We start from the raw sequence: 115,343 nt of genomic DNA on the forward strand, positions 1-115,343 counted from the left end.
TCCTAGATTTAAACAAAGACAAGGATAATTATGGCAAGAATAGCAGGGGTAGATATACCTAAAAATAAAAGAGGTGTTATAGCACTTACCTATATCTTCGGAATAGGAAAAAGTAGAGCTATTGAGATTTTAGAAAAAGCTCAAGTTAGCCAAGATACTAAAGTTCAAGATTGGAATGATGATCAAATCGGAGCAATTCGTGATGCTGTATCATTTTATAAAATTGAAGGTGAATTACGTTCTGAAACTTCATTAAACATTAAGCGTTTAATGGACATCGGATGTTACAGAGGAATTCGTCATAGATCTGGTCTTCCATTAAGAGGACAAAGAACTAAAAACAATTCTAGAACAAGAAAAGGTAAAAGAAAAACTGTTGCTAACAAGAAGAAAGCAACTAAATAGTAAGTAATATGGCTAAAGCAAGTACAAAAAAACGTAAAGTTATTATTGAATCTTCAGGTGAAGCTCATATTAATGCAACTTTTAACAACATCATCATTTCGTTAACTAACAAAAAAGGTGAGGTTATTTCTTGGTCTTCTGCCGGTAAAATGGGCTTCAGAGGTTCTAAAAAGAACACTCCTTATGCGGCTCAAATGGCTGCTGAAGATTGTAGCAAAGTAGCATTAGAAGCTGGACTTAAGAAAGTAAAAGTTTATGTTAAAGGTCCAGGTAATGGAAGAGAATCTGCTATCAGATCTATTCACAATAGTGGTGTAGAAGTTACAGAAATCATTGATGTTACTCCAATGCCTCACAATGGATGTCGTCCTCCTAAAAGACGTAGAGTATAATTTTTTACTGAATATTCAGTATCTAATATATAATTAAGTATAACAAGAGAAAGAACTAAGATTATCGAAGGATTTATTGACCTGAATTCATAATCTCTTTTTCAAAACAATTTTAAAATGGCAAGATATACTGGTCCTAGTACTAAAATTGCTCGTAAATTTGGCGAAGCAATCTTCGGAGCTGATAAGGCATTCGAAAAAAGAAATTATCCTCCTGGACAACACGGGATGGCTAAAAAAAGAGGTAAAAAATCTGAATATGCTGTTCAGTTAATGGAAAAGCAAAAAGCTAAATATTCTTACGGAATTTTAGAAAAACAATTCAGAAACTTATTTGAAAAAGCAGCTGCTTCTAAAGGAGTAACAGGTGAAATCCTTTTACAATTATGTGAAGCTCGTTTAGATAACGTTGTTTTTAGAATGGGTATTGCTTCTTCAAGAAGAGCTGCAAGACAAATCGTTTCTCACCGTCACATCACTGTTAATGGTGAATTAGTAAACATTCCGTCTTATCACCTTAAACCTGGTGATGTAGTTGCTGTTCGCGAAAAATCTAAATCTTTAGAGTCAATTGAACGTTCTTTATCAAACTCTAATCATGTTTATGAATGGATTACTTGGAATAATGATACTAAATCTGGAACTTTTGTTACTGTTCCGGCTAGACTTCAAATTCCTGAAAACATTAAAGAACAGTTAATCGTAGAGTTGTACAACAAATAATAATTGACACTAGTCTAAATTATGGCAATATTTAATTTTCAAAAGCCCGATAAAGTTATCATGATCGATTCAACCGATTTTGAAGGTAAGTTTGAGTTCAGACCTTTAGAACCTGGTTACGGATTGACTGTTGGTAATGCACTTAGAAGAGTTTTACTTTCTGCTTTAGAAGGTTATGCTATCACCTCTACAAGAATTGAAGGTGTTGAGCATGAGTTTTCTACTATTTCAGGAGTTGTTGAAGATGTTACTGAAATTATCCTTAGTTTAAAACAAGTTCGTTTTAAACGTCAAATTGAAGATATTGATAACGAATCAGTAACTATATCTATAACGGGTAAAGAGCAAATAACAGCAGGTGATTTTCAAAAGTTTATCTCTGGTTTTCAAGTTTTAAATCCTGAGTTGGTAATCTGTAATCTTGATTCTAAAGTTAATTTCAATATGGAATTGACAATTGAAAAAGGAAGAGGATATGTTCCTGCTGAGGAAAATAAAAAACAAAATGCTGCTATTGGTACAATCTTTACTGATTCTATCTTTACACCAGTTAAAAACGTGAAATATGCTATTGAAAATTTCCGTGTTGAGCAAAAAACAGATTACGAAAAATTAGTTTTTGAAATCAAAACTGATGGATCTATCAATCCAAAAGACGCTCTTACTGAAGCTGCAAAAGTATTAATTCACCACTTCATGTTATTCTCTGATGAGAGAATCACTCTTGAGGCAGACGAAATCGCTCAAACAGATTCATATGATGAAGAATCATTACATATGAGACAATTGCTTAAAACTAAGCTTGTTGATATGGATTTATCTGTAAGAGCATTAAATTGCTTAAAAGCAGCTGAAGTTGATACATTAGGAGACCTTGTCTCTTTTAACAAACACGACTTAATGAAATTCCGTAATTTTGGTAAAAAATCTTTAACTGAGCTAGATGAACTAGTTGCTGTTAAAAATTTAACCTTCGGAATGGATTTGTCAAAATATAAATTAGATAAAGACTAGTTTCTTTATTCAAGTTAAATAGCATTTTAAAATGAGACACGGAAAAAAAATCAATCACTTAAGCAGACAGACTGGACATAGAAAGTCTATGTTAGCTAATATGGCTTGTTCATTAATTGAGCACAAACGTATTAACACTACTGTTGCTAAAGCAAAAGCGTTAAAACAATTTGTTGAACCGCTTATAACAAAATCTAAAGAAGATACTACTCACAATCGTCGTATTGTATTTGCTTACCTAAGAAATAAATATGGTGTAACTGAACTTTTTAGAGAAGTTGCAGCTAAAGTTGGTGACCGTCCTGGTGGATACACACGTATCATCAAAGTTGGTAACCGTCTTGGAGATAATGCAGATATGGCAATGATCGAATTAGTAGACTTCAATGAAATCTACAACGGTGGTAAAAAAGAAGAGAAAAAAGCTAAAAGCCGTCGTGGTGGAAAAGCTAAAAAATCGGAATCTCCAGCTACTGAAGCACCAGCTGCTTCAACTGAAGAAACTACTGATAGTGCTGAATAATGAATTAATATTCATAAATATAAAAAAGGATAAGCTTTATAGTTTATCCTTTTTTTATATACTTTAAATAATTTTATTGTTTATAAAGTTTATAAACAGGTTTGAGTTTTAATTACAAATAACATAAATTTGCATCACAACAACTACTACCAATGAAATACACAACACGACCACGCGCAATTTTACTACTTGCTGATGGAACTATTTTTTACGGAAAATCAATAGGAATAGCAGGAACCACATTCGGTGAAGTTTGCTTCAATACTGGAATGACTGGTTATCAGGAAATTTTTACTGATCCATCTTATTTCGGACAAATAATGGTTGCAACTAATCCTCATATTGGAAACTATGGGGTTAATGACAATGAAGTCGAATCTGATAGAATTATGATATCTGGTTTGGTTTGTAAAAACTTTAGTTTTAATCATTCTCGTCCTGATTCTGAAAGTAATCTGTTTGACTATTTCGAAAAACAAAATTTAATTTGTATATCAGATGTTGATACTAGAGCTTTAGTTAGTTATATTCGTGATAACGGTGCTCAGAATGCGGTGATTTCTACGGATAATACTTCAATCGAGGATTTAAAAAATCAACTTGCTGCTGTACCAAATATGAAGGGATTAGAATTAGCTTCAAAAGTATCTGTAACAGAACCTTACTTTTTCGGAGATGAAGCAGCAACTTACAAAGTAGCCGCCTTAGATTTAGGTATCAAAACAAATATTTTGAGAAATTTAGCTAAAAGAGATTGCTATATCAAAGTTTTCCCATACAATACACCCTTCGGTGAACTTGAAGCTTTTAATCCAAATGGCTATTTTTTGTCAAATGGTCCTGGTGATCCTGAACCTTTAGTTGATGTGCAAGAAACGGCCAAGAAAATGATAGCTTCAAATAAACCTGTATTTGGTATTTGTTTAGGTCACCAAATTATTGGTTTGGCTAATGGAATTTCGACCTACAAAATGTTTAATGGTCATAGAGGAATCAACCATCCTGTTATGAATGTCTTGACAGGTAAAGGAGAAATTACGTCACAAAATCACGGTTTTGCAGTTAACAGAGAAGAGTTGGAAAATCATAAGGATTTAGAAATAACTCATTTTCACATCAATGACAATACCGTTGCAGGTATGAGAATGAAATCTAAAGATTGTTTTTCTGTGCAATATCATCCTGAAGCTAGTCCTGGTCCACACGATTCCTCCTATTTATTTGACGAGTTTATAGCTAAGTTGAACAATTAATTATATAAAAAATGCCCCAAATAGTTTTAACTTTTGGGGCATTTTATTTTATTTATTATTTAGTCGTTATAAGTGTAACTTTCATAAATATCATCTATTTTAATATTGTTTTTCAAGAAAGTTCTATTCACAGCAAACCACTTATCGTACATCACTTTTTTATTAGCTTGAATAGTTTCCATCATATCAAATAATTTATTCTTTTTTAAATTGTAGGATTTTACAGTTTGGTTGTATAAAGTTATAGATTCATTCGAATTAGAGTCTGTAGTGGTTTTTAGTTTTTTTAGGATTTTATTTTCATTTGCAAAATCATTAAATAAGGGAATAACTTTCTTTTTCTGAGTAAAAATAAAATTACTATAGTTTACGTTTTCGTTATTCAATGAATTATCCTTTACAATTGTTTTATATTGTGTAGTTTTTAACACCACTTCTTTAAAGGTGTTTTCAATTGCTGTGATGGTCTCATTAAAATCATCGTTGTTAATGTTGAATATTGTAGCATTTAATTTTTCATCTAAAACATTTATTTTGTAAAACAATATATTCTGAAAAGCATTGTATTCTAAAATATTGGTGCCACTAAAATTCTTGATGTTGATATTGTTCATTTTGCCAAATTCTTTTTTGCTTTTTTCAAATGCTTTTAATTCATCAAAATAACTCTTTAGATTTAACTCTCGCTGTTTTAAATTTTTATTTATTTCAGTTACACTCAACTGTGATTGTGAAACATAATCATTCATTATCAAAGTACCATTTGACATACACTCGATAGTTTTTTCATTCATTTTTATAAAACTATCTCTAAGTAAGGTATTCTTTTTATACCCTTGATCATTTTTCTTAATAATTGAATTAATGTTTTTTAATTTCTCTATAATTCTTAAAGCTGTTGATTTTGTTCTATTTTCAAGTTGGTTTTCAACGATAGTATTTGAATACTCAATTAATGCTTTTTTAATATACAATTCGTTTTTAGCAAAGTCATCGATATAAGCAGTTAACGCTCTGTATTCTGGAGTGTCATTCTTTTGAGCGTAGGCAAACATTTGAAGAAATAAAAAAAACAAAGTAAGGCAAAGAGCTAATTTTTCATTTCCTTTTTTAGGAGTAGTAGTAGGTTTTTTCATAGCTTAAATTTTTATGTAAAATTATCATCTAAACATTTCAATCTGTTACAGTTAAAGAGTAAAACGTTATATAATAACAAGGTGTTAGTTTAGTATAAATCTTTGGGGCAAAAGACCAACTAAGTTTAACTTTACATACGATAAATTAAGTGTTTTGGATCTTGAATTTTAGTAAATTGTACAATATTTTACATAAAAAAAAGAGATTTCTAATAAGGTAGAAATCTCTTGATATTTTTAATCTAAGTTTGAAAATTTTTCATAGAGATTTTCAAACTCAATATTGTTCTTTAGAAATAAACTATTGGTCACATACCAACGTTTTAATAGTTCACTTTTTATAATTTGATTTTCTTGTAGGGCATCAAAAAATTCATTTTTAATTTTGTTGTATCTTTTAACTTCATTGTTATAATCTTCAACTTTTATGGTGTCACCAGCTTCAAAAAATTTAGCTTTGATTTTCTGAAAATCTTCATGCACTAAAATGTAATTTTGATATAATGGTACAAGTGTTTCATTTTGCTTTATAAAAAAATTAATCAATTCAACATTTGCATCGTTTAGCGAAGTGTCAGTGAAATCATCTTTAAAGAGATCTGTTTTTGTTAAGGATTCCATAGTAACATTACTGATGAAATTCACACATTCCAATACGTCTTCTACTTTTTTATATTTAAATAATTGTACCAGTTTATCATCTAAGATATTTAGCTTGTAAAAAATTAAATTTTGGTAAGCATTGTATTCAAATACATTTCGTTTATTAAAATTTCGAATGTTAATCTTATATTTTAAACCGAAGTCTTTTTTGGCACTTTCATATTTTAATATTTCCGAATAATATTTTGCGATCTCCGATTCTTTGTAGGCAAAGTTTTTAAAAATTTCAGAATAATCTAAATTACATTGCGCTTGATAGTCATTTAACTTTAGAGACTTATTTTTAAGTAAGGTTATAGTTTTGTTGTTTAATTTTATAAAGGCATCTCTTAAATCTGTGTCTCCATAAACTCCTTTATCGTTTTTAGTTAGGTTTTCGTTGACGTCCTCAAGTTTTTTATAAATGCGTTCTAAGGTTGTTTGAATTCTGTCATCTGGACTAGCGTCAATAATAGCTGTTGAATATTCCATCAAAGATTCTTTTACGAACAATTCATTACGCCCAAAGTCTGTTATATAAGCTTTAGCATTTCTGTAGTTTTGACCAGTGATTATTTGAAATGAAAAAAGGAATCCAAAAAGGATTGCTTTATAAAATACTGATTTTAAGTTAGGGTTACTTAAAAATAAAAACCGTTTCATAATTTCATTATTTGATTCTTTGACATTATAAAATTAAATAAATATTTGTAAGTTACCAACGTATTTATCTACAAAATGCAAATTAAAGCGTTAAAATGCGTATTTTCGATTTTATTGTATAAAATTTATTACAAATTTTTCATTAAGTTTTTTTATGTCTTTTTTAATCCAATTAAAACTTTGATTTTGTCTTTTTTTAGGGTACTAAAACGATTGAGTTTATAAGTTTTTTTAAAAAAAATGGATTAAGTTTTGACTAATGCTTAAATTTGTGTGCCTTATTATGGTAAATATGTAATTATCTAACTATAAAATAAACACAATAATGAGTATTATTATTAAAGTTCACGCTAGACAAATATTAGATTCAAGAGGAAATCCAACAATTGAGGTTGACGTTGTTACCGAAAACGGTATTTTAGGTCGTGCCGCAGTGCCAAGTGGTGCTTCAACAGGAGAACACGAAGCAGTTGAATTACGTGATGGAGGTAAAGCCTATATGGGTAAAGGTGTCCTGAAAGCAGTTGAAAATGTAAATACCAAAATTGCTGCTGAGTTATTAGGAACGTCGGTTTTCGAACAAAATAAAATTGATCAAGTTATGATTGATTTAGACGGAACTCATAATAAAGGTAACTTAGGTGCAAATGCTATTTTGGGCGTTTCTTTAGCTGTTGCAAAAGCGGCTGCCAATGAATTAGGATTGCCATTATATAGATATGTTGGTGGTGTTTCGGCTAATACTTTGCCAGTGCCAATGATGAATATCATTAATGGTGGATCACATTCAGATGCGCCAATTGCTTTTCAAGAGTTTATGATTATGCCAGTTAAAGCGACATCGTTTACTCACGCGATGCAAATGGGAACTGAAATTTTCCATAATTTGAAAAAAGTACTACACGATAGAAATCTTTCTACTGCTGTGGGCGACGAAGGTGGTTTTGCACCAAATTTAGCTGGCGGAACGGAAGATGCTCTAGATACAATTAAAAAAGCGGTTGAAAATGCGGGTTACAAATTCGGTGATGAAATTATGATTGCGCTTGATTGTGCTGCTTCAGAATTTTATGTTGACGGAAAATATGATTACACTAAATTTGAAGGAGCAACCGGAAAAATTAGAACATCAAGAGAACAAGCAGAATACTTAGCTTCCTTAGCAGCAAATTATCCAATTATTTCTATTGAAGACGGAATGTATGAAGACGATTGGGAAGGATGGAAATATTTAACCGAATTAATTGGCGACAAAACACAACTAGTTGGTGACGATTTATTTGTAACTAATGTGGAACGTTTGTCAACCGGAATTGAAAAAGGAATTGCCAATTCAATTCTTGTAAAAGTTAACCAAATTGGTACGCTTACAGAAACTATTGCAGCAGTAAATATGGCTCATAATGCAGGTTATACTTCAGTAATGTCGCATCGTTCTGGTGAGACTGAAGATAATACAATTGCCGATTTAGCAGTAGCATTAAACTGTGGACAAATTAAAACTGGTTCAGCTTCACGTTCTGATAGAATGGCGAAATATAATCAACTTTTGAGAATTGAAGAAGAATTAGGAAATACAGCTTACTTTCCTGGATTGAAAGCTTTCAAACAGAAGTAAGAACATAAATTTACTTGTTTAAATAAAAAACTTGACTACTAAAAATTAGTCAAGTTTTTTTTTGTTTTCAATCGAATTCTCGACCAAACCTATCGAATTCTAATTTATTGTAATTTGTATTAAAGTAAATGTTATTTTTGTTTACTATTATGATAAAATATTTTTTAACATACTTAATGCTGTTATCAGCGAGCCTTAGTGTTTTTTCGCAAAATACAAAGATAGATAGTTTGAACAAAGTGTTCAAAAATACTGACAGTGATATACGTAAAGCTGAAATTTTCAACTTGATGGCAGATGAGTATAAAAGTATAGAACCAAATAAAACTATATTTTATGCCAAAAAAGCATTAGAGTTAGCAAAGAAAACGGAACATTTTATAGAACAAGGAACATCTTATAATAATTTAGGAAACGCTAATATTATTATAGGAAATTATACCGAAGCATTAGATTATTTTACAAAAGCTCAAATCGTTTTTGAAAAAGAGTTAACGGTAGTTAGCCAATCTAATGTTAAAAATGTTAAAGATGGTTTAGCCAGAGCATATGGTAGCATCGCTTATGTTTTTATGGAGCAAAGTAGTTATGATAAAGCTTTGCAATTTAATTTTAAAGCTTTAAGAATATATGAAGAAACACAAAATTCAATAAAGCTTTTAAGAATTTACAATAATATCGGTGTAATATATAAATCTCAAAATAATTTTGCTAAAGCATTAATTTATTACGAAAAATGTTTGTTTTTACAAGAAAAGTTAAAAGATTCTAATATAGGTACTACAATCAATAACATTGGATTAGTTTATTTAATGAAAAAAGAATATTCAATGGCGTTTGAATATTTTAAAAAAGCTAATTTTTATTTTGATAAGTTTCCAAACCTTCTTGGAGAAGCAGATTTGAACTACAATTTTGGTAATTATTTTATAGAGACAAAAAAATTAGATAAGGCTTCAGAAAATATAAATAAATCCTTGACCGGATATACTAAATTGAATAATAAGTTTGGGATTGCAAAAACTTATGCATTGCAAGGGATAGTATATTCAATGCAAGGAAATTATAATGATGCCTTAACTTCAACAGAAAAAGGATTAAAAATTGCTAGAGAATTAAAAATTTTAGATCAAGTTCAATCCTTTGAAAAAAACATTAGTGAAATTTATGAAAAACTCAATCAACCTGATTTAGCATTAAAACATTTTAAATTATACAGTGAAGCTAAAGATAGTGTTACTAATGCTGAAACAATTAAAAATTCAATTAGAGCCGAGTTGAATTTTGATTTTGAAAGAAAAGAACTTTTAACAAAGAAGGAACAAGAAAAAAAAGAACTTATTTATCAAGAACAGAAAAAAACAAGTTTAATTAAGTTAACGTTATCCATATTACTAACACTTTTCGCCTCTGGAATGTCCTTTTTAATTTATAATAGAAATCAATTAAAAAAACGACTTACATTAGAAAAAGAATTAGCTGTTTACGAGCAAAAGGCGTTACACTTGCAAATGAACCCACATTTTATATTTAATTGTTTAGGATCAATTTCAAGTTTTATTGTTCAAAATAGTTCGGATGCAGCAATTAAATATTTAGCAAAATTTTCAAAGTTAATGCGTTTGACTTTAGAGTATTCTAAAGAAACATTTATCCCAATTGATAAAGAAATAGAAAGTTTGCAAAATTATTTAGAATTAGAACAATTGCGTTTTAATAATAAGTTTAGTTTTACAATTACGAAGGCTAGTGATATTGAAGATGATTTAGTTTTACCGCCACTATTATTGCAACCTTTTATTGAAAATGCTATCATACACGGATTAAATCCCGATGCAAAAACAGGAACTATTGCAGTCAGTTTTACAATTGTAGAGGAGAGTCTAATTTGTGAAATTACTGATGATGGCATAGGAATAAATAAATCTAAGGAGCTAAAGAAATCTTTAGTAAAAATGCATAAATCAATGGCGCTAGATATAACAAGAAAAAGATTGGAAATGTTAGGAAATACAAAATCTAATAATACCGATTTACAAATCGAAGAAATTAATGAAAATGGCATTATAAAAGGAACTAAAGTTACTGTTAAACTACCTTTACAATACCAAGATAAACTATAAAATATGATTACAGCTGTATTAATTGATGATGATGTAAATTTAAGAAACGGAATGAAAGGCTTGCTGTCTCTTTATGCTCCAGATATTGAAATAATTGACGAAGCAGATAGTGTAACTTCTGGACTTGAAGTTTTGTCAAGAGTTACGCCACAAGTAATTTTTCTTGATATTCAAATGAATGATGGTACCGGATTTGATTTGTTAGAAAAATTAGCCGATTCAAAAGGAAAAGTATCTTCTCATATTATTTTTATTACAGCGTATGAACAATATGCCATTAAGGCTTTCCGATTTAGTGCTTTAGATTTTTTACTAAAACCCGTTGGGCCAGATGAATTAGAAAAAGTTATTGATAAATTAAAAGGCGTTCTCGAAAAAGACAATGATTATTCGCATATTGATTTGCTTTTAGAAAACATTCGAAAAAAAGCAGATAATTTTAAAAGAATTGCATTGTCAAATTCAGATGGAATTCATCTTATTGATATTGCAGACATAATTAGATGTGAAAGTGACGACAATTATACTAAGTTTTATATCAAAAATAAAAAACCAATTCTAATATCTAAAACCTTAAAAGAATATGAAGAATTGCTAAATGAGCACGATTTTCTTCGAATTCATCAGTCTCATTTAATTAATATTGCTTTTGTAACCTCTTATCTAAAAAAAGATAGTGGTTTTGTACAAATGGCTGATGACAGTTTATTGCCAGTATCACAAAGAAAGAAAGAGCAAATACAAGATAAATTATTTAAAAAATTGAAGTTCCAATAACTTAAAAAATTAAGCCAACTATAAAAAATTGCATTATGAAAAAATTAACCTACTTAATTTTGCTTTTATTTTTTGGGTATTCTTATTCACAAGACATCACTTTTTCTGATGAAAATTTACGAATTAGATTAACTCAGGCAGCTACGAATAATAACATTGCCAAAGATAGCAACGGTAATTCAATTAAAATTGATCTCAATGACAACGGAATCATAACTGTTGCAGAGGCTTCTCTTGTTTATGAGTTAGATGTTAGTAACGTAACACCAAATGGTATTGTGAGTATTGCAGGTGTGGAGCTTTTTCCGAATTTAAGAATATTAGATTGCAGTAACAATGATATTACTTCTATAAATTTGACAAATCTTTCGTTGTTGCAAAGTTTAGATTGTAGTAGCAATGATTTGGGAGCAAACGGTATTATACTCAATGGTTGCACTGGCTTAACTGATTTAGATGTAAATGGTAATAATCTTTTAAGTACCATTAATTTTTCCACACTTGTTAGTTTGGCAACTATTGATTTATCTAGTTGTAGTTTTACTACAGTTGATGTTTCCAATTGTGTCCAATTAAATTCCTTAAATTGTAATAATAATGATTTAATTACATTATTTGTAAAAAATGGTCGTAATGAAACTATTTCATTTTCGGGAGGTTCTAATTCAGGTTTAATTTATATTTGTGCAGATGAATCTCAAATTGCTGCTGTTCAATCCAATCTAACGTCTAATCCAACCTGTCAAGTGAACTCATTTTGTACCGATGCTCCTGGAGGAAATTCTTCTAGGTTATCTGGTTATTTGGTCTTTGATGCACTCAATGACGGCGTAACTAGTGCTGATCCTAAATTTCCTTACTTAAAAATGAAAACAATTATAGGTGCTGATGTTTATCAAACAGTAACCGATAATAACGGAGATTTTGAATTTTTTACAACTGTAACTACTGGCGCTATTTCTCAATCTTCGGTCTTAGAAAATACGTCTTTATGTTTGCCAATGCCAACTTTAGCAACTTCATTAAACGGAAATGATTTAGTGAATAATCAAGTAATTTTGCCTATTTCTGCACCACTACCTGATTTAGAAGTTGTTATAGCGCCAAAAACACAAGCACTTCCAAATAATTTAGCTACCTATAAAGTGGTCTATAAAAACAAAGGGACAAAGACAACCAATGCGCGACTACTACTAAACTATAATAATTCTCTACTCTCATTTGTAAATGCATCAAATGGTGCTGTGACTAATTCTCTTAATCAATTGGCTTTAAATGTTAATCAAATAAAACCTTATGAAACTAGAGATTTCGAGGTAACTTTTAATGTTAGTCCAACTGCAGTATTAGGTAACGAAATGATTTTCAATCTTAGTTTTAATGAGACATTAATTAATACAGAGTTGCCAATAGATTTAGCAGATAACGTTTTTACTTACAAACAAGTGATTGAAAGTAAACCAGCTGTTTTTATTGAATGTTTAGAAGGAAATAATGTTGATACTTCATTAATTGGCAAGTACCTTCATTATGTAATTAGTTTCACCAATACAACTACAGAAACAATCAATGATATCAATATTGTAAATGTAATTGATGCATCAAAATTTGATATGAGTTCACTTCAAATTTTATACACGTATCATCCTATGAAAATGGAAGCAAAAAATAATAACGCCAGATATTCTTTTAGAAATGCTGATGTTGGCGGACCTGGCGGAAGTGGTGGAATTTTACTTAAAATAAAAACTAACGATAACATTACAACTGATTCTGCAGTCTTAAATGATGCCGATGTATATTTAGATTATGACAATCCGTTAGCGACGAATAATGAAGAAACAATTTTTCAAACATTAGGAGTAAATCAAAACAATTTAGATGCTACTGTCTCGATATTTCCTAATCCAACAAATTCATTGATAAATATTAAATCAAAAAATGACATTCTTTATTTAGAATTATATGATTTAGGTGGTCGTTTAATTCAGTTTTCCAATGTTAAAGATTTTAATGCTACAATCGACTTATCTGAAAGAAGTGCCGGAATATTTTATTTAAAAGTTGTTACTTCAGAAGGTATTAAAGTAGAAAAAGTTATTAGAAAATAAACTTTGATTTAAAAAAGCCACTAATTAATTTTAGTGGCTTTTTACTTATTTATTAAAACTCTTTTGAGTTTTTCAATTTCTATAGGTTTGAGTAAGAAATCATCAAAATAGATGTTATAATCAGCATTATCTTTTGCTGCAATGTCTGCGGTTAAACCATAAATTGGCGTATTTGTGTTCAAGTTTTGAAGTGTTCTAATGTTTTTAGCAGCTTCAAATCCGTCTAAAACAGGCATATGAATATCCATTAAAATTAAATCATATTTTTTTTCTTTTGATTTTTCTGTAGCATCTAAACCATTTTTAGCGTGATCTGTTTTGATGTTCCACTTTGATAATAACTTCATTGCAATCATTGCATTGATTTGATTGTCTTCGGCTAATAAAACAGTTAAACCGTCAATAGTTACTTCAGATGTTTTTATTTCATCATCTTGTTCTAATTCCGATTTTTTTAAAGTTAATTCAAACGAAAATGTAGTTCCTTTGCCTACAATACTTTCAATATGTATATCACTTTTATAGAGTTCAATGATTTTTTTTACAATAGACAAACCTAATCCTGCACCATCTTTTTTTCTTGTAATTCCGCTTTTTAATTGTGAAAAACTATCAAATACTAGTTTTAAATTCTCTTTTTCAATTCCTATTCCTGTGTCAGAAACTTTAAACAAAATTTTATCATTTTCTGGAGTCTTTGAGGTTACAGCTAGTTCAAGAGTAATGGTTCCTTTATCTGTAAATTTTACAGCGTTATTAACTAAATTGCCTAACACTTGAGTAAGCTTTGAAGTATCTAGAAAATATGTTTTTGCTAAATTAGAATCCGTTATTAATTTAAATTCAATTGATTTTTCTCTTGCTTGAATGTCATAAGTATTGTAAAAATTATTTAGAAATTCTTTTATTTCTGTAGGCTGAAAATCAAGAGTTATCTTGCCTAAATCAATTTTGGTATAATCAAGAATATCATTTACAATTTGCATTAAATGATTGGAAGAAAAGGTTAAAGTATCAATTAAGGAAGTGTCATTTCTATTTTTTTCATCAGTAAGCATCGATGCAATTGTTGTAATGGCATTTAGCGGTGTTCTTATTTCATGACTCATTGTAGATAAAAACTCTTGTCTTACTTTAGAAAGTTGCTCACTCTTGTTGTTTTTTCTAATTAATAGATTTCGTTCTTTTTGAAATTCAGCATCTTTTTGCATCGACTGCATTTTGATCAATAGATCATAGTTTTCGATAACTTTAAAATTCTGAGCATTAAATACTTTATCTTTTTCTTCAATGTAAATTTCTAAAAATTCTAATGATTTAGTGAGGTTTTTCTCTTTTTTGTAAATGCTATAAATTAAATATAGAATTTTAACTTTTACAATCGAAATATTAAAATAGTTGCATAAATCAAGGCCTGTAGAAGAATATTTCTTTGCAAGATCATTTTTATTGTCTTCCAAATACAATTTAGCAAGTTTATTGTAGGCCATTGCTAATCCAAATTTTTCATTCATTTCTAAATGAATTTCGATGGCTTTTAAAAAACATTTTTCCGCTTCAATGTAGTTTCTTTGTTCAAGAAAAATTTTACCCCTTCCATAAATTGAAAAAGCTAATCCTCTTAAATCATTTGTCTTAGATTTTAAAGAAATTGAATTCTCAATAAATTCTTTAGCCAAATCAATATTGTTGTTTTTTAAATAAATTGAAGATAAATTATTCAGCGCATTGGATTCAAGATTTAAATCATTTGCCTTTTTGGCTGCAACAATTGCATTTTTATTTGCAGTGATAGCTTTTTGTTCATTTCCCGTAAATTCATAAATGCTTCCAAGTGCTTTTTCACATTTTGATATATTTTGGTAATCATTATGTTTTTTAAAAACTACTAAAGAGTCAATCAATAAAACAACACTAGTTTGAACGTCATTAGTTTTATAATAAATACTAGCCACATTAAATTTAGTTTCTGCGATGCCTCTTTCATCCTTAAGTTTTTCATAAATGCTTAAACTTTTTTGCGCTAAATTAAATGATTCATCATATTTTCCTGTAATCATATAATATAATGATAATCTAGAAAAAGTTTTTGCTTTTAAAGAATCATATGATGGATCGACACACAACAATAAAGCATTGGTCGCTAATTCAATACTCAGGTTCAAATTGTTTATCCTTGATTGATAAGATTCCTCTAGTAATGTTTCTATTTTTAATTTGGAGTTCAAATATGTCGCAGTAATGGTTATAAATTAGGTAACTAATCTCAAAAATAAGATACTTTATTCACATAAAGATAATTTTAACAATAATATTTGCTTATTTTCGGTAAATGCGCTTTTAATCGACAATTATTTTTAATTCAATTCTTGATATATATAGCAACCTTGCAATATTTATAATAAAATTAACGAAAACGTTAACGTATTTGTTTTTTAATTCATTTAGAATTCCATAATTTTGTTAAATTATAAATTATCAAGCTTAATTACCCATTATATTATGTCAAAAACAGCAATATTAGAATACGATGGCAATAAATATGAGTTTCCAATTATTGTAGGAAGCGAAAACGAACCTGCTATCGATATTGAAAAATTACGTGCCCTAACAGGTGCTATAACTTTAGATCCAGGTTACAAAAATTCAGGTTCTTGCAAAAGTGATATTACCTTCCTTGATGGTGAAGAAGGAATTTTACGTTACAGAGGTTATGCTATTGAAGATTTAGCTGAAAAAGCTGATTTTCTTGAAGTGTCTTATTTAGTTATTTTTGGTGAATTACCAACCAAAGACCAATTAGCGCAATTCGAAAACGATATCCGTAAATATACTTTGGTTAACGAAGAGATGAAAAATATCATCGATGGTTTTCCAAAAACGGCGCATCCAATGGGTGTTTTATCATCATTGACCTCTGCCTTGACCGCTTTTAATCCAAAAGTAGTTAATGTTGAGAACGAAAAAGAAATGTATGAAGCGGTTTGTAAAACAATGGGTAAATTCCTTGTTATCGCCACTTGGACCTACAGAAAGATGATGGGTTATCCATTAAATTATTACGACAATACTTTGGGTTATGTTGAGAACTTTATGCAGTTAATGTTTAAATTGCCAACAGGACCATATACAGCCAATCCTTCAGTTGTAGCTGCTTTAGATAAATTATTTATTCTTCACGCTGACCACGAGCAAAACTGTTCGACTTCAACAGTAAGAATTGTTGGTTCATCTCACGCAGGTTTATTTGCTTCGATTTCTGCTGGTGTTTCTGCACTTTGGGGTCCATTACACGGTGGCGCTAATCAAGCGGTACTTGAAATGTTAGAAGAAATTCAAAAAAATGGTGGTGACGCCGATAAATATTTAGCCAAAGCTAAAGATAAAGATGATCCGTTCCGTTTAATGGGATTTGGTCATAGAGTTTATAAAAACTTTGATCCAAGAGCTAAAATCATTAAGAAAGCTGCCGATGAAGTTTTAGCAACACTAGGAGTTGATGATCCAATTCTTCAAATTGCTAAGAAGTTAGAAGAATCAGCATTGGTTGACGAATACTTCGTATCAAGAAAATTATATCCAAATGTTGATTTTTACTCAGGTATCATTTACCGTGCCTTAGGAATTCCAACCGATATGTTTACAGTACTTTTCGCTATCGGACGTTTACCAGGTTGGATTGCACAATGGAAAGAAATGCGTGTAAACAAAGAACCAATTGGAAGACCAAGACAGGTATATACAGGTCACCCATTGAGAGATTTTGTGGCAATGGACAAAAGATAATTTTCCCTATTATTAGAATTAAAACTCCTTTTTAAGGAGTTTTTTTTTGCTTTTTTTTTAATTTAGAAATATTTAATTACTTTCTTGAAAAAGTAGGAAAAGTTAATCATTTAAATCATAAAACAGGTAAGTTGTCGAATAATATTGAATTTTAACGATGTTAATGAAAATGTTTTATTTATTTTGATAAAAGAAACAACAACTAATTGTTACTGACCCCAAATCAAGCAATTAGATGAATTTTAACTATTCATTTACTAACTAAAACCTACTGCTATGAAAATTAAAAACTACTCATTCATTACATTGTTTGCATTATTATCTGTCTTGTTTAAAAGTAATGCTCAAATTAATAGTACCTTTTTTGGATTTAATGCTGGTTTAAATAATTCGGGAAACTACATCAATGGTTTTGGTTTCAATTCGTTAATCAACAATGCTGGTAGTAGTAATAGTGCTTTCGGTAACAATACTTTAATGGAATCTAAAGGTGGCTTTAACAACGCTTTTGGAAATGATGCATTAAGTAGAAATTATTCAGGTGAACTTAATTGCGCTTTTGGTACTAGAAGTTTAGAAAATAATTTAACTGGAAGTAGTAATATTGCGATTGGTCATAGAGCAATGGGAGATGCTCAAAATCCAGGTTCGAACAACACAGCAATCGGATATGCAACGTTATTAAGGAATCAAGGAAATGGTAATATCGCCATAGGATATTATTCTCCAAGAAATTTGTTGTCTGGAAATAATAATGTTTTTATTGGAAATGAAAATGCAATAAATCTTGTAAATGGTAGCGATAATGTTTTTTTAGGAAGAGTTACTGTTAATCCTTTGCCTTCAACTCCAATAATCTCTGGAAATAATACTGAAAAAACAATAATATTAGCCGATGGAAGTGGAAATCAAAAAATGTTAATATCGGCCAGAGGTAATGCAGGATTTGGTTTAGGAAATAATGTAATTCCAGTCAATAAATTAGATATTGGTGGTGGTGTTGTAATTGGACGAAATTTTACTCCAAGAGGAATTCCTTTTCCAGTTGCAGGGTCACTCGCACCAGCTAACGGTTTATTGGTTGAAGGTAGAGTAGGTATTGGAACTAGAACTCCTGGTAATAAAGTAGAAATTACCCACGGTGTTTTCGGTAATTCAGGTCTACGTTTTTCTAATTTGAATAGTAATTTTATCCCTAATTCAATTAACACTACAAATAGTTTTCTTAGTGTAAACGCAAATGGAGATGTGGTTTTGCAAAAATTACCAAATTCTACAACAAGTAATTTATTGTCTTCTGCTGGAAATACAATGACTAGTAATGTTAATTCTTTGATTGCAACCGCTCCAATAGTAAACTCTATAAGTAATTCTATAAGTTCTAGCAATCAATTAATAACTACTGTCAATGGCGTTTCAAGTGCACCAGTAACGTTGCCAGTTCCAACATTTACAGAAGTCGACTCAAGTACAACTAATGAACTACAAACGTTATCACAATCAGGAAACACAGTAACATTATCTAATGGTGGTGGTTCATTTACCTTACCAACCTTTACAGATACAGATGCGCAATCTTTAACTTTAGTCGGAAACAATCTTTCAATTTCTAATGGAAATACAGTAGTGCTTCCAACTTATTCAGACGCGCAATCACTAACAATTACTGGGAATACCTTATCAATTTCAAACGGAAATACAATTACTTTACCCACTTTTACAGATACTGATACAGACGCTCAATCACTTTCATTAGTTGGAAATGCTTTGACGATTTCAAACGGAAATACAATTACTTTACCAACAACTACGGTAATACCAGGAAGTAATGTAACTATTACAGGTAACGGTGCGCCATCAACACCATATCAAGTAAGTTCAATTGATACAAGTCTTTATTCTAACAACGGTACAATTAATCAATCTACTACAACCAATAACAATAGAGTTGTAAATATGAATGATAGAAATATTTGGTTTAATACTTCAACAAGTCCAAATCACGGAAAAATGTATATTGGTTCTAGTTATATCTATCCAAACAACACTGGAAATTATAAATTATTTGTAGAAGGAGGAATCTTAACTGAAAAAATTAAAGTAGCACTTAGAAGCACCAACAATTGGGCTGATTATGTATTTGCAGATGATTATAAATTAATGCCATTAAAGCAAGTAGAAGAATTTATAAATAAAAACAATCACTTACCTAATATAGATTCTGCTGAAGATTTAGCTAAAAATGGATTGGATTTATCAGTAATGCAAGCTAAGCAAATGGAAAAAATCGAAGAGCTTACGCTATACATAATTGAGCAAAACAAAATGCTAGAAAATCAAAGTAAAGCAATTGAAAATCAGAATAAAGAAATAGAAGAATTAAAAAAACAAATGAAAGCATTAATTCAAAAAAACTAATGAGTTATGAAAATATTAAAAACAATTTTAATAGCTCTTCTTTTTTTGAACAATCTAGATTTGATAGCGCAAACTAAGGATTATATCAATGCAGAAAAAAAGAGAATAGCAAAGACAGAACAAACAGAAAAAGATGTTGAACGATTTATCACAGATAATTTCAATAAGTATAAATTAGCTGTTGGAGCGTCAGATGAATTGATAAAAGAACTGAGAGAACACGAGAATTTTACTGATGCTCAAATAGAAAAAGCACTAATTGATGCTAAACGCAATGAGTTAAGAAAATTATTTTTTTCAAAAAATCGTGAGTTTGTTTCTGATTATAAAGCTTTAGAACTTCCAGCATCTATCGCTCAAGATTGCGTTAATGGTGACTTTGAAGATGGAACAGCAGGATATACCTTCTGGACTGATTTACACCCACAACCAGGTTCAGGAACTTCGTTTTTTCAATCTTGCGCAACGCCAACGGTTTTGACCACTACCAATGTTTTAGCGCCAACAACAAATAATTTTAATTCTAGAGCTACAATTATTAATAGTACTGCAGCAGGTTACCAACAATTTGATCCTGTTTTAGCTAGTTTTGGAGTTAATGTTCCAACTTTAAATAATAATGGAGGAACTAAAGCTATCAAACTTAATAATACTGGTGGAATGGGTTCTTCCGATTTAACTACTGTTTCTAGATATTTTCCCGTAATAAACCAATCTACAATTGATTTCAATTTTTCATTGGTGATGGATAATAAACCAGGTCACGCTCAAGATATTCAGCCTTATTTTAGAGCGAGAGTTTTAGATCAATTCGGTAATGTAGTTGATGAATTTTGTATCATAGCTAATCCTAATAATTGTTTATTTTCAACGATCAATGTAAATGCAGACAGAAGAGTTCTTTACACGGGTTGGATCTGCGCAAGATTAAATGTAGGTGATATCTTAAATCAACCCGGAACTATTGAGTTTTCGGTTAGTGATTGTCAACCTTCAGCTCATTTTGGAACCGTTTATATTGATAATATCTGCGGTTTTACTTGTGCTTCGCCGCAATTGGGTGCCATTAATACAAATCCAACAAATCTTAACTGCCCAAGCCCAACGAGTACAGAACCAATTGAAGTTTGCGGAACTTATGCGCCTCCAGCTAACGCAGTTTTAAACTCAATTACACTCCAAATTATTCAAGGTGGTGTTGTGATTGCCACAATTAACACTCCATTACAATTGACCTCAAGTGGATTTTGTTTTAGTTTTTTGCCAAGTCTTTTCGGTGCAAATCCTTCCGGCAATTATGAGTTTCAAGTAAATGCTGACTTTAATGTAAATTGTACAGCAGGAACATTTTTATACGAGATTTCAGATAATTCCGCTAATGTTGGACCCGATGTAACTTTTATCGATTGTTGTATTCCAACATTGATATTGACTTCACCAGCAGATGATAGTAATAATCTGGCACTTCCAGCTGTAAAAAAACGGGAACGATCTGACTGGATTAAAGCAGCCAACATTATTTCAGTAGGAGATAATGTTCAAGGCAATGGTGTTGTTTACCACGCTGAAAATTATGTAGAGTTAAATCCAGGTTTTGAAGCTGTGCTTGGTTCTCAATTTGCCGCTTATCCTGAAGGATGTTCGAGTACTTTTGTCTACAGAATTGGTCAGGAGCAAAATAATTCAGATGAACAACTTGAAGAAAATATTAATTTGATAAAACTTAGTAATGGTTTTTCTATTATTCCAAATCCATCAAGTAATTTTATTGAAGTTGTAATGAATGATGGTGATTTTAATAAGGTTAATATTGCAACAATTGACGGCAGAATTGTATTTGATAAATTTACTGATGCCATAAATAGAACACAAATAGACGTAAGTAAATTTCCAACTGGAATTTATATTATCAATGTGACAACTGAAGATGGACAAATTCATTCCGAAAAGTTAATCAAAAATTAAAATAGTAAATACTTATAAACAAAAGCTTCGTTAATCAACGGAGCTTTTTTATATTTGTACAAATGCCAAAAGCAAAAGTATATGTTACAATTAAATGTAAAAAACGAAACTTCTAGATTGAGAGCCGTTGTATTAGGTTCGGCCTTAAATAATGGTCCAACGCCAACAGCAGACGAAGCTTATGACCCAAAATCTTTAGAACATATTCTTGCAGGAACTTATCCTGTTGAAGAAGATATGGTTAACGAAATGGAAGCTTTCAATACTGTTTTTCAAAAGTATGATGTAAAGGTTTTTCGTCCAGAAATGATTGAAAGTTATAATCAAATTTTCACTAGAGATATTGGTTTTGTGATCGATGATGTTTTTGTTAAAGCCAATATTCTACCTGATAGAAATCGCGAATTAGAAGCTATTAATTATGTTATCGAACAAATAAATCCTGCAAAAGTGGTTCGTCCGCCAGATGAGGTTCACATTGAAGGTGGCGACGTAATGCTTTGGAACGATTATATTTTTATTGGCACTTACAAAGGTTCTGACTATAAAGATTATATCACAGCAAGAACCAATATGCAAGGTGTGCAGTACATCAAAAATTTATTTCCAAACAAGATTGTAAAAGAATTTGATTTAGTAAAATCTAAATTAGAAGCTCGCGATAACGCACTTCATCTTGATTGCTGCTTTCAACCAGTAGGAAAAAATAAAGGAATCATTTACAAAAGCGGTTTCCGAGAAGAAGCAGATTACGTCTTTTTAGTAAAATTATTCGGTAAAGAAAACTTATTTCACATTACGCGTGACGAAATGTATAATATGAATTCTAACGTTTTTTCTATTGCTGACGATGTAGTAGTTTCAGAAAAAAACTTTACAAGATTAAACAACTGGTTAAGAGAACAAGGTTTTACAGTAGAAGAAATTCCATACGCCGAAATTGCCAAACAAGAAGGATTGTTGAGATGCTCAACTTTACCTTTGATAAGAGATTAGAGTAGTTGTAAGTTTTATGTTATGAGTTATAAGTTCTGTTTATAATATTGACCTATTTAAAGATGAGTAGTTATAGAGATTTAGATATTTATAAAATTGGATTGGAGCTTTTTTACATTGTTCATCCAGCTTCTTTAAAACTTCCTAAATATGAAATGTACGAATTAGGAAGTCAAATAAGACGTTCATCTGATTCTGTGGTAACTAATATAGTGGAAGGTTACGGAAGAAAAGCTTACAAAGCTGAATTTATTCGATTTTTGACTTTCTCTTGGTCAAGCTGTTTAGAGACTGTAAATCATTTAGAAAAAATTAATCATCTGTATAGAGGGATAATATCTAATAATGAAGATTTAATTATTAAGTATAACGAATTAAGTTCCAAAATTTTCAATTTTATAAAATATGTTGAGCAAAATTGGAAGACATAAAACTATCGACAAACAAATTAACCTACAACCCAAAACCTATAACATACAACAAAATTAAAAATGAATCAAACTACAAATTCAATTCTGATGATTCGTCCGGTAGCGTTTAGAATGAACGAGCAAACGGCGGTAAACAATTATTATCAAAAAGTCCTTGACGGATTAACTCCAGCAAATGTTAATGAAAAAGCGCAACAAGAGTTTGATACTTTCGTAAACAAATTAAGAATGGTAGGTATCGAAGTGACAGTGGTTGACGATACTTTAGATCCAGATACTCCAGACAGTATTTTTCCTAACAATTGGATTTCGTTTCACGAAAATGGTGACGTGGTTTTATATCCAATGTTTGCTGAAAATCGTCGTGCCGAAAGACGTGAAGATATTTTAGATGTTCTTGAGGCCAAAGGCTACGAAATCAATGACGGAATTATGGATTACACTGCTGCAGAAGAAGATGGTTATTACCTTGAAGGTACGGGAAGTATTGTGCTTGACAGAGAAAACGGAAAAGCTTACTGCGCATTATCTCCAAGAGCTGACGAAGAATTATTCATAGAATTTTGCGAAGATTTCGATTTAAATCCAATCATTTTTGAAGCGTATCAAACTGTTAACGGCGAACGAAAACTAATCTATCACACCAACGTTATGATGTGCATTGCCGATACTTTTGCCGTGATTTGTGCCGATTGTATCGATGATAAAAAAGAACGCAAAATGGTTCTAGACAGTCTTCGTTCTGACGAAAAAGAAATTATTTTGATTACAGAAGATCAAATGAACAACTTTGCAGGAAACATGTTAGAATTGCAAGGTGCAGATGAAAGAAGGTATTTAATTATGAGTTCATCAGCTTATAATGCCTTAACCAAAAAACAAATCGCACAACTTGAAGAACATATCACAATTCTTCATTCCAGCCTAGATACTATTGAAGCTTGCGGTGGCGGAAGCGCTAGATGCATGATGGCTGAAGTTTTTCTTCCAAGAAAGTAGTTTTGTCACATTAAGCGCAGTCAAAGTGCTTTTTAACTTCCAAATTCCAATATAATTACAATTGGAATTTGGAATTTTTTTTATTGGAATTTCACTTATATTCCTCTTATAATACTCAAGACTGCACTAATAATATACTGAATACCAATAGCAACAGTCAAGAATCCTACAATTCTCGAAATTGCTACAATTCCAGAAGCTCCTAAATATTTAGCAAGATAATGAGCACTTCGCAAAACTAAAAATATTAGAAACGAAACTACCAATATTGAAAGTGTCGACGATAAAATTTCAGGTGTAGTTTTATGATCTTGGTTAAAAGCAATCAATAAAGAAATCGATCCTGGGCCAGCCAACATTGGCATAGCAAGCGGCGTTAAAGCAATTGAGGTTCTACTTTGCAAATCTTCTTCCACTTCTTTGCTGATACCTTTTCTTTTCTTCGGATTTGCATTTAGTAAACCAAAACCCGAACTCGCAATCAAAATTCCACCAGCTATTCGCAAGGCCGAGATTGTAATTCCAAAAAAGCTTAATACATATTCACCAACAAAAAACGAAATTATTAAAATGATACAAACGTTAATAGCGGCCATTAAAGAAACACGTGAACGTTCGACTTTGGTATAATCTTGTGTTAAACCCACAAAAAAGGGAATTGCGCCAATAGGATTTAGTACCGAAAATAAAGCACCAAGCAAAACAAAAAAAGTATTCAAGAAGATGTCCATTCTTAAAGAGGTTTAAATTTTCGACAAAGATAAATAAAGAATTATGCCTAAAGTTAAAATAAAGACAATTATCCGTAATTTTGTCAAATGAAATCGCCACGAACCTAACTTTTGTTTAAAACAAATTTCAAATACGGTGATGCTATAAAAAACAACTTCTACATTTATGAAAAATAAGAAAACACTAGTTCTTGGTGCTTCCACCAAACCTGAAAGATATGCTTTTAAAGCCATAACAATGCTGGTTGATAAAGGTCATTCCGTTTTAGCAATTGGTCAAAATCAAGGAGAAGTTGCCGGAGTTTCCATCCGAACCAAAAATATTCCACTTAACAATATCGATACGGTTACATTGTATTTGAACCCGATACGTCAACGCGATTATTATAATTACATTATCGAAACCAAACCTAAACGAGTAGTTTTCAATCCAGGAACCGAAAATCCAGAGTTTTATCAGTTACTTAAAGCCAATTCTATCAAAGTGGAAGAAGCTTGCACCTTGGTTTTATTGACAACTAATCAATATTAATGTCAGACTGAGCTTTGTCGAAGTTAGGAGCGAGTGGCTCGGGACTTATCAGTGAAGGTAATTCCTGCTTTTCGTTCTACTTCGTGCCACTTCAATCAGGGCTAGTGAGGTTTCCATTTTAATTTTTGTTCAAAAATCTACAGCGAGTTCTAGTTCTAAAACTTCGTTTGGCTAGTGGCAGGTTTGCTAATTGCCAATAATCCAATAAAAGTAATTAATCCGTTAACGATAATTAATTCGTTATCAATAACGTAATCGCCCAAAAGTGCCGCAGAATTTTGAGAAATCAAAAAACATATTGCAGGAGAAATCAAACAAATTAGTGGAACCAATTTATCGTGAACGGTTTTGGATTTAACAAACAAACCAAAAGCATACAATCCTAATAATGGACCGTAAGTGTAAGTAGCAATTTTAAAAACCATTTTCACAACCGAATCGTCATTGATGGCATTGAAAATGATAATCACCACAAACATCAAAACAGAAAATCCTACGTGAACCCAATGGCGCGTTTGAACCATTTTTTTATCATCTGATAACTGCTGATTGCTGTCCGTTGATTGCTTTTTGTCCATTCCAAGAAAATCTACACAAAACGATGTAGTTAATGCGGTTAACGCACTATCAGTAGTTGCAAATGTTGCCGCTGTCAATCCTAACAAAAACACTATTGTCGGTATAATACTCAAATGATTTATAGCAATTTCAGGAAAAAGTAAATCAGTTCTAGCCACATCATTCACCATCGGAACTTGTATTCCGTTTTTCTGTGCATAGATGTACAATAACGCACCAACACTCAAGAAAAAGATATTTATTAAAACAAAAACACCTGTGAAAGTAAACATATTTTTTTGTGCTTCACCAATGTTTTTGCAACTCAAATTTTTCTGCATTAAATCTTGATCTAATCCTACTGTGGCAATAGTTACAAAAATTCCACCCAAAATTTGTTTCCAAAAATAAGTGCCTTTCAAATAATCTTCAAAGAAAAATACTTTAGAATAATTGCTGTTTTTTACCTCTTCAAAAGCTTCGATTATTCCAAAATCTAAACTTCTACAAACAAAAAATATCGTTAAGAATACCGACGAAATTAAGAAAAAAGTTTGTAGTGTGTCAGTGATAATTATGGTTTTTAATCCACCGCGATAGGTGTAGGCAAAAATCAATCCGAGCGAGATTAAAACGGTAATTGCAAACGGAATTTCTAATGCGTCGAAAACATATTTTTGTAAAACAAAAACCACTAAATACAACCTAAAAGCCGACCCAATTGTTCTTCCAATTAAGAAAATTGTTGCAGCAGTTTTGTAACTCACCACACCAAGTCGCTGCTCGATATAACCATAGATTGAAGTCAAATTCATTCGATAATACAACGGAAGTAAAACTTTGGCAACAATTATAAATCCGATGGCGCAACCTATTACAAATTGAAAATATTTAAACTGCAGATCAGGATTTCCAACCTCGCCAGGAACGGAAATGAAAGTGATTCCAGAAATTGCTGTACCAATCATTCCAAAGGCTACTAAATACCATTTTGAATTTTTGTTGGCCTTAAAAAAAGTATCATTATCAGTACTTTTTCTACTAACAACATTTGATATAAAAATTAATAATCCGAAGTAAACTACAATTAAAATTAGAATGGCTATTGGCGACATAAATGGTTTTTTTGTTTGCGCTAAAATATAAATATTTGAGAACATTGAGTATAGAAAATAGAAAAAAGACATAATATAGAATTCTTAATAAACTTTCTATATTCTATGCTCTTTTTTCTATTCTCTTTTTAAAAAATACTACTTTTGCCAAATGGAATTTTCATCTAAACTTCTCGAAAAAGCGGTTAACGAAATGGCGCAATTGCCCGGAATTGGCAAACGAACTGCCTTGCGATTAGTGCTTCATTTGTTGAAACAACCAAGTGAGCAAACTCATTTTTTATCGCAAGCATTAACCACAATGCGCGATGAGATTAAATTCTGTAAAAATTGCCACAATATTTCCGATGTAGATGTTTGCGAAATTTGCGCAAATGCATCAAGAAACCACAAAATAATTTGTGTTGTTGAAGATGTTCGCGATGTAATGGCTATTGAAAACACCAATCAATTTAAGGGAGTTTATCACGTTCTTGGTGGTAAAATATCGCCAATTGATGGCGTTGGACCAAGTCAATTGAATATCAATTCGTTAGTTGAAAAAGTAAAATTGGGAGCGATTGAAGAGATTATTTTTGCATTAAGCTCTACAATGGAAGGCGATACTACCAATTTTTTTATTTTCAAACAGCTTAAAGATTACAATATAAAAACCTCTACAATTGCAAGAGGAATTGCGGTTGGCGACGAATTAGAGTATGCCGATGAGGTCACTTTGGGACGAAGTATTCTGCAACGAGTTCCTTTTGAAAATTCACTTAAAAATAATTAGTTAATATTCTATTCTAACTTTTTTGTTTTTACATTTGAAAAACTATCTTTGTTTGCTAAATTACTTTTGATAATGAATTGTAGAATTTTATATATATTATTTTTCGTAAGCGTTTTTCTTACATCTTGTGTACCAACAAAGGATTTAATTTATCTACAAGATAAAGGAAATTCTACTACTGCAAATGTTGTAGAATCTACCAATAAACCTTATCGTTTGCAAACTAATGACGTGCTTAGCATCACTATAAAAGCACTAGATGAGCGTTTGGTTGAGATGTTTAGTACTACAAGCAAAACGCAATTATCTCCAACAATTGAATCTTTATTTTTTAATGGTTACACAGTTGATGATCACGGAAACATCCGAATTCCGGTTTTGGGCGAGGTAAATGTACTTGGCTTTACTGCCGAAGAAGTGAGAATTAAGGTAGAACAACGATTGTTAGATGAATATTTCAAGGCAACTGCTCAATTGTTTGTGAGTGTTAAACTTGCCGGATTTAGATATACTGTAAATGGTGAAGTTGGTACTCCTGGTACTAAAGTTTTATATCAAGAAAAGGTAAGCGTATTAGAAGCCATTGCTAATTCAGGTGATATTACAGTTACCGGTGATCGAAAAGATGTTGTGGTTATTCGACAATTTCCGCAAGGTGCAGAGACTTTCAAAATTGATTTGACTGATAAGAATGCAATGAAGTCAGCGGTTTATTATTTACAGCCTAACGATTATATCTATGTTAAGCCATTGAAACAAAAAACTTGGGGTACAGGAAAAACTGGAATAGAATCTTTGGGTACTATTATTACCATCTTATCGCTGGCAACCACCACTTTTTTATTACTTAAAAACTAAAATAACCAATAATGTTAGATATAAAAGATTTTTCTTTTTTTGAAAACCAAAACAGCTTTGACTTTAAAGGTTTTTTAATAAAAACGGGTAGTTATTGGAAGTGGTTTATATTGGGTTTAGCAATTTCTTTGGGTATTGCTTATCAAATAAATATTAGAAAACAAAAGATTTATTCTCTTGAAACTACTATTGCTGTTAAAGAACAAGAAAACCCATTATTTACTTCAAATACCAGTTTAGTTTTTAATTGGGGCGGAACATCCGATCAAGTTCAAACTATTGCTACGACATTAAAATCGCGTTCGCATAACGAGTTGGTTGTAGATAAACTAGATTTTTTTATTGACTATCAGCAAGAACAAAAGTATTATACCAAGGATATTTATGGTGAAACACCGTTTTTAATTAAAATTGACAAAAGTAAAAATCAGTTACTTGGAACACCAATTGAAATAGATTTTAAATCGCCTACAGAATACCAAATTAAAATCAATTTCAAGTCTAATTCTGCTGCAGTTATTAATTATAATACCAATACAAGAGACGCACAATCTGTGGTGAGTGGTGATTTTATAAAACGATTTAAAGTCGGACAACGAGTAGCGCTTCCATTCCTTAATATGGTTCTTGAAATCAAAGAGAATCCAGGTAATTATACCAATCAAAAGTTCATTGTTAAAATGAATTCATTTGATGATGTAGTTTCAAATTATAAAAACGTAAAGGTTCTTATTGACGAAAAAGCTGGTTCTATCTTAAAGTTATCTATGCAAGGAACTAACAAAGCTAGAATAGTTGATTATCTTAACGCTACTGTTAGAATGTTAATGAAAAAGCAATTAGAAAGTAAAAATTTATTTGCTGAAAATACCATTAAATACATTGATACTACTTTAGCGTTGATGGAAGGTGATCTGAAAGATTCCAATAATGAATTGAAAGATTTTAGCAGAAATAAGAATATTGTTGAAATAGAGAAAAGAGGAGAAAATTATCAAACTCAAATTCAAGAGTTAGATATTACCAAAGATGACATTGATAGAAAAATTAATTATTATAATTCATTAAATAATTATCTAAGAAACAGTACTGATTATTCTAAACTTCCTGCGCCTTCTGTAGCGGGAATTGAAGAGCCAAATATTTTAAGAAATGTATCTGATTTGATTTCGCTTTCAGTTAGAAGGTCTGAAATGGCTTATTCTGTAAAAAGCGAATTAATGTTCAATACTATTGATAACGAGATTTCGGCTGTAAAAAGAGTTTTATTAGAAAATATTGCTACTGCTAAAGCTGCTATTCAATTTGAATCTAATCAAGTTAGAAGTAAGATAAGTCAGGCCGAAAATAATATTAGACTTTTACCCGAAGATAGTCAAAATTATCTCAAAATAATGAGGAAATTTAATCTTAGTAACAGTGTGATTGATGCTTATTTACAAAAACGTAATGAGGCTCAAATTGTTAAGGCAGCTAACTTATCAGACATTCAATTTATCGATCCTGCAAAAGATATTGGTGGTGGTTTGATTGGTCCAAGAACAGGCGTTAATTATGTTATTGCTATTTTCACCGGATTGATTATTCCGTTGTTGATTGTGTTCTTAATCTTTTTTATCAACAACGCCATTCAAAATACAGATGATATTAATTCCTTGACAAATATTCCTTTAATAGGAGTTGTTGGAATGAAGCATTCTGATACCAATTTAGCCGTTTTTGAAAAACCAAAGTCAGCTTTATCCGAGTCTTTTCGAGCCATTCGATCGTCGCTCCAATTTTTGTATAAAAAGCAAAAAGTTTCAGGTAGTAAAGTGCTAATGCTTACGTCGTCAGTCAGTGGTGAAGGAAAAACTTTTTGTTCTATTAATATTGCCACAGTATTTGCTTTAAGCGAAAAGAAAACGGTTATAGTTGGTTTAGATTTAAGAAAACCGAAAATTTTTGACGATTTTAATCTTAAAAATAATATTGGTGCCGTAAATTATTTAATCGGTCAATCAACTTTAGAAGAAGTAACCCAAAGTACTAAAATTCCTTATTTAGATGTAATCACATCAGGTCCAATTCCACCTAATCCATCCGAATTAATTATGGGTGAAACGATGAGTGAGTTTATGGACGAATTAAAAAACAAATATGATTACGTAATTTTAGATACACCTCCAGTTGGACTAGTAACAGATGCAGTAGAACTTTCAAGCTATGTTGATGTTACGCTGTATGTCACTCGTCAAAATTTCACTAAAAAAGAAATGATTAACTTATTAAACAATAGAGTTAAGAGAGAAGAATTACACAATGTAAGTATCATCTTAAATGGCTTCCAAAATAAAGCCAAATATGGTGCTGGATATGGTTATGGATACGGTTATGGATATGGCGCCTATTCTAATGGGTATCACGAAGAAGAGGTTTCTAATAACATTTTGGTTAAGTGGTATAATGCCATCTTTAAAAAGAAAAACTCATAAATGGAAGTTGTCAAGAAAATACTAATAACAGGTGGTGCTGGTTTTATTGGATCTAATTTATGTGAGTACTTTGTTTCTAAAGATTATCACGTAACTTGTTTGGATAACTTTTCTACGGGTCATAAAAAGAATATTGAGCATTTATTACATAAGGATAACTTTTCTTTGATAGAAGGTGATATTAGAAATTTAGAAACTTGTATGCAAGCCACAAAAGACAAAGATTTTGTGCTTCATCAGGCAGCATTGGGTTCGGTGCCACGTTCTATTCAAGATCCTATTGCTAGTAATGAAGTTAATGTTTCTGGGTTTTTGAATATGTTGGTTGCTTCACGCGATAATGGAGTTAAACGAATTATTTATGCGGCGAGTTCATCAACTTATGGGGATTCTGAGGTGTTGCCTAAAGTGGAAGAGGTGATTGGTAAACCGCTGTCGCCTTATGCTATTACTAAATATGTTAATGAATTGTATGCTGACATTTTTAGTAAAACTTATGGATTAGAAACTATCGGATTGAGGTATTTTAATGTTTTTGGAAGACGTCAAGATCCTAATGGAGCTTATGCTGCTGTGATTCCTAAGTTTGTTATGCAGTTGATGAAGAATGAGAGTCCGGTAATTAATGGTGATGGCAGTTATTCTAGAGATTTCACTTATATTGATAATGTGATTCAAATGAATGAGTTGGCTATGACTACTGACAATAAAGAGGCTTTAAATACAATATATAATACGGCTTTTGGCGATCGTGTCACTTTGAATGATATGGTTGGTTTGTTGAAAAAGTATTTATCTAAATATGATGCGTCTATTGCTGAGGTTGCGGTGACTTATGGTCCGGAGCGCGTTGGTGATATTCCTCATTCCTTGGCTAGTGTTGAAAAAGCAAAACGATTACTAAATTATAATCCAAAATACTCCTTTTCATTGGGCTTAGAGGAAGCGGTGAAATGGTATTGGGAACATTTAAAATAAAATAGAATGAAAATTACAAATATTTGCTGCATCGGAGCAGGTTATGTGGGTGGACCAACTATGGCGGTTATCGCTCAAAAGTGTCCACATATTAAGGTAACTGTAGTTGATTTGAACGAAGAGCGCATCGCTAGATGGAATGATGACGATGTTGATAACATTCCAGTTTATGAGCCAGGTCTTGGAGCTATTGTTGCGCATTCACGCGGGAAAAATCTTTTCTTTTCAACTGAAGTAGATAAGGCTATTGACGAAGCTCAAGTTATTTTTATTTCGGTTAATACGCCTACTAAAACTTATGGTTCTGGAAAGGGTATGGCTGCAGATTTGAAGTATATTGAATTGTGTGCTAGACAAATTGCACGCGTTTCAAAAACGGATAAAATTGTTGTTGAGAAATCAACATTGCCTGTTAGAACAGCTGAGGCTATTAAGAGTATTTTAGATAATACTGGTAATGGTGTTCAATTTCAAATATTGTCTAATCCTGAATTTTTGGCAGAAGGTACAGCTGTAGAAGATTTGCTGGCGCCAGACCGTGTTTTAATTGGTGGTGATACTGATGAAGAAGGTCAAAAAGCTATTCAAGCACTGGTAGATGTTTATGCTAATTGGGTTCCGAAGGATCGTATTTTGACTACTAATGTTTGGTCGTCGGAGTTGTCTAAGCTTACGGCTAATGCTTTTTTAGCACAACGTGTTTCGTCTATTAATGCGATGTCGGAATTATGCGAAAAAACAGGCGCTAATGTAAATGAAGTTGCAAGAGCTATCGGAATGGATAGTAGAATTGGACCTAAATTTTTAAAAGCCTCTGTAGGTTTTGGAGGGTCTTGTTTTCAAAAAGATATTTTGAATTTAGTTTATATTTCAAAGTCGTTCGGGTTGCATGAAGTTGCTGACTATTGGGAGCAAGTAATCATTATGAACGATCACCAAAAAAGAAGGTTTTCTAAAAATATTGTAAGTACGTTGTACAACACTATTGCCGATAAAAAGATTACCTTTTTAGGTTGGGCATTTAAGAAAGATACTAATGATACAAGAGAATCTGCTGCTATTTATGTGGCTGATGATTTGATAAATGAGCAAGCTAATATTGCTGTTTATGATCCGAAGGTGGCTTATAAACAAGTGATTTCTGATTTGAATTACCTTGAAACACGTTCAGAAGATCAAAATAAAAAGCACGTAACTTCTTTTAGTGATGTTTATGAGGCTTGTGCGAATTCGCACGCTATTGCGGTATTAACCGAGTGGGATGAGTTCAAAAATTATGATTGGCAGAAGATTTATGATGGAATGAAAAAGCCGGCGTTTGTTTTTGACGGAAGAAATTTACTAGATTCAGAAAAAATTAGAGCTATCGGTTTTATTTACCAAGAAATTGGTTCCTAAATTTTAATAATTAAAACTACTTTTAGATGGAGGTAAAAATCGGTATTATTGGTCTGGGATATGTAGGTTTGCCGTTGGCTAGATTGTTTGCAACAAAATATCCAGTGGTAGGATTTGATATCAACGAAAGTAGAGTTTCTGAACTTAACAAGGGTAATGATTTTACTCTAGAAGTTTCAAAAGAACTCTTGGAGTCCGTACTTATTGATGCACCATTAAGTGGCGTTGGTTTGTTTTGTACAACCGATTTAGAAGCCATTAAAGATTGTAATTATTATATTGTAACCGTACCAACTCCAGTTGATAAAAATAATCGTCCTGATTTGACTCCTTTGTATAAATCGAGTGAGACGGTTGGTAAGGTACTTAAAAAAGGAGATATTGTTATTTATGAATCCACCGTTTATCCTGGACTTACAGAGGAAGAATGTGTTCCAGTTTTGGAACGTGTAAGTGGTTTGAAATATAATGTAGATTTCTTTGCAGGCTATTCACCTGAACGCATTAATCCGGGTGATAAAGAGCATACGGTAGATAAGATTTTAAAAATCACTGCTGGTTCAACACCTGAGATTGGTTTGAAAGTCAATGAAATTTATAAGTCCGTTATTACGGCTGGAACACATTTAGCGCCATCTATAAAAGTAGCGGAAGCTGCCAAAGTAATTGAAAATTCTCAACGAGATATCAATATTGCTTTCGTAAATGAGTTGGCCAAAATTTTTAATATTTTAGATATTGATACTCAGGCTGTTTTAGAAGCCGCTGGTACTAAATGGAATTTCTTAAACTTCAAACCTGGTTTGGTTGGCGGACATTGTATTGGTGTTGATCCTTATTACTTGGCTCAAAAAGCTCAAGAAGCAGGTTATCATCCTGAAATTATTTTGGCCGGAAGGCGTCTGAATGACAGTATGGGTGAGTATGTGGCTTCTCGAATTGTGAAGTTGATGATAAAAAAGCGTATTCCAGTAAATCATTCAAGATTGTTGTTATTGGGTATCACTTTTAAAGAGAATTGTCCTGATGTAAGGAATACTAAAATTGTAGATGTTATTAAATCCTTACAAGATTATGGTATAACGGTATCTGTATTTGATCCGTGGGCTAATCCAAGTGAAGTTATGCATGAGTATGGTTTAGTTACGACTAATATCGTGCCCAAAGAACGCTATGACACCATTGTTTTGGGTGTTGCACATAAAGAATTTTTAACTTTAGATTTAGAGCAATTTAAAAATCCGAACTCAGTAGTTTATGATGTTAAAGGAGTTTTAGATTGTTATATAGATGGTAAATTATAATACTTTTATCTGAACCTCATTCAGTAGAAGTAAAATCAGAATAAAAATGAAAAAAATAGTAATCACAGGAGGAGCAGGTTTTATTGGTTCTCACGTAGTTAGAAGATTTGTAACTAAGTATCCCAATTATCATATTTTTAATTTAGATGCCTTGACTTATGCTGGTAATCTTGAAAATATTGCTGATATAGAAAAAGCGTCTAATTATACTTTTATCAAAGGCGATATTGTTGATGCTGATTTTATCAATAATTTATTTGAAGAGCATCAATTTGATGGCGTGTTGCATTTGGCAGCCGAGTCGCATGTTGACCGTTCGATTACCGATCCGTTGAGTTTTGTTAAAACCAATGTTATCGGTACGATGAACTTATTGAACGCGGCTAAAACTATTTGGAAAGACAACTTTGAAGGTAAGCGATTTTATCATATTTCTACCGATGAAGTATATGGTTCGCTTGGTGCTGAAGGTTTGTTTACCGAAACTACTAGTTATGATCCTAATTCACCTTATTCGGCTTCCAAAGCTAGCTCTGATCACTTCGTGAGAGCTTATGGTGAAACTTATGGATTGCCTTATGTAATTACCAATTGTTCTAACAATTACGGTCCTTATCATTTTCCTGAAAAATTGATTCCGTTGTTTATAAATAATATCATTAATAACAAACCGCTACCTGTTTATGGTGACGGTAAATATACCCGCGATTGGTTGTTTGTTGAAGACCACGCAGCTGCTATTGACTTGGTTTTTCACGAAGGGAAGAATCACGAAACTTACAATATTGGTGGTTTTAACGAATGGCAAAATATTGATTTGGTAAAATTACTTTGTGCTCAAATGGATGAGAAGTTGGGAAGAGCTAAAGGCACTTCAGAACAATTGATTGCTTATGTTAAAGATCGTCCGGGACACGATTTGCGTTATGCTATTGATGCTTCTAAAATCAATAAAGAATTAGGATGGGAACCTTCTGTTACTTTTGAGCAAGGATTAGAACGCACAATTGATTGGTATTTGGCAAATGAAACGTGGCTGAAGAATGTTACTTCGGGTGCGTATCAAAATTATTATGCTGCGCAATATGAATAACTATTAGGGCGATTATGATTGATATACCGCATGTTTCTTTAGTAAGTCCGGTTTACAGAGCCGAGAAGATTCTCGACCAATTGGTTGCGGAATTAGTAGCGGTAATGCAACAGTTGAATTGTACGTATGAAATTATATTGGTAGACGATCGAAGTCCAGATAATTCTTGGAAAGTTATGCAAGAACTTTCACGACAAAATCCTAATGTAAAAAGTATTCGTTTGAGTCGCAATTTTGGACAACATCCTGCAATTATGGCGGGATTATCTTGTGCGAAAGGTGAGTGGGTTGTTGTTATGGATTGTGATTTGCAAGACCAACCCAAAGAAATCCTTTCGCTTTATGCCAAAGCCATTGAAGGATTTGATATTGTTTTGGCGAGAAGAATCCATCGACAAGACGGGTTTTTTAAGCGACTTAGTTCTAAGTTATTTTCTATTGCTTATAGCTATCTTACAGAATCTAAATTTGATAGCACTATTGCTAATTTTGGTATCTTTAATAAAAAAGTCATTGCTTCGGTTTTGACTATGCAAGATTACATTAAGTCTTTTCCTTTATTTGTGAATTGGGTAGGTTTTAGCTCTACAGCTATTTCAGTAGAACACGCTCCGAGAGCTTCTGGAACTTCCACTTATACGCTTTCCAAATTGTTGAGTTTGGCTTTTAATACTATTATTTCTTTTTCTAATAAACCGTTGAAGTTATTTGTAAAATTAGGATTACTTATCTCGATGTTTTCGTTTTTAGTAGGTCTATATACTATTTACAGGTATTTTAACGGAGAAATTTCGGTAATGGGTTATAGTTCTTTACTTGTGTCTATTTGGTTCTTCTCTGGTATTATAATCACTATTATTGGCATTGTAGGTATCTATATTGGTAAAATATTTGACCAAGCTAAAGACCGACCTTCTTTCATTATTGATAAAACTATAAATTATGACCTATAGTAACGTAGCTGCAGAAGAATTTTACATCGGAAAAAATACTATAATTGATCCCACTGCTAGTATTAGAGGTATCAACGGTAAGGCCAAAAAAATTGTTATTGGCGATAATTGCTACATTGGCGCTAATGTTCAAATTATTTGTGACGACTTTTCTTTAGGAGATTATTCTAAAATACAACACGATACCAACATACACGGTTATTTGCCCTGTCATATTGGACACAACGCGTGGATTGGACAGTTTACCATCATTGATTCTATTGGTGGTACGACCATTGGAAATAATTGTGGTATTGGTGCGCATTCCCAAATTTGGAGCCATATTAAATTTGGTGATACTCTTGAAGGTTGTCGTTTTTTGACCGAAAAACCTATGGTTATTGGTAACGATGTTTGGTTTGTAGGACATTGCATTGTGTCTCCGATCACGGCACAAGATAAATCAATGGCTATGGTTGGATCGGTTGTAACCAAAGATATGGTTTATAATGAAATTTATGCGGGTTCACCAGCAAAATCCATTTCAGATAAAATAGGATTTCAATTTAATGAGGTTTCTTTGACTACTAAATTAGAAAAGATGCAATCCTATTTGAACGAATGGAATTCAGATTGTAAATCTATCAAAATTATTTCGGATGTTTCTGAAATCGATTGGAACCAAGAACTAACATATTTTAATGTTGCTGATCGTACTTATACTAAACGAAGTACCGATGAAGAGATGAGTTTTATGAAATTTTTATTACCTGCTAAAGGTAAATTTATTCCGGTTTAGCGCTTTTTTGTTTCGTTTAATACTATTTGTTTTCCTCCAAAATACTACCTATGATTCCATTCAACAAACCTTATCTTACGGGAAAAGAAACCCATTATATTTATGATGCCGTAAACTCGGGTAAAATTTCGGGTAACGGAAAATATACTCAGATGTGTCAAACCTATTTTGAAGAACATTATGGCTTCAAGAAAGTTTTGTTGACTACTTCTTGTACGGATGCGCTTGAAATGACCGCGATGTTAGCTAATATTCAGGAAGGCGATGAGGTTATTGTACCCAGTTATACGTTTGTGTCTACTGCTATAGCGTTTGTTAGGCAAGGTGCAACCATTATTTTTGCTGATTCTTATTCTGATAATCCGAATATTGATGCTACGAAGTTAGAAGCTTTAATTACTCCAAAAACCAAAGCCATTGTTCCGGTTCATTATGCAGGTGTTGCTTGTGATATGGATACTATAATGGACTTGGCAGATCGTTATAACTTGCTGGTTTTTGAAGATGCAGCGCAGGCTATTGATAGTTATTACATTTCAAAAGATGGAACCAAAAAAGCTTTGGGAAGTATTGGCCATATGGCTGCATTTTCTTTTCACGAAACCAAAAATATCATTTCGGGAGAAGGTGGTATGTTGACTATTAATGACGAACGTTTTATTCCAAGAGCCGAAATTATTTGGGAAAAAGGAACAAATAGAGCGGAATTTTTTAGAGGTGAAGTCAATAAGTATGGTTGGGTAGATACGGGTTCGTCTTTTTTGCCGTCAGAAGTTATTGCTGCTTTTTTATGGGCGCAAATTGAAACTATTTCGAGTATTCAAGAAAAGCGTATAGCGTTATGGAATAGGTACTATGATGGGCTTAAAAATAATGCTGCTGTTGGGTTGCCCAATGTTCCTGATTATGCTACTAATAATGGGCATATGTTTTATATTGTTGCTGCCAATTTGGAGCACCGAACGCAATTGATTGCTACTTTGAAAGCCCACGGATTTCTTTCCGTTTTTCATTATATTTCTCTTCATTCTAGTGACTATTATACTTCAAAGCACGATGGAAGGGATTTGGTTTGTTCTGATAAATTTACTGATTGTTTGTTACGCTTGCCACTGTTTTTTGAATTGGAACCTGCTGCTGTTGAGGCCATTGTTTCTTTGATTATTGCTGCTAGTCCGGTTTAGTGGGATTCTTTGGTTGTTGGAATGACAAAATGGGGTGGAGTTTCTGGAGGGATTCTTCGTTTTTTGGAATGATAAATTGGGTTGGATGTGTTTTGGTTGAGTTTCTTTGTGGAGTTTCTTTTTGGAGTTTCTGGTGGGATTCTTCCTGCGTCAGAATGACAAATTGGGGCGGAGTTTCTTTGTGGAGTTTCTAGTGGGATTCTTTCCTTGTTGGAATGACAAATTGGGGTGGAGTTTCTTTGTGGAGTTTCTGGTGGGATTCTTTCTTCGTCAGAATGACAAATTGGGGTGGAGTTTCTTTGGTTAGTTTCTAGTGGGATTCTTTCCTTGTTGGAATGACAAATTGGGGTGGAGTTTCGTTGGTTAGTTTCTGGTGGGATTCTTCCTTCGGCAGAATGACAAATTGGGGTGGAGTTTCTTTGGTTGGTTTCTGGTGGGATTCTTCCTTCGTCAGAATGACAAATTGGGGTGGAGTTTCTTTGTGGAGTTTCTGGTGGGATTCTTACTTTGTTGGAATGACAGATTGGGGTGGATTTGTTTTTAAGTTGTTGCTATTTGCACCAAATTATTGATATGGTGTTGTTTATTCTTTTTAGTTCTTTGGTGGTTTTTCTGTGTTTTATTGAGAAGCCTATGAATAGGAAGGTTACTTGTAGGTGGTTGCCTTCTGGGATGGCTGTTTTTATTTTTAGATTGCTTGGTTTTTCTTCTTTTTCAAAAATTATTTCTTCACTATAAATTGTTGTGAATTTATTTTCTACATAATTCCAATTGGTTCTTGCTATTGCTATATGGGCGAATTCGGCTTCTTCTGGCCAGTCTAGGTGTTTGCTTGGGTGGAATTTTGGTATGGTGCATTCACTGGTTTCTTCGTTCCAGTGCCACTTGGCTTTTAAAACTTTTTTTAGTGGTCTTGCTTTATTGCCTTCAAAACCAACAAAATAATCTTTGGCATCACTCGATTTCATTCCGATTTCTACGGTTCTTTCGCCTGGTTGGTTTTCGGTGTCTTCGTTCATTACGTCCAACATTAATCTGTTGGTTCTTCCTGCGAAGCTTCCGTCTTTTGCTCTTTTGAATAGGTACAAGGCAGTAAACCTAAAATTTTTTGCTTTTATTGTACATCTTCCAAACTCTTTGCCGTGGTTTCTTGCTTTTGTAAAGACTGGATTTTGCATGAATTCTTTTGATGAAACTCCTGTTTTGCCTTTGGCTCTTACATAATTATTTTCTTTTTCTTTATCCATATAAAAGTTCAAATCTCCTATGGTTCCTACAATTTTAAATGGTGCAATTACTCTAGCCATACCTTAGTTTGTTGTTTATTAATTGAATAAGTTGATTTTTTTTTAACGTAATATGGTTTTAAATATTGTTGCTTTTTTGTTTTTTTTATTACACAATGTTGGTGAAATTCCTTACGTATTTTCTAAAGCAAAAAGAGAAAACTTTTTTTGTTATTCGTTTGCTAATTTTGTTTTAATTAATGTATTTCATCGGATTTTATTGTTTATAATCGAATAAATTACGAGTTCTATGGGCACTATGTTAAAATATGTTATTTTAGTCGAGTCATACTTCTAACTGTTATTTATTCAAATAGTTAGGTGTAGTCAAAGTGTTGTTTTTAATGTGTCATTGTAGTCTCGTAAATACTAATGTTGCCAAGAAAAAAAAATACGTTTACTTCTTTTATCGTTGCTTTATTGTTGGTTCTATTTGGAACTACTAGTGCTATTGCGCAAGTAAATGCTTATACTTTAACCCAATCTGTTGTTGGTTTTACACCTTTGCCTGTTACAGCCACAACGGCTATTGCGGCACCTTGGGATAATTCGGGAGCTATTCAAGTGCCTATAGGGTTTACTTTTAATTACGACAGTGTTAATTTTACCCAATGTTATATTAGTCCGAATGGTTTTATCACTTTTGGAACTGTTGTACCATCGGCCGTTAATTATACTCCACTATCTGATAATACGACTTATAATGGTGCTATTGGTGGAGGTGTTATTAGTGCTTTAGGAACTGATTTGGTTTCTAGTGTTTCGAATCCGGCAGCTATTGTTTATGCAGTAGAAGGCGTTGCACCTAACCGAACTTTTATTGTGCAATGGACGCGTGCTAATAGAAAAGCAGCTGTTGGTGATTTGGATTTTCAAATTCGTTTGTCAGAAACCACTAATGAGATTCTGCTAGTTTATGGCAATTGTGATACTACTTTATCGACTACTACGGTGAACGTTCAAGTTGGTTTGCGTGGTCAGAATAGTGATTTCAATCAAGGTAATGTCTTTAATCGATTTCAGGGAAGTAACCAATTATGGAGCGTTACCGGTGCTACTGTTAATGGTACGTTAAATAATCATACCTTGTTAACGAATCCTTCTGCGTTTCCTCCGTTTGGTTTTCAATATTTGTATGTTCCTGGTCCGCCTTGCGTCACACCGCCTAGTCAAGCTACCGGTTTAATTATTGGAGGCACAGGCATAACAAGTAATTCCTTTTTAGGAAATACGTTTACTGCGGCTAATCCTGCACCTTCTAAATATTTAATTGTAAGAAGTACTGTCAATACGCCACCAACTTCTGCCACTTTTATCAATAGAAACATTTATAATGTAGGTTTTAATTATGGTGCTGCTCCTGTTTATAGAGTGGTTGCTAATTCTAATTTGACTACCTTTAATCAGACCGGATTAACTTCAGGAACCACCTATTATTATTGGGTGATTTCTTTTAATGAAAAATGTGCAGGAGGTCCGTTTTATAATTTAGTTGATCCGTTATTTGGATCGGCAACGACTTGTTTTCAATCGGCTGTAGCCAATGCTGCTGTGGCTGTTGGAGGAAACGAATTTACTGCCAATTGGAATCCAGTAGCAGGTGCAACAGGTTATGCTCTTGATATCTCAACGAGTTCTGCTTTTACCACTTTTTTACCGGGTTATAATAATTTGATTTTGGGTTCTGGTGTTACCTCTCAAGTGGTATCGGGATTGTTGCCTTTTACAACTTATTATTATAGAGTGAGAGCTCTTGGTCCGGGTTGTATAATTAATAGTAATACCATCACGGTTGCAACGACCTGTGGTTTTTATACCATTCCGTATGTTCAAAATTTCGATTTGACGCCAGTTGGCAGCGTTCCTACCTGTTTTTCGGTTTTGAATGCTAATGCCGATACGAATCAATGGCGTACTCAGTCCTTGAATTTTGCTTCAGCTTCTCGTTCTATTCAAATAGATAAGAATGCTACCGTTGATATGAACGATTGGTTTTTTCTACCTGGTTTGAGTTTAACCGGAGGAGTTTCTTATCGATTAAAGTTTAGTTATAATACCGGTAATACAGCTTCTAATTCTGAAAATTTATCTGTGTTGTACGGGACTAGTCAATCAGTAGCAGGAATGACTACTACATTAACTACCTTAACTTCTTTTGATAATAGTTTCTACGAGACTACACAAGTTGATTTTACACCTCTAAACTCTGGTGTGTTTTATATTGGTTTTAGAGGCAATAGTATTGCTAACCAAACTTACATAGTTATTGACGATATTAGTGTGACGCCATCGCCTTCTTGTATTGAACCTACGGAGGTGCTCACAACTGCAATTACATCAACTACAACAAGTTTGAGTTGGATTCCTTCGACTATTCCACCCGCATTAGGTTATGAGTATTTTCTATCTACAACTGCAACACCACCTACCGCATTAACGGTACCCACTGGTTCTGTTGGAGCAGGAGTAACTACTTTAAATTTGACCGGTTTGAATCCAAGTACAAGTTATTATATTTGGATTCGAGGTAATTGTTCTTCTTCTGATAAGAGTGTTTGGTCGGTTGAAGAAACGTTTAATACGGAGTGTTCTACTCCAATAATAACTTCTACAATTGCGGCAACAAGATGTGGTTATGGAACAGTGAATTTGGTTGCGAATCCGAGTTCTGGTTCTTCCATTCGTTGGTTTGATTCGATGACTAGCGGTGCTCAGGTTGGTTCAGGAACAACTTTTACGACAGCACCATTAAGTGCTACTACCACATATTATGCTGAGGCTAGAGCATTTGGAGCTATAGTAAAGTTAGGTCCATCCAATCCAACCACTCAATTGGGTGTTAAAGGACTTCAGAATTATCAAGGTTTTGTGAATTTTACCGTTCATACGGTAACTTCTCTACAATCTGTAGATATCTTTCCCATAGCATCTGGACAGGCAGGAAAATTGGTTATTCGAAATTCTGCCAATATTACTTTAGCTAGTTTTAATTTTACTACGTCTGTTGCAGGTGGATCTACCTTGCAGCAAATTATAATGAATTATAATTTACTTCCGGGCGTATATAATTTATATTTTGATACGTTACCTGCTTCAGGATTGCGTATGAATACTACCAATTCGTCCTATCCTTATGTGTCTTCAGTAGCTAGTATCGAAGGCAATAGTATTGATGGCAATTTTAATTTGGGTGCTTATAATTGGAGGTTTACCACAGAATGTTTATCGGGTAGAGTTCCGGTAACAGCTACTGTTTCTGCTCCACCAGCTTTAAGTTTGAGTGCTTCTACTTTGACTATATGTGAAAATGAAACTACATCATTAGTTAGCGTATTTGGTGGTTCCTCTTATGATAGTTTGGTTTGGTCGCCTTCTACAGGTGTTTCAGGATCGGTTGCAGCAGGATTTACTTTTAATCCAACGGTTACTACTACCTATGTCTTGTTGGCTAATCAAACCACAGGTGCACAGTGTGGTAATTTAGCTACTTTGACCGTGGTAGTTAATCAAGCGCCGCCGATTGTTTCCATACTTCCTGTTAATCCTTCCATTTGTCAAGGAACGGTGCAGCCTTTATTAGGAAGTACGAGCATCGCTAGTCCAGCAGTATTGATTAATGAAAATTTTAATGCTCCGACCAATAATTGGGTTGTAGCAAATAGTTCTACTGGCGGCAATACTTTGGCGTCGCAATGGACTTTGAGGCCAGCAGGCTATAATTACATTAATGGTTTTGGTTGGAATGTTACTTTCAATAGTAATGATAATTCCCAATTTTATTTAGCCAATTCTGATTCGCAAAGTGGTACCGCGGGTACGATTACAAGAACTACTTTAACTTCGCCTTCCTTTAATTTGGAAGGATTTACGTCAGCGAATTTGAGTTTTTATCATTATATTAATGCTATTGCGTTTGATAAATTTGAAGTACAAATCACTTCTGACAATGGCGTTACTTGGACTAATTTACAAAACTATACTGTTTTGCAAGGCGGACCAGGTGCTTTTTCTAATGTGGTTATAGACTTAGCGGCTTATTTAGGCTTGCCTGATTTAAAGATTCGTTTTAATTATTTTTCAAATTGGGGTTACTGTTGGGCTTTGGATAATGTAAGAGTAGCAGGAACTTTGACCGCTGCTTTAACCTGGTCTCCGATTACTGATTTATATTCTGATCCAGCAGGAACAATACCTTATGTTGCCAATACGCCTGCCACTGTTGTTTATTCAAAACCAACGAATACCATAACTTATACGGCCACTTTAACTGGGTCTAATGGTTGTTTGCGAGTTGTTACTAACACGTTGACTGTTTCACCACAAACTGTTGCTGGAGTGCTTTCCAGTGACCAATCCATTTGTACTGGAACACCTGCAAATAATCTTGTTTTGACGGGAAGTGTGGGAAGTATTTTGCGATGGGAATATGCTAATGATGCTGCTTTTACCTCTGGAGTAACTACCATTGCTAATACCACAACCATCTTAACTCCAGCGCAAATGGGTGTCTTTGCAACCATTCGTTATTTTAGAGCAGTTGTTAGAAGTGGTGTGTGTAGTCAACTTTATTCTAATGTGGTTTTTGTAGCTTTTTATTCCACTACTTGGAATGGTACCTCTTGGAGTAATGGTGTGCCTAATGCTACTACAAGAGCTATATTTGCTGGTAATTATACATCGACTGGTGATTTATATGCTTGTTCTGTTCGTGTAAGCGCAGGAACGGTTACTTTTAATGCTAATCATTCGTTGGTAGTCACCAATGATGTTACGGTTGTAGCAGGCGCTTTGATTTTTAATACTACTTCAAGTTTGGTTCAATTGAATAATGCTGCGGTTAATGCCGGGAATATTACTTACCGACGATCTGCTATGCCTATGACTAAATTTGATTATACTTATTGGTCTTCTCCTGTAGCGAATCAAGTGTTGTCTACCTTTTCGCCTTTGACTCCATCAGATAAATTTTTTGAATTTAGTCCAGCCCTTGGAAATTGGTCCAATGTAGCTCCGAGTTCCGGTATGGCTTTGGGTAAAGGATATATTATTCGCGCTCCTAATAATTATAGTTTGGTTACGCCTTCGGTATATAATGCAAGTTTTGTTGGTGTACCTAATAATGGTATTATTACAACTCCGGTTTCGGTTGCTGCAAGTACTTTTAATTTGTTAGGAAATCCTTATCCAAGTGCTGTGAGTGCTGATTTATTTTTATCCGATCCTTTAAATGTTGGTGTAGTGGATGCTTCTATTTATTTGTGGACGCACAACACTCCAATTTTGGCGGGTCAGTATACTAATAATGATTATGCGATTTATAATTATTTAGGAGGAACAGGAACCAGTTCGGCACCTAATACGGGCATTAATAACACTGTTCCAAATGGCAAAATTGCTTCAGGGCAAGGATTTTTTGTTAAAGGATTAGCAAGCGGCGTGGCAACCTTTAGAAATGCTATGCGTTTGGTTGGAGATAACAATCAGTTTTTTAGAATGCAAGCGCCGACTGTAGGAACAGGTTCGGTATTAACTTCGATTGAAAAACATAGGATTTGGCTTGATATTGTTAATGATCAAGGCAATTACAAGCAGACTTTAGTTGGTTATGCTACGAATGCGACTATGGGAATTGATCGTGGTTATGATAGTGATTATCTTAATGTTGGGAATCCTGTTTCTTTATATTCGTTAGCTCCAACGTTGTCTACTTTATCTATACAAGGACGTTCTTTGCCTTTTTCTGATTTGGATGAGGTGCCTTTAGGATTTTATACCGCTTCTTCGGGAGAATTTACTATTAATCTGTATGATTTTGATGGGTTGTTTTTGAATCAATCTATTTATTTGAAGGATAAAGTTACCGATATTATTCACGATTTGAAACAGTCTTCTTATGTGTTTAGATCAAATGCAGGAACGTTTAACGAACGTTTTGTTTTAGTGTATCGCAATGGTGCGTTGTCTGTTTCTTCTGCTTCTTTTAATAGCGATGCTATAGTTTTATATAAACCTGCGCAAGAGCTTTTTATTGATTCGGGTGCTGCTCTTATGCAGTCGATTAGAGTGTTTGATGTTCGAGGAAGGCTATTGCTTGAAAAGAAGGACATTAACGCGACTAGAACTTCTTTTGATGCTGGTACTACCAACCAGGTTTTATTGATTGAGATTACTTCTAGTGACGGATTGAAGGTTACTAAGAAGTACGTTAATTAGTGATTAGTCCTTAGTGATTAGTCCTTAGTGATTAGTCCTTAGTGATTGGTTCTTAGTGATTAGTAATTAGTTTTCTGTTTCAGTTTTTTTTGGAGTTTCTTTGGTTAGTTTCTTGTGGGATGTTTCCTTTGTCAACATGACAAATTGGGGTGGAGTTTCTTTGTGGAGTTTCTTTGTTGAGTTTTGCTGTTGAGTTTCGTTGGTTGGTTTCTGGTGGGATGTTTTCTTCTTTTTTTGATATTGTTTGGTTGGTTCTAGATTAAATACCTCTTTTATAGACTAATTACCTGCAAGGTGGGTTATAACGAGTTTTGGTGCTATTCATCGAATATATTTTATTTCTCGTTGTTGCGGCTGTAGTTTTGCTCCAGAAATTAAAACAAAGCAATGAATACAACGACTCCATCAACATCATTTATCTCTGAAAACAGAATGTTTTTAGTTATTCTTTTTGTTGTGTTTTTATTATCAAGTGTTCAAACGTTTGGTCAGACTTCTGTCACTGCTGAGGTTTGTGAGACTACTGCTGTTTCTGTTGTAACTGAATCGGCTGTTGCTTTTGAATCAGATGTTGATTTTGTGAATTGGTTTATGGGTTCTAAACAAACTCAAAATATTAACAGATCTTCTGAATCTGCTACTAAAATTTCTACAAAAAAACAGATTATTTCTTCGGGTGTTACGCCAAACAAAGTGCTTTACAGAACTTTTATGAAACGTGTACTTAGTCAAGAAATAGCTATCGCTTGAGTTAGGTTAGAATCAATATAGTTAGGTTAGTTTAGAAAAAAAGCTTCTCCATTTTTGGGAAGCTTTTTTTGTATCTTTTACTTTTTTGTGGTACTCTTTATTACTATCTATATAATAGGTGTTAAATTATTGAAAAATTATAATTATCAAAATAGACTACCAATTTGTTCCATATTATATTAATGAGCGTATTTCTTACTTTTGAATTGGTGTGTTTTTAAATGTAACGTGTTTTTTATCGATTATATAATGCATTTTGTCGATTTATCAGTTAGACAGTTACTTATATCAAAATTTTACAAAAAAATAATGTATTTTTATACACTTAATTAAGTTTATAATTGTATCCCAAAATAAAAATGCTATGATAGTATCATTACTTGAAAAACTAACAACTACTTTTTTTAAAACTACTGCGATTAAAACCCTACTTTTAGTTGTATTAGGTCTTTTTACCACAATTAGTGTAACTGGACAGGTGAGTTCGTATACAGTAACTGCAGTAACAAATGCATATGCCCCGTTGCCCTCTCCTGTTGGAGGTGCTAATAAGATCGCACTTTCATCAACATCTACGGCAACAGATGATCAGATTATGGCATTGCCATTGCCTTTTAATTTTACCTTTAATGGTGCTACTTATCCTGCATTGACCAATGTCCAAGTTTCGATGAATGGTTTTATGACTTTCGGAGCTACATTGCCAAGTACCACTAATTATATTCCTTTATCAAGTACTGAAGCTTATGCAGGTGCAATTGCTGTTTATGGAAGAGATATGGATTTGTTGGTTCCAAATAATGCAGCCATTAATGTTTCATATATTGTAACTGGAACAAGTCCGAATAGAATATTAAAAGTTGATTGGGGTATTAGAAGATCTAATGGTGCCTTAACTGGTTTGGATACAGGCAATATGCAAATGCAAATTTGGCTTTATGAGACATCAAATATTGTTGAGTTGCATTACAATAACTTTGCTCCAAATGGTAATGGAACCGGACAGATTGGTTTAAGAGGAAGTAGTAATGCTGATTTTAAAAATTTTGCTTTTCCCACTCCTACGACTGACTGGCCTACGACAATACTACCTGCGGGTTCAGCTAATGGCGATTTAGTAAGAATTAAACCAACACCTGGTATTATTGCGATGGGAAGTGCTAGATCTTTCCGTTTTACGCCTGATCCTTGTCCGAGTCCTTCTTCCGTTACTGTTTCTGGTGTAGCTATTACTACAGCTAATGTTAACTTTGTGGCACCTTCGGTTGCTCCATCAAATGGTTATGTTTATGAGGTTAGAACTAGTGGTTTGCCAGGAAGTGGTGCAACAGGTTTAGCACAAAGTGGTACTGTTCCGTCTAATCCTTTTACGATTAGTAGTTTAATAGGTAATACGACATATCGAGTTTATGTTCGTTCTTTTTGCGGTGGAAGTACTTTTGGTTCTTGGGTTGCCTCAACTCCTTTTACTACTTTTTGTTCTGCTGTGAATACGGCTTATATTGAAGATTTTGATCCTTTTAGTAATCCTTATACTGCTCCGGCTATTCCGCCTTGTACTACAAGACAAAATACTTTGGGTAATCAATGGGTTACAACAACAGGTCCTGTGGGTGCGAATTTTTTAAGTGAACATTTGATTTATAATTTCCATCCTGTGGAAGCGGCTAATGCTTGGTTTTACACACGAGGAATTAATTTGATTGCTGGAAATGAGTATACTATAGATTATTTGTATGGAGGTTCTTCTCAAAATACTTTGATAACCAATAAACTTGAGGTAAAATATGGTTTAGCTCCAACGGCTAGTGCTATGGTTTATCCAGTAGATAATCATCCGGTTATTAAAACTTCAAACTTCAATAATATTGTAAACTTTACTGCACCGACAACAGGTGTATATTATTTTGGTTTCCACGCTTATTCTGATGCCAATAATGGTGAGATTTATTTAGATGATATTCAGGTTTATGATTCAAATTGTAAGAAACCAACTGGTTTAACTGTTCCTCCTGCTTTAGTTTCTTTTAATAGTGCTTTAGTTTCGTGGACAGCTCCTTCGCCAGCTCCAGGAGGAGGTTATACTTACTTTTTAAGTACTACCAATCCTGTTAAAACAGCTGGTTCATTTGTGATTGGAGCTACTTATGTGATTACCGCTGTGAATACTACCAATTTTACATTAATAGGAGCTAGTTCGAATACTGTTGGTACAGCTTTTATCGCTACTGGTGTAGGAACTGGAACTGGAACTGCTACTGAGCAATTATCTAATAATGCCGCAGGAACAGGTACTGTTGGGGCAGGTGCTACTGTAGCCAACTTGTCTGGTTTAACTCCGTCAACCACTTATTATTTTTGGGTAAGAGGCAACTGTTCAGCAGGATATAACAGTCAGTGGTCTGATTATGTAACTTTTACTACAGCAATTGCTCCGCCTACTTATTGTTCGCCATCAGGTGGAGGAAATACTCAAGATCCGAATGGTATTACTAATGTAACTATGGGTACGATTAATAATACTACAGGTATTGAGGCAAATAATTATGGAAACTATTCTAGTTTGAGTACGAATGTGGCTCAAGGTGCTACTATTCCTGTGAATATAACTTTTGGAACAGGATTTACTTATGATACTAACATTTGGGTGGATTGGAATAATGATGGTGATTTTGATGATGCTGGCGAATCGGTTTACACCGGAGTTTCAGCTGCTCCGAATCCATCGACTTTAAATGCTAGTTTTACTGTTCCTTTGGCTCAGCCACTTGGACCGAGACGTATGCGTATTGGAGGTATTGACGCCCCAACTTTTACAGGAGGACCTTTAACGCCTTGTAGAGTGGGTGCATATCAAGCCTATGAAGATTATTCTATTAATGTTGTTGTTGCACCGCCAGCTTTAACATTAAGTTCTAACACTAGTACCCAATGCGCTAATATTGCATCGCCTTTAGTAACAATTACTGCGGGTCTTGCAGATTATGACACATTTTCTTGGAGTCCACCAGGTGGTGTTACGGGTACACCAGCATCAGGATATACCTTTAGAAATACTTCAAATACTACTTATACTTTAACAGCGAATCAAACAAGCGGTGCTTTTAGTACGAATTCTGTTTCTTTTGTTTATGTTGCTAATGATGTTCCTACACCGATAACAATTACTGCACCATCTGGTACGGTATCTTGTGCTGGTGGCGCGGGAATTCCATTAACAGCTTCTGGAGGAGTAGTTTCAAATATTACCATTTTCAATGAAGATTTTAACTCTGGATTAGGAGCTTGGACTACTTCAAATACTTCGTCAGGAGGAGCAAATGCTGCTGCACCAGCTTGGACTGTACGTCCAAATGGTTCTGCGGTTTCGTTTTCTACTCTATTTAGTAATGATAATTCTCAGTTTGTGGTTTCTAATTCCGATGCACAAGGAGGAACACCTTCGCCGAGTGTTACGCGTACTTCAATGGTATCGCCAGCGATTAATTTAACTGGATACCAAACGGCTTCTTTAAGTTTTTATCACTTTTTTAATTGGTTTGCAGCGAGTGATATTGCTACTGTAGATGTTTCGACTTCAGCAACAGGACCTTGGACTTCTTTAAATAGTTATACTGCTGATCAAGGAACTGCTTCTAACTTTGCTTTGGCCATTGTTAATTTGAATGCTTACGTCGGTCAGACTATCTATATTCGTTTTAATTATCAATCCAACTGGGGTTGGTGGTGGGCACTTGACAATGTAAAAGTTGCTGGTAGTGCTACCTCTTCAATTGTTTGGACGCCAGTGACTGGACTGTTTAATGATGCAGCAGCTACTTCGCCCTATGTAGCAGGTACTGGTGCTAATACTGTTTATGCTAGTACAGCCGTGCCGACTACTTATACTGCTTCTGCTAGCACACCTGGTCCAACAATTTGTTCTGCTACAAATACAGTGTCTGTGACAGTAGCTTCGGTTACTGCAGGAACGGCTTCAAGTAATCAAACTATTTGTTCGGGAGCTCCTGCTAATTTAACCGTAAGTGGTGCTGTTGGAACGGTTTTAAGATGGCAGTATTCTAACACCTTAGCTTTTACTACTCCAATTGATATTCCTACAAGTGCTTCTACGACCTTAACTTCTGCACAAATGGGTTCATTGAATGCTACAAGATATTACAGAGCAGTAGTTTCTAATGGTGGTTGTACAGGATTTTCAAATGTAGTTACGATTACCTTACTTGATACCACTTGGGATGGTTCGGGTTGGAGTAATGGTACGCCAAGTGCCAGTGTGGCAGCTGTTTTTGATGGCGATTACACTTCAACAGGAGATTTGACGGCTTGTTCGGTATTTATTTCTAGTGGTGATGTTATTTTTATGCCAGGACATTCTTTGATTGTTCAAAACGCAGTTAATACTTCTGGAGGTACTTTGACATTTGAAAATAATGCTAGTTTGGTACAAGTGGTAAATGGTGTTTCTAATACGGGACCAATTACTTATAAACGTAATACTACACCTGTTAGAAAATTTGATTATACTTATTGGTCTTCGCCAGTTGCGCCACAAACTATGGTTGCATTTTCACCTTTGACTCAATATGATAAATATTATTCTTTTAACCCAGCTATTAATCAATATGTGAGCGAGCCGAGTACTAATTTAATGATCGCCGGTAAAGGTTACATTATCCGTGCTCCAAATACCCACGATCCGATTACCCCATCTATCTTTAATGGAGTTTTTGCTGGTGTACCTAATAATGGTGTTATTAATGCACCAATTGTACTAGGTGCTACAGATGTGAACTTGATTGGTAATCCTTATCCGAGTGCTATTGATATTGACTTATTCTTTGATTTCAATGGAATCACAACAGGTACAGGAGTAGTTGATAAAACTATCTACTTGTGGACACATAATACTATTATTACTAACAACAATTATACTAATAGTGACTATGCAGTATATAATTATATGGGAGGTGTTGGTACGTCTGGTGCTCCGGGAGCTAACAATGCTGTACCAAATGGTAATGTTGCTGCTGGTCAAGGGTTCTTTATAAAAGGTTTCTTGAATGGAAATGCTGTGTTCAATAATTCAATGCGTATAACAGGAAATAACAATCAGTTTTTTAGATATAACAATTCGGCTACTTCAGTTAATGCGGGTAATAAGAGTCGCGTTTGGTTAGAATTGTTTAATAATCAAGGTGCTTACAAGCAAACGCTTGTTGGTTATGCTGCTGGTGCTACAGATGCTTATGATAGTGGTTATGATGGTGATGTTGTGAATGCAGGAAACGCTGTAAATTTCTATTCTACTTTAGGAACTCAAAATTTAGCTATACAAGGTCGTGGTTTACCTTTTAATGAAAATGACGTTGTGCCTTTAGGTTATAGCAGTACTGCTGCTGGTTCGTTTGAAATTAAATTGTCTAATTTTGATGGTATTTTTGATACTCAAAAAGTGTTTTTAGAAGATAAGTTATTAAATGTGATGCACAATTTAAAACTTAGTAATTATGCTTTTACTACTAATGCTGGTACTTTTAACGATCGTTTTGTTTTACGATTTACTTCAAGTGCTTTAGCTGTTGTAGATCAAACTTTTACCGAGGAGAGTTTGTTAGTTGTAAAAGAAAATCAAACTATCCATTTGAATTCTTCTTTAACTCCGATGAAGTCGATTCAAGTTTATGATATCAGAGGCAGTTTATTGTATTCTAACAATGCTGTTAATGCTACTGATTTTAAAATTACTTCTCTTCATTCTTCGCAACAAGTATTGTTGGTGAATGTTGTTTCTACTGATGGGATATTAGTAACAAAGAAGTTAATTTTTTAAAAATATCTTTTTAAAAAGCCCATACAAATTGCATTTGTATGGGCTTTTTTTGTTTTTTCCTATTTGTATTACAAAATGCGACAGCTAAGTATGTACTTTATCGATTTTTTTGGTAAATACATCGGTTTTGCATTTCAAGTGTTAAATTATTATTAATATTATTTATATCTTAACCCATTAATTAACCCAATTTTTTTAAATTATGATGAATAACTACAATTCTCTGAGTTATCGAATGTTTTCGAAACTCAGCTCGCAGGAGCCGGAAGTAGTTGGGAACTCTCCCAATACTCGAGGTAAAACGCGAACGTCGTGGTTTGTGAATTTGATTATGTTTATTGCCGTACTTTTAGTAGGTAATACCATTTACTCGCAAACTACTTTAATTAGTCCAGCTGGTGACGGAGGATTTAATAATGGTGCAACATTTGCTGCAAATGGTTGGACTGTTTCGAATTCGGCTTCTGTAAATCAGTTTGTGGTAGGTACAGCTGTTTCAAGCGGTGCTATTACCGGTAATTCCGCATTCATTAGTAATACGGGAGGTACATCGAATGGTTATAGCAATGTGGACAATACATTAAACTATTTTTATAGAGATGTAACTGTACCAGCAGGTGAAAATGTTATCAATTTAACATTTAATTGGATTAGTAATGGTGAATCGACATGGGATGCTATCCAAGTTTTTGCAGCTCCAACTACTATTACGCCTGTAGGTACAACAACTTATCCTGGTAATGGTTTGGCGGTTGTGCCAGCAGGAATAGCAGGAGCTACTTTCGTAGGTTCTTGTAATCTAGCTACAACCACTCAATCGTCTACTTTCTACATTCCAGGATCTTTTTCGGGCACAACCTTTAGGTTAATTTTTGCGTGGAAAAACGATAATAGTACAGGTACTAATCCTGCAGGAACGATTGATAATATATCTCTTGTTTCAAGAACTGCAGCTACATTTGTTTCAGCTGCGACTGGAAACTGGTCTGCTGGCGCTACTTGGGTCGGTGGTATTGCCCCAACACCAATTGATAGTGCTATTATTTCTAATGGTCATACAGTTACTATTGATGCTACTGGATTGTCTATCAATAATTTAACAATTGGAGGTGGAGCATCTGGTATCTTGACATACGGTACAACTCCAACAGCTTTTAGTGTTAATGGTAGTCTTACGGTTTCTACAGGAGGATTATTTAACGTATTTAATGGTACCACTGGTAAAACACTAAATGTAGCTGGTAATATAGTAAATGATGGAAGGATCGATGTTTCTGTGGGGACAACAACTGCTGGGCAATTGGTTCTTAATGGTAGTACTGTTCAAAGTGTTACCGGTTCTGGTGCTTTTGGTGGTACAGTTACTGCAACAGGCACAACCAATACAGCAGGTGTTATTAGAAATTTAGTTTTTTCTAATACAAACATTGCTACTCCAAATGTTAATTGGTCTTTTAATAACATACGCGTTGCGTATAATTTAACGTTAACTGCTGCTAGAATTAATTTAGGAACTAATAAATTAGTTTTTGGTAATTATGCTGCTGGAAATACATTAACAGCTGCTGTCGGCACAGGTTTCTTGCCTGGTGCTAGATTTGCTCGATGGTGGACAACATCTGCTGTAGGAACTACCGTTACTGCAGGGAGTGATCCTACAGGAACAACTAGTAGGTATCCATTTTTAACGGCTTCTGGTGCTACTAGAGCGATGTATATTTCAAGATCTTCTGCTACTGTAACAGGTAATACTGCTGGAGAATTGACTGTTGCATATGCTGATGCTACTACTGTAACTTCTGGTTTGTCAGTAGTTGACGGTACTTATACTATTACTGACCGTTATGATGGTAATTGGACTGTAACGGCTGAAGCTGGTTATGTTTATGCTTCTGGAACACATACTGCTGTAGCTTTAGCTAATGGTTCATATGTTGGGTCAAATGGAAATTCTCGCATTATGTTGGCTTCTGGTCCTTTTGGTGGAACACATCAAAACGGTACAGTTACCCCAGGTGCTCAACGAATAGGTTTAACTACTGCACAATTAACAGCTGGTGCTTTATACGTTGGAGCTAATACTGCTGATATTTCTCAACCATGTGCCGGAACTCCATCTGGAGGAACAGTGTCTGCTTCGAACATTTCTGCATGTAATGGCATTGTTCCATCTCCAGTTACTGTTTCTGGATTTTCAACAGGAGTTACAGGTATTACTTTGCAATGGGAAGAGTCTGATGATAATGGTGTTGCAGATGCTTGGGCAAATGCCGTAGGAGGTTCTGGGGCTCTAACTGCTACTTATACCCCACCTATTTTAACTGGTACGCGTTATTATAGATTGAAAGTTACTTGTTCAAATTCAGGTTTATCAGGATTTTCTAATGTTGTAACGTATTCACTAGTAGGTTGTGATTTCAATGTAGCAAGAAGCACTGGAATTACCTTCAATTCAATTCAAAGTTCGGGTACTGCTTTAACAGGCTTTAGTTCTTTAGATGATAGTAGTTCATCTGCCACGAATATTGGATTTAATTTCTTTTATAAAGGAACAAATTATACACAATTTGTTGCTAATACCAATGGTTTTATTGGACTAGGTTCTTCAACAAGTTCATCATTTACAAATAGCTTATCTACTGGTGTTAATATCATAGCTCCGTTTTGGGATGATTTATTTGTTACTGGTGGAGTTCCTGTTGCACAGATAGGTACTTTTATTAAATATCAATTAGATGGTGTTGCACCGAATAGAGTGCTTACTGTTGAATGGATTGGAATGGAGCGATTTTCTTATCCTGGTCCTAACTTGAATTTTCAGGCAAAATTGTATGAAACTTCAAATAAAATTGAGTTATTATATGGTTCGATGGAATCTCAAAATGGTACTACACCTAATTCAAATGTTACACCTTATACCTATTCCGTTGGTTTAGCTGGTCCATCTGGGACTGGTACTTTCAGAACGTTAGCGTTGTTAGGTGAAAACTCTGTTGCTTTTGGAGCAACTGATCCAACATCATTAGCAGTTGATACAGAGTGTAATTCAAAATATACGTTTGAAGCAGCGACAGCTTTTTCAGGAACATCGACTTTTGCTTACACAGCTCCTGTCAATGATAATGTAGCTGGTGCAATTTTACTACCAGTAAATTCATCACCATGTGTTAATTTATGTGGTACTTATTATACTACCGGCAGTGCAACTGCATCACCACAGCCCTCTACGTGCACCACTGCACCGGATGATGACGTTTGGTTTAGCTTTGTTGCACCTGCTTCAGGTCAAGTTACAATTTCTGTAAAAGGCGCTACTGGTTTTGATGCCGTAGTTTCATTGACAGACAATTTATTTGCAAATCTTGCTGGTTTTGGTTGCGTTAATGCAACTACAGGAGCCACTAATTTTGGTCAAACTGAAACCTTAGATCCGGTTGGATTAACTCCAGGAGCTACTTACTACCTTAGAGTTTCTCATAATGGAAGTGGATTTGGAACAAGATCAGGTTTTTCTATATGTGTGAGTGATTCACTTATTGCTAATCCATTGAATGATAATCCTTGTGGTGCTGTTGTTATAACACCTGGGGCTTTATCAACCTGTAATGCTTATGTTGATACAACAGCTCCTTCATCGTCTGTAAGTAGCACAACAAGTTTAATTGGTGCTACCTTCACTACAACAAATGGTGTTGTTGCTCCAGCTTGTACAGGTGCTAGTTCTCCAATAAGAGATGTTTGGTTCAAGTTTACAGCTTCTTCTACAACGCATGGTGTAACAGTTACTGCTGTTCCTGGATTTGACGTTGCAGTTGAAGGATTCAGTGCAGCTTCAGGTACTTGCGGTACTTCTGACCTACTATTGACGCCACTAGGTTGTGTTAATGGAGTAGGTACAGGAGGTACAGAACAAGTTATCTTTACAACTGTTGCTGGTACAGATTATTATTTAAGAGTTTACCGTCATCCAGCAGGATTTTCAGGTGCTCCTGTTAATAATAGTCAGTTTTCAATTTGTGTTTTCAGTCCTGCGCCAGTTTGTACGACTAATTCTTCACCAGCAAATGCTGCAACAGGTGTGAGTATTACTCCAACATTAACTTGGGCTGCAGCTACCTATGCAACAAGTTATGATATTTATTTAGGTACTGTTTCAGGACCAACCACATTATTAGCTAATTCTACAACTACATCTTATACTGTAACTCCTGCTCAAGCATTATTAGGTTTGACGCAGTACTTCTGGTATGTTGTTCCTAAAAATGCTAACGGTGCTCCAACTTGTGGTGCTTTAAATCAAACTAGCTTTACAACACAAACTGCATGTACTGTTCCGTCAGGATTGACAGCTACAGGATATTCAACTGCTTCGAATACGGTAAATTTAGCTTGGTTAGCTCCAACTATCGGTTCTTCACCACTTGGTTATGAATATGCAGTTACCAATTCTGCCACTCCACCAACTTCTGGAACTTTTACTACTGATTTAAATTTATCAGGATTTAGTGTTATGCCAGATTTGACTTATTATTTACACGTAAGGACTGCTTGTACACTTGGTTCAGATTACAGTTCTTGGGCTTCTATATCTTTCATAACAGGATATTGTCCATCTACAGGTGGTGCTTCCGCGTCTTACTACATTAATAATTTTTCAACGACTGGTGGTATCGCTAATATTTCTAATTTGAATACAGGCTTAGCGGCTAATGGTTATCAAAATGCTACTGCACAATTTGTTTCTCAAGTTGCTGGAGGTACTGTTAATTTTGCTATCACATCAGATACAGGTCTATCAGATTATGGTTATGCGATTTTTATTGATTGGAATAATGATTTAGATTTCACTGATGCAGGTGAAACAGTTTATAATTCTGGTGAGTATTTATTTGGTACGTCTGGAAATTTTGTTGTTCCAGCGGGTCAGGCTTTAGGAAACTATCGCATGAGAGTTGTATCTAACTTTTTAGCTACTTCGCCATCTTCTTGTAATACGGCTATTTCAGGTGAGACAGAAGATTATACTTTTAGAGTTGTGCCACAACCTATTGTAATAGCTAGTTTTACTCCAATTGATACTTGCGAATATGACTTAAGTACAACAGTTGTAACTTTAACAGGTTCAAACTTTACTAATGCAACTTCGGTTACATTAAATGGTACTTCTGTAGCTTATACAGTTGTTAATAATACTACAATTACAGTTACGTTAAGTTCTGGTTTAACTACTGGCACTTTTACGGTTACTAATGCTCTAACATCAGGTACAAGTTCAGCTGTTTTCACAGTTAAAACTGCTCCTGTAATCAATCCTATTACTGGAGGAGATTCTTTATGTATGCCGGAAACTTTGACGCTTGCAACTACTACACCAGGAGCCATCTGGTCTTCTGCTAATCCATCAATCGCTACTGTTGTTGGTGGTGTTGTAACAGGTGTTTCAGCTGGTCAAGCTACAATTAATTTAAGTTTAACTATAGATGGTTGTACAACTACAATTTCTAAAGTTATTACTGTTAATGAGCCGATAGCTAATTTAACTTCGCCTCAAAATGTTAGTACTTTAACGGGAACAAATGCTGTCTTTAGTAGTTCTGCTACTGGTACAGGTGTTTCCTTTGTATGGCAAGAATCAACAGATGGAGGTTCTACTTTTGCTGATATTGTTATTTCTGCACCTTACAGTGTAGCTACAACTACTGCTTCTGGTGTAGTAACTTCGACTTTGACCATTACTGCTGTTCCAGGTGGTGATGCACCAGCTGGATATAATGGAAGATATTACAGAGCTAGAGTTTTAGCTACCGCACCTTGTTTAGATGTGTTGGAAGAAAACTTAGTTGCTGCTATGTTATCTGTAGGAAATACAGGTATCGTTCAAGGTCCAGTTTCCAATTCTCCAGCAATATGTAACACAGGTTCTACAAGTTTTTCAGTTCAAGCATCGGGTGATGTAGATGGTTACCAATGGTACTTGGATAGAAATGATGGAAATGGAGCTGTTTTAATTACTAATGGTTTAGTAGCTAACGGCATTACTTATTCTATTTCTGCTTTTGATGTTACTCCGGGTTCACCAAGTAATTTAAATTCAACTTTATCCTTATCAGGTGTTGATTTTAACAATGGTGTTAATGGATATTTATATTATGTAGTAGTACAAGGTCCTGCTCAGAGTCCTAATACTATGTTAAATCCTGCAACTTTAAATGTTGGTGAAGGCGTTTCTATAAGCGAAATGAATCAACCAGTTAGTCTGACTAAGTGTAGACCTTTTGGTTCTGCTACTGATACCGCTCAATTTACTGTTACACCATCTGGTTCAGTAGGAGTTATTCAATGGCAAGTGTACAATGGTACTGCTTGGGTAAATACAGGAGCTCCTGGAGCTACTTTAACTGTTAATTTAACTAGTGCTAATCAAGCTGGAGTTACTACTTATAGAGCTATGGTGAATGGTCAAGGATCTTGTCCAGAAATCTACTCAAATGAGGTTACTTTGACTTTATCGCAACCTACAATTACTGTTACGCCAAGTTCTGCTAGCTACTGTGTTCCAGGTTCACCAGTAAGTTTGACTGCCTCTGGAGCATCAACTTATACTTGGTCTCCTGCTGCAGGTTTATCTGCAACGACAGGAGCTACAGTAACTGCTTCGCCTTCAGTTAATACTACTTATACCGTAGTTGGTACTGATGCTTCAGGTTGTATTAATTCTACTACTGTAAATATTGTAGTAGGTGCTGCTGTTGGTGCGCAAGCAATAGCTTCTAATAACACAGTTTGTGCTGATGCCTCAGTTCAATTAACTGCAAATGGAAGTCAGTTATTTACAACACCAAGTGTTACTAATTATAATTTTACAGCTACTACTGGTGCATATACGCAAGTAAGCGCTGCAGCAACTCGATTAACTACAGTAGAAGCTGATGCAGTAATCAGTGCTACTCAAAATATTGGATTTACATTCAATTATGGCGGAGTTAACTATACACAGTTTAAAATGTCTTCAGATGGTTATATTTCTTTAAATCCATCTGCAACTAATACAGCTACAAATAATTTATCTACAGCGAATGCTGCTTTACGTCCAATTATTGCTCCGTTATGGGATGATTTAGATGGTAAAGCCACAGGTGGTTCTTATGCTGGTTTCGAAGTAACAGGTATTGCTCCAAATAGAGTATTAACTGTTGAATGGAGAAACTGGGAGTGGAATTGGTTATCTTCTACACCAGTAATAAGCTTTCAAGCTAAGTTATATGAATCTAGTAATAGAATTGAATTTGCTTACCGCTCAGAAACTGGGGCAGTAAGTTCTGGTTCTGCTACGATTGGGATTGGTGCGCCAACGGGTAATGGTGCTAATAGTTACTTAAACTTGACTAGTGTAACAACACCAGCTGTTAGTAGTACTACTTCAACTACAAGTTTAGCGGCAAAACCTGCAACAGGTACTGTTTATAGTTTTGTGCCAAATAACACGCCAACTTTCACTTATGCTTGGTCTTCAGTTCCAGCTGGATTTACTTCTACTGCAGCAAATCCAACAGTGAATCCAAACACAACTACAACTTATACAGTTGTTGTCTCTTCACCAAGTGGATGTTCTGCAATGGCCTCTACAACTGTAAATGTTGTTGATGGTGCAACAATTGCAACTCAACCTACAGCTTTGAGTCAATGTGCGGGAACACCAGCTACTTTCTCAGTAGTTGCTACAGGTCCGAGTTTGACCTACCAATGGCGTAAAAATGGTTTGAATATTTCAGGAGCGACTGCTGCTACTTATTCAATTCCATCTATTGTTGAAGCTGATGAAGCTTCTTATGATGTTGTTATTACTCCATTATGTGGTGCTGTAGTAATTTCTAATGCTGTTGCATTAGTTGTGAATGAAGTTCCAACTGCAGTAGCAACTGCGGGTAGTTTAACATGTGAGGGTACTACTTTAACTTTAACAGGTACTACAACAAACGGAACTATTTTCTCTTGGACTGGTCCAAATGGATTTACTTCATCATTACAAAACCCAAGCATTTCTAATGTTACATTAGCGGCATCTGGAGTTTATAGCTTTACTGCTAGTACAGTTGATGGATGTTCTGCAACGGGTACAACTACTGTTACTGTAAGTGTAAACCCAGCACCAGTTGTAACTAACTCTGGTAGTTTAACAACTGCTTGTGTGGGTGAGATTAAAACTCTAACAGCCTCTGTTGCGCCTGCACCAGCCTCTACTAGTTTGTCTTTTGGTACGAACTTAGTATCATCAGGTACGGGAACTGCATCATTTCCAGTGACTTTGTCAGGTATACCTGCTGGAGCTGTAATTACAGGTGCTCAGTTGGTATTGAATAATGTTGCTGCGATTGGTGCATCATGGAGAAGTGAAATTAGAGTAGCTTTATCAGGTGCTTATACCTTAGCTCCAACGCAAATATCAACTTTAGGATCTGGTGGTACCATTACACCTAATCCGGTTATTAATTTAGCTGGATTTAATGCTACGTCTGGTGTCGTAAATTTATTATTGACTGAAACCCTTGATGATAGTGGTGATGATGCAACTTTTGGATCTGTTCAATTAGTTGTTAATTATCAAATTGTTTCAGGAATTGTTTGGTCTCCAACAGCTGGATTGTATACTGATATTGAAGCTACTGTACCTTATACAGGAACTCCAACAAATACTGTATACTCTAAAATTGATGCGCCTGTTACTTATACAGCAACAGCTTCTACACCAGCAGGTTGTAGTAGAGGCACTGCGAAATCATTTACCATTGCTACTTCTGGATGTCCAGCGACAACTACTCTTGCTCCAGCAAGTTGTGGTGTTACTTTAGCAGGCTGGTATTCAACAGTTACTGCTACTTGGTATAATTTTGCTCAAGGGTATAAATTTAGAATTACTAAAGTTGATAATGTAACTAATGTGCCACTTGCAAATCCAATTGTAATTGAGCGTCCAGTTAATAATATTTCGTTATCTAACGTACCGAATACTACTTATAATTCTCGCTATATGTTTGAAGTTTCTGTTAAATTAAATGGTGCTTATCAGCCTTTCTATGGCGCACCATGTTATGTAAACACACCTAATCCAGTATCTACTATTGGAGCACAGTGTGGTACTACATTGACTACAATGAACCAGTTTATTTCAGCTACAGCTATACCAAACGTTACGGCTTATAGATTTAGAGTGACTAGAGTAGTAGGTGGTGTTCCAACAGGAGCTTCGCAAGAAACTACTCAACCGTCTAATAAATTTAATATGACCCAATTGAGCGGTATTTTATTTGCAAGTACTTATAGAGTAGAGGTTTCGTTAAGAAACACTGATGGTACTTTCTTACCATATAACGTACCTTGTGATATCAATACACCAGCTTATCCTACTACACAAGTAAGAACGGTTCAGTGTAATAACTATCAAGTAGTAAGTAACTCTGAGTTAATTATTGCAGATGGTGTAGCAGGTGCTACTCAGTACCGTTTCAGAGTTTACGATGGAGCAGGATATGATACGTTCTATGATAATACGATTAACCGTTTTACATTGAATAATTTCCCTGGATTAATTCCAAATGGTGAACTTTATTCTGTACAAGTTGCGGTTAGATTACCAAACGAACCAGACTTTGGTCCTTTTAGCAAAGTGTGTACTTTTAGAACACCAATGCAAGCAAGAACTATTAGAGATGATGTACAATTAGAAGTGGCAAATACTTTTGAGGCTTTGGCTTATCCAAACCCATTTGCAGCTAACTTCAAGTTGGATGTTAAAACTAACAGCGAAGCAAGTATCCAAGTTAGAGTTTATGACATGATTGGAAAATTAGTAGAAGATCGAATGATAAATGCTTCTGACATTCAAGAATTTGAATTAGGAAACCAATATCCTTCAGGAGTTTACAACGTGATTGTATCTCAAGATGCTAATACTAAAACATTACGTGTTATTAAACGATAGTTTATAAGTCTTTAGTGATTAGTCCTTAGTGATTAGTCCTTAATTAGATTAACTTGTCCTTTGGACTCGAGGATTAAATAGAAAGCCCTTCCGGAAACGGAAGGGTTTTTTTTGTATTAAGATTGGAGTATTAAGTAGTAAGACTTTGGATTGTTGATTGAGGATTGAGGATTGAGGATTGAGGATTGTTGATTGAGGATTAAGGATTAAGGATTGAGGATTGAGGATTAAGGATTGAGGATTAAGGATTGAGGATTAAGGATTGAGGATTGAGGATTGAGGATTGTTGATTGAGGATTGAGGATTGAGGATTGAGGATTGTTAATTGTTTTACTCGTCCTTTGGACTTGAAATGTTAGAAGAAGCTTTTTCGGAAATGGAAGGGCTTTATTTCACTTCGACAAGCTCAGTGACCGCACTTCTGCAAGCTCAGTGACCGCACTTCGACAAGCTCTGTGGCCGCACTTTGGTAGGCTCAGTTTAAATGTTTTGATGGGAGTTTTTTTGTTGTTACTTGTTTTTTTCTTTTTCATTGGTTAAAATCCCTATTTGTAGGGATTTTTTTTGGCATTTAAAAAGTGAATTTTGTTATAACATTTAAATCCTATAACTATGAAAAACATTATCCCAATGAAATGGTTCGTCCATCTTCTTAAAATTTTAAACCTTAAGAGTAAATTGCTATTTGATGAGTTTGAGTTTTTAATGTATTTCGGCTCAAGGTCTAAATTTACTTTTAGGTCGTTTTCTTCTTTAAAAGTGTTGTTATTTTTTATGGTTTTTTTAATTTCAAATTTTTGTATTGGTCAAATTAATTTTACTAATTCACAAAGTGCTGCTTTGGTTGTTGGTCAAGCTAATTTTACTTCAAATGTTGCTAGTTGTACGCAAAGTGGACTTTATGCACCTTCTTATACCGCTATAAGTTCAAAAGGAGTTTTGGCTGTTAGTGAGCAAACTGGAGGTCGTGTGAAATTATGGAATCCCACTCCAACGGCTAATGGTGTGAACGCAACTGTAGTTGTTGGAAAAACTAGTTTTACGGATTGTACTAATGCTGGAGCCAATCAAGCAAGTATTAGTAACTCCAATGGTGTTGCTTTTTCACCTGATGGGAATAAATTAATTGTAACTGATTTTAGTAATAATAGAGTGTTGATTTGGAATACTATACCTACCGTAAATGGACAGAATGCCGATGTGGTTCTGGGTCAACCTAATTTCACATCAGGTTTTGGCGGTGTTTCAGCTACCGCAATGAATGGTCCAACTGGTGCTTATGTAAGTAGTGATGGCCGCTTGTTAATTGCTGATCGAGGAAATCATCGAATTTTGATTTGGAATAGCATTCCAACTACCAATAATAAGCCTGCTGATGTAGTTGTTGGTCAGACGATTTTTACTTCTCCTGGTGGCGGAAGTTCTGCTACAACAATGGTTAATCCTTGGGGTGTTTGTGTTTCTCCCGACGGAAAGTTACTTGTAGCTGATTCTGCTAATAATAGAGTATTGGTTTGGAATACGATTCCGACTGTCAATGGCGCTGCGGCTAATGTTGTAATTGGTCAGGCTATTATGGGAACTAATGGTGCTGGTACTACTTCGAGCAACTTGAATGCTCCCATTGGTGTGACTGTTTCACCCTCAGGTAAAGTAGCTATTGGTGAATTTGGAAACAGTAGAGTGCTTGTATACAATTCTATTCCTACTACTAATGGTGTTGCTGCTGATGTTGTTTTGGGTCAACCTAATTTTACCTCTTCTACAGCTTTATACCCTTCAGGTTCGCCAACCAATAATAATATGTTCAGCGTATATAATGCCTCTTTTGACTTGTATGGACGGTTGTATGTTGCTGGAAGAGAAATGAATCGTGTTTTGGTTTTTGGTGCTGCACCTGCAGTGCAAGCCAATTTAGGTATCGGAATTACATCCAATATTTCAACGGCTTGTTTGGGAACGAGTAATACTGTAACTATAACCATAACTAATGCCACTGCGACTGCCGCTTCTGGTGTAATTGCAACGGCAAGTTTGCCAGCAGGTTTTACTTATTCTTCTCACGCCGCTTCGGCAGGAACCTACAATCCTTCTTCTGGTTATTGGAACGTTGGAACTGTTCCTGCAAGTGGCTCAAGAACATTAACTATTAATGGAATCGCAACTGTTTCAGGAAGTTTATCTGCTTATGCTTCTATTATTCAATCGAATCAATTGGATCCAGTTTTGTCCAATAATGGCGCAAGTGTTTCTTATTCTATTCTTAGCGAGATTCCTGTACCAGCCGGAAGTACGACTCAAACTTTTTGTAATGCTGCAACTGTTTCCAGTTTAGTGGCTTCTGGTTCTACTATTAAATGGTATGCTACTCCGGTATTGGGTACTCCATTGGCAGCTGGTGTTTCTCTAGTTAATGGAGTAACTTATTATGCTTCTCAAACCATTAGTTCGTGTGAAGGTATCACTCGTTTGCCGGTGACTGTTAACATACAATCCCTTTTAAATTATTATCAGGATTCAGATAGCGATGGTTTTGGTAATCCGTTGGTATCGACAACTTCATGTGTCCCTGTTTTGGGTTATGTATCAAATAATTTAGATTGTAATGATTCGCAACTTCAATATGCTGATTTTGATGGAGATGGATTTGGTTCTACTACTTCAGTTGCTTGCGGAGTTACAAACAATTTAGATTCTAACGATACTTTATTGACTTATGTTGATGCCGATGGCGATGGATTTGGTTCGACGGTTTTAGCAGCCAATGGCGTTACGAATACTTTAGATTGTAATGATAATCAATTGCAATATACTGATTTAGATGCCGATGGTTTTGGTACTTTGCCTTTAGTTGCTTGTGGAGTTACAAACAATTTAGATTCTAACGATACTTTATTGACTTATGTTGATGCCGATGGCGATGGATTTGGTTCGATGGTTTTAGCACCGAGTGGTGTTACTAATGCTATAGATTGTAATGATAATCAATTGCAGTATACTGATTTAGATGCCGATGGATTTGGTACTTTGCCTTTAGTTGCTTGTGGAGTAACAAATAATTTAGATTCTAACGACAATTTATTGACTTATGTTGATGCCGATGGCGATGGATTTGGTTCGACGGTTTTAGCACCGAGTGGTGTAACTAATGCTTTGGATTCGAACGATAACTTATTGACTTATGTTGATGCTGATGCTGACGGCTTTGGTTCGACCACTTTAGCTCCGAATGGAGTTACCAATTCCATTGATTGTGATGATAACGAAGTACGTTATTTAGATGCAGATAATGACGGCTTTGGATCTGTTGCTATGATAAAAGTAGCTTGTGGTGGAAGTTTGTTTTCAACTGATTGTAATGATGCTAATGCAGCGATTAACCCAAATGCGGTTGATGTATGTCATGATGGAATTGATAATGATTGTAATGGTGTAATTGATAATGTTGGTTTGCCTGGTGGTTGTACTCCAATTGTTGGTTCATTGCCAGCAGGAACTTGTGGTACTACATTAGCTGGTTGGTATTCTACCGTAACCGCTAATTGGACTAACTTTGCTCAAGGTTATAGATTCAGAATCACTAAGGTTGATTTGAATACGAACGCTCCACTTGCAGCTCCAATTATTATTGATAGACCAACAAATAATATTTCGTTAGCAAACGTTCCAGGAACTACTTATAACTCTCGTTATATGTTTGAAATTGCTGTACGTTTCAATAACGTTTGGCAACCCTTCTTTGGTGCTCCTTGTTTTTTGAACACACCAAATCCAGTTTCGACTATTGGTGCTCAGTGTGGTACTACGTTAACTACAATGAACCAGTTTATTTCGGCAACTGCTGTTTCAAACGTTACAGCTTATAGATTTAGAGTAACTAGAGTAGTAGGTGGCGTTCCGACAGGAGCTTCGCAAGAAACTACTCAGCCTTCTAACAAATTTAATATGGCTCAGTTGAGTGGTATTTTATTTGCAAGTACTTATAGCGTTGAGGTTTCGTTAAGAAATACCGATGGAACATTCTTGCCTTACAATGCGCCGTGTGATATCAAAACGCCAGCTCATCCAACTACGCAAATAAGAACAGTACAATGTAATAACTATCAAGTAGTAAGCAGCAATGAGTTGATTATTGCTGATGGAGTAGCAGGAGCGACACAATATCGATTCAGAGTTTATGATGGTGCTGGTTATGACACGTTCTTTGATAATACGGTTAATCGTTTTACCTTGAATAATTTCCCAGGATTGGTTCCGAATGGAGAAGTTTATTCTGTGCAAGTTGCGGTTAAATTACCGAGTGAGCCTGACTTTGGTCCGTTTAGCAAAACGTGTTCGTTTAGAACTCCAATGCAAGCTAGATTTATAAGCGAAGATGTACAATTGGAAATAGCAAACACTTTTGAAGCTTTTGCTTATCCAAACCCATTTGCAGCAAACTTTAAACTGGATATTAAAACTAACAGCGAAGCTAGTATTCAAGTTAGGGTTTATGATATGCTAGGAAAACTTGTAGAGGATAGAATTATCAATGCTTCTGATGTTCAAGAATTTGAATTAGGACAGCAGTGTCCTTCGGGAGTTTATAACGTTGTTGTGGCTCAGGAGGCGAGTGTTAGGACGCTTCGTGTTGTTAAACGATAGTTTTTCAGTGTTCAGTGTTCAGTGTTCAGTGTTCAGTGTTCAGTGTTCAGTGTTCAGTCGTTAGTTTACCTCGTCCTTTGGACTCGAGATTTAAAAGCTCTTTCGGAAACGGAAGGGCTTTTTTTCACTTCGGCAGGCTCGGTTTTCAGTTGTCAGTTTTCGGTTGTGGGTTGTAGGTTGTAAGTTGTGGGTTGTAGGTTTTGGGTTTTGGGTTTTGGGTTTTCGGTTGACAGTTTTCGGTTTTCAGTGAGCAGTTGTCGGTTTTCGGTTTTCAGTTTAACTTGTTCTTTGGACTTTTGGGAAAGGGACTTTTTTTTAATTTTTATATAGAAACCTTGTTGCTTGTTTGTTTTGATTGAATTTATTTTGAGGTTTGCTTTTTGGGTTTGAGTAAAAAAAAAAACCACTTCGTAAGAAGTGGTTCGGGTATATTTTAAAAAATAGGTTTAAGCCTCTTTTGTTGCATTTTTTAATTTGTAAAATGCAAACGTTACTCCCAAAATTAAAAGTAATATTAATTTACCATTTATAGGCGCTGGAGCAGGATCGACACCTTCTACAGGTCCTTCGTCTCCGTCATCATTTGGTTGTGCAAATACGATGAAATCGGATAATAATAGGAAAGTAAAAAAACAAAATTTTAAAAATTTATTCATAACAGCATTTATTTTGTGCAAATATAAAATGAATTTTCAAATAATTCCTTATTATTCGCATTTTATCGATGAAATGAACGTTAAAGTTTCCTTAAACGTTATAGTTCGAAAAAAAATTAATCAAATTCTGACGTAAAAAATAATTTTACGCTAGGGTATTTGCTTTGAGTCATTTGAATAGTAAAATCAGAGTCAGCTAAAAATACCAATTGACCGTATTTATCGTGGGCAAGGAATTTTTGTTTTACACGTTTGAATTCCCTGAATTCTTCATTTTTAGCATCATCGGGTTTTACCCAACAAGCTTTGTGCACAGGGAAGTTTTCATAAGTACATTTTGCGCCATATTCGTGTTCCAATCGGTATTGAATTACTTCATATTGAAGTGCACCAACGGTTCCAATTACTTTTCGATTGTTCATTTCTAATGTAAACAACTGTGCAACACCTTCATCCATTAGCTGATCAACACCTTTTTCTAGTTGTTTCGCTTTCATTGGATCAGCATTGTTGATGTATCTAAAATGCTCTGGAGAGAAACTTGGAATACCTCTGAAGTTCATTAATTCACCTTCCGTAAGCGTATCTCCGATTTTGAAATTTCCGGTATCATGCAATCCAACGATGTCTCCAGGATAAGATATGTCTACAATTTCTTTCTTTTCTGCAAAGAACGCATTTGGACTTGAAAACTTTAAATTCTTATTCAAGCGCACGTGCATATAGGGTTTGTTTCTTTCGAATGTACCCGATACAATTTTGATAAAAGCTAAACGATCTCTGTGTTTCGGGTCCATGTTAGCGTGAATTTTAAACACAAAACCAGATAGTTTTTCTTCTTCAGGATTAACCAATCGCGTGTCAGATTCCTTTGGTTTTGGCGTTGGCGCTATTTCCACAAAGCAGTCAAGTAATTCTCTAACTCCAAAATTATTTAATGCTGAACCAAAAAATACCGGTTGTAAATTTCCATCTAAATATTCTTGACGGTCAAATTTTGGATACACTTCTCCAATTAATTCTAATTCTTCGCGCAGTTTTTGAGCAGGTTTGTCTTTTATTAATTTTTCTAATTCAGGACTATTTATGTCAGAAATGGCGATGGTGTCTTCAATGTTTTTGCGGCTGTCACCACTAAACAAGTTAATGTTTTGTTCCCAAATGTTGTAAATACCTTGAAAGTCATAACCCATTCCGATAGGAAAACTTAATGGCGTTACGTGAAGTCCTAATTTTTTCTCCACTTCATCCATCAGGTCAAACGCATCTTTTCCTTCACGGTCTAACTTGTTAATGAACACAATGATCGGAATTTTTCGCATTCTACAAACCGACACCAATTTTTCTGTTTGTTCCTCCACACCTTTAGCTACGTCTACTACGACAATTACGCTATCAACTGCTGTAAGTGTGCGGAACGTATCTTCTGCAAAGTCCTTGTGACCAGGAGTATCTAGAATATTAATTTTTTTATCCTTGTAGTTGAAGGCTAGGACCGAAGTGGCTACCGAGATACCTCTTTGGCGTTCGATTTCCATAAAGTCACTGGTTGCGCCTTTTTTTATTTTATTGTTTTTTACAGCACCAGCTTCTTGAATGGCACCTCCAAAAAGTAATAATTTTTCAGTTAAAGTTGTTTTTCCGGCATCAGGATGTGATATAATTCCGAAAGTTCTACGACGTTGTATTTCTTTTAAAAAGCTCATAATTGTTATAATGGACTGCAAAAATACTATTTATTAAATAAATAACTAATGGAAGTTGTCAATAGAAAAAAACTTCTAAATATTTCTGTTAATAAATTTTTGTTAATAGTAGTTGCTATACTTGTATAATACCTTCGATTTGTTACTTTTGTTGATTGTAATGTTTGTTGTGATATTCGTGACCAACAGCAGATTATTGCTTTCATTTAGTTAATTAATTTAAAAAGTATGAAGTTAAAACAATTGTTTTTAGGATTAATAATGGGTCTTGCTCTTACGGCAAATGCTCAAAATAAATCTAAAGAAGTTTTATTCACCATTAATGACAAAGCCTACTATACCGATGAGTTTGTTAGGGTTTATAACAAAAATTTGGATTTAGTTAAAGATGAATCTCAAAAAGATTTGAATCAGTATTTAGATTTATATATTGGATATAAGTTGAAAGTGAACAAAGCTAACAAGTTGGGATTACAAGACAATCCGCAGTATTTAGCTGAATTAAAAACTTACCGAGCACAATTGTCTAAAAACTATACTACAGATTCTAAGGTTACTAAAGAATTGGTTGATGAAGGATATCAAAGATTGCAAAAAGAAGTAAATGCTTCTCATATATTAATTTTAGTTGACGAAAATGCTTCTCCTGAAGATACGCTAGCTGCTTACAACAAAACTTTAGCAATCAAACAACGTTTAGTTAAAGGTGAAGATTTTGGTACTGTTGCTGCTGAGGTTTCACAAGATCCATCCGCTAAAGAGAATAAAGGAAATTTAGGCTATTTTACAAGTTTTAGAATGGTTTATGCTTTTGAAAATGGTGCTTATAATACGCCGCTTGGCACAGTTTCAAATCCGATAAGAACTCGATTTGGATATCATTTGATAAAAGTTAACGATGTTCGAGCTAATAGAGGTGAAGTAGCTGTTGCCCATATTATGATTTTGAAACAAAAGGATAATGTTGAAGTAACTACTGCAAAAACTACTATTGACGATATTTATAAAAAACTGCAGCAAGGTGAAAAGTTTGAAGAATTGGCCAAACAATTTTCAGAAGATAAATCTTCCGCTTCTAAAGGTGGTATTCTAAATCGTTTTGGTTCAGGGCAATTGAGTTCAGAGGAATTTGAAAATCAAGCGTTTTTATTGACTAAAGAAAATCCGGTTTCGGCTCCATTTGAAACACAGTTTGGATGGCACATCACTAAATTAATAGAACGTTTTCCAATAAAATCATATGAAGATTCAAAAGTGGAATTGGAAAATAAAATTGCTAAAGATGATCGTTCTAGATTAATTACTAATTCGTTGACCGAAAAATTAAGAAAAAAATATCCTGTAAAAAGAGATGCTAAACTTTATGCTTCCTTGGTTAAATTAGTAACCAACGATTTTTATGAAGCCAAATGGAGTTTGCCTGCAGATGCTAAAAAGTATACTGGAACACTTTTCAGTGTAGGCACAAGAAATCTTACAGGCACCACGTTCTTAGACTATATTTATTCGCAACAAAAATCAGGAATTGCAATAAAGCCTATCGATAAGTTGGTTGAAAAAATATTCCAAAACTTTGCTGATGAGCAACGCAACCAATTTAATACTGAAAATCTAGAAAATGAATTTCCAGAGTTTGCTTCCATAATGGAAGAATATCGTGACGGATTGCTTTTGTTTGATTTAATGGACAAAGAAATTTGGCAACGTTCTAAAACCGATTCTGTAGGATTGAAATCGTTTTATGAGACTCAAAAAGGAAAGTACCTTTGGAAAACTCGTGCGAGTACAGAGATTTACTCTTCTAAAGATAAAGAAACTATGGTTAAAGTTTTGGCACTGCTTAAAAAAGGGAAAACACCTAAAGATATCAAAGATAAATTCAATACACCAGAAGTTTTAAATGTTATGTTGTATGAAGGTACTTATGAAGAAGGTGACAGTGCTTTGCCTCAAGGTACGAAAATGGAATTAGGACTTTCTGAAATCACGAATAAAGGTGAATACTTTTTTATTACTAAAGTAAATAAAGTACTTCCAGCAGGATCCAAATCTTTGGAAGAATGCAAAGGAAAGTTGGTCAATGATTATCAGCAATATTTAGAACAAAATTGGGTTGACGAGCTCAAAAAAGAGTTTACAGTAAAAATTAATAAAGACGTTTTTGAAACGCTTAAAAAACAAATTAAAAAATAATAAACGAAGTAATGATGAAGGTATTGAATAACAAAATTGTACAAGGAGTTTTCCTTTTTTTAATTGGTTTTTCTGTAAACGCACAAGAGATAATTAAAGATAAAGAGCCAGAGAAAAAAGCAATCAGCACGCAACAAAAGCGTCAACGTGTTGATGGCATTGTAGCTACTGTTGGAGATTATACGGTTTTAGATTCTGATATAGATAAGGCTTTTCTTGAAATTGAAGGTTCTGGTGGTTCTGTAAAAGACATTACGAGATGCCAAATGTTGGGTAAACTTCTTGAGGACAAACTGTATGCGCACCAAGCCATTCAGGATTCTATTGTTGTAAAAGACGAAGAAGTGAAAGAAAAAATGAACCAACAAATAGACTATATGGTAGAACAACTTAAGTCTATGGAGAATGTGGTGAAGTATTTCAAAAAGAATAACGAAGACGAGTTCAAAACAGAACTTTTTGAAATCTTGAAACAACAAAAATTAGCTTCTGAAATGCAGAAGAAAATTGTAGATCCTATTCAAATTACGCCAGAAGAAACTAGAAATTTTTTCAAAAAGATTCCACAATCAGAACGTCCAATGTTGGGTGCTGAACTTGAAATCGCCCAAATTGTTATTGCTCCTAAAGTTACTCAAGCCGAAAAGCAAGTGGTTATCGACCGATTGAAAGAAATTAAGAAAGAAGTAATGGAAGGTGCAAGTTTCAAGACTAGAGCCGTGATTTATACCGAAGATAGAGCTTCTATTCCTTCAGGTGGTTTTTATAAAATCAATAAAAAAACACCGTTTGTAAAAGAATTTAAAGATGTTGCTTTCTCCCTTCAAGAAGGTGAAATTTCAGAACCATTTGAAACCGAATTTGGCTATCATATTATTATGTTAGAAAAAATTAAAGGTCAGGATTTGGAATTGCGTCATATTTTAATGATGCCTAAAGTTTCTGCTGAATCACTAAGAGAAGCTAAAGAAAAAATTGAAACCCTAAAAGCAAGAATTTTAGCCAAAGAGATTACGTTTGCTGATGCTGCAAGACAAATGTCTGATGAGAAAGAAACTCGTGCGAATGGCGGAACTTTGATCAACCCAAAGACACAAGATACGCATTTTGAGTTGACTAATATGGATCCAACTATTTACGGACAAGTTTCTAATTTAAAGAGCGGTGAGGTTTCTTCGGTTATTTTAGATGAAGATGCTAAGGCAGGAAAACGTTACAAAATCATTATGGTAACAAACAAAATCGATGAGCACGTTGCCGATTTTAGTAAAGATTTTGTGAAGATAAAAGAATTGGCTCTTAAAGAAAAACAAATCAATGCTATCGCAAAATGGACCGATGCTAAGGTTAAAGAAACTTATATCAAAATTAATGGTGAGTACAAAGACTGTACTTTTACTAACAATTGGTTGAAAAAATAATAGTGTGTTTTGGATTTAAATGGATAAAAAATCTAAAATCTAATATCTAAAATTAAATATGTCAGACGTTACAGCTATACAAAATTTAGTTCAGAAAAGACTTGAGCTTAAAAAAGAAATTTCCAAAATAATTGTTGGTCAAGATGATGTTGTGGATCAAATTTTATTGAGCATTTTTTCAGGCGGACACGCTTTGCTTGTTGGTGTTCCGGGATTGGCAAAAACTTTAATGGTTAATACTATTTCTCAGGCTTTGGGATTGAATTTTAAAAGAATTCAGTTTACGCCCGATTTGATGCCGTCGGATATTTTAGGAAGTGAAATTTTGGATGAAAACCGTCAGTTTAAATTTATAAAAGGACCTGTTTTTTCAAACATTATTTTGGCTGATGAGATTAACAGAACGCCACCAAAAACCCAAGCGGCTTTATTGGAAGCTATGCAAGAACGCTCGGTAACTATTGCGGGTCATAATTATAAATTGGATTTACCTTATTTTGTATTAGCTACCCAAAACCCTATTGAGCAAGAAGGAACTTATCCTTTGCCAGAAGCACAGTTGGACCGTTTTATGTTTGCTATCAAGTTAGATTATCCTACGTTTGCAGAAGAGGTTGAAGTGGTTAAAAGCACTACATCTGATGCCAAACCATCTATTAACGCTTTGTTTTCAGCGCAAGAGATTATAGATTTTCAGCAGTTGATTCGTCGTATTCCTGTAGCGGATAATGTTATTGAATATGCCGTAACTTTAGTAGGGAAAACGCGACCGAATTCTCCCATAGCAACAGATTATGTAAACAACTATTTAGATTGGGGTGCAGGACCAAGAGCTTCGCAAAATTTAATTTTGGCAGCCAAAGCTAATGCTGCTTTCAACGGAAAATTCTCTCCAGACATTGAAGATGTTAAAGCCGTTGCGACTGGAATATTAAGACACAGAATTATCAAAAATTACAAAGCCGACGCTGAAGGAATTACTGAAGAAGTAATTATTAGCAAGTTGATGTAGTTGTTGCAAAAATATTTGAATCAAGCTCCGCAATTGTCTCCTGACTTTGCGGATTTTTTTATATTTGATAATCAGATTTTGCGTAGGTCAAGTTTTGTATGCATTCCCAATTATTTCCAAAATAAAATAGCTCCAAAAAAATGTCGTTATTTTTGCGCAAAGTCAGGTAAAATTTGCGCTGCTTAAGTAGGTTACTAATTTTAAATAAAAAGTTGCTTTGAGATGTTTTTAACAAGTATGACGAGTCAAGCGCTAGCATTATTAATTTGTTTTTATCTGTTTTGTAATAGTATTCTATTTTGTTTGATTTTAGGGATATTCTATTTTTTAAAATTGAATTTTTATTTTGCTACTTGGTATAAAAAGATTTTTTTGTTTATCGGAATTGGTGTAATTACTTATTCTATTTTATTTTTTTGCGAGAAACTATAAAATTAAATACCATTTGAAGTTTTTTTTCGTTTTCTAAAAAATTTATTACGATGAAAAAATGGCTACTTGTACTTCCGGAATTTTTTATTTTAGCATTAGCGCTATTTTGGTTTTTAGATAATTATTTGGGTGTTGGGTACATTAATTACTATACCATAGCTGTTTTTAGTATCGTAGCACTTCAGCTTTTTTTGAAAAATAAGATTATCGGAATTCTTCTTGGATCCATTTTTTTTCTTTTCGGATTGTATATGGTGTTGGCCGTACTTTCTGAGTTTAAAAAAATTACAACAATCAATTTTGCATCTTTTGAGTTAATTTCTGTTGGTTTTTTAATCTGTTTTGTATTGATTGCTTCTTCTATTGGAATGTTTTATAAAGCCGCTCCCAAAAAGTTTTAAGTTGACCTATTTTTTATGCTAATGCATTGACTTCATTGTGTTTTTGTGTTCTATTAAAGACCATTTTTAATCTATTTTTGGTTTGTTCTTTATTTGAATTGTATTTGTTCGCAATTGCCAATTAAAAAAATTAGTATTGAAAATTAACAATCATCAATTTTTCTTTCTTAAACTACGATTTTGATAAAAAATGTATAGCGAAATTCTCGTTTTCGCAAATTATTTCTTTGAATAAAGATAGTAGACTAAAAATTTTTTAATGGTATAACGTTTTCGTAAATTCGCGCTGCAAACATTAAAAATTAATTTATTATGACTTTTGGTACTGAAATGACTCTTTATAAAGACTACATTAAAGAAATTGAAGAAAGAAAAGGTCAAGGATTACACCCTAAACCAATTGATAGTGCTGATTTGTTAAGCGAAATTATTGCTCAAATCAAAGATACTACCAATCCTAATAGAGCACATTGCCTTACTTTTTTTATTTATAACACTTTACCGGGCACGACGCCTGCAGCAGGAGCAAAAGCTGCTTTTTTAAAAGAAATTATTCTTGGTCAAGAAGCTGTAGCTGAAATCACACCTACTTTTGCTTTTGAATTGTTATCTCATATGAAAGGCGGACCATCTATTGTGGTTTTGCTAGATTTAGCTTTAGGAACTGATGAAGCCATTGCCAAACAAGCTGCTGCAGTTTTAAAAACACAGGTTTATTTGTATGATGCCGATATGGCGCGAATAAAAGAAGCTTTTGAAAACGGAAATGAAGTTGCCAAAGATATTTTGGAAAGTTATGCAAAGGCAGAATTTTTCACTAAACTTCCAGAAGTTGCAGAGGAAATTAAGGTAGTTACTTTTATTGCAGGTGAAGGTGATATTTCAACCGATTTATTGTCGCCAGGTAATCAAGCGCATTCGCGTTCTGACCGTGAGTTGCACGGAAAATGTATGATTACACCGCAAGCTCAAGATGAAATAGAAGCTTTAAAAGCACAACATCCAGATAAAACAGTAATGTTAATTGCTGAAAAAGGAACTATGGGAGTTGGTTCTTCACGTATGTCGGGTGTAAATAACGTAGCGCTTTGGACTGGTAAGCAAGCTAGTCCGTATGTGCCTTTTGTAAATTTTGCGCCGATTGTAGCAGGAACTAATGGGATTTCACCTATCTTCTTAACTACGGTTGATGTTACTGGAGGAATTGGTATCGACTTGAAAAACTGGGTTAAAAAAACAGATGAAAACGGAGCTGTGGTTCGTGATGAAAATGGAGAGCCTATTTTGGAACAAGTTTATTCTGTTGCTACAGGAACGGTTTTAACTATCAATACAAAAACAAAAAAATTATATAATGGCGATCAGGAATTAATTGATATTTCAAAAGCCTTTACGCCTCAAAAAATGGAATTCATCAAAGCTGGTGGATCTTATGCTATTGTTTTTGGTAAAAAAATACAAACGTTTGCTGCTAAAACACTTGGCATTGAAGCACCGTTAGTTTATGCACCTTCCAAAGAAGTTTCTGTTGATGGGCAAGGCTTTACCGCTGTTGAAAAAATCTTCAATAAAAATGCAGTAGGTACGATTTCAAAAAAACCATTGCACGCTGGTTCTGATGTTCGTGTTACCGTAAACATTGTTGGTTCGCAAGATACAACTGGTTTGATGACGGCTCAAGAATTAGAATCGATGGCAGCAACGGTGATTTCTCCAATCGTAGATGGTGCGTATCAATCAGGTTGTCACACGGCTTCCGTTTGGGATAAAAAAGCGCAGGCTAATATTCCGAAATTGATGAAATTTATGAACGAGTTTGGTTTGATTACCGCTCGTGATCCAAAAGGTAAATATCACGCTATGACGGATGTTATTCATAAAGTATTAAACGATATTACAGTAGATGAATGGGCTATCATAATTGGTGGTGATTCCCATACTAGAATGTCTAAAGGTGTGGCTTTTGGTGCTGATTCAGGAACCGTTGCCCTTGCTTTAGCCACTGGAGAAGCTTCGATGCCGATTCCAGATTCAGTTAAAGTGACTTTTAAAGGTCAAATGGCTAGTTATATGGATTTCCGTGATGTGGTGCATGCAACGCAGGCACAAATGTTACATCAATATGGTGGAGAAAATGTTTTTCAAGGGCGCATCATCGAGGTTCATATTGGAACATTAACTGCCGATCAAGCCTTTACTTTTACCGATTGGACTGCTGAAATGAAAGCAAAAGCTTCCATTTGTATTTCAGAAGATGAAACATTGATTGAATCTTTAGAAATTGCAAAAGGCAGAATCCAAATTATGATTGATAAGGGTATGGATAATAAAAATCACGTACTTCAAGGATTAATTGACAAGGCTAATAAGAGAATTTCTGAAATTAAATCGGGTGAAAAACCAGCGTTGCGTCCGGATGCTAATGCTAAATATTATGCTGAGGTTTTGGTTGATTTAGATCTAATTGCTGAGCCAATGATTGCCGATCCGGATGTAAATAATAAAGAAGTTTCTAAGCGCTATACGCACGACACCATTCGTCCGCTTTCTTTTTATGGTGGTGATAAAAAAGTAGATTTAGGATTTATCGGATCTTGTATGGTTCACAAAGGCGATATGAAGATCTTAGCTCAAATGCTTAAAAATATTGAAAAACAACACGGAAAGGTAGAATTTAAAGCGCCTTTAGTAGTTGCTCCTCCAACTTATAATATTGTTGATGAATTAAAAGCAGAAGGTGATTGGGAAGTTTTACAAAAATATTCTGGATTTGAATTTGACGATGCAGCACCAAAAGGAGCGGCGCGCACCGAATATGAAAACATGTTGTACTTAGAACGTCCTGGTTGTAACCTGTGTATGGGTAACCAAGAAAAAGCATCTAAAGGAGATACGGTTATGGCTACTTCTACGCGTTTGTTTCAAGGAAGAGTTGTAGAAGATTCTAATGAGAAAAAAGGCGAGTCTTTACTTTCTTCAACTCCAGTTGTCGTCTTGTCGACAATTCTTGGTAGAACACCATCAATTGAAGAATACAAACTAGCTGTTGACGGTATTAACTTGACTAAGTTTGCACCATCACATAAATTGTTGGTTGGATAATCCCTCCTAAATAATCAAATCTAAAGCCTAAGTTAAATCTTAGGCTTTTTTGTTTATATGTGTTTATTTTTGTAAATTAGTAGGATTAATAAAGAACTTAAAATTAGACACTATGGCTTTTGATATTGAAATGATTAAAAAGGTGTACGGAACTATGGCAGCTCGTGTGGATAAAGCACGTGAGTTAGTTGGTCGTCCTTTAACACTTTCTGAAAAGATTTTATATTCGCATTTGTGGGAAGGAACGCCTTCTCAAGCATTTTCTAGAGGAAAAGATTATGTTGATTTTGCGCCTGATAGAGTAGCTTGTCAAGATGCAACGGCTCAAATGGCCTTGTTACAATTTATGCATGCTGGAAAGAAAACCGTAGCGGTTCCAACAACAGTGCACTGTGATCACTTGATTCAAGCGAAAGTAGGTGCGACTGCTGATTTAGCTGTAGCGAATTCACAATCTAAAGAAGTTTTTGATTTCCTTTCTTCTGTCTCAAACAAATACGGAATTGGTTTCTGGAAACCAGGATCAGGTATTATTCATCAAATTGTTTTAGAAAATTATGCTTTTCCAGGAGGAATGATGATTGGTACCGATTCTCATACCGTAAATGCTGGCGGATTAGGAATGTTAGCTATTGGTGTTGGTGGTGCTGATGCGGTTGATGTTATGTCGGGTATGTCTTGGGAATTGAAATTTCCAAAACTTATCGGAGTTAAATTAACTGGAAAATTAAATGGATGGACCGCTCCAAAAGACGTGATTCTAAAAGTGGCTGATATTCTTACTGTAAAAGGTGGAACTGGAGCGATTGTGGAATATTTTGGCGAAGGTGCGATCAATATGTCTTGTACCGGTAAAGGAACTATCTGTAATATGGGTGCTGAAATTGGAGCTACGACTTCCACTTTTGGATATGATGATTCTATGCGTAGGTATTTAGCTGCAACTGGTCGTCAAGATGTAGTGGATGCTGCCGATACGGTTGCTGATTATTTAACAGGAGATGCCGAAGTATACGCGAATCCAAGTCAGTATTTTGATGAACTAATAGAAATCAATTTATCAGAATTGGAACCACATATTAACGGACCATTTACTCCCGATAGAGGAACGCCAGTTTCTAAAATGAAAGAAGAAGCCGCTAAAAACGAATGGCCTTTAAAAGTAGAATGGGGATTGATTGGTTCGTGTACCAATTCTTCTTATGAAGATATGGCTCGTGCTGCGTCAATTGTCGAACAAGCCGTTGCGCACGGAATTACTCCGAAAGCTGAGTTCGGAATCAATCCGGGTTCAGAGCAAATTCGTTATACTATTGAACGCGATGGCATCATTGCTACTTTTGAGAAAATGGGAACTAAAGTATTTACCAATGCTTGCGGACCTTGTATTGGACAATGGGATAGAGCAGGAGCAGATAAAGGAGAAAAAAACACCATCGTTCACTCGTTCAACAGGAACTTCTCTAAACGCGCTGATGGAAATCCTAATACCCATGCTTTTGTAACTTCACCCGAAATGGTTGCTGCATTAGCGATTTCGGGAGATTTATCTTTTAATCCGATTACAGATACTTTATTGAATGATAAAGGTGAAGCGGTGAAATTGCTTCCTCCAACAGGAGATGAACTTCCAAAAAGAGGTTTTGATGTAGAAGATGCTGGTTTTCAAGCGCCAGCTGAAGATGGAAGTTCTGTTCAAGTTGCGGTATCTGAAACGTCTGACCGTTTGCAACTTTTGGCTCCTTTTGATGCTTGGGATGGAAAAAATATTTCAGGTGCAAAATTACTTATTAAAGCTTTTGGTAAATGTACTACCGATCATATTTCTATGGCTGGACCTTGGTTGCGTTTCCGAGGCCATTTAGATAATATTTCAAATAATATGTTGATTGGTGCGGTAAATGCTTACAATCAAGAAGCTAACAAAGTTAAAAACCAATTGACTGGCGAATATGCTGCTGTTCCTGCTGTGGCGAGAGCTTATAAAGCGGCTGGAGTTCCATCGATTGTTGTTGGTGATCAAAATTATGGTGAAGGATCGTCAAGAGAGCACGCTGCTATGGAACCACGTTTTCTTGGTGTAAAAGCAGTTTTGGTAAAATCATTTGCCCGTATTCACGAAACGAACTTAAAAAAACAAGGTATGTTGGCTTTGACTTTTGCTAACGAAGCTGATTATGATAAAATTCAAGAAAATGATACCATCAATTTCTTAGACTTAACAGAATTTGCACCTGGAAAACCATTAACTTTAGAATTCGTTCACGAAGATGGTTCGAAAGATATTATTTTAGCCAATCACACCTACAACGAAAGTCAAATTGGCTGGTTTGTAGCCGGTTCAGCATTAAATTTAATTGCTGCTAACGCCTAGTTGGTTTGTGATTTAATTTCATAAAAAAAAACTCCTAAGAATTTCTTAGGAGTTTTTTTGGTTATATGTTTTTATAGATTTCTGTTAGTCCCGAATCCCATTCTACTGTTTCGTAATAGAAATTAAGTGTTGTGAGTTTTCCTTTTTGTTGAATGATAAATTTTCCTGTAACCCAAGCATTATCGCCTTTTATTTTTATCGTATCGCCTGATATCGGATTGGTTTCTTTGTAATGTTGGTATATTTTTCGGGCAATTTCTTCTTTAAGTTCTTTTTTAGAATTGAATGTACTGACTACAATCATACTTCCGTTATTATTTTTAACAATCAGCTCCATTCCATTATAGCCATATTTGTAGGTAGCAACTTTGGTTTTCTGTTGTCCAAAAGAAAACTGGGCTAGTAGTAGCAGTAATAAAAAGTATTTACTCATTGAAGTAAATTGGGGTTAGATTTAGATTGCTAAAATATCATTTTTATTGTAAAATAGTGACTTTTGTTTAGAAAATTAATTAGATTTTAATAAACAATGCTGGAAAGTGACTGTTTTGCTACTTAATGTTTGATAAAATGGGAATTCAAAGGTTGGTTATTATATAAAAATAAAATTCCGTTCCAAGTAAATGAAACGGAATTTTATTTTGAGTACTCTATCTGCTAGTAGTAAGTATAACGTCTTACTTTAGCAATATATTTTGCTAGTCTAATTACTTGGTGACTGTAACCGTATTCATTATCGTACCAAACGTAAAGAACAATATTTTTTCCATCGTTAGAAACTATAGTAGCGTTACTGTCATATATTGATGGTGCCGAAGTTCCAACAATATCAGATGATACCAATTCGTTATTTAGAGAATATTTAATTTGCTCTACCAATTCGCCTTCCAGAGCATATTGTTTCATAATGTTGTTAACCTCTGCAACCGATGTTTCTTTTCCAACTTCAAGGTTCAAAACTACTAAAGAACCATTTGGAACCGGAACACGAATGGCATTAGAAGTTAATTTGCCTGCTAAACTTGGTAACGCTTTTGCAACAGCACTTCCAGCACCTGTTTCTGTAATTACCATGTTCAAAGCTGCAGCTCTTCCGCGACGGTATTTTTTGTGCATGTTGTCTACCAAATTTTGATCGTTGGTATATGCATGAATAGTTTCTAAATGCCCTTTTACCACTCCAAGCGTATCTTCAACTGCTTTTAATATAGGCGTGATAGCATTGGTTGTGCAAGATGCTGCTGAAAAAATAGTAACCGTATCTGGATTATAATCAGTGTGATTTACGCCATAAACAATATTCGGAACACCTTTTCCTGGTGCTGTTAATAGCACCTTGTCTACACCTTTAGAAACTAAATGTCTTTGTAATGCTTCTTCCGTTGTAAAAACTCCAGTGTTATCGATTACTAAGGCATCTTCAATTCCGTATTTTGTATAATCAATTTCTTCAGGAGAATTTGCTGTAATAATGTGAACTGTTGTTCCGTTAATGATTAAGGCATCATTTTCGGCATCGGCGTTAACCGAACCTTCAAAGTCACCGTGAACGGAATCATATCTAAGTAAAGAAGCTCTTTTTTCTAGTGATTGTGCGTCGTTTCTATCACGAGTTACAATAGCTCTCAAACGGAGTTGTTGTCCCTTTCCAATTTTACTCATCATTTCGCGTGCTAGCAAACGACCAATTCTTCCGAATCCGTAAAGCACTACATCTTTTGGTTTGATGTCTTGCGATTTTTTAGCGTCTTTTAATTTGTCAATTACAAAAGCTCGTGCGTCATTGTATTTATTGTCTTCTAAATGGTATTCAAAAGTCAATTTACCGATATCTATTCTCGATGGTGGTAAATCTAAATTTAAAATAGCTCTTGCAATTTCAACTGAGTCGAAAACATTGATTGGTTTTTGTACAAATTCGCCTGCATATTCGTGCAAGTTCATAATGTCGCTTACGTTTCTGTCAATCAATTGATTTCTAAAAAGTACCAATTCAATTGACTTATCGTACCATAAATCACTGATGATTTTAATGAATTCTACTCCGGCTTTTCTTCTGTCGGCTTGAAAAGCAAGTTCTTTTTCGTATAAATTGTTGTCGCTCATGAAATAATAAATTGTTTAGTTGTGTTCGCTCTGAATTTGTTTCAGATTTTGAATATTTCGGTGCAAAAGTAATTAACTATAACGTTTTCGTGAAATTATTTCGTAACTTTTTTTAAACAAAAAAACCATTCTGAAAAAAACAGAATGGTTTTTACCTTTTATATAGAAACGTTTTAGATGATTATTCTAATGATTTGACCGTTTTTAGTCATTAATTGCACACTTGTTCCTTGGTTTTCATCTTTATTGTTGGTGATTCTGGAAACCGTTTCAACATCGGTAGCTTTGGAATTATCGATGGATAGAATGATGCTTCCTTCTAGTTCATCTTTATAAGGTTGAAGGCGTTCGTTATTGACCTCTTTAATTTTTACGCCGTAATCAATTCTAAATCGTTTTTTATCTTCATTTGAAATGCTTTCCAATTCTAATCCTTTAAAGTCGGTTTGGATAATGTCATTTTTAACTAAAGTTACCGCAACCACTTTAGTTTGTCCATCTCTAACATAAGTAACATTAATTTTATCGTTTGGACGTTTCGTATTAATATAACCTGATAATTCTGCAAAAGAAGCAATTTTTTGATTGTCTAATTTTTTTATGATATCGCCTTTTTTCAAACCCGCTTTTTCAGCACCTGAATTTTTATTGATTTTATTGATATAAAAACCTTCGCTTTCTTTAATTCCGAGTTCTTTGGAATAGTTGCCAGTCAATTCGCTTCCTTCAACACCTAAGATACCTCTTTGAACATTACCAAATTCCATAATGTCTTCGATAATTTTGCGGGTAATGTTTGACGGTACAGCAAAAGAATATCCAGCATAACTTCCGGTTGGTGAAGAAATCATCGTGTTAATTCCGATTAGTTCTCCACGGGTATTTACTAACGCACCACCTGAATTTCCTGGGTTTACAGCAGCATCGGTTTGAATAAACGATTGAATTCCTTTGGCATCTAAATTTCTAGCTTTTGCAGAAACTATTCCGGCAGTAACTGTTGAAGTTAAGTTATATGGATTTCCGACTGCCAAAACCCATTCGCCCACTTTGACTTGATCTGAATTAGCAAAAGTTGAATAGGGTAATTTTTCTTCAGCATCAATTTTTAACAACGCAATATCCATTTTAGAATCGGTTCCAATTAATTTCGCTTTGTAGGCTTTATTATTGTTCAAAGTAACTTCCAATTCGGAAGCGTCTTTGATTACGTGATTGTTAGTTACAATATAGCCATCTTCTGAAATAATAACACCTGAACCTGTTCCAATTTGCTCTTGTTGTTGTCCACCACGTGAACCATAAATAAAGTCAAAAATAGAATTGTTGTAAACGGTTCGAGTTGAAACATTTTTTACGTGAACTACGGTATGAATTGCATTTTCTGCTGCTGCAGTAAAATCTATATTTTCTGCACCCATTCCAACTGCTCTTGTAGCATTCATTGGTGCTTGGGTGATAATCGAATTTCCACTTCCTTCTTTTTCAATAAATAATTTATAAGCGCCAAGTGTTGTGGCACCACTTAACAAAGACACTAAAAATAAACTTGATAATCTTTTCATTTTTTAAATTGTTTTAAATCATTTAACATCAAAATTAGTAATTTATTATTTTCACAAATTCAGTTTAACGCTCGTTTAACAGACTTTAACGTATCATTAATATTCGTAACTTTGTTTTTTTAAAAGTGATTAGTGAGTAGTAACTTGTGATAAGTTTTACTGCATTTACACAAAACTTAATTCACTTCATTTTCTTAATGATTTAATATAAAAAAATGCAACTCCAATTTTACAAATATCAAGGAACCGGAAATGACTTTGTGATGGTTGATAATCGTCAAAATTTCTTTCCCAAAAACGATACCAAACTCATTGAACGACTGTGTAACCGCCGTTTTGGTATTGGTGCTGACGGATTAATTTTATTAGAAAATGACAATTCGACAGATTTATCTGCCGAGAACGTAGATTTTAGAATGGTCTATTATAATTCTGACGGTAACGAAAGTTCGATGTGTGGCAATGGTGGAAGGTGTTTAGTGGCTTTCGCCAAAAGTTTAAACGTCATTCAAAATCAAACTACTTTTATTGCAACCGATGGTTTGCATCACGCCACATTAGATGAAAATGGCATAGTTTCGCTTCAAATGAAAGATGTTGATGAGGTTAAAATTGCTTCAGAGTATGTTTTTTTAAATACGGGTTCGCCTCATCACGTGACTTTGGTGAATGATTTGGAACACTATAAAGTAAAAGAAAAAGGTGCCGAAATCCGATATTCTGATTTGTATGGAACAGCAGGAAGTAATGTGAATTTCGTGAATCAAATTTCAAAAAATCATTTTCGATTGCGTACTTATGAACGTGGTGTAGAAGACGAGACTTTGTCTTGTGGCACTGGCGCAACGGCAACGGCTATAGCAATGAATGTCTTGGGGAAAACCAATTCAAATAGTATTGTTATTGATGTGGAAGGCGGAACATTAAAAGTTACTTTCGAAAAAACGACTAAAGGTTTTGAAAACGTTTTCTTAATCGGACCAGCAACGTTTGTGTTTGAAGGTAAAATTGAATTGTAAAAATTTCCAATTATGTCATTCCGTAGGAATCTCACATTAATGATTACTAATTAGATGATAACACTTAAAGGAACAAACATTTATTTACGCGCACTCGAGCCAGAGGATTTGGAGTTTGTCTATGCTATAGAAAACAACGAATCTATTTGGAATATGAGTAATACACAAACGCCTTACAGCAAATTTTTGATTCGTCAATATCTTGAAAATGCGCATCAAGATCTTTATGAAGCCAAGCAATTGCGGCTTGCAATTTGCAAAAATAACACTTTTGAAGCTGTAGGATTAATCGATTTATTTGATTTTGATCCTGTGAATAATCGTGCCGGAATTGGTATATTAATACAAAATGAAACCAATCGAGGCCACGGAATCGGTAAGGAGGCACTTGGTTTATTAATCGATTATAGTTTTAATCAGTTGCAATTGCATCAACTTTATGCAAATATTGGTGTTGACAATGAAGCAAGTTTAAACCTTTTTACTACTTTTGGATTTCAGAAAATTGGCGTCAAGAAAGATTGGATTTATCAGAATAATTCCTTTCAAGACGAAGCATTTTTTCAGTTAATCAATCATCAACATTAAAATTTATATCTGTTTTGAATAAAAAATTAAAAACCATTTTAGGAATTGGAGGCATTCTGTTCCTTGTTGTAGCTGCTTTTATTTTCATCAAGTTTTTTTCTTCCAATACTAAATTTTCGAAAGAAGAACTGTATGTAGAAGTTCCAACAGGAGCTACTTATGAGGATGTAAAACGAATTGTTTCGCCCTACGTTGACAATATGAGTGGTTTTGAAATGATGGCCAGTCTTAGAAAATATGATCAAAACGTAAAACCAGGCCGTTTTTTATTTAAAAAAGGAATGGGTAATTTTAAGCTTGTAGCTGCGATGCGTCGCAATGTTCCGGTGAAATTAGCTTTTAACAATCAGGAACGTCTAGAAAATTTGTGTGTTAGAATTAGTTCGCAAATCGAGCCCGATACTACCAAATTACTAGCTACTTTTAGAGATTCACTTTTCTTGAAACAAAATGGATTCACCAAAGACAATGTTATTGCAATGTTTATTCCAAATTCATATGAGTTTTATTGGAACGTTTCTGCCGAGAAATTTCGTGAAAAGATGCTAAAAGAGTACACTAATTTTTGGACTAAAGAGCGTTTGCAAAAAGCAGAAAATTTAGGATTGACACCAGTTCAAGTAATCACGTTAGCTTCCATTGTGCATAAAGAAACCGTTAAAAAAAGTGAACGACCAGTTGTGGCTAAAGTATATTTGAATCGATTAGAACAAGGAATGCCTTTGCAAGCTGATCCAACAGTGATTTATGCTTTAAAATCTAGAGATAACGATTTTGATCAAGTGATTAAACGAGTGTTGTATAACGATTTATTGATTTCGTCACCTTATAACACTTATGTAAATCAAGGTTTGCCGCCAGGACCAATTGCGATGCCTGATATTGATGCAATCGATGCCGTTTTGACACCAGACAATAATGATTACATTTATTTTTGTGCGAGTGTAGAAAAATTTGGTTACCACGAGTTTGCTTCTACATATGCACAACATCAGGTGAATGCTAAAAAGTATGCAGATTGGTTGAATGGAACCGGAACAAAGCGATAATGTTAAAAATAGCTCTTAATGGATTTATTTTTAAAATTAAAATGTAACTTTGATAAAAAAGGATAGTTATGACAATAATAATCAAGAGTAAGACAACTAAAATTGAAGTTGAAAAAATGTTATTGCAGTTTACCAAATCCAAATCAAAAAAATCTTTAAGAACTGTTTTTGGAAAACATCCTATTGCAGTAGATGCTGTTTCTTTTCAAAAAAAGTTAAGAAATGAGTGGGATTGATTTTTTAGCCGATACTAACTTCTTAATTTTTACTTTGCAAGGAAATTCAATAGTTGAACCTTTTTTAGATTACAATATTGGGATTTCCTTCATTTCTGAAATGGAATTGTTGGGTGTTTTTAATATTTCCAAAATTCAAAAATCCAATATGCAAAGTATTATCGACGAATGTTTTGTTATTGATATGAGTACAGAAATTAAGAAAAAAGCAATATAGTTAAAGTAAAAATATAAAATTAAATTGCCAGATGCAATTATAGCTGCTACAGCAATTGAGTTAGCTGTACCTTTTATTACTGCTGATGCTGATTTTAAAGTTATTAAAGAATTAGATTTATTATTTTTGGAATACGATTAATTTTATGAAAATTAAATTTCTTTTATTTTCCTTTATATACTTATTAAATTGTGCTACTGGATTTTCTCAAAATAAATTCGATTCTTTTTTCAAACCTTCAGATTCGTTAAATAAGTCAAGACAACGTGCCGTTATCTTAACCGAGACTGCTGTAGCTTCTGCTGGATTGGTAGGTTTAAATCAGCTTTGGTATGCTGATTATCCAAAGTCTAGCTTTCATTTTATTAATGATAATGATGAATGGCTTCAAATGGATAAAGCAGGTCACGTGTTTTCAGCTTATCATTTGGGAAGTTATGGTGCTAACGCTTTGAAGTGGAGTGGAAGTAGTAAAAAAAACCAACTTTTATATGGTTCTTCGGTCGGATTTGCTTTTTTGACCGTCGTTGAAGTTTTTGATGGCTTTTCACAAGAATGGGGTGCATCTTCTGGTGATTTAATTGCAAATGCAGGTGGAACTGCTCTTTATGTTTCTCAAGAATTGCTTTGGGAAGAGCAACGCATCGTTCCGAAGTTTTCCTTTCATACTACTTCTTTTGCTGCTGTTCGTCCGAATACTTTGGGAAGTACTTTGTCGGAACAAATTTTAAAAGATTATAATGGCCAAACCTATTGGTTGTCGATGAATTTACATTCTTTTTTTAAGACATCAAAAGTACCCAAATGGCTTAATTTGGCTGTTGGATATGGTGCTAAAGGTTTGGTCGCTGGAAGAAGTGAAACAGCTGCCGATTTATCCCTTCCTTTTTACAAAAGAGAGCGCCAATTTTACCTTAGTTTGGATGCAGATTTGACAAAAATTCAAACAAAATCACATTTTTTAAAGACTTTTTTCTCCATTTTTAATGCTATTAAAATTCCTGCTCCAACGATTGAATTCAATGGTTCACAGCGTGTTAAATGGTATGGTTTTTACTTTTAGAAAACTTTAACTGCTTGATTTTCAATTTTATTTAAAAATATGTTGTATATTTGCACCGTCAATATCAAGATGGTGACAGCACTTGGAAAATACAAAATATGATAAATAGATGGTCGTTTTACATAGGAATCGTTGTGTTAATTGGATTTATAAGTTCTGCTTTTAAACCAATAGAATCTTTTCATCATAACTGGTTTTATGTAGACGAAAATGAAGAATTGTTGTATCAATTTCCTTCAGAAAAACCTTCCGATTACATCAATACTTCTATCCCTTTTACTGGCAAATATTTTATTGGTTTTAAAGAAGCGGTTGCTTTTAAAGAATCACAAGGAAAGTACGGTAAAGTAAATTCTTTAGGATATTTAGGAAAATATCAATTTGGTACTTCTACGTTAGCTTCTATCGGTATAAAAGATAGTATGTTGTTTTTAAGAAATCCTAAATTACAAGAGAAAGCTTTTATTGCCTTGTTAAAGAAAAACAAATGGGAATTAAGAGAAGTAATCAAAGAATATCGTGGTAAAATGATTGATGGAGTAAGAATTACTGAATCAGGTATTTTAGCAGCTGCGCATCTTGGTGGAGCAGGTTCGGTAAGAAAATTTCTAGAATCTAACGGAAGAAAAAAATGTAAGGACAATTACGGAACTTCTGTAAAGTCTTATATGAAAGAGTTTGGTGGTTATGAAACTCATAATATCAAGCCAGAAAGTCATCCGAAGATTAAATAAGTTATAATTTATAACTTACGGAAAGCATAAAAACTCTTGGTAAAACAAAAGTCCTTCTTTCGGTAATCATAAAATCAGAAAAAGAATAATCGTTTTTTACCTCGTTGTCGAATAAATTATTGACAAATAACTCAAAACCAAATGGACTATTTTTCTTTTGATAACGCAGTGAGGTATTGGCAATATCATAAAAATTGGTTTGATTAAAATTATCTGTATTTTTTAAATTTTCGTAATCTATTCTAAAAGTAAAATATTTTTTGAAAGTAAATTCAACTTCTGAAGTTAGTTCATCTGATTTATAATTGCTTTTTGTAATTCCGTTAAATTGGCTGAAACCTTTGTTATAACCAATGCTTATGTCTGGCCATTTTTTGTATGCTGTTTTAAAGGTCAATCCAACAGTTTGATTATTTCTATCATTTGAAGTTATAACATTATTTACTGATTGTAAATAGTTAAACCAACTTAAATTAGAGTTTAATTTCAAGTTAAAACGATAGATTTTTTTGCTTACTGAACCCATAAATCTCCAATTGGTTTCAGGATTATCGGTTAAAATAGGTGTAGAAAATTGATTTATTCCGCTAAGTTGAATTTCATTTCTTGTAGTTTTAACCTTTTTATTGAAGCTTGCTGTAGCATTCCAAATAATACCTCGATACATATTCATTTTAGAATATCTCAAGTTGGCTGCATGATATTGTTCGTTTTCTAAAAGTGCATTACCTTTAAATACTGAATTATAACTTTGCAAAGTAAATTGATTGGCCATTTGGCTTACTTCTGGAAATGTATTAGAGAGTTTGTAATTGAAACTTAAACTTTCCGATTTATTAAATTCAAATTCGCTATTGAATTGTGGTTGTAATAAGGTTTTTGAAATAGTTAAATCTAATTGGTTTTGGTTAGTATTAAGATTGTACCAATGCCAATATAATCCTGGTTTGTTCGTCCATTTTCCTATTTTGAATTTATATTCTAGTCCAATGTAAGCGTCGTTTAATTGGTATTTTACATTATTTCCGAAACCATCAATTCCAAAATTGTTGATAGTTCCGTTGGTTAATAATTGCTTTTCGGATGTTTCAAAATTTGAATTTATATAATTGTTTCCAACATTAGTGTATAAATGATTAAAGTTGTTTACTATCCAATAATGTTTAAAAAGAGCATCAACATTATTACTTTTTACTCTTTTAATTTGGTCAATAGTATAGTTGGTGTCATTTTGTAAAGGAATTAATCCAGTTAAAAAAGTTTGATTGGTCAACCAACGATTTTGTGGCGTATTTTTTTCGTAGGCTTGATTAATTACAAGTGTGGTTGTATGATGTTCGTTATAACTTTTGTGCCATTCAACAAACTGTTTTACTGCAACATTATCTGCTTTAGAAATAGTTTCAAAAGTATTTGAATTGACATTTGTACTTGAATTGATGATGTTGTCAATATCATTGGCACTTGATTGAAATTGAGAATTATAATAGATTTTTTCTTTTTTATTCGGTGAATAATCTAACTTTATGTTTCCTATTCCTAATATACTTCTTGATTTGTTATCTTGAAGTTTGTCTTCAAATGAGATTGTGGTATTTTGAAGATAGTCATTTTCACTTTCAATTTTGGACTGCATAAATACTTTAGAGAATATACCAAATCCAGAAATGGCTAATTTTGGTGAAGTATCAAAACTAAAATTGAGTGCGCCAAATTGTGATTTATTTTGAACTACATCTGTATTGTCATTAGTATAAGAAAACAAATTGGTTAATGATTTTCTGTCGGATAAAAAACTACTCACGCCACCTTGAAAACGCATTAAATCTTCAAATGTAAAAGTGCTTTTACCTATGTTATTGATATCGCCAATAAAACTCAAATTGGTTTTGGGAGCGTAATAGAATAAACCAGCATGTGCTAAATGAAAACCATTATTGTTTGCAACTTCCGCTCCAGCTTCAATATCTCCAAAAACAAACTTCTTTTTATTTTCTTTTAATTTTACGTTCATAGCCAAGTCATCACTATCTGAAACTTGTTTCATAAACCCCACATCATTAAAGTGATCGATAACTTCAATTTTATCAAGTGCATCAGCAGGAATATTCTCTACAGCAAGTTTAGAACCACCACCAAAAAATGATTTTCCTTCTACCATCATTTTGGTAACTTTTTTACCTTGAACAGTTACATTTCCTTTTTTATCTACTTCAACCCCAGGAAGTTTTTCAAGAATTTCTTTCATTTTTCGCTCATTGCCATTGGCAAAAGCTTTGATGTCGTAGGTAAGTGTGTCTTTCTTTATTACAATGGGTTTGTACTCGTGTTTGATAACAATTTCTTTGAGTACTTCACCAGTTGCTTTTAGTTTAAAATCGTGTGTAGTTATGGTTGAGTTGGTTTCTAGAATTATTACTTCTTCTGTATAACCAATGTAGGAAACAGTTATTTCGTATTTTACATTGTCTTCTAACTCTAATCTATAGCGACCTTTATTATCTGCAATAGCAAATTTTAACGTTGCTTTTTCTTGAAGTGGTTTAGCTATAATGTTTGCGGACTCTAGAGGTCTTTGTTTATCGTCGAAAACCACACCTGTAATGGTGTGGTTTTGTGAAAATGATTTACATATAAATAAAAAAAAATAAAATTTATATATCAAATAAATATTATTACTTATCATTATCCTTTGCCATTTGAAGCATATTTTCTATTTTCTCACTTGTAATTTTATAAAATTCATCTAAAGAAATAATCCTTTTTGCAGTTGGTTTTACAATATTTACTAACTTTTTGAAATCTATTGATTTTAATCCAATTGTTACTTTTTCTTCTTGAATTTCTAAAATAAGACCTGGCAAGCCAGAGTATTGTGTAGGTCCAAATGAATAAGGCAAAGAAGGGCAATACCAAGCCACAACAGGTTCTGAGTATAATTTTTCTAAATATTTCTTTGTTTTTAATGTTTTCGCTTTATAACACAAAAAGCCATCGATATATTTTGTTTCGTTAGTAAGTTCCCAATTTAATATTGGTTCTATTTTGATAACAAAATCATTTTTCCCAAAAAGGCTATTGTAACTATTTTTTGCGCATAAAATTTCTTTAAAATCTACATTGTTGTAGATTAAATCAAATGGAGTACAAAAAGAATTTACTGTATTTGCTGCTAATGGATTAACCTTTAAATCTTCAACTTGATAGAAAATAGATTCTTTAATGTTAAAATCTAAATTATATTCAATACTTTTACTTGCATTAATAGCATCTGCAATTATTCCAAATTTTTTATCTGCTTCCAATAATTTTTCATTGGTCACTATCTCTATTTTGTATACAATTCTTCCAGAAGTATTTTGTGAAAAAATTGAAAAGAAACTCATTAAAAATGAAGTAATAATTATTGTTTTTTTCATTTTTTTTTAATTATCTATTAAATTATCCAACTATTTATTATTGTTAATTAATTACCTCCTTTCATACAACCCACAAAAGCGCCAAACGCCAATGAGTTAACAAAGTCAGGTTCATTAGGATAAATTTCAGTAAAAGTTTCTTTTACATCTTGTTGAACTTTAAAGCAGTATCCGCATAAATCACAAGTTTTTGCTTGTTTTTTTGACTTTTTGTTTGATGCTTTAACATATGTTTTTCTTTCTTTTTTATTATTTTCTTTTTTTTCAGTTGCCAAACTAGTATTACAAATAGCAAGAAGAAAAATTGTTGCATATAAGATTTTTTTCATAATTTAAAAATTTAAAATAAATAAAACTTGATTTATAGTGGATAATTTATACAAGCATCAAAAACTCCATCTGCAATATTTCCTGCTTGTTCTGGTCCTAACATATCTAAGTATGCTTTATAAACTTTAGCCCAATTTACCATACATTCCCAAAAAGGTTTTACCACTGCTGCATTAACTTTTTGATTTAATACTAATTCACTGTTTGGCAAATTTATTTGTCTAATAACTTCTTCATCAGCAATCGTATTTGCCATTGATACACTACTAAAAGCTACCAATGCGATAGCTGTAAACATTAATTTTTTCATTTTAATAATGGTTTAAATTTATAAATAGTTTTTTGGTTAACCATTGTAAAGTTGAAAAAAAAAAAAATGATTCTTACAATAAAGCCAATTAAATTAACATTTATTTAACAAGTTAAGATTTTGTAAGTTGTTTTAAAATAGCTTAATACATTTTATGAATAATGTAGATCGTTGGGCGATTGTGTAAATCGATGGTTGTTTTTTTCCATTCAAAAACTTTCATTGTTTTGATGTATTCTGTAGGAAGTGTGATATCTGCAGCTATGCATAAATGAGTATTCGGTTGCAGTGTTTGCAATAGATCTTCTAGAAATTTATTGTTGCGGTAAGGCGTTTCTATAAAAATTTGCGACTGATTCTTATCGAAAGATAATTTTTCAAAACTTTTTACGGCCGCTTTTTTATCTGATTTATCTATGGGTAAGTAGCCGTTGAAAGCAAAACTTTGACCGTTCATTCCGCTTCCCATCATCGCTAAAAGTATGGACGATGGTCCAACCAACGGAACTACTTGAATGCCTTTTTCGTGTGCTAACTTTACAATAACCGCTCCAGGATCAGCAACGCCAGGACAACCTGCTTCACTCATTAAACCTACATTAATTCCTTGCAAACACGGTTGAATCATTTCGTTGTGTTCAGAAACATCGGTGTGTTTGTTTAAAGAACTTAGCACTAATGACGATTGTACTTTCTCTGGATTAATGCTTTTAATAAATTTTCGAGCTGATTTTTCGTTTTCAACAATGTAGCAATCTATAAATTCGATAGCTCTTCTAACCGTTTGAGGCAATACATCGTGTGGATTACTCTCGCCTAGAGTCGTTGGTATTAGGTATAAAATTCCTTTAAGGTTTGCTGGTTTCATTAAACGTGTTTTGCGATTAGTTTTTTAGCTAAGCTGTCTGTAGCTTCATCTAGCATTTCGTACACCATATCAAATCCGTTTTGTAAACCATAATAAGGATCTGGAACATCTACTTTGTCTCCAGGAAATAATTCGTCAAGTATTAGTTGAACTTTATTTTTATCTTGTTCGTTCTTCGCTAAGAAAAGTACGTCATCATAATTCGCTCCATCCATTACATAGATGTAATCAAATTCTTCAAAAAATTTGGGTGTAAAGTGTTTGCCTCTTTGCTGAGAAATATCTAAACCATTTTTTTTGGCTGTAGCTATAGAGCGTTCGTCGGGTTGTTTTCCAACGTGCCAATGACCTGTTCCTGCCGAATCTACTAGAAATTTATCTTTAGGTAGTTTCGCAGCGAGAAGTCCTTCTGCCAAAGGCGAACGGCATATATTGCCTAAGCAAACCATTAAAATTTTAACGGGCATAGTGATTGTATAGTTTCAGATTGTTACTTTCAGTTACAAAAGTAAGAAATGCAGTTCACTATAACGATAATTTTTTGTGAATATCTTCAACAAATTTCTTGAATTGCTTGTCGGTTGAAACCAAATTGTCAACGGTTTTGCAAGCGTGTAAAACGGTAGCGTGATCTCTATCACCAATTTGTGATCCGATATTTGCTAAAGATGCTTTTGTGAACTTTTTAGCAAAAAACATAGCTAACTGTCGGGCTTGCACCACGTGGCGTTTTCTTGTTTTAGACTGCAAAGTGTCGATATCCAACTGAAAGTAATCTGATACTACTTTTTGAATGTAGTCAATTGATATTTCGCGTTTAACATTTTTAACAAATTTCTCTACAATACTTTTAGCTAAATCAAGTGTTACTTCTTTCTTGTTAAAAGAAGATTGTGCAATTAAAGAGATTATTGCGCCTTCAAGTTCACGAACATTCGATTTAATATTTTGCGCAACATATTCAATAATTTCATTAGGCATTTCAACACCATCACGATAAAGTATGTTGTTCAAGATAGAAACTCTTGTTTCGTAGTCGGGTTGGTGCAATTCGGCAGATAAACCCCATTTGAAACGAGATAACAAACGTTGTTCGATATCTTGCATGTCAACAGGAGCTTTGTCAGAAGTAAGAATTACTTGTTTTCCATTTTGGTGTAGGTAATTAAAAATGTGAAAGAATACATCTTGCGTACCTGATTTTCCTGATAAGAATTGAACATCATCAATGATTAACACGTCTATTAATTGATAGAAGTGAATGAAATCATTACGGTTGTTCTTTTTAACAGAATCTATATATTGTTGTGTGAATACTTCAGCAGAAATATACAACACGGTTTTTTCTGGATATTTGTCTTTTATTTCAACACCAATAGCGTGCGCTAAATGCGTTTTTCCTAAACCAACACCACCAAAAATTAAAAGCGGATTGAACGACGTTCCACCAGGTTTGTTGGCAACAGCCATACCTGCAGAACGCGCTAGTCTATTAGAATCACCTTCTAAAAAGTTATCAAAACTATAATTTGGATTCAGTTGTGATTCAATTTTTAAATTTCTAATTCCTGGAATTACAAACGGATTTTTTAATTCTGGATTTAGGTTTTTAAACGGTGCATCAACTTCTTGTGATTTTATTGGACTACGGTGTGCAGATGGCAATTGTTCCGTAAACGGTTGTTTATTGCCATAAGTGTTTTCCATTTTAATTTTATAGAGTAACTTTGCGTTTTTTCCAAGTTCTTTGGTTAGGGCAACTTTTAGTAATTTCACATAATGTTCTTCTAGCCATTCGTAAAAGAATTTACTTGGAACTTGAATATACAATGCGTTATCAGAAAGTTCAACTGACTTAATTGGTTCAAACCATGTTTTGTAGGCTTGCTCTTGAATATTGTCCTTTATAAATGACAGACAGTTTTCCCATACCGATTGCGCAGTTTTGTTCATGTTCTTGTTAAAATTACTAATTTTGTTTAAAGGTTCTCTTACAAAAAAAAAGGAGATTTTCTTTGTGTTTTTTGGGTTAACAAATATGTGAACAATTTTCTTTAAAAAAAAATTAAATGGTATTGATTTTTTAAAATTTTTGTTGTAACGAGCGAATTTAATATAGATAAAAAGCAAATAAAATAGATGAACGGACACGAAGTAGAAGTTAGAGTTAGATATGGTGAAACCGACCAAATGGGTGTGGTTTATCACGGCAGTTATGTGCCTTATTTTGAGATAGGAAGAGTGGAATGGCTTAGAAACAAAGGGGTTTCGTATAAATTGCTTGAAGAAAGCGGTGTAGCTTTACCGATTGTATCCATGCATTTGAATTATAAAAAACCAGCGCGCTATGATGATCTGTTGACTATTGTTACGAAGTTGAAACATTACAGCGGAGTTAAGATTGAATTTGATTGCGAAATTCGTAACGAAAACCAAGAGTTATTAACAACTGCTCATTTTATTCTCGTTTTTGTGGACACAAAAAGCGGAAAACCTATTGTTCCTCCGGGTTATATTTTAGAAATTTTAAAGGAAGTAATTTAATCTTTCAATTTTATCTCAATTTCAAATAAATTAGTAAAAATGTCGACTACTTGTTCGGCATTTTTTTAACTGAAAAATTTAGATTTTTATTATTTTGAATATAATTTTTTGATGATTTTTATTTTCTAACTCAATAAAATAAAAGCCAGATTGGGTTTCAATTGAATTAGTATAAGTATCAACTCTACTTATTTTTTCTTGTTTTACTATTTGTCCTAAATAATTGCGAATAGTTATCGTATAATTTTCAAAAGTGGAATTAAATTTTATATTGAAAACTCCAGTTGTAGGATTTGGATAAATTGAAAAGATCGATGAATCTAGAGTATTGTTTGAAAGATTATCTGGTGATAACTTTATTATCCAGTAGTCTAAATTAGTTGCAATTTCAGTCTTTTCCCCAGAAATACTAGATTTTGAGTTAGAACCTATAATTATTCCATTATCTGATGTAGATTGAATTTTTATATTATAATCTTGGTCATTACCACCAATTGTTTTATTCCAAAGAATAGTTCCGTTTTCATCAATTTTAACAATCCATATATCTTCTAATCCTCTACTATTTTCTGTTTTATCACCTGAAATTGGTGACATAGATGGACCAGCTAATAAAAATTTTCCATCTGTTGTTATGGCAATTGATGCTATTCCATCTCTTAATGTTCCACCAATAGCTTTTTGCCAGATTATTTCACCCAAAGAATTCAGTTTTATTACCCAAAAATCAGCATCACCTTTTGAAACTTCTGTTTTATTTCCTGATATACTTGAATAAGAATTGCCACCTAACAAGAAACCATTATCATTAGTTCCATAGGCTATTGAGCATTGGTCTTCTTCTGTTCCGCCAATTGTTTTTTGCCATTCAATATTTTTATCTAAATCTAACTTAACAATCCAAAAGTCATTTTGACCATAACAATTTTCAGTTTTATTTCCAGAAATACTTGAACTTGAATATCCACCAATTATATAACCGTTATCCGATGTTTTGTTGAATGAAGTAAGTGTTTCATTACTTGATCCTCCTAGTGTTTTTTGCCATATTATGTTTCCTAATTCATCAAGTTCTAAAACCCAATAATCATAAATTCCATAATTTATCTCGCTTTTATCTCCTGAAATTGATGAAGCTGAAATTGCACCAATTAATATGTTATTATTACTTAAAATATTTAGCGACATTGGTTGATCAGCATTACTACCTCCAATAGATTTTTGCCAAAGAATAGTTCCAGTATTGTTTAATTTTAAAAGCCAAATGTCATCTACTCCGTTTGTATTTATAGTTTTATCGCCAGCAATATTTGAACTTGAAGCTCCTATAACAATAAAACCACCATCTGTAGTTTCTTTAATTAATGTGTTGCTATTAATACCATTCGCTTTGATTGTGTTCTGCCATACAATAGTGCCAACAGCATTCAATTTTACAATCCAAAAATCAAAAGTTCCAAAAAATTGTTCAGTCTTATCTCTTGAAATTACGGAATTAGAATATCCACCTATAATGTATCCGCCATCTGTAGTTTGACTTATATCTGTTATTCTATCAATTTGGTTTCCACCAATAGTATTCTGCCATTCTATTGTAGGAGTTTGGGCATTGATATTGCAACAATAACCAATGAATAGTATTATGATTACAACATTTTTCATGATTATGGTTTATAGAATATAGTTTCTACTTTAGCTCCAGATTCTGTGTCTTTTCTTAATTTGTAATAATATTGACTTAATAATTTATCGAATAGCTCAGGATCTTTGACTTGAATTGAACTCAATTCTTCAATTGTTACATTCATAGAGAGTAAAGTTTCGGATGATAGTAATACACCGCCAATAAAAGGTTCGTCATTACATAGAACACCTCTTGTACAATCTAAAATTGCAAATCCAGTACCAGAAGATAAATTAGTTTGACTAGGAGCAAGTTGAGCAATATTTACTCGGTAATTATAAGTATGATGGCTAACTATAGGAATTTCCTCAACTGTAGCAGTCATTGTGTTTGGTGCTTCATTTTGTGGGAAAGTATAAGTAAATCCTTTTTGAAATTTATCTTCTGCAAGTAGGTTTCTACAAACATTTGCAGTTCCATTACCATTGTCAGTAGTACTTATAATGACATTGCCACTTATATCAGTTCTTTTATAGGGTTGATATAGACTTTCTACTGTGTTCATTACATAACTAAGACTATAACCAGGTAAGCCTTGTAAAGGATTTAAAATATAATTTCTCATAGCGCTTCATTGACTAGGTGTAAAAAATAAGGTTCGGGTATTTGGAAATGAAGAATCATAATTTTAATTATATTTAAAAAACTCATCGTTTCCAAAAGGAATAGGAGGTGTTTGACTACTGAAATAATTTAATCCATTGTTAAAATTAAAAACATTAATTCTGACATTCAGTACCAATGGTGTTAATGGGTTGTCAATAATTGTTGGATTATTGATTATATTTAACTTTTGAGTAATAAACTCTTAAGAATCAAAAGTTGACCAAAATGTTGTAGTTACTTGTGAAAATGAGTTTAGGCCGCAAAGTAGGAAAAGAAGTATTGTTTTTTTCATAATTATTTAATAATTAAGTGTTTTGAATTATAAAAGTAGTTTTTTTATTTTAACAAATTCAAAAAAGCTCCATTTATTTCAATTTTATCTCAATTTCAAATAAATTAGTAAAAATGTCGACTATTTGTTTGGCATTTTTTTTGCGTGTTGCTATTTCAATTTCGCAACTCTCGTGCATGTTTTGAGCGATGATTTCGAGATTTTTTTCTTTGATTACTCGCATTACTTTGTTCATGTTTTTGTAATCAAACGATACTATGTAATGTATGTTAATTGTTTTTTCAATAATTTCTGATGCTTCCAATGCCATTTGTGCTGATGTTCTGTAAGCTGAGATCAATCCGCCAACGCCTAATTTAATACCGCCAAAAAATCGAACTACTACGATTAGTATGTTGGTTAGTCCAAAAGATTGAATTTGACCATAAATTGGAGCTCCGGCCGAATTGCTTGGTTCGCCATCATCGTTGGCTCTGTATTGAATTTTATCGGTTCCGATTTGAAAAGCGTAGCAAAAGTGTACGGCACCAGTATGTTGCTTTCGTAAACTATCTAAATGGTTTTTGATTTCTTCTTCTGAAGTAACTGGAAATGCGTAGCCAAAAAACTTACTGTTTTTTTCTTTGAATAAAATTTCTTCCGATGGCGAGGCAATGGTATTGTAGGTATCGTTCAAAACTTAAAGCGGCAACTGTTTTTGATTGAACAAATCTACCACGTCTTCTTTTCCAACTTCAAGATTCCACACGTGAAGTCCTAAACTTGCTGCTGCATCAGTATTTACTTTTTTATCATCTACAAATAACGTGCGTTTTGGAGATAAGTCGTATTTATTCATAATGGTGGTGAATATGGCTGGATCTGGTTTTCGCATTCCCATTTCATAGGAGTAGAAGACTTTTTCAAAGCATTGATAGAAATCACTAAAAAACGAAATACCTACGTTATGTTCGAATCGGCTAATGTGAATTTCGTCGGTATTGGTTAAGAGAAATAAGCGGTATTTTTTGTACGAAAGCATTTGAAGAAACTCTAATCTATACAGCGGAAATTCTCCTATAATCGTATTCCAAGCTCCACGAATATCTTCTAAACCAGCATTTGGAATAAATTGGTGGAATGCTTCTAGAAATTGCAATTCGGTTACTTTTCCTTTTTCAAATAAATCATTTATTTCAATAAGCTCTTTTTTAGGTTCGTGAAGGCCCAATTTTTGGAAGGCTTCTATTTGAGCTTGCTTTTCTAAATTGATAAAAATATCACCAAAATCAAAAATTATTGTATCAATCATGATTATAAAAAGTTAAAAGTTCATCGGTAATTAGGTTTTCTTTTTTAATTTTTTTCGAATGTATACTTGGAGCTTTTGTGCCTTCATTTAAAAAAAGTGATCCTTTAAAAACTCGTGCTTCGTCCCAAATATTTTCGTCAATAAACGTTTGCAAAGTTTGTCTTCCGCCTTCAATAAATACTGATTGTAGTTCTTTATTGTATAAGAAATCAGCAATTTGAATTCCGATATTTTTTGAAAAATCTATTTCGTTGGCTGAAAGCGTTATGGTTTTTGCTTGATTATCAAAGATATGACTTTCTTTCGAAATTCTATGATTTTGGTCCAAAACAATTCTAATAGGATTATTTCCTTTCCAATCTCTTGTAGTCAAACTTGGATTATCGTCTATAACCGTTTGTGTTCCTACTAAAATTGCTTGTTCTTCGCTTCTCCATTTGTGAACTAATTGGCGAGAGAATTCATTAGTAATCCAATAAGGTTCTTTGTTATCTTTAGTTAATGGAGCGATAAATCCGTCCTGACTTTCGGCCCATTTCAAGATGATATAAGGACGTTTTTTGTTGTGGAAAGTAAAAAAGCGTTGGTTTAATTCATTGCATTCCTCTTCCAAAACGCCAACAACAACTTTTTTTCCGGCTTCGATGAGTTTTTTTATACCGTTTCCAGCTACTTTCGCAAAAGGATCTATCGTTCCGATGACAACGTTTGGAATTTTACTTTGAATGATTAAGTCTGCACATGGCGGTGTTTTTCCAAAATGACTGCAAGGTTCTAAACTAACATATATCGTTGCTTTCGATAGCAGTGATTGATCTTTGACCGAATTGATGGCATTTACTTCGGCGTGTGCTTCACCTGATTTTTTGTGCCAACCTTCTCCAATGATTTCGTCATTATATACAACAACACTGCCAACCAACGGATTGGGATAGGTTGTTCCTAAACCATTTTTGGCTAATTGTAAGCAACGTTTGATGTATTTTTCGTTCGAATTCATTTTGCAAAAATAGGATTTTATCTTTACAATAGTATTCGCTATTAGTCATAGTTTGAATCTTAAAAAGGTGTTTGGTGGAAGCTGATTTTTAATATCAATTTAATTTGATTAGTCGTTTTAGTTATAGCTTACAATTTTTATTGTTCCAATGATTCTATGTTGTAAAAACAAATACGTTATTTTTGTGCTGTAATTTATACTTTCAAAGCCTATGGTTTTTGAATTTTCTACTTTTACTAACGAATTTTGATTTTTTAGAAATGATAATTAGAGAAATCCAATCTGATGATAACGAACAAATTGCTGCGGTAATTCGTCAAGTTTTTATATCGGATGATTATCCAAAAACAGGAACTGCTTTTGCCGACGTTCAATTGGATTTTATGTTTGAAAACTACAATACTTCAAGAGCCATTTATTTTGTTGTTGTTGATACTGAAATAAATTCAGCATTTTATGGAAAAATAATTGGTGGAGCAGGAGTAAATCAGTTGGATAATTCGAAAGAAAATATTTGTGAATTACAAAAAATGTACTTTTTAAAAGAAGCACGAGGTAAAGGAATTGGCTACCAATTAATATTGAAATGTATTGAACAAGCTAAGATTTTTGGATACGAACAATGTTATTTAGAAACCTTGCCACAAATGGAAGTAGCTCAAAATTTGTATAAAAAAGTCGGTTTTGAATACCTTAACGAACCACTTGGCGGCACAGGTCATACTAGTTGTCCGGTTTGGATGTTGAAGCGATTGGTTTAATTTATTTTAAGAAAAAATGATGTTGATAAAAGAATATAAAGCTACGTTTCTACAAATGCTCGTTCCGTTGTATGATGAAATGGAAGCAGAAAGTTTTTTTCATATTATTTTGGAATTTATTCACCAAAAAAAACGTCTTGATTTGGCATTAAATCCAGATATGACAATGACTGAAGAGGAGTTTTCTCGTTGGCAAAGTATTGTTGCAGATTTAAAAATCGAAAAACCTATACAATATATCTTAGGGCAAACTGAATTTTATGGATTGCCATTTAATGTTAACGAACACACCTTGATTCCGAGACCAGAAACCGAAGAATTGGTTGATTTAATCGTAAATAAGTATTCCGATGAAGCAGTTTTTGATTCAGAATTAAAAATTCTTGATATCGGAACGGGTAGTGGATGCATTGCGATTTCGTTAGCTAAAAATCTGCCGAATGCTAAAGTTTATGCCATAGATGTTTCAGATAAAGCATTAGAAACCGCTCGACACAATGCTGAAATTAATCAGGTTGAAGTTGGTTTTATCCTAAAAAATATTCTTGAAACCGAAGATTTGGGCGAACAATATACTGTAATAGTTTCGAATCCGCCTTATGTTAGAAATCTTGAAAAAGCCGAAATAAAAGCCAATGTTTTAGCATTTGAACCACATTTAGCTTTGTTTGTTGACGATGAAGATGCGTTGCTTTTTTATAGGAAAATTGCGCAATTAGCTAAGCAAAATTTGACACAAAACGGGAAGTTGTTTTTTGAAATCAATCAGTATTTAGGTAAAGAAACTGTTGCATTATTACAAAACTTAGGATTTCATTCTGTTCAATTACTACAAGATATTTACGGAAATGATCGAATGATTTGCTGTGGAATTTGATTAATTCTCAGGAATCTCGTAGTTTACCTAAAGGCTTTTTTCTGAAAAATTGTACTATTCGTACCTTAAAGCTTCGATAGGATCCAATTTAGATGCTTTTATTGCTGGATATAATCCTGACACGATTGCTACAATGAAACTTGTGATTACAGCAGCAAGAATTGCGCCCCACGGAATTACGAATCCGAATTTCATTAAGGACGCCATTAGATAGCCAATTGCCATTCCTAAAACAATTCCAACTAAACCACCAATTTGAGCAATTATCAGGGTTTCCATAAAGAATTGCCAAGCGATGGTTCCTTTTTTGGCGCCAAGTGATTTTCTAACACCGATTTCTCTTGTTCTATCAGTTACAGAAACAATCATGATGTTCATTAAGGCAATTGATGATCCTAAAATCGTAATGATACTAATTACCCAAGCAGCAACACTTAAATAAACTGTTATATTGGCAATTCGGTTGGCTAAATCGTCACTTCTTGAAATTCCAAAATTAGTTTCTTCCACCGGACTTAGTTTTCTAATTTGTCGCATTGTAACGGTTGCATCGTTTACAGCACTTTCTAGAAGCTCTTTTTTGTCTACCATTGAACTTACTGTGTAATTGATGTTAGGTGTTGAAAATATAGAACGTGCGACTTGAATAGGAATAAGAATTCGTAAATCTTGGTTGTTTCCAAAGGTGGAACCTTTTTCTTTTAAAACGCCAATTACTTTAAATTTTGCTCCTCTTATAGACAGTATTTTATCAATTGGGTTTACGTCTTTTAGCAAACCTTTAGTGACAAAATCACTACCAATAACGCAGACATAAGCATTGTTAGAAATATCGAACGGGTTGAAGTTTCTACCATTTACAAATTCTAAACCTGAATTGTTGGCATAAAGGTCATCTACACCAAGTACGCTTATTTCTGGATCCGTTTTTTCGTTTTCATATTTTACTTCTGCAGTTGCAGTTGCTGTGAAGGAAACCGAAGTATGCGTAAACGGATAATCATATTTTTCTTTAAAAGCTTTGGCTTCGGGATAAGAAATGATAGGATTTATTTTTTCAATTTCGCCACCACCTTGATTTCTTGTCGAAAACTCATACTGGTTGATGTTGAAGGTATTCGAACCCATCGAAGCAAATTTAGAATTCAATTCGTTGTCAATAGCAGATACTACTGTTAGAATTCCGACTAAAGCTGTGATTCCTATGGCGATAATAACTATGGTCAAAATCGTACGCAAAAGTTGTGCGCGAATCGAACCCAAAGCAATCTTAATATTTTCTCTGAAAACTGCATTCATAATACCTATTTGTCACGAAATTACATTATTTGTTACAAGTTTGTGTTATAAGAATTACAAATTATTTTAAAAAGTATGATATTTGTACCATAAATTCAGATATCTGCTTTTAGAGATTAGATTTAAGTTCTAAAATACCATCTGAAAATTTTATATCTGATATCAAAAATCTAAAATCTAATATTTAACAATGGCATCTAAACCAAGTATTCCTAAAGGTACACGTGATTTTTCACCTTCCGAAGTTTCTAAACGCAATTACATTATGGGTGTGATGCGAAATCATTTTGAAAAATTTGGATATCAACCTATTGAAACACCAAGTTTTGAAAATTCAGATACTTTAATGGGCAAATATGGTGAGGAAGGCGATCGTCTTATTTTTAAGATATTGAATAGTGGTGATTATTTAGATAAAGTTTCGGCAGAGGAATTGGCTGATTTGAATTATAAAAAACTTACTACCAAAATTTCTGAGAAAGCGCTTCGTTATGATTTAACGGTGCCGTTTGCTAGATATGTAGTGCAGCACCAAAACGAAATTGAGTTTCCGTTTAAAAGATATCAAATACAACCTGTTTGGCGTGCCGATCGACCTCAAAAAGGAAGGTTTAGAGAGTTTTTTCAATGTGATGCTGATGTTGTTGGTTCGACTTCGTTGTGGCAAGAAGCGGAGTTGGTGCAACTTTATGATGCTGTCTTTACTAGTTTAGGTTTGAAAGGTGTTACTATTAAAATTAACAACAGAAAAATTTTATCTGGAATAGCTGAGGTTATTGGCGCTTCTGATAAATTAATTGATTTTACAGTTGCCCTAGATAAATTGGATAAAATAGGAGAGGATGGCGTTAAAAAAGAAATGCTTGAAAAAGGAATTTCTGAAGAAGCTCTAGTCAAAGTTCAGCCATTATTTAATTTCACTGGAAGCATTCAGGAGAAAATAATACAGCTTTCCGATTTACTTTCTTCATCGGAAGAAGGTATTAAAGGAGTAGAGGAGTTGCAATTTATTTGTGAAACGGTAATTAAATTAGGATTACAAACGGCACAATTGGATTTAGATGTAACACTTGCTCGCGGATTGAATTATTATACAGGAGCTATTTTTGAAGTAGCCGCGCCGAAAGAAGTGTCAATGGGAAGTATTGGTGGCGGTGGAAGATATGATGATTTAACTGGTATATTCGGATTGAAAAATATGAGTGGCGTAGGAATATCATTTGGCCTTGACCGAATTTATTTAGTACTTGATGAATTGAATTTGTTTCCAGAAACCGTTACGACTTCAACCAAGGTTTTGTTTTTAAATTTTGGTCAAGAACAAGCTTTTGAAGTGATGCAAGCCATTACAAAACTTAGAATGGAAAACATAAAAGTTGAAATGTATCCTGACGCTGCTAAAATTGACAAACAGTTTAAACACGCAGAGCGAAGAAACATTCCGTTTGTAGTTAAAGAGATTTCTAACGGATTATTTACTTTGAAAAATCTTACCTCTGGAGAGCAAACGCAGCTTAGTTTTGCGGACTTATTATCTCAACTTAGCTAATTAAACTAAACTTTATATAAATAAAAAGCTCCGCAATTTGCGGAGCTTTTTGGCGTCAAATCAATCATTTAAACCCTAATTAAAAACGATTTTTCTACTAGTATCACCTTTGTCTGTTTGAACTTTTACAATGTAAGTTCCAGAACTTAATCCACTTATTGGTAATTCAATGTTTTGCTGGTTTTGATCTTTTACATCAAATGTTGCAATTAATTGACCTAATAAGTTGTACAATAATACTTGTTCTACTGTGGCATCAACCACGTTATTTTTGATATTTAATATGTTTTTAGTGTTAGCGTAAGCTACTTGAATTCCGTTTTCAATAGTGAAATCTTCGTTAGCTAAAGCTGCGCTGTTATCTTTAAATGTTAAAGAGAAACGGTTGTCTGTTAATCCTTGTGGTACTTCAACAATGTAAGGCTGATCTGTGATTTCGTGGTATCTGTTATCAGCATTATCGTGGATAAATACTCTTAAGTTATCATTACTTGTAAAGTTTTCTAAATTATCAACCATAATTTTAACTTCACCTGTTACGTTTGTTTTTACACCAATAGGATAAACATTATTTACGTTAAAAGTACCTTCACCTTGAATAGCCAGTTTTTCATTTGTGTTGATGAAATAGATATCATTTAATTGATTATCAATATTTACAGCATCATAGCCAAAATCTAATGCGCTAGTTGCTAACTGGTCCATAAATCCTAAAAGGATTTGTCTGTGATAATTGTCTTTAGACGTTAATCCTAAACGTATTTTTTTGAAAGTATCTGCATTTATTTCATCATCTTGATTGTTTGTAAAATGAGAAGCAGTTGAAACAATACTTGTGTTACTTCTGAACAATGTTGTTGATAAAGCATTATCTTCTTTAATGAACGCTCTTTGGTCATTATTGAATCTTACTGTACCACCAGCAGCTGAACCTACAATAAAGAATCCTTGGCTTACAGGGATATATCTTTGAGGCACCTTAGCACTTGCACCAACACCACTAATACCAGCTGGAGCAGAAGGAGGCGTTCCACCCACTAAATTTCTAACAGAATAACCACCTTGATAAGCTGCTAGGTTGTGCGTGTTATTTGTAGCAGAATGTTCCCAGAAATATAATGAACCTGTAGTTGAAGCATTATTTGCTGTGATAAACGCATTAGCATCAAGAGCTGAAGCATAAGGGTTACCTGCAAGATTCAAGTTGTTAGCTGCAACAGTTGTTGTAATTAAACCGTTGTTAGGTTTACCAACAAAAGTATAATTTTGATTTGCAGCTGCCGTACCACTTCCTTTTAAAGTAAATCCTTGTGCAGCACTTAATGAACCTCCTGAACCAACACTTGACCAGTTAGCATAAGCATTAGTTTGATTCTGGAATTTGAATATCCAATAGCTACTTAATGTGATTGGGCTAGTTGCGCTACCGTTCAATCCTGTTGTCCAAGTAATGTTTTGTGGTGTACTTGTAGTGCCATCTTTCATTACTCCACTAACCGTGAAAGCATTATTATTTGTAGTATTGTTGATTGCTCCTACAGGAGATGACCAATAATTATAGTTAAAGATATTTTTAGTTCCTTGTTGGTCTCTTTCAATTCGTCCTGAACTTGTTGGGTCTAAATCACTGTTTAAAGTTTGTACTAATTGTGCTCTACCTTGTAAATCTAAAATACCGTCTAATTTAAAGTGGTGAGAGATTTCAATTTTAGAATCATTTGTTGCAGATAACGTATTAGAATGTGTGAACAATCCTAAAACAACTTTATTACCATTAGAATTTACATTGTGATTTGTTCTTACAATGTTCCAGTCGATAGGTGTTGTGCCATTAACAATTGATAAACTGTAAGGTACATCTTGTATTGCACCATTTCTCCAAGTTGCATTTGCTGACCACAATCCGTTTGCATTACTTTCGTAAGGCATTGGAGCTGTTTGTAAATTGATAGAAATCTTATCTGGAATTACTAAACTTCCTCTATTGATATTAATCGAATCATCATCTAAATGCGTTCCGATGTAAGAATTCATTGAATAGTATGCGAATAAATCATTCCATAGTAAAGCACTTACATCGTTTTTAGTTACAGTTGCTGGAATAATAGTTCCTCTTGTACCTGTTCCATTTTGTAAAATCTCTTGGTTCATTAAGAAACGGATTTCAGCAGGAGTTACTGCACGGTTCCACATTCTTAATTCGTCGATATCACCTTTGAATAGGTTATTGATAGTTGTTTTATTTATGTATTGCGCACCGATACTAAACGTACTAGTTGAAGCTATTGGAGGTTGTGGAATAGAGACTGAAATATCTTGTACACCGTCAATATAGATTATCAAATTATTACTACCATAAGTTACAGCGATATTATGCCATATCAAGTTAGGTAAGGCAGTGTTAGAAACTACGCTTCTTAAAATTGAACCTGCACTATACCATTCCATTCTAACTCTGTTGTTGTTTTGCAATACTAATTGATAACCAGTTGTTGCACTAGCTTTTTTAGCGATTATAGTTCTTTCGGTTCCTAAATCATTTGCACCGTTAGGTCTAACCCAAGTCATTATTGAAAAAGTAGTTCCAATTTCGTTAACATTGTCAATTCTAACATAATCATCAGAACCGTCAAGAGTTATGTGTAACGGATTTGTTGCACGGTGTGCTACACCAAACGTGATGAATTTAGTAGAATCAAAGTCATATAAACAAGTTTGATTTGCACCTGTAGTTGCCATAAATACTGTTTCAACACCTGTTGTGAATGTAGCGTTAGTTGCTACTACCATTACATAAGCATCTGTTGGTCCAAGTGCTGGTAATCCGCTTGTAAAAGCTGAAGTTGGTACTGAAACTCTCGTTGTAGCAACATCGCCACCAGTTTCAACCACTTTCCATTTTCTATTAACTACTTCAGTAATTGTTGTAATTGTAGTTGGACCTAAGTCTACCAATAAATCAACACCTGAGTTATTCATGTTTCCGCCATTTGCACCCCATACTAGGTAGCTTCTGTCTGTAGCAAAAGTATTTGTATTTGCAGTGTTTGTAGCGTTAACATCTCCAAGACCAATTGTTAATACGGTTCCTGGGTTTTCACTTTTAGATTGTTTTTGGTTTAATTGTGTATTATCATCTCTTCCGATACCAGCGATATCGTAATTAAATCCGTTGTTCGCCACAGAATTCCATATTACTGTTCCGTTAGAATCAACATAGTCTGTATCTCCAAGGTTAGTTGCAGTAACACTATTGCTTGCGTGAAGCGTAACACCATTTTTTATTGCTAAATAAGATTCGATTTTTTTCTTGTTAACATCTGTGTTAGCTGCTGAGTAACTTATGATTTCAGATAATTTTCCGTCAAGGTAAGAACCAATATTTCCGTTTAATGAAAATCTACCAGTACCTAAATTATATTGTAAATTGTTGAATTCAGAAAAATTTAAAGTTCCAGTGATAGTTACCTGATCGGCTCCAACAGAGTTACCTGCGTAGTTATCAATTCTTTTACCATTTTTATAAATTTCAGTAGAGTTTCCAGCTGCATTTGTTTTAACATTGTAAATAGTTGTTTCTTGTACATATGTTTCTGTAGTAGTAGCATATGCTCGTCCGTAAGAATTTGACGAAGCAGTTTGTGGCACCGAATTAATACTATGTGATACTAGTTCGTTTACATATCTAGCTGTAAATTCGCCTAAAGCAAATGCGGTTCCATCTAAGTGAAAACTTGAAATTGTAGTTCTACCCGATATAGGAACTTGTCTTGTTGGTGAGCTGCTGTCAAGAGTGTTGTTAGTTTTTACAACAACAAAATAATCTTGAGCCCAAAATCCACCTTTACCTTTCATAACATTAGCGTTGGCAGGATCAAAGTCTATAATTGGATTGAAGTTGATGTTTCTTGTGCCATTTCTGTAGGTTGGTCTTGTAACACCGATAGCGTCAGCATTGTTATCATATGCTTGGTCATTCCAAGAATCTAAAGGGTTGCCATCTGTTGTTGTACTTGTTCCCGAAGTAGCTTTTAACCATAATTTAAGGTTGTTATTTACACTACCTGGACCTACTACTGGATTTGCAAAAGGAGTAATTGGATCAGCTTTAATTATTACATTATCTATCGCACAACCACTATCAGTATTTGAACCGTCAGAGGCGAAAACAATTCTAAATCTCAAATTTGCTTGGTTGTCTAATAAATTAACTTGCGTAGATTTTTCTTCGAATTGAGAAAAAGGTGCTGCAATGTTTGCATTAAGATCGTTCCATCCATTTCTATTACCCAGAGAACTAGATAATGCATTTACATTAGATGCAGAATACCAGTTTTCAGTGGTAGTTCCGAGAACATTCCAAGTTGTGCCGCCATTAATACTGTATTGAACCTGCATCCCATCATCTGGGTCATTATCTGTATTATATCTCATGTCAAGAGAAATTTTTACATTTCTGAATCCAGCTGTATTTATAATCGGACTTGTTAAATAATTCAAAGCGTTGTTTACATAGGGAACATTTGTTCTCCAAAAATTTCCTTCACCTCTGAAAATAGTATTTGTCCAGTTCCACGCTCCATTAACTCCTGAACTAGTCCACCCACCATCAGTTTCTTCAAAGTTTTCATAATAAACGGTATGACTTTGAGTTGGAAAACTAGTACCAGTACCTCTTAAATTAAAATTAAAAGGATTTTCGCTCCCATCGTTATTTACAAATGATATTGTTGCGTTTCTAACACCAATAGCACTTGGGTTAAAGGTAACTTCAAATGTTGTTACACCTACTAATGGTAAAACTGGTGATACAGGTAAGCGAGTTACCGTGAAGTCTGACGCATTGGCACCGCCTATAGTAAATGTTCCTATGGTAAGGTTACCTAGCGCTGCAATGTTTCGTATTTCAAAACTTTTGGTAATCGTTCCGCCTTGTTCGTTGGTAGATCCAAAATCGGTTTGATTAGTTAAGCTTGGCGTTCCAGCTCCACCATCTACTAGAAGGACTCCGCCGCCATACACATCAATTTCTTGAGCAGTAGAAAATTCTGTTAAGAATAATGCTACTATTAGTATTGTTGCTTTTGCTGAATTAAGTAAAAATGTTTTCATAACTCTTAGGGTTTTTTATTATGATTTCTTTTATTTATTAAGTAAGACAATCATAAATCTTACTTATCTGTAATTTGACAGTACAAATGTAGGTCTGAAATTCAAATAAAAAAAATATTTCATCGATTAAATACATTATTAATCGATGAAATACATATTTTATATAGTAAAAAGAAAAAATTCTTACAAAAACAAAACTTGCTTGTGGATAATGTTCTACAGATTTTTAGGGATAAAAGTTTTGAAAATCAATTTTTTAGATAATTGACGAAGAAATAATGTTATTGAAAGGTTTTTTTTATAAAAAAAAGCCATCTGCGATTAAACAGATGGCTTCTTGAAGTGTATTAGACTATCGTTTTATAATTCTAATCATTTTAGTATTATTTCCTTGTGTTACGATCATTGAATATACACCACTTGGGTATGATGCTCCGATGGCAACGTTTTCAAGTTCATTAGCCTCTAAATTAATTTTTTCAATTTGTCTTCCAGTTAAATCATAAACTGTTATTGAAGTGTTTTTATTGAAAATTGCATTAGTTTTAATATTAAAGTTATTAGTAAATGGATTAGGATATACTGCCACTTCAAATGCTACTTCATCTAAACTTTCTTCAGTAACAATTCTACTGCTTGTTCCTTGTTTGATTATTGAACAAGTTGAACCGTAAGGACCAAAATTAAGTTCGTTAGGAAGTTTTACAGACACTTGTACTGAATAAGTTCCTGATGTAATTCCTGGGAAGTTATTTAAATTAAATTTGTTAGCAGTAGTTGTGAACATTGTATCGTAACCAGATGCATTGAACAATCTAAAACGATATAGTGTCGCATTAGATACTGGTGATGCAGCAATAAATTCTGTATTACTAGTTACATTATATCCATTACAATAATTAGATAATAATTGTGTAGTTGGATACGCAGGAGTTTTAACATTGCATGCTGAACCATATGGTAAGAATGTTCCATCAGTATTTCTTAAAGCAACTTCAACTCTGTAGAATGTATTATGGAAAACTCCAGTAAGTTGTGTCATATTAAATTTATTACTGTTAGAAGTTATTACCTGTGCAGGTGTTCCTGTTGGCACTGTTCCATTAGCATTCATTTCTGTAATTCTAAATCTGTATTGAGAAACAACAGCAACTGCATCTGCAGTAACCCATTGATTGAAAGCTGTTAATGTAGCTCCGCACTGCGTACTAATTGCGCTTGTTGGGTTAGGAGTGTCAACAAAACAAGGTGCGCCAAAAAATGGTTGCCATACGTTATTGAATTTCACCGCTACTTCAATTTGGTATCTAGAATTGTAAGTTGTACCTGCAATATTTGCTAAAGAAATATTATTTACAGGACGATCAACTACTATAGATTGTGCAATAGGCGCATTAGTATTAGCATCAACTTTTGTTATTCTAAATCTGTAACCCTGCGCGTTGTTAGACCATATAGCTGTTATCGTTGAATACCAACCGGCTAAAGTTACTCCACACGTTGCTGGTGCTAATGTTGTAACAATTGGAGTACAAGAGTTATCAATTATACCATTACAATCATTGTCTAATCCATCGTAACATACATCTGTTGCATTTGGATTTACGTTTGCTCTAGTGTCATCACAATCAGTTCCAAATAATACATAACCTACTGGCTGCGCACAAGCTTGAAGCGATACATTTGGATTACCAAAACCATCATTATCTGAATCTTGATAATAAGTGTTCAATGCATTAGATGCTGCATTATTATCATTACAATCTAAATTGTTTGTAACATAACCTAAAGGTTGAGAACAAGCTTGAGTTGAAACTGCTGGATTTCCGAAAGTATCACCATCTAAATCTTGGTAGAATGTTACTAATGCGTTTTGAGATGGATTATTATCATTACAATCTGTATTATTAGTTACACCACAAGCTACTTGAGTTGTTGAACCAAAACCGTCGCCATCTACATCTGCGTATTGAATTTGAGTATCGTTACAATCTAAATTATTTGTAACATAACCTACAGGTTGAGAACAAGCTTGAGTTGAAACTGCTGGATTTCCAAAAGTGTCGTTATCTAAATCTTGATAGAATGTTAGTAATACATTTTGAGATGGATTATTATCGTCACAATCTGTGTTATTAGTTACACCACAAGCCGCAAGAGTTGTTGAACCAAAACCGTCAGCATCGTTATCAGCATAAGTTAATTGGTTATCGTTACAATCTGTGTTATTAGTTACACCACAAGCTGCTAGAGTTGTTGAACCAAAACCGTCAGCATCGTTATCAGCATAAGTTAATTGGTTGTCGTTACAATCTGTGTTATTAGTAACACCGCAAGCTGCAAGAGTTGTTGAACCAAAACCGTCTGCATCGTTATCAGCATAAGTTAATTGGTTGTCGTTACAATCTGTGTTATTAATAACACCACAAGCTGCAAGAGTTGTTGAACCAAAACCATCAGCATCATTGTCAGCATAAGTTAATTGGTTATCGTTACAATCTGTATTGTTAGTTACACCACAAGCTGCAAGAGTTGTTGAACCAAAACCGTCAGCGTCGTTATCAGCATAAGTTAATTGGTTATCGTTACAATCTGTATTGTTAGTTACACCACAAGCTGCAAGAGTTGTAGAACCAAAACCATCAGCATCGTTATCAGCATAAGTTAATTGGTTGTCGTTACAATCTGTGTTGTTAGTTACACCGCAAGCTACTTGAGTTGTTGAACCAAATCCATCAGCATCTAAATCTGCGTATTGGATTTGATTGTCATTACAATCTGATGCATCTAAAACATATCCTACTGGTTGTGTACAAGCCTGAGTTGAAACTGCTGGATTACCAAATGTATCGTTATCTAAATCTTGGTAGAAAGTGATTAATACATTTTGTGTTGGATTATCATCATTACAATCAGTATTATTGGTTACACCACAAGCCACTTGTGTCATTGAACCGAAACCATCACCATCATTATCTGCGTATTGTATTTGAGTATCATTACAGTCAGTATTATCTATAACATATCCAACTGGTTGTGAACAATCCTGAACAGAAACGCTAGGATTTCCAAAAGTATCACCATCTAAATCTTGGTAGAACGTAATTAATACATTTTGGTTTTCGTTAGTGTCATTACAATCGATATTATTTGGTACACCACAAGCTACGATAGTAGTAGAACCAAATCCATCACCATCAGCATCATTATATTGAAGTTGAGTATCATCACAATCTGATGCGTCTAAAACATAGCCAATTGGTTGTGAACAATCTTGGATAGAAACATTTGGATTACCAAAAGCATCACCATCTAAATCTTGGTAGTATGTGATTAATACATTTTGCGTTGGATTGTTATCATTACAATCGGTATTGTTAGTTACACCACAAGCTACTTGAGTTGTAGAACCAAATCCGTCATTGTCATTATCTGCATATTGAATTTGATTATCATTACAATCTGATGAATCAGTAACATATCCAATAGGTTGTGCGCAATCTTGAATGAATACGCTTGCATTTCCAAATGAATCACCGTCTAAATCTTGGTAGAATGTAATTACATTTCCGCCATTAACAACAGTAACCGTTTGCATTTGCGTTGAAGTATTTCCGTTACCATCGTCATAAGTCCAAGTGATGTTGTAAGTTCCTTGGTTAGTATATGTCAAAGGATCTGAAGTTGTTGCAACTATAGTTCCAGCGCAAGCATCAGTTGCCGTTGGAGCCGTTACAGTTGCAGAACATTGACCAGTTACTGTTGGAAGAGGAGTAACATTTGCTACTGGAGCAACTGTATCATCAACAATAACCGTTTGAGTTTGTGTTGAAGTATTTCCGTTTCCGTCATTGTACGTCCAAGTAATGTTAAAGGTTCCTTGAGTGTTGTAAGTTAAAACATCTGTAGTTGTGGCAGTAATAGTACCAGCACAATTATCAGTTGCTGTTGGGGCAGTCACTGAAGCAGAACATTCACCAGTTACTGTTGGAAGAGAAATTACATTTGCTACTGGAGCAATAGTATCATCAACAATTACTGTTTGAATTTGTGTTGAAGTATTCCCGTTTCCATCATTGTACGTCCAAGTAATTTCATAAGTTCCTTGAGCATTATAAG

General features: G+C 33.8%; 77 protein-coding genes (1 of these 77 running past the window's edge). 51 read left to right on the top strand and 26 right to left on the bottom strand.

Annotated elements, in window-relative coordinates:
- The first annotated feature begins 30 nt into the window (after positions 1–30).
- From rpsM to carA, 6 genes are all read left to right on the top strand, one after another.
- Positions 31–405, top strand: coding sequence for a 30S ribosomal protein S13 (rpsM, locus tag Q0050_RS11455; RefSeq protein WP_298395759.1), 375 nt, complete (start codon positions 31–33; stop codon positions 403–405).
- Between the two features lie 8 nt (positions 406–413).
- Positions 414–797, top strand: a complete 384-nt coding sequence (rpsK, locus tag Q0050_RS11460) for a 30S ribosomal protein S11 (protein ID WP_274782172.1) — start codon at positions 414–416, stop codon at positions 795–797.
- A 117-nt stretch (positions 798–914) separates the two neighbouring features.
- On the top strand, positions 915–1,520 hold the full coding sequence (gene rpsD, locus Q0050_RS11465; RefSeq protein ID WP_298395763.1) for a 30S ribosomal protein S4: 606 nt from the start codon (positions 915–917) through the stop codon (positions 1,518–1,520).
- A 21-nt stretch (positions 1,521–1,541) separates the two neighbouring features.
- Positions 1,542–2,534, top strand: coding sequence for a DNA-directed RNA polymerase subunit alpha (locus Q0050_RS11470; RefSeq protein ID WP_298395765.1), 993 nt, complete (start codon positions 1,542–1,544; stop codon positions 2,532–2,534).
- A 31-nt stretch (positions 2,535–2,565) separates the two neighbouring features.
- Entirely contained in the window at positions 2,566–3,057 is a 492-nt protein-coding gene (gene rplQ, locus Q0050_RS11475) for a 50S ribosomal protein L17 (protein WP_298395767.1), read from the top strand.
- Between the two features lie 152 nt (positions 3,058–3,209).
- Complete coding sequence (gene carA / locus Q0050_RS11480; protein ID WP_298395769.1) at positions 3,210–4,310, top strand: glutamine-hydrolyzing carbamoyl-phosphate synthase small subunit; 1,101 nt, start codon at positions 3,210–3,212, stop codon at positions 4,308–4,310.
- A gap of 59 nt (positions 4,311–4,369) precedes the next feature.
- On the opposite strand, the gene Q0050_RS11485 is transcribed toward carA, so the two are convergent.
- The gene (locus Q0050_RS11485; protein WP_298395770.1) at positions 4,370–5,446 is read right to left on the bottom strand and encodes a hypothetical protein; all 1,077 of its coding nucleotides are present in this window, start codon (positions 5,444–5,446) and stop codon (positions 4,370–4,372) included.
- A 237-nt stretch (positions 5,447–5,683) separates the two neighbouring features.
- Complete coding sequence (locus Q0050_RS11490) at positions 5,684–6,751, bottom strand: hypothetical protein (RefSeq protein ID WP_298395771.1); 1,068 nt, start codon at positions 6,749–6,751, stop codon at positions 5,684–5,686.
- Positions 6,752–7,076: 325 nt separating this feature from the next.
- On the opposite strand from Q0050_RS11490, the gene eno reads away from it, so the two are divergent.
- The 4 genes from eno (at position 7,077) to Q0050_RS11510 (ending at position 13,380) form a co-directional block, all read left to right on the top strand.
- Positions 7,077–8,369 (top strand): phosphopyruvate hydratase, encoded by a 1,293-nt coding sequence (gene eno / locus Q0050_RS11495; protein ID WP_298395772.1) that lies wholly within the window; start codon positions 7,077–7,079, stop codon positions 8,367–8,369.
- Positions 8,370–8,608: 239 nt separating this feature from the next.
- Positions 8,609–10,492, top strand: coding sequence for a tetratricopeptide repeat protein (locus Q0050_RS11500; protein WP_298395773.1), 1,884 nt, complete (start codon positions 8,609–8,611; stop codon positions 10,490–10,492).
- Positions 10,493–10,495: 3 nt separating this feature from the next.
- The gene (locus Q0050_RS11505; protein WP_298395774.1) at positions 10,496–11,269 is read left to right on the top strand and encodes a LytTR family DNA-binding domain-containing protein; all 774 of its coding nucleotides are present in this window, start codon (positions 10,496–10,498) and stop codon (positions 11,267–11,269) included.
- A 35-nt stretch (positions 11,270–11,304) separates the two neighbouring features.
- Positions 11,305–13,380 (top strand): T9SS type A sorting domain-containing protein, encoded by a 2,076-nt coding sequence (locus tag Q0050_RS11510; RefSeq protein ID WP_298395775.1) that lies wholly within the window; start codon positions 11,305–11,307, stop codon positions 13,378–13,380.
- A 41-nt stretch (positions 13,381–13,421) separates the two neighbouring features.
- Here Q0050_RS11510 and Q0050_RS11515 read toward each other — a convergent pair whose 3' ends face one another.
- A complete protein-coding gene (locus tag Q0050_RS11515) occupies positions 13,422–15,608 on the bottom strand; it encodes an ATP-binding protein (RefSeq protein WP_298395777.1) in 2,187 nt (728 codons plus the stop codon).
- A gap of 274 nt (positions 15,609–15,882) precedes the next feature.
- Between Q0050_RS11515 and Q0050_RS11520 the strand changes: the two genes are divergently transcribed.
- From Q0050_RS11520 to ctlX, 6 genes are all read left to right on the top strand, one after another.
- Positions 15,883–17,166, top strand: a complete 1,284-nt coding sequence (locus tag Q0050_RS11520; protein WP_298395781.1) for a citrate synthase — start codon at positions 15,883–15,885, stop codon at positions 17,164–17,166.
- A gap of 276 nt (positions 17,167–17,442) precedes the next feature.
- Positions 17,443–19,584, top strand: a complete 2,142-nt coding sequence (locus Q0050_RS11525; protein WP_298395783.1) for a hypothetical protein — start codon at positions 17,443–17,445, stop codon at positions 19,582–19,584.
- Between the two features lie 6 nt (positions 19,585–19,590).
- Complete coding sequence (locus tag Q0050_RS11530; protein ID WP_298395786.1) at positions 19,591–21,549, top strand: 3-coathanger stack domain-containing protein; 1,959 nt, start codon at positions 19,591–19,593, stop codon at positions 21,547–21,549.
- An 81-nt stretch (positions 21,550–21,630) separates the two neighbouring features.
- Positions 21,631–22,545, top strand: a complete 915-nt coding sequence (locus Q0050_RS11535; RefSeq protein ID WP_298395789.1) for a dimethylarginine dimethylaminohydrolase family protein — start codon at positions 21,631–21,633, stop codon at positions 22,543–22,545.
- A gap of 62 nt (positions 22,546–22,607) precedes the next feature.
- On the top strand, positions 22,608–22,976 hold the full coding sequence (locus tag Q0050_RS11540) for a four helix bundle protein (RefSeq protein WP_298395791.1): 369 nt from the start codon (positions 22,608–22,610) through the stop codon (positions 22,974–22,976).
- Between the two features lie 60 nt (positions 22,977–23,036).
- Positions 23,037–23,975: a citrulline utilization hydrolase CtlX gene (gene ctlX, locus Q0050_RS11545; RefSeq protein ID WP_298395793.1), complete on the top strand. Its 939-nt coding sequence runs from the start codon at positions 23,037–23,039 to the stop codon at positions 23,973–23,975.
- 95 nt (positions 23,976–24,070) lie between these two features.
- On the opposite strand, the gene Q0050_RS11550 is transcribed toward ctlX, so the two are convergent.
- The gene (locus Q0050_RS11550) at positions 24,071–24,706 is read right to left on the bottom strand and encodes a MarC family NAAT transporter (RefSeq protein ID WP_298395795.1); all 636 of its coding nucleotides are present in this window, start codon (positions 24,704–24,706) and stop codon (positions 24,071–24,073) included.
- Positions 24,707–24,872: 166 nt separating this feature from the next.
- Here Q0050_RS11550 and Q0050_RS11555 point away from each other — a divergent pair, with 166 nt between their 5' ends.
- Positions 24,873–25,238 carry a CoA-binding protein gene (locus Q0050_RS11555; RefSeq protein ID WP_298395797.1) on the top strand — a complete coding sequence of 122 codons (366 nt, stop codon included), beginning with the start codon at positions 24,873–24,875 and terminating at the stop codon, positions 25,236–25,238.
- 155 nt (positions 25,239–25,393) lie between these two features.
- On the opposite strand, the gene Q0050_RS11560 is transcribed toward Q0050_RS11555, so the two are convergent.
- Positions 25,394–26,911 (bottom strand): sodium:solute symporter, encoded by a 1,518-nt coding sequence (locus Q0050_RS11560; RefSeq protein ID WP_298395799.1) that lies wholly within the window; start codon positions 26,909–26,911, stop codon positions 25,394–25,396.
- A gap of 151 nt (positions 26,912–27,062) precedes the next feature.
- Here Q0050_RS11560 and recR point away from each other — a divergent pair, with 151 nt between their 5' ends.
- The 11 genes from recR (at position 27,063) to Q0050_RS11615 (ending at position 39,275) form a co-directional block, all read left to right on the top strand.
- On the top strand, positions 27,063–27,683 hold the full coding sequence (gene recR, locus Q0050_RS11565; protein WP_298395801.1) for a recombination mediator RecR: 621 nt from the start codon (positions 27,063–27,065) through the stop codon (positions 27,681–27,683).
- A gap of 72 nt (positions 27,684–27,755) precedes the next feature.
- Positions 27,756–28,541 (top strand): polysaccharide biosynthesis/export family protein, encoded by a 786-nt coding sequence (locus Q0050_RS11570; protein ID WP_298395803.1) that lies wholly within the window; start codon positions 27,756–27,758, stop codon positions 28,539–28,541.
- An 11-nt stretch (positions 28,542–28,552) separates the two neighbouring features.
- Positions 28,553–31,015: a polysaccharide biosynthesis tyrosine autokinase gene (locus Q0050_RS11575; protein ID WP_298395806.1), complete on the top strand. Its 2,463-nt coding sequence runs from the start codon at positions 28,553–28,555 to the stop codon at positions 31,013–31,015.
- Entirely contained in the window at positions 31,016–31,993 is a 978-nt protein-coding gene (locus Q0050_RS11580) for an SDR family oxidoreductase (RefSeq protein ID WP_298395809.1), read from the top strand.
- A gap of 6 nt (positions 31,994–31,999) precedes the next feature.
- Positions 32,000–33,391, top strand: coding sequence for a UDP-glucose 6-dehydrogenase (locus tag Q0050_RS11585; RefSeq protein WP_298395812.1), 1,392 nt, complete (start codon positions 32,000–32,002; stop codon positions 33,389–33,391).
- Between the two features lie 26 nt (positions 33,392–33,417).
- Positions 33,418–34,695 carry a nucleotide sugar dehydrogenase gene (locus Q0050_RS11590; protein WP_298395815.1) on the top strand — a complete coding sequence of 426 codons (1,278 nt, stop codon included), beginning with the start codon at positions 33,418–33,420 and terminating at the stop codon, positions 34,693–34,695.
- Between the two features lie 46 nt (positions 34,696–34,741).
- On the top strand, positions 34,742–35,788 hold the full coding sequence (rfbB, locus tag Q0050_RS11595) for a dTDP-glucose 4,6-dehydratase (protein WP_298395818.1): 1,047 nt from the start codon (positions 34,742–34,744) through the stop codon (positions 35,786–35,788).
- A gap of 14 nt (positions 35,789–35,802) precedes the next feature.
- Complete coding sequence (locus Q0050_RS11600; protein WP_298395821.1) at positions 35,803–36,741, top strand: glycosyltransferase family 2 protein; 939 nt, start codon at positions 35,803–35,805, stop codon at positions 36,739–36,741.
- Positions 36,731–37,519, top strand: a complete 789-nt coding sequence (locus tag Q0050_RS11605; protein ID WP_298395824.1) for a hypothetical protein — start codon at positions 36,731–36,733, stop codon at positions 37,517–37,519. Before Q0050_RS11600 ends, Q0050_RS11605 begins: the two co-directional genes overlap by 11 nt.
- Positions 37,520–37,569: 50 nt before the next feature.
- Entirely contained in the window at positions 37,570–38,703 is a 1,134-nt protein-coding gene (rffA, locus tag Q0050_RS11610) for a dTDP-4-amino-4,6-dideoxygalactose transaminase (RefSeq protein ID WP_298395827.1), read from the top strand.
- 335 nt (positions 38,704–39,038) lie between these two features.
- The gene (locus Q0050_RS11615; RefSeq protein ID WP_298395830.1) at positions 39,039–39,275 is read left to right on the top strand and encodes a hypothetical protein; all 237 of its coding nucleotides are present in this window, start codon (positions 39,039–39,041) and stop codon (positions 39,273–39,275) included.
- On the opposite strand, the gene Q0050_RS11620 is transcribed toward Q0050_RS11615, so the two are convergent.
- Positions 39,255–40,010 carry a hypothetical protein gene (locus Q0050_RS11620; protein ID WP_298395833.1) on the bottom strand — a complete coding sequence of 252 codons (756 nt, stop codon included), beginning with the start codon at positions 40,008–40,010 and terminating at the stop codon, positions 39,255–39,257. The two genes, Q0050_RS11615 and Q0050_RS11620, sit on opposite strands and share 21 nt — an antisense overlap.
- Before the next feature lie 351 nt (positions 40,011–40,361).
- Here Q0050_RS11620 and Q0050_RS11625 point away from each other — a divergent pair, with 351 nt between their 5' ends.
- The 5 genes from Q0050_RS11625 to Q0050_RS11645 all read left to right on the top strand — a co-directional run bounded on the left by Q0050_RS11625 (position 40,362) and on the right by Q0050_RS11645 (position 67,408).
- Positions 40,362–46,202 carry a choice-of-anchor J domain-containing protein gene (locus tag Q0050_RS11625; protein ID WP_298395836.1) on the top strand — a complete coding sequence of 1,947 codons (5,841 nt, stop codon included), beginning with the start codon at positions 40,362–40,364 and terminating at the stop codon, positions 46,200–46,202.
- A 387-nt stretch (positions 46,203–46,589) separates the two neighbouring features.
- Positions 46,590–46,952 (top strand): hypothetical protein, encoded by a 363-nt coding sequence (locus Q0050_RS11630; RefSeq protein ID WP_298395839.1) that lies wholly within the window; start codon positions 46,590–46,592, stop codon positions 46,950–46,952.
- 364 nt (positions 46,953–47,316) lie between these two features.
- On the top strand, positions 47,317–52,785 hold the full coding sequence (locus tag Q0050_RS11635) for a GEVED domain-containing protein (RefSeq protein WP_298395842.1): 5,469 nt from the start codon (positions 47,317–47,319) through the stop codon (positions 52,783–52,785).
- Positions 52,786–52,987: 202 nt separating this feature from the next.
- Entirely contained in the window at positions 52,988–62,764 is a 9,777-nt protein-coding gene (locus Q0050_RS11640) for a GEVED domain-containing protein (protein ID WP_298395844.1), read from the top strand.
- Between the two features lie 774 nt (positions 62,765–63,538).
- Positions 63,539–67,408: a T9SS type A sorting domain-containing protein gene (locus tag Q0050_RS11645; protein ID WP_298395848.1), complete on the top strand. Its 3,870-nt coding sequence runs from the start codon at positions 63,539–63,541 to the stop codon at positions 67,406–67,408.
- Positions 67,409–67,854: 446 nt separating this feature from the next.
- Here the strand turns inward: Q0050_RS11645 and Q0050_RS11650 are convergent, their stop codons facing one another.
- Together Q0050_RS11650 and Q0050_RS11655 are read right to left on the bottom strand one after the other, a co-directional pair.
- On the bottom strand, positions 67,855–68,064 hold the full coding sequence (locus Q0050_RS11650) for a hypothetical protein (protein WP_298395851.1): 210 nt from the start codon (positions 68,062–68,064) through the stop codon (positions 67,855–67,857).
- Positions 68,065–68,180: 116 nt separating this feature from the next.
- A complete protein-coding gene (locus Q0050_RS11655) occupies positions 68,181–69,770 on the bottom strand; it encodes a peptide chain release factor 3 (protein ID WP_298395854.1) in 1,590 nt (529 codons plus the stop codon).
- Positions 69,771–69,998: 228 nt separating this feature from the next.
- Between Q0050_RS11655 and Q0050_RS11660 the strand changes: the two genes are divergently transcribed.
- From Q0050_RS11660 to Q0050_RS11685, 6 genes are all read left to right on the top strand, one after another.
- Positions 69,999–71,963: a peptidylprolyl isomerase gene (locus Q0050_RS11660; protein ID WP_298395857.1), complete on the top strand. Its 1,965-nt coding sequence runs from the start codon at positions 69,999–70,001 to the stop codon at positions 71,961–71,963.
- Between the two features lie 14 nt (positions 71,964–71,977).
- Positions 71,978–73,384 (top strand): peptidylprolyl isomerase, encoded by a 1,407-nt coding sequence (locus Q0050_RS11665; protein ID WP_298395962.1) that lies wholly within the window; start codon positions 71,978–71,980, stop codon positions 73,382–73,384.
- 58 nt (positions 73,385–73,442) lie between these two features.
- Positions 73,443–74,396, top strand: coding sequence for a MoxR family ATPase (locus tag Q0050_RS11670; RefSeq protein WP_298395860.1), 954 nt, complete (start codon positions 73,443–73,445; stop codon positions 74,394–74,396).
- Positions 74,397–74,878: 482 nt separating this feature from the next.
- Entirely contained in the window at positions 74,879–75,229 is a 351-nt protein-coding gene (locus Q0050_RS11675) for a hypothetical protein (protein WP_298395863.1), read from the top strand.
- Between the two features lie 330 nt (positions 75,230–75,559).
- A complete protein-coding gene (locus Q0050_RS11680) occupies positions 75,560–78,331 on the top strand; it encodes a bifunctional aconitate hydratase 2/2-methylisocitrate dehydratase (protein ID WP_298395965.1) in 2,772 nt (923 codons plus the stop codon).
- A 112-nt stretch (positions 78,332–78,443) separates the two neighbouring features.
- Positions 78,444–80,705 carry an aconitate hydratase gene (locus Q0050_RS11685; RefSeq protein ID WP_298395865.1) on the top strand — a complete coding sequence of 754 codons (2,262 nt, stop codon included), beginning with the start codon at positions 78,444–78,446 and terminating at the stop codon, positions 80,703–80,705.
- Between the two features lie 61 nt (positions 80,706–80,766).
- On the opposite strand, the gene Q0050_RS11690 is transcribed toward Q0050_RS11685, so the two are convergent.
- The 3 genes from Q0050_RS11690 to Q0050_RS11700 form a co-directional block, all read right to left on the bottom strand.
- The gene (locus tag Q0050_RS11690) at positions 80,767–81,138 is read right to left on the bottom strand and encodes a hypothetical protein (RefSeq protein WP_298395867.1); all 372 of its coding nucleotides are present in this window, start codon (positions 81,136–81,138) and stop codon (positions 80,767–80,769) included.
- A gap of 224 nt (positions 81,139–81,362) precedes the next feature.
- Positions 81,363–82,811 (bottom strand): glyceraldehyde-3-phosphate dehydrogenase, encoded by a 1,449-nt coding sequence (locus Q0050_RS11695; protein ID WP_298395870.1) that lies wholly within the window; start codon positions 82,809–82,811, stop codon positions 81,363–81,365.
- Between the two features lie 173 nt (positions 82,812–82,984).
- Positions 82,985–84,376, bottom strand: coding sequence for a trypsin-like peptidase domain-containing protein (locus tag Q0050_RS11700; protein WP_298395873.1), 1,392 nt, complete (start codon positions 84,374–84,376; stop codon positions 82,985–82,987).
- Positions 84,377–84,591: 215 nt separating this feature from the next.
- Here Q0050_RS11700 and dapF point away from each other — a divergent pair, with 215 nt between their 5' ends.
- From dapF to Q0050_RS11740, 8 genes are all read left to right on the top strand, one after another.
- Positions 84,592–85,395: a diaminopimelate epimerase gene (gene dapF / locus Q0050_RS11705; protein ID WP_298395876.1), complete on the top strand. Its 804-nt coding sequence runs from the start codon at positions 84,592–84,594 to the stop codon at positions 85,393–85,395.
- Positions 85,396–85,449: 54 nt separating this feature from the next.
- Positions 85,450–85,983, top strand: coding sequence for a GNAT family N-acetyltransferase (locus tag Q0050_RS11710; protein ID WP_298395879.1), 534 nt, complete (start codon positions 85,450–85,452; stop codon positions 85,981–85,983).
- A 14-nt stretch (positions 85,984–85,997) separates the two neighbouring features.
- On the top strand, positions 85,998–87,032 hold the full coding sequence (mltG, locus tag Q0050_RS11715) for an endolytic transglycosylase MltG (protein ID WP_298395882.1): 1,035 nt from the start codon (positions 85,998–86,000) through the stop codon (positions 87,030–87,032).
- A gap of 68 nt (positions 87,033–87,100) precedes the next feature.
- On the top strand, positions 87,101–87,268 hold the full coding sequence (locus tag Q0050_RS11720; protein WP_298395885.1) for a hypothetical protein: 168 nt from the start codon (positions 87,101–87,103) through the stop codon (positions 87,266–87,268).
- Positions 87,255–87,485, top strand: a complete 231-nt coding sequence (locus Q0050_RS11725; RefSeq protein ID WP_298395888.1) for a hypothetical protein — start codon at positions 87,255–87,257, stop codon at positions 87,483–87,485. Before Q0050_RS11720 ends, Q0050_RS11725 begins: the two co-directional genes overlap by 14 nt.
- A gap of 18 nt (positions 87,486–87,503) precedes the next feature.
- Positions 87,504–87,626 carry a PIN domain-containing protein gene (locus tag Q0050_RS11730; RefSeq protein WP_298395968.1) on the top strand — a complete coding sequence of 41 codons (123 nt, stop codon included), beginning with the start codon at positions 87,504–87,506 and terminating at the stop codon, positions 87,624–87,626.
- A 4-nt stretch (positions 87,627–87,630) separates the two neighbouring features.
- Entirely contained in the window at positions 87,631–88,548 is a 918-nt protein-coding gene (locus tag Q0050_RS11735; RefSeq protein ID WP_298395891.1) for a DUF2279 domain-containing protein, read from the top strand.
- A 98-nt stretch (positions 88,549–88,646) separates the two neighbouring features.
- Positions 88,647–89,282 (top strand): peptidoglycan-binding protein LysM, encoded by a 636-nt coding sequence (locus Q0050_RS11740; protein WP_298395895.1) that lies wholly within the window; start codon positions 88,647–88,649, stop codon positions 89,280–89,282.
- A 1-nt stretch (position 89,283) separates the two neighbouring features.
- On the opposite strand, the gene Q0050_RS11745 is transcribed toward Q0050_RS11740, so the two are convergent.
- The 7 genes from Q0050_RS11745 to dnaA form a co-directional block, all read right to left on the bottom strand.
- Positions 89,284–91,968, bottom strand: coding sequence for a TonB-dependent receptor (locus tag Q0050_RS11745; protein ID WP_298395897.1), 2,685 nt, complete (start codon positions 91,966–91,968; stop codon positions 89,284–89,286).
- Positions 91,958–92,701, bottom strand: a complete 744-nt coding sequence (locus Q0050_RS11750; RefSeq protein ID WP_298395900.1) for a GLPGLI family protein — start codon at positions 92,699–92,701, stop codon at positions 91,958–91,960. The genes Q0050_RS11745 and Q0050_RS11750 overlap by 11 nt, the downstream gene beginning before the upstream one ends.
- Before the next feature lie 47 nt (positions 92,702–92,748).
- On the bottom strand, positions 92,749–93,030 hold the full coding sequence (locus Q0050_RS11755) for a hypothetical protein (protein WP_298395902.1): 282 nt from the start codon (positions 93,028–93,030) through the stop codon (positions 92,749–92,751).
- Between the two features lie 32 nt (positions 93,031–93,062).
- Positions 93,063–93,341 (bottom strand): hypothetical protein, encoded by a 279-nt coding sequence (locus Q0050_RS11760; RefSeq protein WP_298395905.1) that lies wholly within the window; start codon positions 93,339–93,341, stop codon positions 93,063–93,065.
- Between the two features lie 142 nt (positions 93,342–93,483).
- Positions 93,484–94,209, bottom strand: coding sequence for an SAM-dependent methyltransferase (locus Q0050_RS11765; protein WP_298395908.1), 726 nt, complete (start codon positions 94,207–94,209; stop codon positions 93,484–93,486).
- Positions 94,209–94,676 (bottom strand): low molecular weight protein-tyrosine-phosphatase, encoded by a 468-nt coding sequence (locus Q0050_RS11770; protein ID WP_298395911.1) that lies wholly within the window; start codon positions 94,674–94,676, stop codon positions 94,209–94,211. The genes Q0050_RS11765 and Q0050_RS11770 overlap by 1 nt, the downstream gene beginning before the upstream one ends.
- Before the next feature lie 58 nt (positions 94,677–94,734).
- Complete coding sequence (gene dnaA / locus Q0050_RS11775; protein WP_298395913.1) at positions 94,735–96,162, bottom strand: chromosomal replication initiator protein DnaA; 1,428 nt, start codon at positions 96,160–96,162, stop codon at positions 94,735–94,737.
- Between the two features lie 186 nt (positions 96,163–96,348).
- On the opposite strand from dnaA, the gene Q0050_RS11780 reads away from it, so the two are divergent.
- Positions 96,349–96,753 (top strand): thioesterase family protein, encoded by a 405-nt coding sequence (locus Q0050_RS11780; protein ID WP_298395916.1) that lies wholly within the window; start codon positions 96,349–96,351, stop codon positions 96,751–96,753.
- 78 nt (positions 96,754–96,831) lie between these two features.
- On the opposite strand, the gene Q0050_RS11785 is transcribed toward Q0050_RS11780, so the two are convergent.
- The 5 genes from Q0050_RS11785 to ribD form a co-directional block, all read right to left on the bottom strand.
- On the bottom strand, positions 96,832–98,415 hold the full coding sequence (locus Q0050_RS11785) for a T9SS type A sorting domain-containing protein (protein WP_298395919.1): 1,584 nt from the start codon (positions 98,413–98,415) through the stop codon (positions 96,832–96,834).
- 2 nt (positions 98,416–98,417) lie between these two features.
- Positions 98,418–98,942: a hypothetical protein gene (locus Q0050_RS11790; RefSeq protein ID WP_298395922.1), complete on the bottom strand. Its 525-nt coding sequence runs from the start codon at positions 98,940–98,942 to the stop codon at positions 98,418–98,420.
- 466 nt (positions 98,943–99,408) lie between these two features.
- Positions 99,409–100,011, bottom strand: a complete 603-nt coding sequence (locus Q0050_RS11795; protein ID WP_298395925.1) for a YigZ family protein — start codon at positions 100,009–100,011, stop codon at positions 99,409–99,411.
- A 3-nt stretch (positions 100,012–100,014) separates the two neighbouring features.
- Positions 100,015–100,626: an HAD family phosphatase gene (locus tag Q0050_RS11800; RefSeq protein WP_298395927.1), complete on the bottom strand. Its 612-nt coding sequence runs from the start codon at positions 100,624–100,626 to the stop codon at positions 100,015–100,017.
- Complete coding sequence (gene ribD / locus Q0050_RS11805) at positions 100,619–101,626, bottom strand: bifunctional diaminohydroxyphosphoribosylaminopyrimidine deaminase/5-amino-6-(5-phosphoribosylamino)uracil reductase RibD (protein WP_298395930.1); 1,008 nt, start codon at positions 101,624–101,626, stop codon at positions 100,619–100,621. Before ribD ends, Q0050_RS11800 begins: the two co-directional genes overlap by 8 nt.
- Positions 101,627–101,886: 260 nt before the next feature.
- Here ribD and Q0050_RS11810 point away from each other — a divergent pair, with 260 nt between their 5' ends.
- The gene (locus Q0050_RS11810; protein WP_298395933.1) at positions 101,887–102,387 is read left to right on the top strand and encodes a GNAT family N-acetyltransferase; all 501 of its coding nucleotides are present in this window, start codon (positions 101,887–101,889) and stop codon (positions 102,385–102,387) included.
- 19 nt (positions 102,388–102,406) lie between these two features.
- Positions 102,407–103,264 carry a peptide chain release factor N(5)-glutamine methyltransferase gene (gene prmC, locus Q0050_RS11815; RefSeq protein ID WP_298395971.1) on the top strand — a complete coding sequence of 286 codons (858 nt, stop codon included), beginning with the start codon at positions 102,407–102,409 and terminating at the stop codon, positions 103,262–103,264.
- 54 nt (positions 103,265–103,318) lie between these two features.
- On the opposite strand, the gene Q0050_RS11820 is transcribed toward prmC, so the two are convergent.
- The gene (locus tag Q0050_RS11820) at positions 103,319–104,563 is read right to left on the bottom strand and encodes an ABC transporter permease (RefSeq protein WP_298395935.1); all 1,245 of its coding nucleotides are present in this window, start codon (positions 104,561–104,563) and stop codon (positions 103,319–103,321) included.
- Between the two features lie 190 nt (positions 104,564–104,753).
- Here Q0050_RS11820 and hisS point away from each other — a divergent pair, with 190 nt between their 5' ends.
- A complete protein-coding gene (hisS, locus tag Q0050_RS11825) occupies positions 104,754–106,112 on the top strand; it encodes a histidine--tRNA ligase (RefSeq protein WP_298395937.1) in 1,359 nt (452 codons plus the stop codon).
- A 75-nt stretch (positions 106,113–106,187) separates the two neighbouring features.
- Here hisS and Q0050_RS11830 read toward each other — a convergent pair whose 3' ends face one another.
- Positions 106,188–111,224 (bottom strand): LamG-like jellyroll fold domain-containing protein, encoded by a 5,037-nt coding sequence (locus tag Q0050_RS11830; RefSeq protein ID WP_298395939.1) that lies wholly within the window; start codon positions 111,222–111,224, stop codon positions 106,188–106,190.
- A gap of 352 nt (positions 111,225–111,576) precedes the next feature.
- A protein-coding gene (locus tag Q0050_RS11835; RefSeq protein ID WP_298395942.1) for a M14 family zinc carboxypeptidase crosses the window boundary here: on the bottom strand, positions 111,577–115,343 show its 3' end. The gene runs 5,527 nt beyond the window's last position; 3,767 of the gene's 9,294 nt are visible here — the last part of the coding sequence; its start codon lies off the right edge, out of view — the gene reads right to left on this strand; the stop codon is at positions 111,577–111,579.

This window comes from Flavobacterium sp. (assembly GCF_027483985.1).
Taxonomy (GTDB): Bacteria; Bacteroidota; Bacteroidia; order Flavobacteriales; family Flavobacteriaceae; genus Flavobacterium.

Bases quoted from the DNA above. Each gene is read 5' to 3' on its own strand.
- rpsM (WP_298395759.1), top strand. From the start codon at position 31: ATGGCAAGAATAGCAGGGGTAGATATACCTAAAAATAAAAGAGGTGTT.
- rpsK (WP_274782172.1), top strand. From the start codon at position 414: ATGGCTAAAGCAAGTACAAAAAAACGTAAAGTTATTATTGAATCTTCA.
- rpsD (WP_298395763.1), top strand. From the start codon at position 915: ATGGCAAGATATACTGGTCCTAGTACTAAAATTGCTCGTAAATTTGGC.
- Q0050_RS11470 (WP_298395765.1), top strand. From the start codon at position 1,542: ATGGCAATATTTAATTTTCAAAAGCCCGATAAAGTTATCATGATCGAT.
- rplQ (WP_298395767.1), top strand. From the start codon at position 2,566: ATGAGACACGGAAAAAAAATCAATCACTTAAGCAGACAGACTGGACAT.
- carA (WP_298395769.1), top strand. From the start codon at position 3,210: ATGAAATACACAACACGACCACGCGCAATTTTACTACTTGCTGATGGA.
- Q0050_RS11485 (WP_298395770.1), bottom strand. From the start codon at position 5,446: ATGAAAAAACCTACTACTACTCCTAAAAAAGGAAATGAAAAATTAGCT.
- Q0050_RS11490 (WP_298395771.1), bottom strand. From the start codon at position 6,751: ATGAAACGGTTTTTATTTTTAAGTAACCCTAACTTAAAATCAGTATTT.
- eno (WP_298395772.1), top strand. From the start codon at position 7,077: ATGAGTATTATTATTAAAGTTCACGCTAGACAAATATTAGATTCAAGA.
- Q0050_RS11505 (WP_298395774.1), top strand. From the start codon at position 10,496: ATGATTACAGCTGTATTAATTGATGATGATGTAAATTTAAGAAACGGA.
- Q0050_RS11510 (WP_298395775.1), top strand. From the start codon at position 11,305: ATGAAAAAATTAACCTACTTAATTTTGCTTTTATTTTTTGGGTATTCT.
- Q0050_RS11520 (WP_298395781.1), top strand. From the start codon at position 15,883: ATGTCAAAAACAGCAATATTAGAATACGATGGCAATAAATATGAGTTT.
- Q0050_RS11525 (WP_298395783.1), top strand. From the start codon at position 17,443: ATGAAAATTAAAAACTACTCATTCATTACATTGTTTGCATTATTATCT.
- Q0050_RS11530 (WP_298395786.1), top strand. From the start codon at position 19,591: ATGAAAATATTAAAAACAATTTTAATAGCTCTTCTTTTTTTGAACAAT.
- Q0050_RS11535 (WP_298395789.1), top strand. From the start codon at position 21,631: ATGTTACAATTAAATGTAAAAAACGAAACTTCTAGATTGAGAGCCGTT.
- Q0050_RS11540 (WP_298395791.1), top strand. From the start codon at position 22,608: ATGAGTAGTTATAGAGATTTAGATATTTATAAAATTGGATTGGAGCTT.
- ctlX (WP_298395793.1), top strand. From the start codon at position 23,037: ATGAATCAAACTACAAATTCAATTCTGATGATTCGTCCGGTAGCGTTT.
- Q0050_RS11550 (WP_298395795.1), bottom strand. From the start codon at position 24,706: ATGGACATCTTCTTGAATACTTTTTTTGTTTTGCTTGGTGCTTTATTT.
- Q0050_RS11555 (WP_298395797.1), top strand. From the start codon at position 24,873: ATGAAAAATAAGAAAACACTAGTTCTTGGTGCTTCCACCAAACCTGAA.
- Q0050_RS11560 (WP_298395799.1), bottom strand. From the start codon at position 26,911: ATGTCGCCAATAGCCATTCTAATTTTAATTGTAGTTTACTTCGGATTA.
- recR (WP_298395801.1), top strand. From the start codon at position 27,063: ATGGAATTTTCATCTAAACTTCTCGAAAAAGCGGTTAACGAAATGGCG.
- Q0050_RS11570 (WP_298395803.1), top strand. From the start codon at position 27,756: ATGAATTGTAGAATTTTATATATATTATTTTTCGTAAGCGTTTTTCTT.
- Q0050_RS11575 (WP_298395806.1), top strand. From the start codon at position 28,553: ATGTTAGATATAAAAGATTTTTCTTTTTTTGAAAACCAAAACAGCTTT.
- Q0050_RS11580 (WP_298395809.1), top strand. From the start codon at position 31,016: ATGGAAGTTGTCAAGAAAATACTAATAACAGGTGGTGCTGGTTTTATT.
- Q0050_RS11585 (WP_298395812.1), top strand. From the start codon at position 32,000: ATGAAAATTACAAATATTTGCTGCATCGGAGCAGGTTATGTGGGTGGA.
- Q0050_RS11590 (WP_298395815.1), top strand. From the start codon at position 33,418: ATGGAGGTAAAAATCGGTATTATTGGTCTGGGATATGTAGGTTTGCCG.
- rfbB (WP_298395818.1), top strand. From the start codon at position 34,742: ATGAAAAAAATAGTAATCACAGGAGGAGCAGGTTTTATTGGTTCTCAC.
- Q0050_RS11600 (WP_298395821.1), top strand. From the start codon at position 35,803: ATGATTGATATACCGCATGTTTCTTTAGTAAGTCCGGTTTACAGAGCC.
- Q0050_RS11605 (WP_298395824.1), top strand. From the start codon at position 36,731: ATGACCTATAGTAACGTAGCTGCAGAAGAATTTTACATCGGAAAAAAT.
- rffA (WP_298395827.1), top strand. From the start codon at position 37,570: ATGATTCCATTCAACAAACCTTATCTTACGGGAAAAGAAACCCATTAT.
- Q0050_RS11615 (WP_298395830.1), top strand. From the start codon at position 39,039: ATGACAAATTGGGGTGGAGTTTCGTTGGTTAGTTTCTGGTGGGATTCT.
- Q0050_RS11620 (WP_298395833.1), bottom strand. From the start codon at position 40,010: ATGGCTAGAGTAATTGCACCATTTAAAATTGTAGGAACCATAGGAGAT.
- Q0050_RS11625 (WP_298395836.1), top strand. From the start codon at position 40,362: ATGTTGCCAAGAAAAAAAAATACGTTTACTTCTTTTATCGTTGCTTTA.
- Q0050_RS11630 (WP_298395839.1), top strand. From the start codon at position 46,590: ATGAATACAACGACTCCATCAACATCATTTATCTCTGAAAACAGAATG.
- Q0050_RS11635 (WP_298395842.1), top strand. From the start codon at position 47,317: ATGATAGTATCATTACTTGAAAAACTAACAACTACTTTTTTTAAAACT.
- Q0050_RS11640 (WP_298395844.1), top strand. From the start codon at position 52,988: ATGATGAATAACTACAATTCTCTGAGTTATCGAATGTTTTCGAAACTC.
- Q0050_RS11645 (WP_298395848.1), top strand. From the start codon at position 63,539: ATGGTTTTTTTAATTTCAAATTTTTGTATTGGTCAAATTAATTTTACT.
- Q0050_RS11650 (WP_298395851.1), bottom strand. From the start codon at position 68,064: ATGAATAAATTTTTAAAATTTTGTTTTTTTACTTTCCTATTATTATCC.
- Q0050_RS11655 (WP_298395854.1), bottom strand. From the start codon at position 69,770: ATGAGCTTTTTAAAAGAAATACAACGTCGTAGAACTTTCGGAATTATA.
- Q0050_RS11660 (WP_298395857.1), top strand. From the start codon at position 69,999: ATGAAGTTAAAACAATTGTTTTTAGGATTAATAATGGGTCTTGCTCTT.
- Q0050_RS11665 (WP_298395962.1), top strand. From the start codon at position 71,978: ATGAAGGTATTGAATAACAAAATTGTACAAGGAGTTTTCCTTTTTTTA.
- Q0050_RS11670 (WP_298395860.1), top strand. From the start codon at position 73,443: ATGTCAGACGTTACAGCTATACAAAATTTAGTTCAGAAAAGACTTGAG.
- Q0050_RS11675 (WP_298395863.1), top strand. From the start codon at position 74,879: ATGAAAAAATGGCTACTTGTACTTCCGGAATTTTTTATTTTAGCATTA.
- Q0050_RS11680 (WP_298395965.1), top strand. From the start codon at position 75,560: ATGACTCTTTATAAAGACTACATTAAAGAAATTGAAGAAAGAAAAGGT.
- Q0050_RS11685 (WP_298395865.1), top strand. From the start codon at position 78,444: ATGGCTTTTGATATTGAAATGATTAAAAAGGTGTACGGAACTATGGCA.
- Q0050_RS11690 (WP_298395867.1), bottom strand. From the start codon at position 81,138: ATGAGTAAATACTTTTTATTACTGCTACTACTAGCCCAGTTTTCTTTT.
- Q0050_RS11695 (WP_298395870.1), bottom strand. From the start codon at position 82,811: ATGAGCGACAACAATTTATACGAAAAAGAACTTGCTTTTCAAGCCGAC.
- Q0050_RS11700 (WP_298395873.1), bottom strand. From the start codon at position 84,376: ATGAAAAGATTATCAAGTTTATTTTTAGTGTCTTTGTTAAGTGGTGCC.
- dapF (WP_298395876.1), top strand. From the start codon at position 84,592: ATGCAACTCCAATTTTACAAATATCAAGGAACCGGAAATGACTTTGTG.
- Q0050_RS11710 (WP_298395879.1), top strand. From the start codon at position 85,450: ATGATAACACTTAAAGGAACAAACATTTATTTACGCGCACTCGAGCCA.
- Q0050_RS11720 (WP_298395885.1), top strand. From the start codon at position 87,101: ATGACAATAATAATCAAGAGTAAGACAACTAAAATTGAAGTTGAAAAA.
- Q0050_RS11725 (WP_298395888.1), top strand. From the start codon at position 87,255: ATGAGTGGGATTGATTTTTTAGCCGATACTAACTTCTTAATTTTTACT.
- Q0050_RS11735 (WP_298395891.1), top strand. From the start codon at position 87,631: ATGAAAATTAAATTTCTTTTATTTTCCTTTATATACTTATTAAATTGT.
- Q0050_RS11740 (WP_298395895.1), top strand. From the start codon at position 88,647: ATGATAAATAGATGGTCGTTTTACATAGGAATCGTTGTGTTAATTGGA.
- Q0050_RS11745 (WP_298395897.1), bottom strand. From the start codon at position 91,968: ATGATAAGTAATAATATTTATTTGATATATAAATTTTATTTTTTTTTA.
- Q0050_RS11750 (WP_298395900.1), bottom strand. From the start codon at position 92,701: ATGAAAAAAACAATAATTATTACTTCATTTTTAATGAGTTTCTTTTCA.
- Q0050_RS11755 (WP_298395902.1), bottom strand. From the start codon at position 93,030: ATGAAAAAAATCTTATATGCAACAATTTTTCTTCTTGCTATTTGTAAT.
- Q0050_RS11760 (WP_298395905.1), bottom strand. From the start codon at position 93,341: ATGAAAAAATTAATGTTTACAGCTATCGCATTGGTAGCTTTTAGTAGT.
- Q0050_RS11765 (WP_298395908.1), bottom strand. From the start codon at position 94,209: ATGAAACCAGCAAACCTTAAAGGAATTTTATACCTAATACCAACGACT.
- Q0050_RS11770 (WP_298395911.1), bottom strand. From the start codon at position 94,676: ATGCCCGTTAAAATTTTAATGGTTTGCTTAGGCAATATATGCCGTTCG.
- dnaA (WP_298395913.1), bottom strand. From the start codon at position 96,162: ATGAACAAAACTGCGCAATCGGTATGGGAAAACTGTCTGTCATTTATA.
- Q0050_RS11780 (WP_298395916.1), top strand. From the start codon at position 96,349: ATGAACGGACACGAAGTAGAAGTTAGAGTTAGATATGGTGAAACCGAC.
- Q0050_RS11785 (WP_298395919.1), bottom strand. From the start codon at position 98,415: ATGAAAAATGTTGTAATCATAATACTATTCATTGGTTATTGTTGCAAT.
- Q0050_RS11790 (WP_298395922.1), bottom strand. From the start codon at position 98,942: ATGAACACAGTAGAAAGTCTATATCAACCCTATAAAAGAACTGATATA.
- Q0050_RS11800 (WP_298395927.1), bottom strand. From the start codon at position 100,626: ATGATTGATACAATAATTTTTGATTTTGGTGATATTTTTATCAATTTA.
- ribD (WP_298395930.1), bottom strand. From the start codon at position 101,626: ATGAATTCGAACGAAAAATACATCAAACGTTGCTTACAATTAGCCAAA.
- Q0050_RS11810 (WP_298395933.1), top strand. From the start codon at position 101,887: ATGATAATTAGAGAAATCCAATCTGATGATAACGAACAAATTGCTGCG.
- prmC (WP_298395971.1), top strand. From the start codon at position 102,407: ATGTTGATAAAAGAATATAAAGCTACGTTTCTACAAATGCTCGTTCCG.
- Q0050_RS11820 (WP_298395935.1), bottom strand. From the start codon at position 104,563: ATGAATGCAGTTTTCAGAGAAAATATTAAGATTGCTTTGGGTTCGATT.
- hisS (WP_298395937.1), top strand. From the start codon at position 104,754: ATGGCATCTAAACCAAGTATTCCTAAAGGTACACGTGATTTTTCACCT.
- Q0050_RS11830 (WP_298395939.1), bottom strand. From the start codon at position 111,224: ATGAAAACATTTTTACTTAATTCAGCAAAAGCAACAATACTAATAGTA.